This is a genomic window from Arthrobacter sp. Soil_C_49 (assembly GCF_057656635.1).
On record NZ_JBDGJZ010000012.1, the window covers coordinates 1 to 114844 of the forward strand.

Consider the following 114844-nt stretch of genomic DNA (forward strand, 5'->3'; position numbering starts at 1 on the left):
CGGTGCAATACCGGGCCCAGACCCTCGCAGCCTAGAATCCCATTTAGCCAGTCCAACCACCGGGGACCAGTTCACTTGTGCGGACTAACGGCCAACGCTCTCTCACTTGACGCGCCTCAAGCACCAGCGCTCCCGCACCGGTGCGGGAGCGTTAGCGAAAAACGCGCATTAAGTGAGAGAGGGTTGTGGGGTCAGCGGGCGCGTTCCACCCGCTTCTCGTCCCACACCGGCTCGTCCGATTCGTAGACCTTCCCGTCGGATCCGAACACCAGGAAGCGGTCGAAGGTCCGGGCAAACCAGCGGTCGTGTGTGACGGCGAGGACGGTGCCCTCGAAGTGGTCGATGGCCCGCTCAAGGGCCTCCGCGGAATGCAGGTCCAGGTTGTCGGTGGGCTCGTCGAGGAGCAGCAGCGTGGCACCGGAGAGCTGCAGCAGCAGGATCTGGAACCGAGCCTGCTGCCCGCCGGACAGTGATTCGTACTTCTGCTCTGATTGCCCGGCCAACCCGTATCCGTCGAGTGCGCCCGCTGCCGCCTCACGCCCCAGCCCGGACCGGTGCTCATCGCCGCGGTGCAGGATTCCCAGCAACGTCTTGCCCAGCAGGTCCGGGCGGACGTGGGTCTGGGCGAAGAAGCCCGGCCGGATGCGGGCGCCGAGTTTCACGGTGCCCTCGTGCGGCACTTCGGCGATCTCGACGTCGGACACGGGCAGGTGCTCCCGCTCCGGATCCGTACCGCCGGTGGCCAGCAGCCGGAGGAAGTGGGATTTGCCCGAGCCGTTGGATCCGAGGACGCCCACGCGGTCGCCGAACCACACTTCGGTGGAGAAGGGCTTCATCAAGCCGGTCAATTCCAGCTTCTCGGCGACGATGGCCCGCTTGGCGGTGCGGCCGCCCTTGAGCCGCATCTGCACGTTCTGCTCAATGGGCAGCGCCTCGGGCGGCCCGATCTCCAGGAATTTTGCCAGCCGGGTCTGGGCGGCGTGGTACCGGTTGGCCATGTCGGAGCGGAACGCCGCCTTGTTTTTGTACATGTTGACGAGTTCCTTGAGCTTGGCGTGCTCCTCGTCCCATCGCTTGCGCAGTTCCTCGAAGCGGGCGTTCCGGTCGGCGCGTGCCTCCACGTAGGAGCCGAAACCCCCGCCGTGGATCCAGGCTCCGGCCCCGTTGATCCCGGGCTCGAGGGTGACGATGCGTCCTGCGGCGTTGTTCAGCAGCTCACGGTCGTGGCTGATGAAGAAGACCGTTTTCTTGGACTCGTTGAGCTTGTCCTCAAGCCAGCGCTTGCCCGGCACGTCCAGGTAGTTGTCCGGCTCGTCGAGCAGCAGCAGGTCGTCAGGGCCGGCAAACAGCGCTTCGAGCACCAGGCGTTTCTGCTCACCGCCCGAGAGGCTCGACGCCGGGCGGTGCTGCGCGCGGTCAAAGGGCAGTCCCAGCGCGGCCATGCAGACTTCGTCCCAGACGGTTTCGACGTCATAGCCGCCGGCGTCCCCCCAGTCCACGATGGCCTGGGCGTAGCGCATCTGGCTGGGCTCGTCGTCGTGCTCCACCATCGCCAGCTCCGCCTCGTCAACCTCGCGGGCAGCAGCTGCAAGGGCCGGCGGTGCGACGGAAACCAGCAGGTCGCGGACCGTCGAATCATCGCGGACCTGGCCTACGAACTGGCGCATGATGCCCATGTTCCCGGAGCGGCCAATGACGCCCTCGTCCGGTACCAGGTCTCCGGCGATGATCCGGAACAGCGTGGTCTTGCCGGTGCCGTTGGGCCCGATCAGAGCCGTTTTGGTGCCGTCCGGGACCTTGAAGGTCACCCCGTTGAGCAGCTGTGTGCCGTCGGAGAGGAAGTAATCAATGCCGGAAACGTCAATATGGGCCACACGTTCCATCTTCCCACGAGCCAAGCACCCGATTTTTTGTCCAGCTAAGCCGACTTAGTGGGCCTGCAAGCCTGCATATCTGGACAAAAATTCCTAGCCGGCGGCGGTGAGGAACTTCTGCAGCAACGGGCCGGAGGTTGTTGCGCCCAGGCCGCCGTCCTCCACAAACACAGCCACCGCGAGGTCGCCGTGTACCGCCACAATCCAGGCGTGGGTCTTGGGCGGATTCTCGTTGCCGAACTCCGCAGTGCCGGTCTTGGCCCCTACGGGTGCGCCAGGAACGCTGGCGAGGAAACCCGCATGGCCGGACGTGACCACTGCACGCATCATGTCCGCGAGCTTCGCCGCTTCCTCAGCGGTGATGGGATTCCCGGAAGCCTGGGACGGCGCCTCGGCACTGGCTGTCGCTGAAGGCTGCGCGGGCGGTACAGAGGACCCGCTGGTGGTTCCCTCGGCGGCAGCACCGGCGTCGGGATTCAGGACAAGCTGCGGGGCAACCGGAGCACCCTTGGCAACTGAGCCGGCCATCATGGCAGCGGCCAAGGGTGAGAGCAGCACCTTGCCCTGGCCAATCATGGAGGCGGCATGTTCGGTGCCGGCGGCCTCGCCGGGGACGGACCCCAGGAAGGCATCGGCGCCGAGGGTGGGCGCTTCAACAGCAATACCCATCGCCAGGGCTGCTGCTTCAAGCTGGCCCTGGGAGACCTTCTCCCGCGCCGCAATGAAGGCCGTGTTGCAGGAGTGCGCGAAGGCATCGCGAAGAGTCACCGAACCCAGGGAGCTCTCCGGATACCCTTCGGCGTTTTTGAAGGTCCGCCCCTCCACGTTCAAGGTGGGTGTGCACTCGACCTTCGAATCCGGGGTCAGGCCGTTCCGGAACATCGCCAGCGAGTCCACCATTTTGAAGATGGAACCCGGTGCGTACTGGCCCAGCATGGCGGTGTTGTAGCCGTTGCTGCCCGGCCCTGACGCGGCGGCCAGGACGGCGCCGGTGGATGGCCGCAGCGCCACAATCGCGGAAGCCGGTTCCACGCCTTCAAGGGTGGTCTCGGCCAGCGATTGCAGCGTGGGATCCAGGGTGGTCTTGAGCGGTGTTCCCGGCGTGGGCTTCAGTTCAAACAGCACCCGGCGCGGGTCCGTGGCGGCGGACTGGATCTGTTCCCGCGTCAGGTCCGCCCGCTGGGCACGGATCACGACGGCGTCCGTTCCCCTGAGCTGTTCGTCGTACTGTTGCTGCAACCCGCCAATGCCGGTGACGTCGCCCGCTGTCAGCTCGCCTTTCGATGCCTCGATCTGCTCGGCAGTGGCTTCACCGACGGTGCCGAGGACTGCCCGGGCAAACGTGCGGCTGGGAGCAAGCGGCATGCTGGCGGGAATGGCGCGCGCTCCGGGAATGGCGGCAATCTGCTCATTGGTGATGGTTCGGCCTTCGTCGCGCAGCGTTATCGCGGACACAAAAGCCTCGGCACCGGAGGCCTGCACCTGCTGGGTGTACGCGGCGGGATCCACTCCCACGAGGGCGGCCAGCTTGCCGGCGGAATCAGCGGGATCCGCCGCGCCCAGCTGCGGTTTGTCGATGCCGACATTCACCACGGGGCGGTATGTCACCAGGGGCACGTCGCCGGCACCCAGAATGTCCGCGCGCTGGGGTGACTGTGACCCCTTGGTCAGGATCTCGCTGTCCGCCAGGCCCGGGGCCAGGGCGGCAGGGTCCCAGACGGTGAGCCATTTGTCCCCGGACTTCTTGAATTTCGCGGACAGGGTGTACTTCCATTCGGCACCGCCGAAGTTCCAGGTGTAATTCAGAGGTGCTGAGGCATTGTCGCCCTCAAGCGTGAGTTCACCGGCCTCAACAGCTGGCTTCGAGGGGTCAAGGCCGGCGAAAACGCTCTTCAGCTGATCATTCGCGGCTGCCGAATCCTTACCGTCGAAGGCGACCGATCCCACGTCCAGCCCGGAGACGGCGGTGGCAAGCTGTTTGGCGGCGGCTTCGGCGCCGCTCCTGCCGTCATCGCACGCCACCAGCGATGTTCCAAGAATGACGGCAGCGATGCCCAATGACAGTTTTGTAGATATCCCCATCGCGCCATTATCTCCCGGTTTCTGCGGTCAGTTTTGCCAAGGGCCGAGGAGGCGGCAGGGGATGCAGCAGGGATCAGGCTCCGTCGAAGCCCAATGACGGGATCCCCGCGCCAAATATGTCCTGAAGGGCATACCTTGCGGCATGGAAGCCCGGCATGCCTGTAACTCCGGGGCCGGGAGGGGTTGAAGAGGAACAAAGGTAGACCCCGCGCAACGGTGTCCGCCAGGGGACGCGGGAGACGACGGGCCGCTGGACCAGGTTTAACAGGTCCATGGTCCCGGCGCTGAAGTCCCCGCCCACGTAGTTACGGTTGTACTTCGCCAGTCCCGCCGCGGTGATGGCTTTGGACTCCACCACCAGGTCCCGGAAGCCGGGGGCAAACCGTTCGATCTGGGCCGTCACTGCCTCCGTCATGTCCCTCGTTGATCCGGCGGGGACGTGGCAGTAGGCCCAGAGGGTGTGGTGGCCGGCGGGGGCGCGGCTGGCGTCGAAGCTTGACTGCTGGGCCACCAGTACGTAGGGCCGTTCCGGGTGTTTGCCGGCGCTGACCTCGTTCTCGGAGCGGGCAACTTCTGCACGGGTGCCGCCCACGTGGACCGTTCCGGCGTCGGCCAGTTCCGGTGCCGTCCACGGCACGGGTCCCGAAAGGATGAAGTCCACTTTGCATGAGCCGTTCCCGTACCTGAAGGACTCCAGAGCCCCCCGGTAACTCGTGGGAAGGGCATGGCCAGCCATGTTCAGCAGCCCTTGCGGGGCCACGTTCAACAACGTGGCACGCGCAGGGGGAAGATCCTCAAGCCGGTCAATCGGAGTATGGGTGTGGATTACGCCCCCGTGATTGATGAGGTCCTGGGCCATGGCCGCAGCGATGGACGCTGATCCGCCTTCCGGAATAGGCCATCCGCCCGCGTGTCCCAGTGCCCCCAGCATCAACCCGCCGCCGGAAGCTGCGAGGGACGGCTGGTGGGAGATGGCATGGGCGGCCACACCGGAAAGCAAAGCGGGTGCCAGTTCTTCCTTGAACCGCGCGTTCCATACTCCTGACCCCTGTTCCAAAGTCCGCAGCCCGAAGATGCCCGCCGCCAGCGGGTTTCGGGGGAGGCGCAGAAGCTGGTTCTGCGTAAAGTCCATAACGTCGTCGATCCGCTGGACGAGGGGGGCCATCAACCGCCGGTACGCTTCGCCGTCGCGTCCCAGTCCCTCAGCCGTCTTGTCCAGGGACCGGTAGGCGAGGGCGGCGCGTCCGCCATCCAGGGGCGAGCCGTAGGACAGCTCGGGGGTGATGAGGTTGACCCGGCGGAAAAGTTCGAAGGCCTTGAAGAACGGGGACGCGACTGCCATCGGATGCACCGCCGAGCAGACATCGTGCAAATGCCCGGGCTGCATCAGTTCACTGGTCCGGGTGCCCCCGCCGATCGTTGCGCCGGCCTCGAAGAGTTCCACTGACAGGCCGGCACGCGCCATCACCACGGCGGCGGCCAGTCCGTTGGGTCCAGCACCCACCACCACAACGTCAGGCATTGGATCTTTCCTTCCACGGGAGGAGGGAACCGGCAGGGCTTAGCCGGAACCAGTCAGGCGCACCGGCGAAGGGGCCGCCCTGCGGATCATCCAGGTGGTGCCGCCGGATGGGATCGTAGTCCGGCTTATAGATGTCCCAGGTCACGCGCAGCATCAGGTAGCCCACCGCCGCCATGTGCGCAGCCACGGCAAGGACGTAGTAGGGCATATCCAGGTTGTGCTGGGAGGAACCTGCGCTGGTCACCTGTCCAAGGTACATCCACACTGCTGCCCAATGCAGGCCTTCGATCCCTTGCCAGATCAGGAATTCATGCCAGCGCGGCCTGGCCAGCGCAAGCAGGGGGATCAGCCACACCACATACTGCGGTGAATAAACCTTGCCGGTCAGGATGAACGCCGCCACGATCAGGAAGGCAAGCTGGGCCAGGCGGGGCCGTTGCGGGGAGGTCAGGGCGACTGCGGCGATGGCGGCGCAGGACAGCAGAAAAAGGCCGGGGGATAACAGGTCGACGGCGGCCGGGCTGATGGGGAACCACCGCAGCCGGTCTGCAACCAGGTTGTAGGCAAACCAGGGCGAGCTGTAGCCGGCATCGCGGTCGGCGCTGAACTGGAAGAAGTAGAGCCACCCGGCAGGGTTGGCGGCGGCGAAGGGGAGATTGGCGGCCAGCCAGGCACCGGCGGCCGCCCCCGCCGTGACAAGGAACGGACGGAACCGTCCGGTGCGGAGGGCAAGGAGCAGGATGGCGCCCAGCACCAGCAGCGGATAGAACTTGGTGGCCGCGGCCAGTCCAATAAAGACGCCGGCAAGCACCAGCCGTTGCCGCGAGAAGAAGTACATACCCACGGCGAGCAGGGCCACGGCCCACATGTCCCAGTTGATGGTGCCGGCCAGCACGATGCCGGGGGCCACGGCAACCATGGCGGCATCCCAGGGCCGCCTGCCGGTCATCCGGGCGGTGGCCAGGACCGCCACCACGGTGACAGCGGCCACCAGCGTGACGTTGATGTCGAAGTAGCCGAGCACCCGCGCATCCGATATCCCGTTCCCCGGGACCAGCCGGGCCGTTACCCCGGCGATCAGGGCGGTCAGGGCAGGATACTCAAACTGGCTTCCGGCACCAAGGATCGGAAACGTTCCTTCCGCCAGCCCCCGGTTCCGGAACAGCTCGGGAAAGTCCGAATAGCAGGTGGCATAGAACTGCGTGGGGGATTCCCAGCCATTAACCCGGCAGTACCCCTTGACCAGGATCCCGGCGAGGGCAGCCAGGACCGTCAGGATGATCAGGACGCGTTCAACGGTAAAGATCCCGGGCGGGATGATGCCCGGCGCGGAGCGGGTTCCCAGGGGGCCGCCGATGACTTCAGTGAAGTTGCGCAGGAGACTGTCACTGCGGCTGGGGACTACCAGCCGGGACCGCCCTCCATGCTCCGGCGGCTGGTTCTCCTGCATGCCATCGAGCTTACCGAAGCCTCCGGCGTTATCGAGGGCACGGCAAGGAGCCCACGCGCCACCGCGTGGGCTCCTGTGCCGCTTGGAAGTGCTTCATTCGGTCCTCCCGGCCCCGGTCCAGGGGTCAGCGGAGGCCGCTCATTTGCTGGTGCATCAGGACGAATACGTCTTCCCGCCGCTTTTCCAGCAGGGGACTGTTGAACTGCCGCCGGCTGGTGCGCCTTCTTCGTTGGGGACTGAGGAACTGTTGAAGTTTCTTGATCATGGTGGTCACCTCCTTTCGAATTGATAGGCCCGAAAAATGGGCGCGACAATTAAACCCCCATAGCACCGTATGGAGTGGTGAATTGGGGCGCAGCAGATTGCACTGCAATAGGACAATGTGAATTAGCCGCGGTTTATCGGCGCGGAAATGCCACTAAATGAGCACCGTGTTGAAGCTGCGGAATAGGCAGCCAGTGGGGGCTAAAAGAGGGCAAGTTATCCCGTGATGAAGTGGTGCCCACAGGGTCACCAGATGCACTTAGGGGAAAGACATCCGCGCGGGCAAGCCGCAGCACCGCCGCCGGCGTCAGAGCCGGCAGGAGGCGCAGGGGCTAGGAGCCGGCAGGGCCCCGAAATCGGCGTGCAAACGCATCAGAGGCCGGGGCCGCGGTGATGGCAGTCTTCCATCCGCTAGTCAAAGTAATCATTTTCCCAACCTCCTTTTCTGCTCTGCCGTTGTTCAAGCTGACTGCTGAAGCAACGTGCGCCGTGACCCCGGCAAGAGGCTCTGGGGTCAGGAATAAAACTACACCACGGTTATGGCCCGTGGCTACCTAATTCGCAATACTTTTCAAAAAGTTGGGGAATTACTTCCTAAAGGCCCCAGCGGACAATTGCCGGCGTCCTTTTATCCCAGCCCAAGGTGCACACTTTCGCAGTGCCGAGAATAAAGTGCCGCCCTTCCGCGGGCGGGAGTTCAAGCCAGCGGGCCGTCAGGATCCGGGAGAAGTGCCCGTGGGCCACAATCAGCACGTTATCCATTCCGGATTCGAGCACGCGGCCGATGATTTTGTCCGCCCTCGCCGCCACCTCGTCGAGCGTCTCACCGTTGGGCACGCCGTGGGTCCAGATGAGGTAATCCGGGTTGTCTTTGCGGATGAGGTCCGAGCTGATGCCTTCGTAGTCACCGTAGTTCCATTCCACGGCGAGCGGTTCGTGCTGCGCATCCGGGAAACCTGCGAGTTCGGCGGTGCGCCGGGCGCGCCGCAACGGCGATGTCAGCACCAGGTCGAAATCGACAGGGTCCAGCACCTTCCGGGCCTCCACCGCCTGTTGCTCGCCTTCCACAGTGAGCGGCAGGTCAGTGAGTCCGGTGTACTGCCCGCTCTTGGACCACTCGGTCTCGCCGTGGCGCAGGATCCAGAGCTGGGGGCGGGGGGCTAGGGCAGGGTTGGTCACTTGGACTCCTTAGGGGAAAGGTCGACGGCGGCAGGAGAGGTTCCGGTCCCGGCTGCGGCAGGTGCTGCTTCAGGCTGTTCGGCCCACCAGCGGAGGAGCTTGGCCTCCGCTTCCTCCGCGGGCAGCGGTCCGTGTTCCATCCGCTCGTTGAGCAGGAATTTGTAAGCCCGGCCCACTACCGGCCCCGGCTTCAGGTCCAACAGCTCCATGATGCGGGCTCCGTCGAGATCGGGGCGGACTGCATCCAGCGATTCCTGTTCCCGCAGTGCGGCGATCCGTGCCTCGAGGTCGTCGTAGGCGAAGGCCAGGCGCTCGGCCTTCCGCTGGTTCCGGGTGGTGACGTCGGAGCGGGTCAGCCGGTGCAGCCGTTCCAGCAGCGGCCCGGCGTCGGTGACGTAGCGGCGCACTGCCGAGTCGCTCCAACCCGCGTCCCCGTAACCGTAGAAGCGCATGTGGAGTTCCACCAGACGTGCCACCGCCTTGATGGAGTCGTTGTCGAACCGCAGCGCCTTCATCCTCTTCGTGGTGAGTTTGGCACCCACCATGTCGTGATGGCGGAAGCTCACCGCGCCGCCCGGTTCGAAGCGCCGCGTAGCCGGCTTGCCGACGTCGTGCATCAATGCTGCGAAACGCAGCACAAAGTCCGGCCCCGGCACGGGGCCCTCTGCGTCCGTTTCCAGCTCCGCCGCCTGCTCCAGCACCTGGAGCGAATGCTGGTAGACGTCCTTGTGCCGGTGGTGTTCATCGGATTCGAGCCGCAGCGCGGACACCTCCGGCAGCACAAACTCCGCCAGCCCCGTTTCCACCAGAAGGTCAATCCCCGCCCTGGGCTGCGACCCACAAATCAGCTTGACCAGTTCGTCCCGGACCCTCTCGGCGGAAATGATGGTGATCCGTTCGGCCATCTGCGTCATGGCCTGCCGCACGTCGTCGCGGACCGAGACGCCCAGCTGCGCGGCAAAGCGGGCCGCACGCATCATCCGCAGCGGGTCGTCGGAAAATGACGCCTCGGGCGCCCCCGGCGTCGCGAGGACGGAGGCATGCAGGTGCTTCACGCCGCCGAACGGGTCCACCAGTTCCAGGGACGGCAGTTTGAGGGCCATGGCGTTAATGGTGAAGTCCCGGCGGAGCAGGTCGTCGGCCAACGACGAGCCGAAGGCCACCACGGGTTTACGCGACTCAGGATCGTATGCCTCGGCCCGGTAGGTGGTGATCTCGATCTGGAAGCCGGCCTTGCGCATGCCGATAGTGCCGAAGGCGCGCCCGATCTCCCAGTAGTTGTCCGCCCACCTCTTAATAAGGGCCACCGTCTGGTCCGGCGTGGCGTCCGTGGTGAAGTCCAGGTCGGGCGAGGTCCGGCCCAGGAAAAGGTCACGCACCGGCCCACCCACCAGGGACAGTTCGTGGCCGGCATCCACAAAGCGCTGGCCGAGCTCCAGGACCACCGGGGCCACCTGGAAATCGACGGTGTGGGATTCAGTCTTGTGATGTGCGTGCGCCATAGTTACTTAAGCTTGTCAGAAACCAGCAGCGGCGCAGGCCAAAATTCTGTCAAGATCCTGCTGATTCCGTCCGCGCCCGGCAAAGTACGTCATATGCCGTCCATGTTGATGTCATGTTCCGGTCATCACGGAGGGGCAACAGTCGTTAGAGTGGACTCCATGGCCCATCCAGTACCGAGCGCTCCAGGCAGGAGGACAAACGCACCGTTGCCGTCGGCAATCGGTGCGCATGTTGCGCCTGCCCAGCATTCGGCACCGGCCTCGCTGCCTACGGTGGAGGAAGTCTCCGCCGGCGGCGTCGTAGTGGACACGTCCGACGCCGAACTGAGGGTGGCGATCATCGCCCGCCTTAACCGCGGGGGACGTTTGGAATGGTGCCTGCCCAAGGGGCATCCGGAGGGCAAGGAAAACAACGAGCAGGCCGCTGTCCGCGAGATTGCCGAGGAAACCGGCATCGAAGGGGACATCCTCGCGCCGCTGGGAAGCATCGACTACTGGTTTACCGTCAGCGGCCACCGCGTCCACAAAACGGTTCATCATTACCTCCTGCGTGCCACCGGCGGCGAGCTCACCATCGAGAACGATCCGGACCAGGAAGCGGTGGATGTGGCCTGGGTTCCCATCCAGGAACTCGCGCGCAAACTGTCCTTCCCCAACGAGCGCCGCATCGCCGACCTCGCCCGGGAAGTCCTCCCCGAACACCTGTAGGGCCGCACCGCCGGCACCCGCAGTGCGGTAATCGGCTGCGGCGGGTGAGACGATGAACTCGATGTCAGCTTCCAATTTTCCTTCCGACAGGTCCAGCCGGCCAGATGACGCGGCGCCCGACGGCGTCCCTCCGGAGCCGGCCGCACCCGATGTAGCCCAGCCGGGCCCTGCAGGTGCAAGCGAAACCCGCTCCAGCGCCATCATGGCCGCGGGGACGCTGGTGTCGCGTTTCCTGGGCTTCGGCAAGACCTGGATGCTGGGCACGGCCCTGGGTCTCGGATCCACGGTCAACGACACGTTCATCAATGCCAACAACCTGCCCAACCTGATCTTCCTGCTGGTGGCCGGCGGTGTGTTCAATGCCGTCCTGGTGCCGCAGATCATCAAGGCAAGCAAGGCTCCGGACAGGGGTGCGGATTACATCAGCCGGCTGCTGACGCTGGCTGTCCTGCTCCTGCTGGGGCTCACGGCCCTGGTGACGCTGGCCGCGCCCTGGGTCATTGAGCTCACCACGCAGGGATATTCGCCGCAGCAGAAGGCACTGGCGGTAACGTTCGCCTTCTGGTGCCTGCCCCAGATCTTCTTCTACGGCCTCTACGCCCTCCTCACCCAGGTCCTGAACGCCAACGGCGCGTTTGGGCCTGCCATGTGGGCGCCCATCCTCAACAACCTGGTGGCGATCGCCGGGCTGGGCATGTTCATCTGGATTTTCGGCACCAACGAGTTCAGCCCGCATACCCTGGACAACTGGGGTGACACCCAAACCCTCTTCGTGGCCGGCTTCTCCACCATTGGAGTGGTGTCGCAGACAGCCATCCTGATGATTCCCGTGATCCGGTTGAAACTGGGGCTCCGGCCGCGGTTCGGCTGGCGCGGTGTGGGACTGGGCCAGGCAGCGAAGCTGAGCGTCTGGACGCTGCTGACGGCCGCCGTCGGGCAGCTTGCCTTCCTGTACGTCATGCGTATCGCCACCATTCCCGGCGCGGAGCGGCTCCGGCTGCAGCAGGCGGGCGACCCCGCAGCAAGCATGCTGCCGGGCAACGCGGTGCTGGAGGTGGCCAGCCAGCTGTACCTGCTGCCGCACTCCATCATTGCCCTGTCCCTGGCCACGGTCCTGTTCAACCGGATGACACGGGCGTCCCAGGACGGCAACCGGGCCGAACTGCGGGACGCTCTCTCGCACGGCCTGCGGACCATGGCGGTCGCCACGGTTTTCGGAGCCTTGGCACTCTTTGCCCTCGCGGGCCCGCTGGGCATGTTCTTCTCCGGTGGCATCCGCCAGGACGGCGTGATGCTGGCCCAGACACTGACCATCCTCGCCCTCAGCACCCCGTTCATGAGTGCCAACTTCATGATGTCCCGCGTCTTCTACGCCAACGAAGACGCCCGCACGCCGTTCTACATCCAGCTGCTGCTCGCCGTTGTCTACGTGGCCGGGGCGTTTGCCATCCAGTTCCTGCCCGTCAACCAGATCATCTATGCCATCGCTGTCCTTTACATGGTGGGCAACATTCTCTCGGTGGTCATCAGCGCGTACTTCCTGCGCCGGCTCCTGGGCCACCTGGACGGGGCACGGATCGCCAACTCCTACATCCGGATGGGCTACGCCGCGCTGGGTTCCGCCATCGCTGGTGCGGGCGCACTCTGGCTCATGGGCAGCTACAGCCCGGCAGGTTTCGCCTGGCACGACCGGATCACAGCGCTGATCACGGTGATCGTGGTGGGCCCGGTCATGCTGGTGGCGTACTTCTTCCTGCTCAAGTTGTTCCGGGTATCAGAACTGAGCGACCTGCTCCGGCCCCTGATGAGCCGGCTGGGGCGCGGGGGACCTGCCGCGCCATCCGCGGACGGCGGGGAACCGCCGTCGGACTCTTCACCGGATGCGCCCTCCGGAGACCGTCGCCCAGCCGCGCCGGAGCGCGCCACCACCTCGGTGGACACCGGCCTCATTCCGCGTATTTCCGGAGAGTTCGACGCCGTGTCCTTCCGTGCAGGCCCCGCTCCGCAGCGGGACGGGTCCCCGCAGCCGCCTGCCGATGCCGGCACCGGGACGTCCGACGGCGGTTACCTCCCCAGTGAGGACCAGCCCAGTACCGCACGGGGCGGCTTGCTGCGTGAACAGATCCCGCTGCCCGGCCGGCGCACCTTCCAGGGCAAGGCCGGCGAGAACCCGCATTTCAAGCCGCGGCGGCCACGGAAAAAGTGATGCTGCGGCGGTTTCCCGCTGCCTTTGTCCACGGTCCGTTGGGCGGGATCGGCTAGGATCGAAAGGGAACAGGGGTAGTTACATTCAAGGGTCAGCCTGGCGCTGGCCCCTTGACGGTGGTTGCGTCACCCGAGCCGGCGATACCGGACAGTCTAGGAGGAACACGTGTCCAACCCGATCGATGTCGGATCAGTACTGGGCGGCCGTTACAAGGTCACAGCCACCGTATTGGCCTCGCACGACCACGATCTGGTGCTGGATGGTGTGGACCAGGTGCTTAACCGTCCGGTCAGCATCCTGGTTGCCGGCCCCGAGAACACTGAGCAGGTCGCCCAGAGCGCCCGCGAAGTTGCCACGGGGGAGCGTCCCGGGAACGTCCAGGTGCTGGACCTCGGCGTCACCGCCGCCGCCACGTACCTCATCACCAACCACACCTCCGCCGCAGACCTGTTGGATCTTGTAGTGGCGTCCAACCCTCCGTACGTCGAGCCGTTCTTCACGGACACTTTGGGCAGCGAGATTTTTGGGCAGCCCCGTTCCCATGAACCCGAGCCCTACGACGATGACGAAGAAAACGTCGACGCCGGTTACATCAAGTACTCGGACACCCACCCCAGCCAGGTTGATCCATACCGTACCGCGCCCGTAGTACCGCCCCGGGCGCCGGCACGTCCCGCGGCGGCCCCCGCCGCTGGGCGCAGGCCTTCCGGCTCCTCTGCGCTGGGTGGGGCTGCCGCTGGCGCCGCTGCCGGCGCCGCTTCATCGGGCGTTTCGGGTCCGTCCACCAGGCCCGCGGTTCAGTCCGAGGAGCCGGCCACCGCCAGCTTCCCGTCGAGCGCTTCTGACCAGGACGAGGCCTTCGTCTCCCCGGCCGGGTCCGGATCCGGGAAACCGAAGGTCTCGCTGTGGTCCGAGGACGACTACGCCAATACCGGTGACCAGGACCTATACGAGGACGCCCCGGTGGAAGAAGACCCGCGGCCCGTCAAAAAGAAGTCTCCGGTCTTTGCACGGCAGGCGGCTCCCGCCGCTGCTTCAGGCGCCGCCGCAGGTGCCTCGTACGCCGGTCGGGATGACTATGACGACGACGACCAGGATGCTCCCGAACGCCAACCGCGATCCATGCGCTGGCTGGTGGGCGGGCTCCTGGCCGTGGTCCTCATTGCCGGGCTTATTTTCGCCGTAACCAATCTTGGCAGCCTGTTTTCTTCGCAGCCCCAGGCCAACCCGACTGCTGCCGGCACTATCAGCAATGCGCCCGAAGGCTCTTCTGCGGCGACCCCCGCGCCAACTTCCGCACCGCCTGTTGTGCCGCCCGCCATCGAAGAAGTGAGCCGGCAGGGCAACTTCGACTTCGCCGCCACGTTCGACCGGGACTTGGTGAAGGCCTACGACGGCAACGCTGCCAGCTACTGGTCAGACATGGAATTTGCCACCGAAAACTGGGGCGGCCTCGCACCCCAGGGTGTGCCGCTCGTGGTCAAGCTAAAGAGTTCCGCCACTGTCTCTTCCATCACACTCTCGCAGCTCGGCGGCTCCGGCGGAAACATCACCGTGTACACCAACGACCGTCCGTCCATCGACGGGGCCAAGGCTGTTGGAACAAACAGCTTCACCTCCACGGACCTGAACATCCCGCTGGCGGAGCCCGTACAGGCACAGTATGTGATCGTTTCGATCAATTCGCTGCCCCGGCTGGCCGCTCCCAAGACGCGTTATGGATACGGCCTCCGACTTGCCGAGATCAAGGTCCAGTAACGCCTGACCGCATTGTCCGGGTCTGTCGAGCCGGCCCGGTTAAGTGCCGCCGTCCGCACCAGCGGACGGCGGCACTTTCGTTTTGCATGGGGACGGTAATCTTGAAAGAGCGCCTGACGGAGCTGGCGTAGTGCTGCCTGCCGGCATTCCTCCGTGATTGGGCGCCGGAATATTCAGCCAGCAGTATCAGTTGTGCCATGTGGCCGGCCTCCAAGGCGGGGCGCGTCTAAAAAGGAAGAGGTTCACCGTCCAGTGACCATCGCAGAAAACACCGCGTCGGATGTACGTGATGTCATCATCGTCGGCTCCGGCCCGGCTGGCTACACGGCAGCTGTCTACACTGCCCGCGCCAACCTGAAGCCCCTTCTGCTGGCAGGTTCCGTCACCGCCGGCGGGGAACTGATGAACACCACTGACGTGGAAAACTATCCGGGATTCCCGGAAGGCATCATGGGTCCGGACCTGATGGAGAACTTCGAGAAGCAGGCCGCGCGCTTCGGCACCGAGATCCAGTTCGAGGACGTAACGTCGCTTGAGCTGGATGGACCCGTCAAGAAGGTCACCATCGCGACCGGTGAAACTTTCCAGGCAAAGGCAGTAATCCTCTCCACCGGCTCCGCCTACCGCGAGCTTGGCCTGCCCAACGAAAAACGGCTTTCCGGACACGGCGTTAGCTGGTGTGCAACCTGCGACGGTTTCTTCTTCAAGGACCAGGACATCGCAGTCATCGGCGGGGGAGACTCGGCCATGGAAGAGGCACTGTTCCTCACCAAGTTTGCGAAATCGGTAACGGTTGTTCACCGCCGCGACTCGCTCAAAGCGTCCAAGATTATGGCAGACCGCGCGCTGGCCCACGAGAAAATCAACTTCATCTGGAACAGCACTGTTGATGACGTCATCGGCGAAAGCAAAGTCACCGGACTGAAGTTGAAGAATCTGGTTGATGGTACGGTTTCCGATCTTGCCGTCACGGGTGTTTTTGTCGCGATCGGTAACGATCCCCGGACCGACCTTGTGAAGGACGTCCTGGAGCTGACCCCCGCGGGCACCATCGCCGTCCAGGGGAGGAGCTCCAAGACGAGCCTTCCCGGCGTCTTTGCTGCCGGAGACGTTGTTGATCCCACGTACCGCCAGGCCATCACTGCGTCCGGTTCAGGCTGCGTAGCAGCCATCGACGTGGAGCATTACCTCGCAGACCTGCCCGCCTAAATCTGTAAAGCGATATTGAAGAGGAAGAGAGAAACAAGGTTATGAGCAACGCCAAAGATGTAACGGACGCAAGTTTCGGCACGGACGTACTGTCCTCTGAAAAGCCGGTTATTGTTGATTTCTGGGCCGAATGGTGCGGTCCCTGCCGCAAGCTTGGCCCTATCCTCGACGAGATCTCCGTGGAGTACAGCGAGAAGGTCGATGTTGTGAAGCTGAACGTTGACGACAACCCCGCCATCGCGGCCGAATACGGCATCACTTCCATTCCTGCCGTTTACCTGTTCCAGGGCGGCGAAGTGAAGAGCACTGTTATCGGCGCAAAGCCAAAGCAGTTCTTCGAAAAGGAATTTGCCGACGTCCTTTCCTAAGCAACAGCAGGTGCTGGCGGTTCAGCATCTCTAAAGGGTGGCCACTGCTCGTTCGAGCGGTGGCCGCCCTTTTTGTCGTCACCATGCGCCTCAGCATGCATTGGTAGTAGCGCCTGCCTGCTACTGGTCCGCCGGTATTGGTGTGGTGTCATCGCTGGAACCTGAGCTTCTCTTCACTGGTCTGGCATCTGTCACCAATCACATGTCCAAGTGACCGCCGCTTTATTGCCCGCGCTCGGCTACGGCCTTTCGTTTCACGTGAAACTGCCGCCGTGCTGGAAGGTTTCTATGTTTCACGTGAAACGGCAGGCACTATATGGAGGCGCGAAGAAGGGCTCAGATCCCGACAGCCCTGGGCCCCGCGCACCAAATAGGAGACGGACCTCTACAGTCATCGGATCTTGAACTCCTGTCCACCACTTCACCGAGACCTCACCTTCTCCATTATGGGGAAGCAACATTCCGAGATGTTGACGTCAGCGGTTGATATTGGCCGGTCGACTCGCGGACCGCCCCTCCACACGTATGTTGAGCTCGTAAGCAGGCTGCGGGGGCTTATCACAGTTTTCCTGATTCGAGGATAGAGTAACGGTCACTTGAGAGGCCGACTGGAGCATTGTCGCGGTCATCCGCTGTTGGTCATACCGTTCGTAGCCCTGGCCAAGGGGAGGCTGCCTGGGACCTATCGGCGGCGGACCGCGGTGGGCAGTGCATCGGCCCGCTACTAGACGAGGTCTTTCTGACTGTTAGACCTGTCTCCTTGGTGCTGCCGCCGCATTGTTTCACATGAAACCGGGGGTGCCATCGCACGAACGCCGCGAGGATCACGGGCTGTCGCAAGCTGACTGTGTGCCCACCGCCCACCGCTACATACTTCGTTGGCCCTGTCGTTTCGGTGAGGACAGCAACGGGGGCCTCTACTGGCGCGACCCCTTCGCGGAGCACAAGCCTGCCACCATTTCCACAACTTACACACAGTCATCGTCCGAAAGCACCTCCGTCCAGGAGAAGGGCGAGATAGGAGAGGACTCATCGCGCAGTAGCCAAGGTCCTGGGACGTGATCCCTGGATGTGGGGCATCAGAGTTGAGCCAAATAGACGTGCCGGTCTTGGAGTTGTGGGCAAACGCGAAGTCCGCCGGGGCTAGGCGCGAAATTCACGTTGTGCGCATATGCAGGGCACGTCCCAGTGCCGCCCTGCACTCAGTCGCGATCCTCGCCAGGATGCAATAGTGGTCTGTGCCGTTTTGGACCCAGCCTTCTGGTATCCCTTGGTCCTCCCATTCAAGGGCGTACCCGTGTGTGATGGCCCGCGCGTCAGCAGTGCAGCACAAGCCCAGTCTCGATGAAGCAACAACACCGCGGATCTCTGGACTCAGTCTCGGGCGCTGCATCTCGAGGGTCTCCCTTGCACGTCAGCCCGTGCAGAAGGTACGGCTAAGGACCCGCATGATTGGCCGTTCTGCCCGGGTCCGGTCAAGAGTATATTCGGGGCCAACAGGAATTTCGCTATTGCGCGGCAGCAGCCACAACCGCTCGTGGCATCCCTTCCTGTTTCACGTGAAACGGCGCAGGTTCGATGCAGCATCTCCTGGCCCTCTGAGGCCTTGGGCTACGCATTCCCTCTTGAGTTGCCTAGCTAGCCGAGGCGCCACTTAGCAGTCCATTCCCACCCCCGTTCTGTGCAAAAGAATGGGGACGTTATGAGTAGGGTGGCAAGCATTCACTAGGCCTGTCCGCAAGCGACCCCATGGGGGCCCCCTCTGTCCCTTTCTGGAACCAGGCGTGGTGGCCATTAGTTCTGTGTCGGAGTACGTGTTGTCTGTAATAGCCCTCTACCGCCAAGGGGGCAGCACCGCCCAATCTCGTCATAGCGTCGCCGCTCACTGCCGAGTGTCATGCAGACCGATCGGCAGCAGACTGCCTCACCGCTATGGAATCACCTATTTCGGCTGGGGCTGGCGGGCGGAGTGGAGCACCTGCCCATCGCTTTTGTGCGGAAGGAGTTGCGCGGGTAGTGCTGCTGCAAGCCTCTTCACGGCGGGCCGCCGCAGGCAGTGCCATGCCCCATGTCCTATAACGGAATGGTTGTTGCTGGACAGGGTCGCATCCCGGCCGCCGGGCATCGCGCCGCAATGCAGCCGAACAGGCACGTTCAGCGCGCGTGGTCGTCTGAAGAATCGGCGCAGCTCAGGCCCACGCACCGGGCTGCGGCCCATAGTTATCCCCACGATATCCACAGTCCTTACATTCCAATATCCACAGAGTTATCCACAGGTGCCAGCGGCCGCTGTTGGTAGACAACACATCACAGCGCCGCCCAAGCGCAACCGGTGCTTCCAGCACGACGGTATGCAGTCCACGAGGACAGGACCGCCAGCGCAGTTGCGGAGCCAGACTCTGCCCAAAAATACCGCCAGTAAACCCCAAACCGCCGAATTTGACCTGGTGCCGGACCGCCAACTTCGCCAGCAGACCCGGTAGTAGAAGCAGGGGCGCAGTTTCACGTGAAACAGGTCACAACCGCCTTGCCAAGACCAGGACTGATCCATCTCCTGCTGCGCTGGAGTCGGGATGAGAACATCATCACATCCACAGGGGACGCCAGGACTATCCACACAGTTATCCACAGCCTTATCCACCGCTCCGCGTGCCAACCACAGTCGACTAAGCGACCAAGGCCTCTACGCTGCAGCACTCCCCAAGGACCCACTTTCGGGGGCTGATGCAGGTCCTCACTGTGAGTGGGAGGACAGCTCCATGTATCGTCAAGCTGCCGGTCCCACTGTGGGAAGGTGGACTCGATAGGGCGAGTTCGCAGCAGCTTACCTGAGGTCGCTGACGGCAACATCATCGGCCCACGCGTTAGGGGTACGGATACAAAAGACGCGCAGGCGGACGGCATGATGCTCCTGCCAGCGGAACGTCGGCTGCGGCCTTAGAGGAAGCCGCACCGAGCTTCGGGGAACGTGTGTGTCGCCCCCCCAGGGTATCGGTTCCCAGCTGTCGGAAAGTTGTTCTGCCATCGCTCGGGGTAAGGCCCTGGAGCTGGTGATGTCCAAGCCACCAAGTACGGTGGATGCGCGCCGCTCGTAGGTCGGACGGATTGACCTGTCACGCTCTAGGGTCGGAACATGACCGCTGCAATCGGCGCCCGTCAGCTAGCCAGTTCCCGAAGCGGGCTAGGGTCGGCGAAGTACGGGGGAGACCCAGTCCTCTACTTCCGGGTGTGCGTTGGAGTGGGAGGGGGAGAGACTGTGACTCAGGCCCAGGGCATAGTCCCCTTCGCATTCCAGGAGACTACCACAATGACCTGCTGCGGAACGGGTGGTCGTCTAAGCTGAGCTAAGAGAAGGGACGGGTCCCCCTGATTTGGGCAGTCCCGCCAGTGACGGGACTAGCCACGGTTTCACGTGAAACATGAGAGGGCCCGCTTGTGGAAAAGTCGCATGCTAATCGCCTGAGGCCTTTCGGAGCCACTGATGATAAATTCGATGCTAACGCGGCAGTGCAATTTCGGGGCGAGCAAGTTGTCGGAAAGCAATAGATCGAACACGGACCTGGAGTCCTGCAATTCACCTGCATGGGTCCAGGCTTGTGAGTTTGGCGAGAAGGCGAACCTCCCAGGCCTCGCCTGGAACCCGCGCGTACTCCGTCTTTCCTTCAGACCTCTTGTCCCGAATGCTCTGCGCAAAAGCTGCCCTAGGGGCGGGTACCACATTGGCAATGCTGCTGAGAAACAACAATATCTTGCTCGTGACGTCTCGTCACACTCAAGGGGCGCAGTAAGCAAGAGGTCGATGGGTGATGCTAGGAAGCATGCGAGGGGAGTAGCCGGCACCGTCTGCGGGCCCAGCCGCGACCTAACCGCGACTGCGAGGTCGGGGGATGCAGACACAATCATGTGGACTGGGGGAATCGTTGACCAGATCCGGAGCGTTGCAAGGACCTGAGGGAGTGACAAAGTATCTGTCCGATCGCTGGCCGAACCACAGCAACTGGCAGCAATTTCGACCACAGCCTGTGCCTCTAGTGAGGAGCTGCGTGAAGGGGAGAGCCCTACACCCATCGAGTGTTTCACGTGAAACGAATGCAGGCCGGCTTCCTCACTCCGCTACCCATCCAGTCGTACGAGGCCAACAGGCTCAGTGATAAGCGATAAAGGTTGGAATGCCATGAGCTAAATGGCTAGGTTTTCAAGAACTTCGGTTGATATTGCTGCTGGCATCTCCGAAGCTCGCAAAATGGACTCTTAGGAAGGCTGGCGGAACGACTGCACCAGCCACGTGCGGACCCCTCGCGGCTGGACCCAGCTTAAGCGCGGCTGCTTTGGCAATGCCGTGAGCTGGGAATCGCTCCGCCGCGCTCCCAACCAACGAAGCTGGGCTTCCTGATGCTTTAAGAAGTGAATCAAAGGGCGGCCGGAAGCAAGACGTCCTCCACGGCACGGTTCCGACCCAATTGTGTGCGGATCACTATGGAGGAACCAGAGAGTCAAAAACGATCAGCACGTCCAAACGTGGATGCCCGCATCTGACGACGGGTGACTGCTAGCGAAGGCTCGCGCCAGAAATAATGCAAGGTACGTTTCACGTGAAACGCTAAACATGCAGGGCCGAAGGCCCGGCCGCCACGCTACAGGCACGTTCTTCAGATTTATGGACGCGATGTAGGCAGCAGCCAGGCAACCAAATGTACGCCACTACTCTAATCCCTATAGATCGCCGGCGTCCGCGACGGCGCCACCAACGACAGGAAGCAAATGAACGCCCGCGCGACCCAGCAGGCTACCTGCACAACTACCCCACCCTTGCGCGGGAACTGACGGGAACTGATATCACCAAAGAATCGCGCAGCAGCCACCCGAGACCGCGAAAAAGGGAAAAGCGAAGGACGCCAGTCCTGGCTCGCTGTTAGTTATCAGCTCCGGGCGCCAAAACATCCATGATCCGGTTGAGATCCTCAACGCTGGCAAACTCGATGCTGACCCGTCCCTTGCGAACGCCAAGCGAGATCTTGACGTTGGTATCCAGGCGGTCCGACAGCGAGGAGGCCAAGTAGTCGAGACGCTCATGACGGGCCCCAGGGCGGGGAATGTTGTTCTTGGCGGGCTTAGCCGGATCCTGGTACAGCGTCACGGCCTCTTCTGTGGCACGTACGGACATTCCCTCGGCGACGATGCGCTGGGCCAGCCGTTCCATGGCAGCAGCGTCAGGGAGCGCCAGGAGGGCGCGGGCATGGCCGGCTGAGAGAACCCCGGCAGCAACCCGGCGCTGGACAAGGGGAGGAAGCTTCAGCAAACGCAGGGTATTGGATACCTGCGGCCGCGACCGGCCAATGCGGTCGGCCAGCTGCTCGTGCGTGGTGCCGAAATCCTCAAGAAGCTGTTGGTAGGCCGCGGCCTCTTCGAGGGGGTTGAGCTGGCTCCGGTGAAGGTTCTCGAGAAGTGCATCGCGCAGGAGGTCGTCATCCGTGGTGTCCCTGACGATTGCGGGGATCGTCTCCAGCCCCGCAGCCTGCACGGCACGCCAGCGGCGCTCACCCATAACAAGCTCGTACGGTTCTCCACCTGATTCGGTAGACTTCCGCACCACAATTGGCTGGAGGACGCCGATTTCGCGGACAGAGTGAACAAGCTCAGCCATGTCGTCTTCATCGAAGACTGAACGCGGCTGTTTGCGGTTCGGATGGATGTCCGTGACAGGAATCTCGGCGAAGCGGACGCCCGGAACCTCTACCAGGTCAACGCCGTTGTCTGCCTCGAAAGGCGCGGCGGAAGCCGCGGGCAGGCCAGCCGGATCAGCAGCCGGCTCGCCAGGCTCTCCGGTTGCGTCCGCAGCCTTCTTCACGCTGGTCTTTGGCTTACCGGCACCGTTGGCGCTGGCCCCGTTCTTCGCAGCCGACCCGTTGGAAGACGCTGCGGATTCGGTAGCGCGCCGTGCAGTAGACGACTTCGCAGCTGTAGGTTTTCCTGCACCGTTGCTTGACGATTTGGCCGTTGCGCCCTGTGCGGCTGCTTCGGCGAAGTCAGTTTCCGGGGAGCCGGCATCCATTCCGGCCGCGGATTCTTCCGCAGCAGTAGAATCCAGCACCGCTTCGGTGGGATCAGTCTTCCTGCGTCCCTCAGGGAAGAAGAGATCGACAGGGCGCGCAACTGCTGTGCCGTTGCCCGCACCGTTAGCACCGGCGGAACTCGGAATCAGTGCGCCAAGACCGCGGCCTAAGCCCCGTCGCTTCTCGCTCATGGGTAAATCCCTCCAGTGGAAGAGCCAGGACGAGCCGGACTCCAGTTGTTGCAATTCTTGAAGATTTTAGCGTTCTGCTATTTCAGCAGCGGCTTCCAGATAGGACAGTGCGCCACTGGATGAGGGATCGTAAGTCATCACCGTCTGCTGGTAGCTCGGAGCCTCCGAGATGCGCACCGACCGCGGTACCACTGCAGACAGGACCTGTTCCGGGAAGTGCTGGCGGACTTCGGCGGCTACCTGCGCTGCAAGGTTGGTGCGGCCGTCGTACATGGTGAGCAGAATAGTGGATACCACCAGGTCAGCGTTGAGATGCTTCTGGATCATCTCGATGTTCTTGAGCAGCTGGCTCAAGCCTTCCAGGGCGTAGTACTCGCACTGGATGGGAATGAGGACTTCGTTGGCTGCACAGAATGCGTTGACCGTCAGAAGGCCAAGGCTCGGCGGGCAGTCGATGAAGATGTAGTCCAGCCGCTGCTCGCCATTCTTCTCCCGGACCTTTGCGTAAACATCGATAGCGCGGCGGAGCCGCTGCTCGCGGGCCACCAGGGACACGAGTTCAATTTCCGCACCCGCCAAATGGATGGTGGCGGGAGCACAAATGAGGTTCCCGATATCCGGGCACTGGGCCACGACGTCGGCCAAAGGAACATCGTTGATCAGGACGTCGTAGATGCTGTCCACGTCGGCGTGGTGTTCGATGCCCAGGGCTGTGGAGGCATTGCCCTGGGGGTCAATGTCAATGACCAGGACGTTGAGCCCGGCGGCTGCGAGGGCCGCAGCGATATTAACGGTGGTGGTGGTCTTGCCGACACCACCCTTTTGGTTGGACACGGTGAAGACGCGCGTTTTCTCGGGGCGCGGCAGCTGGCGGCCCACCAGCCGCTCCCGGCGGCGCGTCTCATGCGCCAGTTCCCGGGCGATAGGACTGGAGTCATCAATAGCGTCGATGATGTTCCCCCTACCCGTAGAGGTTGTTTCACGTGAAACGAAGACAGGGGACGTGTTCGCTACCGCACCGGGTTGATTTCCGAGTACACCGGAGGCGCCCGAAACAGTCCCAGCGAAAGATCGTGCGGACCCCAGAGACACAAACGGGGGTATCCGTTGTGTGGAGGATTCGCTACTGGTCACTGGGGCACACTCACTCTCGTTCAGCTATTTTTGCTGCCGTTGACTAGCCTAACTGCTTACCCCGGCAGACTGCGGCTGCCGGGCCAACACTAGGGCTTCTTTTGGGACTTGTTTACAACGATGCGTACTACGGTGGTGGGCTCTTCCAGCAGGTTCTCGCCAACTGTCAGGACGGACGTCTCAACGCCGCCAAGCTTCCGGATAACCTTGGCCGCCTTCTCGATTTCCTCGCCGGCACTGCGGCCCTTGATGGCAACCACTTCACCCTTACCTCCGAGCAGCGGGATGGTGAGGCCGGCAAGGTTGGTCAGGGCAGAAACGGCGCGGGCGGTCACAACATCGGCGTCAACATGCCCGACAGCCAGTTCAGCACGGGTTCGCATAACGGTGACGTTGTCCAGGCCCAGATCGTCCACCACTTCCTGAAGCCAGATCACCCGCCGCTCCAGCGGCTCGATCAGGGTCAGCTCCAGGTCTGGCCGGGCAATGGCCAAGCATAGGCCCGGGAGTCCAGCGCCGCTTCCGACGTCGGCAACGTGGCTTCCATGGGCTATTGCGCTTTCAATGACGGCACAGTTCAGGACATGCCGGCTCCAGAGCCTGGGAATCTCGCGGGGACCAATCAGCCCGCGCTCGGTACCCGAAGTTGCCAGGTGTTCCACATAACGCTTAGCGAGGTCCAGGCGGTCACCGAAGATCTTCTCGGCGGCCAGAAGCTCGGATGGAGTGATGTCAACCATGATCAGCGAACCAGCAATTCCCTAGTCCGCGGATACAACGATGTGGCGTCCGGCGCCTTCGCCCTCGGACTCACTCACCAGGCCCAGGTCGGCAACGGCGTCATGGACGATCTTACGTTCGTAGGCGCTCATCGGTTTGAGGGCGACTGCCTCACCGGTCTTCTTCACGGTGGCGGCCGCATCCTCGGCGATCTTTTGCAGGTGGCCGGTCCGTTCCTTCCGGTACCCGTTGATGTCCAGCACCAGCCGGGACCTGTTTTCCGTGGCGGACAGCACGGAAAGGCGGGTCAGTTCCTGCAGGGCTTCAAGGACTTCGCCGTCCTCGCCCACGAGGCTGTCGAGGCTGTCCGACTCCTCCTCGGTAACGATGGAGATGTAGGTGCGCCCGTTCCGGACCTCGATGTCGATGTCACCGTCGATGTCTGCAATGTCCAGCAGTTCCTCGAGGTAATCGGCTGCGACGTCGCCTTCTTCCTCCAGGCGGCTCGCGGAAGAAGCCTTGGGGGAGGAACTGTCCTGGTCCACGGACTCGTCCTGCTCGTCAATCGTCTCTTCAGAAAGGGCCTGTTCGGTACTCTCGGCTGACATTACTTCTTCTTCCTGTTCTTGCGTTGTGGCTGAGTGCGCTGTCCCTTGGCCTGCGCGACGGCAGCGGCAGCGGCCGCTGCGTCGGCGTCGTCGTCCTTCTTACCGGTCAGGATCGAAAGGGCCGGAAGCCCCTTGGCGGCACGGCGCTCGGCGAGGGCCTTCGCTGCGGGGGATCCCGGCGTCGGCATGCGGCGGATGACAAAGAACTGCTGGCCCATGGTCCAGAGGTTAGTGGTGGTCCAGTAGATCAGGACACCGATGGGGAAGTTGATGCCGCCCACGCCGAACACGATGGGCAGGATGTATAGCATCATCTTCTGCTGGCGCATAAAGGGGCTGGCCATGGCTTCTTCAGACATGTTCTTGGCCATGATCTGCTTCTGGGTGATGAACTGCGAGGCCGTCATGGCAAGGATCATCACGATAGAAAGGATCCACACAGCAACCTGGTTACCGCCACCTCCGCCATGCAGCAGGGAGGCGGACAGCGGGGCGCCGAAGATACTCGAGGAGTCGAACTGAACCACCTGCTCATGGCTCAAGGCTCCGATGCCCTTGCCCTGGTCCTTCGCGGCGGTGATACCGGAAAGCACCTGGAACAGGGCGAAGAAGAACGGCATCTGGATCAGCATGGGCAGGCAGGCGGAGAACGGGTTGGTCCCATGCTTCTTGTACATGGCCATCTGTTCCTGCGCCATGGCCTGGCGGGACAGCTGGTCGGTCTTGCCCTTGTACTTGTCCTGCAATTTCTTCAGGTCAGGCTGCAGCAGCTGCATACCCCGCTGGGCTTTGATCTGCTTGACGAATACGGGAATCAGGGCAGCGCGGATCACCAGCACCAGGCCGATGATGGACAACGTCCACGTCCAACCATTGGCGGCAGGCAGGCCAATGGCGCTCAGGCCGTCATGGAAGCCCACCATGATGATGGACACAAGCCACTTGAACGGAAACATGATTGTTTCAAAGAAGTCCATACTTATCCCTATTCGTCAGGCCGCGGTGCGGCCTTCTCCATCAGTCCGAGCAGCCAGGTACTTGTCCGGGTTGTTCAGCACAACAATTGTGGGGGTCCGGCTGGCGGGCCATTCCCGGTGGCCGGCGGGGACGTGGTCCACACCGCCGGCATTCCATGGGTGGCATCGGGCAAGGCGGCGCACAGCGAGCCAGCTCCCCTTGACGGCACCATGGACAGTAATCGCTTCAAGGGCGTAGGCCGAGCATGAAGGAAAGAACCTGCAGACCTGGCCGTACAAGGGAGAAACCACCTTGCGGTAGGCCTTCAGCAGAAGAATGAGGATGTTGCGGGGCAGGTTCCAGAGGAACAGCACCACGGCGGCCACCACAGGATGGAAATGGGCGACGACGGCGGTGGCGTTACGCACGCGGTGTCCCCTCCTGTGTTGTACCGGCCGAACCATTGGCAGCCGCCCGGGGGCGGCCGGCCAGCCGGGCCATTGTCGATTCCAGTGCAGCGTTGTAATCCGACAGCAGCTGGTCCCAGCTGGCGGACGCGGACGCGGGCAGCGCCCTGACCACTATGGCGAACCCGGTACCGTACTCGCGCAGCGAGGCAGCACCGGCCTCCCTCAGTCTCCTCTTAACGAGGTTCCTGACCACAGCGTTCCCAACACCTTTGGAAACAATGAACCCGATCCGGCTGGGTTCGTCAGCAGCGATAGCTGCCGTATATAACACTACGTTCCGGCGTCCATTGCGGACACCGGAACGTACAGTTGTTGAAAAATCGGTTGCAGTCCTCAAACGGTTGCGGGTGGCCAGCACCTTAAACTCGCAAAGAAACGTCTACCGACAAGTCAGGTATTTACGCCGACAGCTCGGTACGGCCCTTGCCACGACGGGCTGCCAGGATGGCGCGGCCGGCACGGGTACGCATACGAAGGCGGAAGCCGTGCTTCTTGGCTCGACGGCGGTTATTCGGCTGAAAAGTCCGCTTGCTCACGTTAGTTACTCCAGTGGATCAAAGGTGCGCCCACCCGATCAGTTATGGGGAAGAACTGGCCGACGCTAAGTTTTGTATATGCACGCTTCCCCCGGCTGCCCAAACGCACTGCGTCTGAGAGATTCAGATGGGGCCAAAAAGCGGACACAAAGGACTTCACAACGTTAGGGCAATCCAGGGCGCCTAGTCAAACCGGAGCAGGCCACCGGCGCTATCCCCAGTTGTGGCAAACCTGCCCTTCAGGCCTGTGGATGAAGTGGCTCACAGGCCCCGATTCAGAACCACAACCGTGTAATTATCCACAAGCTACTTGCCAGCTATCTTCTAGGCTTTTCATCCCCTAGAGTGGCCCAGTAGCCGATTATCCACGTGCTGTGTATAACCCTGTGGATGAAGCTGAACCGGATCCTGGTTCCGTGCTGGCGGCTGCAGGCAATGCAGGCAAAGCAAGTTTTGAGGGAACCCATTGATGACAGTAGACGAAGCCAACCACGCCAATACTGTCGGAAGTTCCTGGCGGCGCGTTGTCAGCCTGCTGGAGAAGGACCACCGCGTTTCACCGCGGCAGCGTGGCTTTGTCATCCTCGCCCAGGCCCAGGGCTTGATCGGTTCCACCCTGCTGGTGGCAGTACCTAACGAGCTGACCCGCGAAGTGCTCCAGACCCAGGTCAAGGACGCACTGGACGATGCCCTGCACAGCGTCTTCTCCGAGGACATCCGCTGCGCCATTGACGTGGACACGGACCTGGTGCCCATCCACGAAGAGCCCGAACCCGTCGTCGAGCCTTCCTTCTCTGCTGACCAGCTGATCGAGCAGAAGCCGCAGCCGATGCTGCCCAGCACCTCCCACGAGTTCGGCCGGCTGAACCCCAAGTACGTCTTCGATACCTTCGTGATCGGTTCCTCGAACCGGTTCGCCCACGCTGCGGCCGTTGCCGTGGCGGAAGCGCCGGCCAAGGCGTACAACCCGCTCTTCATCTACGGCGATTCGGGCCTGGGAAAGACCCACCTCCTGCACGCGATCGGGCACTACGCCAGGCGTCTCTACAGCGGGATCCGGGTCCGGTACGTCAATTCGGAAGAATTCACCAACGACTTCATCAACTCCATCCGTGACGATGAAGGCGCCAGCTTCAAGACCACCTACCGCAACGTTGACGTCCTGCTGATTGATGACATCCAGTTCCTGGCCGGGAAGGACCGGACGCTGGAGGAGTTCTTCCACACGTTCAACTCGCTGCACAACAACAACAAGCAGGTGGTCATCACCTCGGACCAGCCGCCCAAGCTGCTCGCCGGGTTCGAGGACCGGATGAAATCCCGCTTCGAGTGGGGCCTCCTGACGGACATCCAGCCGCCGGAACTGGAAACGCGCATCGCCATCCTCCGCAAGAAGGCCCTCAGCGAAGGTCTTTCCGCTCCGGATGACGCCCTCGAATACATCGCGTCCAAGATTTCCAGCAACATCCGCGAACTTGAAGGCGCCCTGATCAGGGTTACCGCGTTCGCCAGCCTCAACCGCCAACCCGTTGACGTGGCCCTGGCCGAGATGGTGCTCAAGGACCTCATCACCGACGACGGCGCGCAGGAGATCACCTCCAGCCAGATCCTGCAGCAGACGGCCGAGTACTTCAAGCTCAGCATGGAAGAGCTCTGCAGCAAGTCCCGCACCAGGACCCTGGTCACCGCACGCCAGATCGCCATGTACCTGTGCCGGGAACTGACGGACATGTCACTTCCCAAGATCGGCCAGGAACTCGGCGGCCGCGACCACACCACTGTGATCCACGCAGACCGGAAGATCCGTGAACTGATGGCCGAGCGTCGTGTGATCTACAACCAGGTGACCGAGCTGACCAACCGGATCAAGCAGCAGCAGCGCGATTCCTGACGAAGCACCTATACCTTATTAACAGGTGCATGTGGATAAGCCTGTGGATAGTTAAGGGGACAACCGCGGTTAATGGGCTTAAAACCCTTAAGCCGCCTGTGGATCGGGAAAAACGCTAAAATTCTTATCCCCATCCACACCCTGTTTAAAACCTGCTCCGCCCACAATCCATGAACAGGGCTTAACCGCCGGATCCCGCGGCGGGAGCCAGTTATCCACAGTTTCCACAGCAGTTATTAACACTACTAATCCCAAAAATTTGAAGTCCCTCAAACAACAAGATCGATTCGCCCGCACCACATCGAGGGGCTGACGGCCCCAAGGGGCCAGCGGCGCGAAGTGGGGATGGGTTAATCCCGGATCTTCCGGCTAAGCTGTCAGCAGCGCTCCCATCCTTGGGTTTCTGCGTGGTTCAGGCAGCACGGACCATGCAGGTTCACGGCATGGGTCAACTCCTTGAGGGGCTTCCTGCGGGAAGTTTCGAAGCACACCACAGCAGCAGCAATGAAAGGCGGCACCCTTCCGTGAAGTTCAGAGTCGATCGGGACGTCCTGGCAGAAGCCGTCACCTGGACAGCCCGCTCGTTGTCTCCGCGGCCGCCGGTCCCCGTCCTTTCCGGCCTCCTTTTGAAGGCTGAAGCAGGCACGGTCAGCCTCTCGAGCTTCGACTACGAAACCTCCGCACGCCTGGAGATTGCCGCTGACATCCGGGACGAGGGGACCATTCTGGTTTCCGGCCGCCTCCTCGCCGACATCTGCCGCAGCCTGCCTTCGGCGCCGGTCGACGTCGAAACTGACGGCAACAAAGTCACCCTCACCTGCCGCCGGAGCAGCTTTCACCTGGCAACGATGCCGGAGGCTGAGTACCCGCCGCTTCCGGCCCTGCCGGCCGTCAGCGGAACAGTTCCGGGTGACTCCTTTGCCCAGGCCGTCTCCCAGGTGATCATTGCGGCGAGTAAGGACGACACCCTGCCCATCCTCACCGGGGTGCGGATGGAGATCGAGGATGACCTCATCACCCTGCTCGCTACTGACCGTTACCGCCTCGCGATGCGCGAAGTCCCGTGGAAGCCGGTCACTCCGGGTATTTCCACCAGCGCGCTGGTGAAGGCAAAAACCTTGAACGAAGTGGCCAAGACTTTGGGCAACAGCGGGGACATCCAGCTTGCCCTCTCGGATGATGACAGCCGGCTGATCGGTTTCGAAAGCGGCGGCCGCACCACCACATCCCTGCTGGTGGACGGGGACTACCCGAAGATCCGTTCGCTCTTCCCGGATTCCACGCCCATCCACGCCACGGTCCAGACCCAGGAACTTGTGGAAGCGGTACGCCGTGTCTCGCTCGTGGCGGAGCGCAACACCCCTGTCCGTCTGGCCTTCACCCAGGGCCTGCTCAACCTGGACGCCGGCACCGGCGAGGACGCCCAGGCCTCCGAGGAACTCGAAGCCCAGCTGTCCGGTGACGACATCACCGTGGCCTTCAACCCGCACTACCTGGTAGAGGGCCTAAGCGTCATTGAGACCAAGTTTGTCCGGTTCTCGTTCACCACGGCCCCGAAGCCGGCCATGATTACGGCGCAGGCAGACGCGGATGGCGAAGACCAGGATGACTACCGCTACCTCGTGATGCCGGTCCGCCTCCCCAACTAGTCCCCATCGGCTCCCAGCCTTCGCAAGCTCAGGCCGGGTCCCTCGCCGATGGGGCCCCAACCACCGCCACCCTCGCCTCATAGGCTCCCGCCATGCAGAAAGAGAACCCGCATAATGCACATTGGACTGATTGGCCTTGGCAAAATGGGATTCAACATGCGCGAACGCCTGCGCAAGGGCGGCGTGGAGGTCACCGGATACGATCGGAACCCGGACGTCACGGACGCCGGTTCCATCGATGAACTCATCGCAACCGTCCCAGCCCCGCGGCTCATCTGGGTGATGGTGCCGGCCGGCGACATCACCGACGCCGTCATCAAGGAACTGGGCGAAAAGCTGGACCAGGGCGACCTGGTGATCGACGGCGGCAACTCCCGCTTCACCGAGGACCAGAAGCACGGCGAACTCCTTGCCGCCAAGGGCATCCACTTCGCGGACTGCGGTGTGTCCGGAGGTGTGTGGGGGCTGCAGAACGGATATGGCCTGATGGCCGGCGGCGACGCGGCAGACATCGAACGTGCGCTTCCGGTTTTCGATGCCCTGCGTCCCGAAGGCGAACGGGCTGACAGTTTCGTCCACGTGGGCGGCATCGGCGCAGGCCACTACGCCAAGATGGTCCACAACGGCATCGAGTACGGCCTGATGCAGGCATATGCCGAGGGTTACCAGCTTCTCGCGTCCAAGGACATCATCAATGACCTGCCCGGCACCTTCCGTGCCTGGCAGAAGGGCACCGTGGTCCGGTCCTGGCTGTTGGACCTTTTGGTCAAAGCGCTGGACGAGGACCCGGGACTGCAGAACATCGACGACTACGTCGAGGACTCGGGCGAAGGCCGGTGGACTGTGGAAGAAGCCATCGCCAACGCCATCCCCGCACCTGCCATCACCGCCGCCCTGTTTGCCCGGTTCGAGTCCCGCGAGGACAGCTCCCCGGCCATGAAGATGGTGTCCGCCCTGCGCCACCAGTTCGGCGGCCACGCCACCCGTCCCGCCAAGTAGCAGCCAGCGGGGACCTGCGAGGTTCCCAGAATTGCCGAAAACCGCGTGTACATAGAACACCTTTCGCTGACTGATTTCCGCAGCTACGCCCAGGTGGACCTTGCCCTGGGCCCCGGCGTCACCGTCCTGGTGGGCTACAACGGCATCGGCAAAACCAACCTGATGGAAGCCATCGGGTACCTGGCCACCCTCAGCTCCCACCGCGTCAGCTCCGACGCTCCGCTGCTGAGGTTCGGCACCGAGCGTGCACTGGTCCGGGCCCGCCTGGTCCGCGGCGGCCAGATCACGGTCCTGGAACTGGAAATCAACGCCGGGCGGGCCAACCGCGGCCGGATCAACCGCAGCAACCCGGTGCGCGCGCGCGACCTGCTGGGCATCTGCCAGACTGTGCTTTTTGCCCCGGAGGACCTGGCCCTGGTCAAAGGCGATCCCTCCAACCGCCGCCGCTTCCTGGATGAACTCCTCGCCAGCCTGGTCCCGCATCATGCCGCCACCCGCAGTGATTACGACCGTGTGCTGAAGCAGCGCAATGCACTGCTGAAATCGGCCCGCGCAGGCAAATTCACGTCAGCCCATGAAGCAACACTCGACGTGTGGGACCAGCACATGGCCAAAGCCGGCGCCGAACTGCTGCATGCCCGGCTCGAGCTGGTGGAACGCTTGCGCCCGCACCTTGCCCGGGCGTACGCCGGGCTCACGGATACTTCAAAGCCCGCTGACGCCCTCTACCGCTCCACCCTTCAGAACCAGATGGACGACGACGGCGCCCCGGACTTACGGGCTGCCGGCAGCGAAGCCGGAGGTGTTTCAGCCGAGGCTGAGGACCTGCGCCGGCTCACTGTGGAGGAGCTGACGGAGCGCTACGTGCGCGCCTTCGCCGACGCCCGGCGCAAGGAACTGGAACGCGGCATTTCGCTGGTGGGTCCCCACCGCGACGAACTGGAACTGGTCCTGGGCCAGGCACCCGCGAAGGGGTATGCGTCCCACGGAGAAACCTGGTCCATGTGCCTGGCACTGCGGCTTGCTTCCTACTATGTGATGCTGGACGACGCACGCACCGGCGGATCCGCCCCCATCCTGATCCTCGATGATGTTTTTGCCGAGCTGGACGTGCAGCGCAGGCGTAAACTGGCGGCAATAGTCTCGGGCGCGGAACAGGTCCTGGTGACAGCCGCCGTCGACGCCGACATCCCGGAAGAGTTGTCCGGACGGCGGGTGAAGGTCATCGCGGGAGGTATCGATGAGTAGGGACGACAAAGAGGCCGGCCGGCAGCCCGGCCGCGAGCCCGACAACATTGATGCGCCCCAGGCAGCCCTGAACAGGATGCGGGAAGCTGCCGCTGCCCGGGGCGAGATCCGCAGGGCGGCGGTGAGGCCCGGTTCTCAAAAGGCCAAACGCGGGATCCGGGACACCCGCGGGTTCAGCCAGTTTCATGCCACCGGCCGGGATCCCTTGGGGCTGGGCAAGGTGGTGGGCCGCCTCGTGGCTGAACGCGGCTGGACGTCGCCCGTGGCCGTTGGCTCTGTGATGGCTGAATGGGCCACCTTGGTGGGGCCGGAAATTTCGGCCCACTGCACGCCCGAGAGCTTCACGGACACCACCCTGCACGTCAGGTGTGATTCAACCGCCTGGGCAACGCAGCTGCGGCTGCTCAGCGTGAGCCTGCTTGAGAAATTCCGGGTGGAACTGGGTGACGGGGTGGTCACAAGCATCCAGGTTCTGGGCCCCACCGCACCCAGTTGGCGCAAGGGCGGGCGCACAGTGAACGGGCGTGGACCCCGGGACACTTACGGATAGCCCGGCGCCGAACTCTTGAAAATCCTCTGATTGCCGTGTAGCGCCCTGGAAGGGCTGGAGGATGTATAGGCACCCGCAGGCCGGAGTTTCGGAGCGCCCTAGATGCGTCAACGGCCTGCGGGAGGCATCCTGCCCGCCATCCACGCCCCTGGAATGCGGGGATCCGGCCCGTTTCGCGGTAGAATCGTTGTAGATAACTGGGCGCCGGTGAAACGTTGACTGAGTCCGTTCTCCGCACGCTTCCAGCACGCGGATTTCGGATCCCACCATCAGCTAAGAGCCGGCGCCATAAGTTTGTGCCTGTTGGCGGACGGTTTTTCCATGCCTGGAAGAGCTTTTCGGCCGGCCATCATCGAGAACAGAGGAGTCGACAGCGCCTGTGGCTAACGACAATACAGATATTCTGGCAGTTGAACCCGCAGTCGAGGATGCCCGCACGCCCGACACCCCGGCCGAAGCTGCGCCGCCGCGGGAGTACGGCGCCAGCGACATTACCGTCCTTGAAGGCCTGGAAGCTGTCCGGAAGCGTCCCGGTATGTACATCGGTTCCACCGGACCCCGCGGCCTCCACCACCTGGTCTACGAAGTGGTGGACAACTCGGTCGATGAGGCCTTGGCCGGCTACTGCACGCACATTGAGGTTGTGCTGCAGGCCGACGGCGGCGTGAAAGTCGTTGACGACGGCCGCGGCATTCCCGTGGACATGCACCCCACTGAGCACAAACCCACTGTTGAAGTGGTCATGACCATCCTGCACGCGGGCGGCAAATTCGGCGGCGGCGGTTACGCCGTGTCCGGCGGCCTGCATGGCGTGGGCATCTCTGTTGTCAACGCACTCTCCAGCAGGGTGGACACCGAGGTGCGCCGCCAGGGCCACGTCTGGCGGATGTCCTTTGCGGACGGCGGCAAGCCCCAGGGCAGCCTGGTGCAGGGTGAAGAGACCGATACTACCGGCACCACCCAGACGTTCTACCCGGACCCCGCGATCTTCGAGACCACCGAGTTCGATTTCGAGACGCTCCGCGCCCGTTTCCAGCAGATGGCGTTCCTGAACAAGGGCCTGCGCATCACACTGACCGATGAGCGCACCTCCACCACCGACAACGAAGCCGACGCAGACCTGGACCTGGACGGCATGGTCACCGAAGGCGAAGTCAGCGCCGAGCACCGCACCGTGGTGTACCAGTACGACGAGGGCCTGCTGGACTACGTCAAGCACCTCAACTCGGGCAAAAAAGTCGATGTGGTCCACGAGGACGTCATCGCCTTCGAAACCGAGGACAAAGAGCGCAAGATCGCACTGGAAATGGCGATGCAGTGGACCAACGCCTACTCCGAGAGCGTCCACACCTACGCCAACACCATCAACACCCATGAGGGCGGAACCCACGAAGAGGGCTTCCGCGCTGCCATGACCTCCCTGATCAACCGCTACGCCCGGGAAAAGGGCATCATCAAGGAAAAGGACGACAACCTCACCGGTGACGACATCCGTGAGGGCCTCACCGCCGTCATTTCCGTCAAGCTTGCAGAGCCCCAGTTCGAGGGCCAGACCAAGACCAAGCTGGGCAACTCCGAGGTCAAGGGATTCGTCCAGCGTGTTGTGACTGACGGGCTGGGCGACTGGCTGGAACGAAACCCCGGCCCCGCCCGCGACGTTATCCGCAAGGCGATCTCCGCCGCGCAGGCCCGGATGGCTGCACGCAAGGCCCGCGACAACGCCCGCCGCAAGAGCCCGCTGGAATCTTTCGGCATGCCGGGCAAACTGTCCGACTGCTCCTCCAAGGACCCGGCGAGGTGCGAGGTCTACATCGTGGAGGGTGACTCGGCAGGCGGCTCCGCCAAGCGCGGCCGCAACCCCGAGACCCAGGCCATCCTTCCCCTCCGCGGCAAGATCCTGAACGTGGAGCGCGCCCGCCTCGACAAGGCCCTGGGCAACGCGGAAGTCCAGTCCATGATCACGGCCTTCGGCACCGGCATCGGCGAGGACTTTGACCTTTCCAAGCTCCGGTACCACAAGATCGTCCTGATGGCCGATGCCGACGTGGACGGCCAGCACATCACCACCCTGCTGATGACGCTGCTGTTCCGCTACATGCGTCCGCTGATCGAAAACGGCTACGTGTACCTGGCCCAGCCGCCGCTGTACCGGATCAAGTGGTCCAACGCTGCCCACGATTACGTGTACAGCGATAAGGAACGCGACGCCAAGCTCCTCGCCGGGCAGGCGGCCGGACGCCGGATCCCCAAGGACAACGGCATCCAGCGTTACAAGGGCCTCGGCGAAATGGACTACACGGAACTGTGGGACACCACCATGGACCCGGACAACCGCACCCTGCTGCAGGTCACCATGGACGATGCGCTGGCCGCAGACCAGATCTTCTCCGTCCTGATGGGCGAGGACGTGGAATCACGGCGCAACTTCATCCAGCAGAACGCCAAGGACGTCAGGTTCCTGGATATCTAGGGCTTACCCCAGTAGATATTCCCGATCCGACATATACCTGAAACGGAAATAGAAAATGAGTGACGAAACACCCGAGAACCAGGCCCCCGAAGCCCGGAACCCGGACACCGTTCTTGAAGGCGACGTGCTGGTAGACCGCGTGGAGCAGGTGGACCTGCAGACGGAAATGCAGCGCTCCTACCTGGACTACGCCATGGCGGTCATCGTGGGCCGTGCCCTCCCGGACGTCCGCGACGGACTCAAGCCGGTCCACCGCCGCGTGCTGTACGCGATGTTCGACGGCGGCTACCGCCCTGAGCGCTCCTTCAACAAGTGCGCCCGCGTGGTGGGCGAGGTCATGGGCCAGTACCACCCGCACGGCGACACCGCGATCTACGACGCCCTGGTCCGCCTGATCCAGGACTGGACCATGCGCTACCCGCTGGCCCTGGGCCAGGGCAACTTCGGTTCGCCCGGCAACGATGGCGCTGCGGCTCCCCGTTACACCGAAACGAAGATGGCCCCGCTGGCCATGGAAATGGTCCGGGACATCGACGAGGAAACCGTCGACTTCCAGGACAACTACGACGGCAAGAACCAGGAACCCACCATCCTGCCGGCGCGGTTCCCCAACCTGCTGGTCAACGGCTCCTCGGGCATCGCCGTGGGCATGGCCACCAACATCCCGCCGCACAACCTCCGCGAAGTGGCCGACGGCGTGCAGTGGTACCTGGCCAACCCGGGCGCCACCCGTGAGGAACTGCTGGAAGAACTGCTGCGCCGGGTCAAGGGGCCCGATTTCCCCACCGGCGCCACCATCCTGGGCCACAAGGGCATCGAGGACGCCTACCGGACCGGCCGCGGATCCGTCACCATGCGTGCCGTGGTGAACGTGGAGGAACTGCAGGGCCGTACCTGCCTGGTGGTCACGGAACTGCCGTACCAGGCCAACCCGGACAACCTTGCCATCAAGATCGCCGAACTGGTCAAGGACGGCAAGATCCAGGGCATTGCCGACCTTCGCGACGAAACCTCCGGCCGTACAGGCCAGCGGCTGGTCATCGTGCTCAAGCGCGATGCCGTGGCCAAGGTGGTGCTGAACAACCTCTACAAGCACACCGAACTGCAGAGCAACTTCTCCGCCAACATGCTGGCGATCGTTGACGGCGTGCCCCGCACCCTCAGCCTGGACGCCTTCATTCGGCACTGGGTCACCCACCAGATGGACGTCATTGCGCGCCGTACCAGGTACCGGCTGCGCAAGGCCGAGGAGGAAGCCCACATCCTGCGGGCGCTCCTGAAGGCGCTGGACATGCTGGACGAGGTCATCGCCCTCATCCGCGCGTCCAACACCACCGAAGCGGCACGCGACGGCCTGATGGAACTGCTGGACATCGACGAACTGCAGGCCAGGGCCATCCTGGACATGCAGCTGCGCCGCCTTGCAGCCCTGGAGCGCCAGAAGATCCAGGACCGGCACTCAGAGCTCGAAGCCCTCATCGCCGAATACAACGAGATCCTCGCCTCCGAGCAGCGTCAGCGCGAAATCATCAGCACCGAGCTTGGTGAGATCGTGGACAAGCACGGCGACGACCGCCGCACGAAGATCCTGATGGGCTTCGACGGCGACATGTCCATGGAAGACCTCATCCCCGAAGAGGAGATGGTGGTCACCATTACCCGCGGCGGCTACGTCAAGCGGACCCGGAGCGACAATTACCGTTCGCAGCAGCGCGGCGGCAAGGGCATCAAGGGCGCCCAGCTGCGCGGCGACGACGTGGTGGAGCACTTCTTCGTCACCACCACCCACCACTGGCTCCTCTTCTTCACCAACCTCGGCCGGGTGTACCGCGCCAAGGCCTACGAGTTGATGGAAGCCGGCCGCGACGCCAAGGGCCAGCACGTGGCCAACCTGATGGCATTCCAGCCGGACGAGCACATCGCCCAGGTGCTGGACCTGAAGGACTACCAGCAGGCGCCCTACCTGGTCCTCGCCACCAAGCGCGGACTGGTCAAGAAGACGCGGCTGGAGGATTACGACACCAACCGCTCCGCCGGCGTGATCGCGATCAACCTCCGCGACGGCGATGAACTGGTGTCCGCGCAGCTGGTCTCAGAAACCGACGACCTGCTCCTGGTGTCCCGGAAGGGACAGTCCATCCGATTCACTGCCACCGAGGACGCCCTCCGCCCCATGGGCCGCGCAACCTCCGGCGTCACCGGCATGAAGTTCCGCGAGGACGACGAACTGCTCGCCGCCAATGTGGTGACCGACGGCTCTTACGTGTTCATCGTGACCGAGGGCGGCTATGCCAAGCGCACCGCCGTCGAGGAATACCGGCTCCAGGGCCGCGGCGGGCTGGGCATCAAGGTTGCCAAGCTCGCCGAAGAACGCGGTGACCTGGTGGGCGCGCTTATTGTCCAGGAAGAGGACGAAGTGCTCGTGGTCATGGAAGGCGGCAAGGTGGTCCGTTCTTCGGTGGCCGGCGTGCCCGCAAAGGGCCGTGACACCATGGGCGTCATCTTTGCCAAGCCGGACAAAAATGACCGGATCATCGAGGTGGCGCGCAACAGCGAACGCGGGCTCGAGGGCGAGGAATCGCTGGCGGATGACGTAACGTTGGCTGAAGATGGCGGCTCCCCGGAGGACGCCGCAGAGTCAGCAGTTGCAGAAGAATCACCGGCCGTTGAGTCAGAGGACGCCTCGGGCGACGCTGAGCCGAACGAAGACAACACGGAGGTAACGAGTGAGTAATCCCGACTCATTTCCCAAGCCGAACACTTCAGTTCCCGAGGGAAGCCGGCCCTCGGCCGCACCCCGCGTGAACGCGCCCGTCCGCCCGCAGCAGCGGCCTGCCGCTCCCGCGGCAGCTCCGGGACAGCGCCCGGCAGCCCCGGGCCAGCGTCCCCTCCAGGGTGAACGGCCGACGTCGGGACAGGCCGCGCCGCGCACTGCTGCCGGACCCTCCGTCCCCGGCCAGCGTCCGCATCAGGGCCAGCCCGGCCAGCGGCCGGCCCAGGGCACGCCCGGGCTGGTGAAGCCTGCGCCCAAGGCCAAGGTGCGCCGCGCCCGCCTCCTGATCAGCAAGGTGGACCCCTGGTCGGTCCTGAAGATGGCGTTCCTGCTGTCCGTGGCGCTGGGAATCGTCACGGTGGTCGCTGCCATCGTCCTGTGGACCGTCCTGGACCTCACCGGGATCTTTGACCAGGTGGACAGCCTGCTCGGTACGCTTGCCGGTTCCGAAGGCGGCGGCTTCGAACTGAAGAAGGTGGCCTCCCTCGGCCAGGTGGCCTCGTTCGCCACCATCATCGCCGTAGTCAACGTGGTCCTGCTGACCGCGCTGTCGATGCTGTCTGCGGTCCTGTACAACATTGCGGCCACCCTGGTGGGCGGCATCGGCGTGACCCTCACCGACGATTAGATCCGTGCTTCCACCGCCAAATCCGCGGTGAAAGCGCCCGATTTGAGATCGGGCCGGGATGTGCTGTAAAGTCATGTCTCGGCCCGATGAGGTATCGGGGCGTATAGCTCAGGCGGTTAGAGCGCTTCGCTGATAACGAAGAGGTCCCAGGTTCAAGTCCTGGTACGCCCACGGAACCTGTGCAGGTTCAAGTGGAGGTCTGGTTCGCATCACGCGGCCGGACCGGAACGGGGAGCATGTGAAGAAGTTGCTGGTATTGGCAGCTGCAATCGCAGGCGTCCTGGTCTACCGGAAAGCACAGGAATCCGAAGCCCGGAAAACTGTCTGGAGCAAGTCAACCGACTCGGTTGACTAGGCCGGGCGCCCGGTCCTGGAGCTGGTCAGCAGCCCCAAGGTTCTAGGGTATGATGGACGGGTTGCTTCTTATGGGGGCATGGCGCAATTGGTAGCGCACCTGCTTTGCAAGCAGGGGGTTCGGGGTTCGAGTCCCCGTGCCTCCACCATAGGAAAGTCCCGGTTCAGCGGAAACGCTGGCCGGGACTTTTGTTTTGCCGAAGACAGGTAGGGGTGGACGGTGGCCTTTCTTATTGCAGCCCTCGGCGTGCTGGGCGTTGCCTCCTCCGGCCCCCTGATCGCCGCCACGCTCGGTGCCACCAGTGTCAGCGCCCTGGCCATCGCCTTCTGGCGCAACGCCATCGGCGCCGCCGTGATGGCCACCCCCACGCTCATCCGCGAGCCGGCCCAGTTCGGCAGGGTGACCAAGCACGAGCTCCGCTGGTCGCTGCTCGCCGCCGTCGCCCTGGCCCTGCACTTTGCCTGCTTCATCACGTCACTGCAGCTGACCTCCGTTGCCGCAGCCACGGCCCTGGTGTGCCTCCAATCGGCGTGGATCGCCGTCTTCCAGCTCTTCAGGGGAACCAGGCACCGCTGGCAGGTGCTGGCCGGCCTGGGCATCGCTTTTGGCGGAGTGGTGGCAATTACGGGTTTCGACATGGGATCGTCCCCGGACGCCCTCCTGGGCGACCTGCTGGCAGTGGCGGGCGGAGCCTTGGCGGGCATGTACACGCTGGCAGGCGGCAAGGCCCGGCAAAGCATGACCACCGGAACGTACACCACCCTCTGCTACGGCGTCTGCGCGGCCCTCGTGGCGGTGATGGCCCTGCTGGGCGGCCAGCCGCTGGTCGGCTTCGAAGCCGGTGGGTGGCTGGGCATCCTGGCCATCACCGTGTGCGCCCAGCTCGTGGGGCACACCGCTTTCAACCACCTGCTGGCCACCATGAGCCCGCTGCTGGTGTCCATGATCATCCTGCTGGAAATCCCCGGTGCGGCCCTTTTGGCGGCCCTGTTCCTGCAGGAGACGCTTCCCGCCGGCACCTACGCCGGACTGGGACTGATCCTGGTGGGGCTCGCCGTTGTGGTCCTCGGCCAAAAGCCCGGAAGGCGTGGACGCACGCCGGGGGCGGCAGAACAGGACGGGCCGCCGGACCATCCGCTGGCCGAACTCGGGACTGACTGAGCCCTGTTGGAGGGGGAAGCCCTACTGGCCGCCGCGGCGGGCGGGCTGTGCCGTATTAACGGTGTGGATGGCCCGCAGGAGTTTGGCCGGAAAGTACACCGAGAAGAAGACCACCATGGGTGCCTTCAGGGCCATCTTCTTGACGTTGTGGGCCTTATACGTGCGGTCGAACCGGGTGACGTAATAGCGGTAGTCCCGGGGTGAATCCTCAAGCCGGCGGGCGGACATGCCGGACACCATCTGGGGACAGTAGTTGATCTTCAGGTCGTGGTCTGCCAGGTGCAGCGAAAGGTCGATGTCCTCATGCATCTCGTCCTTTTCGTCACGGCACGTCTCGGAGCGGATGATCTGCCAGGCGGACGAGCGCAGGGCCATGTTGGAACCGAACAGGAAGTGGTACTGGTGCTTGGCCAGCTTCAGCATCAGCTGGCGCATTTTGTCGTCCGCTTTGAGGCCGAAGCGGCGCATGGGCATGTCGTAATAGACAACGGGTCCGGTGGCGGCCTGGACTGAGGGGTCGGCGAAGGCGCGCTGCACCTGTTCCACCCAGTCCGGCTCCACTACGGAATCTGCGTCGATGCGGCCCAGTACGTCGCCGGTGGCGTGGTCCAGGCCGAAGTTGCGGGTGGGAATGAGGCCCTGTTCCTGGTCCTGGCTGAGCAGGACGATGGGGCTTTCCGGATACTCAAGCTGCATCTGGCGGACGATATCGGCGGTGCGGTCCTTGGACAGATTGTCCACCACGATGATTTCGTGCGCGGGCACCGACTGGTAGATGGCAGCTATAAGGCACTGCCGGATCACACTTTCCTCGTTGTATGCCGGGATGACAATGGACACGCGGGGCTGTACTGCTGCGTCGTTCAAGGCATCCTCAGAGGATTGATCGGCTGACATCAGTCCAAATCTAGCACCGATCAGCGGTGCTCCTTCGGAGCACGGCGGCATGAGGAGATGAATAAAGGGCCCCGCTTCAGTGAACTGGTCACTGGAGCGGGGCCCTTATCCGGAACGCCCTGAAGGCTAGGACAGGGTGGTGTCCTTGTCCGCGTTGCCGATGTTGGCTGCGATGTTCTTCGTGGCGGTCTTGGCATCGGCGGCTACCGGGGCTGGTGTGCCGCTGGTGTCTTCGGCCACGTGCTTGGCCTTGTCCGCGGAATCGTCGGCCGTTTCGGCAGCTGTCGCAGCCGGAGCGGAGGCGGTGTCAGCCGCGGTGCCGCTGTTGGCCTCGGTAACTTCGTTCACCGTGGTTGCCGGGACCGGTGCGGGCGTGGGCGTGACCGGGGACGGCGTCTTCCAGGGATCCTCGACCGGCTTGGAAGCCTTCCAGGCTGCGACACCGGCGGCAACCGCCGCGGCGATGACACCAAACACTAGCCAGCCGCGCTGCTTCTTGGGCGGCTCGGGCTGGGCCAGCTGGATTCCCACGGTGCGGCCGGCCTCGGTTGCGGCTGCCTTCAGCTGCGTGCCCGTTGCCTGGGCCTGCTCCTGGAGGGCGTGGATGATTCCAACGTCGCCCAGTTTCTGGGCGACGGCGTCAACGCGTGCCGGGGTGCCCTCAAGGGTGCGGTGCACAACATCGGATGCCTGCCCGATCTGGTCCGACAGGCGGGGCAGGTATTCAACCACCACGCGGTCGCGGGCGTTGAGGATGACGGGCGTAGCCTTGTCCAGGGCTTCGTGGAGTTTGGGGGATGCACCCTCCACAGCCTCATTGATCCTCGGAGCGAGGTGTGCCAGGCCGTCCTGGATGCGCGGCGTGACAGTGGCCACGCCGTCCGCCAGGTTGTGGGCCGCGGTCTTCAGGCCTTCCTGGATCTTGGGAGACGCAGTATCCAGGCTGTGCTGGAGACGGGGCACGGCCCAGTCAACAGCTGCTTCCACGCGGGGGGTTGCCCAATCCCGAGCATTCTCTACGGCGCTGGTGACTGACAGCTCAAGGTCACGGGCAATACGGTCCGATTTCTTCACAACTACCTCCCGATTAATGTGACGGTCTGTGGTTAGCCTACGTGGCTTGATGTTCACCGGCTATTCTCTCCGCGGATTTTAGGCGGATTTCACCGAGCGCGGAACTGTCCCCCCAGCCCTCCCCACCCAGGGGCGCCGTGAAAGAATGGGCCCTATGACTGCCATCGCAACTGCAAAAGCAACCATCCACACAAGCCTCGGCGACATCGTCGTCAACCTCTTCGGCAACCACGCGCCCAAGACCGTCAAGAACTTCATCGGCCTCGCCACCGGCGAGCAGGCCTGGACCCACCCGGAGACGGGCGAGGAGAAGACCGGTACGCCGCTGTACAACGGCACCATCTTCCACCGCATCATCAAGGACTTCATGATCCAGGCCGGCGATCCGCTGGGCCGCGGTACCGGCGGACCGGGCTACCGCTTCGACGACGAAATCCACCCCGAGCTCAGCTTCAACCAGCCCTACAAGCTGGCCATGGCCAACGCCGGCATCCAGATGGGCAAGGGCACCAACGGGTCACAGTTCTTCATCACCACCATCCCCACCGACTGGCTGCAGGGCAAGCACAGCATTTTCGGTGAAGTGGCCGACGATGAATCCAAGAAGGTCGTGGACGCCATCGAGGGCGTCCGCACCGGCATGGGTGACCGCCCGGTGGAGGACGTCACCATCAACAGCATCGACATCGAACAGCTGTAATCCCCTTCCATGAGTTACGGAATTCCGTCGGCTGAGCCGTCCGCGCAGGTTCCGGTCTGCCCCCGGCACCCTGACCGGCCCTCTTATGTGCGCTGCCAGCGGTGCGGGCGTCCCGCCTGCCCGGACTGCCAGCGGGCGGCCGCCGTCGGATTCCAATGCGTTGACTGCGTCAACGAAACGCGCCGTACGACGCCGGAAGTACGGACGGTCTACGGCGGCGCCGCAGCGTCCGGCAAACCGTTGGTGACGTACGGCATCATTGCGGTATGCATTGTGATGTATGCGCTGCAGTGGATCATCCCGGGCCAAACTGTTTACGAACAGCTGGCCTATAACAACGTGTTCGCCACCCCTGAGTACGGGGCCTTCGAACCCTGGCGGATGCTCACGGCAGCTTTCCTGCACTCACCGGATTCGGTCCTGCACATCGTCCTTAACATGTACACGCTGTGGATCTTCGGCCAGGCCCTTGAGCCGCTCCTGGGCCGTATCCGCTTCTTGGCGCTGTACCTGATCTCCGCCATTGGCGGCTCCGTCGGATACCTGCTCCTGAACCCGGTGCTGGTGCCCGGGCAGGGACTGGTGGGAGTGGTTGGTGCTTCCGGCGCCATCTTTGGGCTCTTCGGTGCCATGCTGCTGGTGCAGCGGCACCGGGGCGGGGACACCCGCCAGCTTTGGGTGCTGATCGCCATCAACGGCGTCATCGGCTTCCTGATCCCCCAGATCGCCTGGCAGGCGCACCTCGGCGGGCTGGTGACGGGCGCCCTTTGCGCGGCCGTCCTCGCCTACACTCCCCGTGGACCCAGACAGGGCCTGATCCAGGCAGCCGGGATGGTGGCCGTCCTGGCCCTGCTTATTGCGGCCAGCTGGATCCGCATCTCCCTGTAGGTCCCGCAGCACAGCTTTCATACGCAATAGAAGGTCCCGGCATCCAAGCGGATGCCGGGACCTTTCTTATCCACAGCCTTTATCCACAGTGTTGGTAACTTACACGCCTGTAGTTCACATCAGGAAAGTGCTTTTCCCGCCAGCCGGCGGGACTTTAACTGGATATCCCCGCCGATAATCCACACCTGTGGATAACTCTTGGGGATAGGGGTGTGCTTAAGTGGACAAAACCGCCCCAAATCCATGTGCTGTGGAAAAACAGGGGGAAAACGGCCACATGCCACTGGTTCGGACTCGTTCCCCAGAGTCTTTCAACAGCCTTGTGCACAGTGTTAATAAGTGACAGGCCTGTAGTTCAGGCCTCGGGATTGCCCGCTGTACGGTACGGAAAGGACCATTGCGCCAACAATTTCCCCCAGTCTTTCCACAGCTGTGGATAACTTGTGGGTATCGCCATGTTGGTAAGTGGAAAAGATCAGTACTGCCGATGTGCAAAGCTGGTGGCAACGGACAGCCGGCCTGGGCCTTCCCTGCAACGGGCGCCGACGGGTTGTCCCGCCGCCGTGTGTCCCCGAGCAGGAGAATCCCTTGAGCGCCACTACTCAGCACGTCTATCTCGACAAACAGCATCCCGCCCTGTGGAGGGCCCTCAACGGGCTGGGACTCAAGGTACGGGAGGCCGCCGAGGCAGCCGGCCTCGACGAAACCACCGTGGAACTGCTCCGGGTACGCGTCTCGCAGCTCAACGGATGTGCCTACTGCCTGGACCTGCACGTAAGGGAAGCCATGGAGGCAGGCGAGAGTGTGCAGCGCCTGGCCGTGCTGCCGGCATGGCGTGAAACTGCCCTCTTTACCGAGAAGGAGCGGGCAGCACTGGCACTGGCCGAGAGCATCACCGAGTTGCCGGGACACAGTGTGCAGGGGCACGAGGAAGCCTATGCCCGGGAGCACCTCTCGGAGGAGGAGTTTTCGGCGGTGAGCTGGCTGGCCATTGCCATGAACGCATTCAACCGCGTCTCGATCACCAGCCACCACCCTGTCACCCGGGACCGGTAAGAGCGCAGGCCGGGCAACATCGGCCGGTTATCCACAAGGTATTCCACACTGTTAATAACCGCATCCGGATGGCCGGATTGGCGCTTTGGTACAGCAGGGCCCTTGATGGCGCCGGTTGACTCCAGCTGCCGCCCAGTTTTCAACAATGTGGATAACTTTCCCAACAGTTGGGGAAAAGTCTGATGCTAGGCGCTGGAAAAGGGCCAGATTCCCGAGGATCCGCGCCGGTGGCTGTCCAGCAGGTGGGTGTCCACCATGCCAATGGCTTCCATCAGGGCAAACATGGTGGTGGGTCCAACAAAGGAGAACCCTTTTTTCCGCAGCGCCTTCGAAAGCGCGATCGATTCAGGGGACTGCGTGGGAATTTCGGAATGGAGCGCCGGGCGGGGCGTTTCCGCCGGCTTGAACTGCCACACAAAATCCACCAGGCCCCCTTCCTGGCGCAATGCGACGGTGGCCCGGGCATTGGTGATGGCGGAGCGGATCTTCAGCCGGTTCCGGACAATGCCGGGGTCCTGCATCAGGCGCTCAACATCGGCTTCGGTGAACAACGCCACAGCGTCGGGGTTGAAACCGGCGAAGGCCGCCCGGAATGACGGGCGCTTGCGGAGGATAGTGGCCCACGAGAGCCCGGCCTGGAACCCTTCGAGGCAAATACGCTCGTAAAGTCCCTGTTCATCCCGGACAGGAAGGCCCCACTCGGTGTCGTAGTACTCGCGCAGGAGCGGATCGGTAGAAGCCCACAGGGGCCGGGCCAGCCCGTCCGCGCCCGGCACCGCCCCGCTGTCAGGAGCTATGAACGCCACCGCGTGGTCATCAGGAATCCGACGATCGCGATGCCGAAGCCAGCCACGATGTTCCATGATTCCCATGCCTGGACCGGCAGGCGGCCTTCGCTAATGTAAAAAGTGATGATCCAGAGGAGGCCGATAATCATCAGGCCGAACATGACCGGCTTGAACCAGACAGGATTGGGCTTGTAGGTCTGTGACGAAGCCTGCGTGGTGGTGCTGGCGGTCTTCTTGCGAGGCTTTGACTCGGGCACTGGCTCTCCTTGGCGGGCTGAGGCAAGCTCGGCGTTCCGGGCTTGATATCCTGCAAGAAGGAGGTTGCCAGCGGTCTGCGCGATCTTGGTCAAATCTGGATTCTTACTAGCAGCCAATTCTAGTCGTAGTTCACAGGGCACCAATGCCCGACGCAACCGCCCGGAGGAGAACGCGTGGTACTGCAGGAAAAGGCGAGGCCCGCCGCTGCGCCGCGTGTCGGCGTCGTATTTCTGCGCGGGACCATCCAGGTACTGGGTGAGCTGCTCATTACCGCCGGCCTCATCTTGCTGCTCTTTGTCGCCTGGCAGCTGTGGTGGACCAACGTCGAATCGGACGCCAAGCAGAGCGAACTGATCAAGGAGTTCGCCCAGGATCTTGGCACCCCCGCGCCGGCCCCGGAAACGCCCGCGGCCCCTGCCGGGCCGGAAGATTTTGGCCCGCCCGTTGTGGGGGCCGCGCCCGGCCATGCCGGCACCATCGGCATTATGTACATCCCCCGGTTCGGGCCGAACTACACCCGGCCCATCGTGCAGGGCACCAGCCAGGATGTGCTGGACACGCTGGGACTGGGGCACTACAGCAACACGGCCATGCCCGGAGCGGTAGGGAACTTTGCTGTTGCCGGACACCGCCAGACGCACGGCGCCGTCCTGGACAACATCCACACCCTGGTGCCCGGGGACAAAATCTACGTCCAGACGAAGGACGGTTTCTATGTTTACGTCTTCCGCAACAACCAGATCGTGATGCCGTCACGGACCGACGTCCTGGAGCCGGTGCCCACCCGGCCCCGCGTCACGCCCACGGAAAGCTTCCTCACCATGACCAGCTGCAACCCACGCTTTGGTGCCGAAGAACGCATCATCGCTTATGCCCTGCTGGACAGCTGGCGCCCCGCATCGGCCGGTCCGCCCGCTGAAATTGCAGCCCAGGTGGCCGCAGCGACGGGAAGGGGCTGAGCATGTACGCCTGGCTCTTCCGCCATCTGCCGGGGCCGCTGTGGCTGCGGATCGTCACCTCGCTGGTGCTGGTCGCCGTCGCACTGGTATTGATGGTTCAGTTCCTTTTCCCGTGGATGTCCGAGTACACCCAATTCACCGACTCAACGATTGGTTCCGCAAGCCAGCCATGACCACAACCAAGATCCTCGTAGTGGATAACTACGACAGCTTTGTTTACACCCTGGTGGGCTACCTCCAGGAGCTCGGTGCCGAGACCACGGTGGTCCGCAACGACGACGTCACCCTCGCCGAGGCCATCGAGCTGGCCGGCACGCGTGACGGCGTCCTCATCTCACCCGGGCCCGGCAATCCTGCTGAGGCCGGCGTGTGCATCGACCTGATCAAATGGTGCGGCGAGAACAGCCTGCCCATGTTCGGCGTCTGCCTGGGACACCAGGCGCTGGCCGAGGCATTCGGCGGGAAGGTGACCCACGCACCGGAACTGATGCACGGCAAGACGTCACTGGTGGAGCACATCGGAACCAGCGTCTTTTCGGGGCTCCCCTCCCCCGTCACCGCCACCCGCTACCACTCCCTGGCCGCCGTCCGCGAAACTCTTCCGGATGTCCTGGAAGTCACCGCGGAAACCGCGTCAGGAGTGGTGATGGGGCTTCAGCACCGGACCGCACCCCTGTGCGGGGTCCAGTTCCACCCGGAATCCGTGCTCACCGAGGGCGGCTATCAGATGCTGGGGAACTGGCTTGAGTCCCTCGGCATGAAAGGTGCGGCAGCCCGCGCGGCCAAGTTGAGCCCGCTCATCCAGCACTAGCCGGCGGCTTCCGCCTAGCCGTCCCGGTCCCTGCTGCCCCTCGTGGAAGTCGGGGTGGGGGTTGGCGTGGGGGTGGCTGACGGCGGCGGTGGTGGCGGAGCCTTGGCCACCACGATCGTGACGGTCTTGCCCTGCTCCACCACGGCGTTCACCGGCTCGCTCTGGTCGGTTACCCTGCCGGCTTCCACCTGCCCGTTCTCCGCCTCGATGACCGCCGGTACCAGGCTGAGCTCCTTCAGGGCTGCCTCGGCTTCTTCCCGGGTACGTGCCCGCAGTTCCGGCACGGCCACCTTGCCGGTGGACACCACCAGCTCAACCGTGGTTCCCACCCCCACCATCTGCCCGGGGGCAGGACTGCTGGTGATCACAATGCCGGCCGGGACCGTGGCACTGTTGGCTGTGGTGGTGGACGGTGCTCCCACGAGCCCGCTCTGGCGCAGGATATCCCTGGCCGCGGCCTCGGTCTTGCCGGGAAGGCTGTCCGGAATCTTCACGGCGCTGGGGCCTTCAGAAATGTTCAGGACCACATCGGATCCGGGGTCAATGGAAGTGCCCGACGCCGGATCTGTTCCGATGGCCGTTCCCTTGGGCACGGTGTCGTGCTGCAGGCGCACGATTTTTGGTTTGAGGTCTGCTCCGTAGAGCTCCTGCAGTGCCGAGGATTCGGTCATCGCGGCCACTGCCGGGATCTGCACCTTTGGCGGCGGAGGGGCTGGACGGTTCACGGTGTTGTAAACCCACAGCCCGCCGCCCGCGAGGACCAGGAGCGTAAAGATCACCAGGGTGGCTACCCAGGCACGACGGCGGGACTTCTGCCGGGCGGTGCGCTCACGTTCCGGAGGCAGGCCCAGGGGCAGGTCGTCGCGTGCGGACGCTTCGTAAGCGGCGGGAGCCGTGCGGCCGTCGTCGTCCGCTATGGCACCGAAGGCAGCGAGGCGGCCCGTTGGCGCGTCGTCAAGGAAACTTGCGCCCGTGGCCGCGAACGCCTCGGTGGCGGGCGCTTCGGTGGGGGCGGGGACGTGGTCGGTGGGGTCGGTGGCGGCCTCGGAGGCCGGAGCAGCGGGGACAGGAATCCCGGCCCGGGCCGCGCGGAGGGCACGCTGGAAGGCGGCGGCGTCCTGGAACCTGTCATTCCGGTTTTTTTGCAGCGCTTTGGCCAGCACGGTGTCCAGCGCCGGCGAAACCTCGGGGTTCAGGCTGCTCGCCGGTGCTGGAATTTCCCGTACATGCTGATAAGCCACGGAAACGGGGCTGTCGCCGATAAACGGCGGACGGGAGGTCAGCATTTCGTACAGCAGGCAGGCCGCGGAGTAGAGGTCGCTCCGGGCGTCCACTGTTTCGCCGCGGGCCTGCTCGGGCGAGAGGTACTGCGCCGTGCCCACCACGGCCTGCGTCTGCGTCATCGTGGCGGAGGAATCGGCCATGGCCCGGGCAATGCCGAAGTCCATGACCTTCACGGAGTCCGTGCCTTCGCAGTACATCACGTTGGCCGGCTTGATGTCCCGGTGCACAATTCCGGCCTTGTGGCTGTACTCCAGCGCGCCGAGGACACCGAGGCAGTAGTCGATGGCCTGACCGATGCTGACCTCATCGGCCCTGATCAGGTCCCGGATGGTCCTGCCCTCGACGTATTCCATCACGATGTACGGCACCCGGACGTCGTCATCCGAACCGTCATGGACCATGTGCTCGCCGGTATCGTAAATCGCCACGATGGACGAATGGTTCAGCGCCGCTACCGACTGCGCCTCACGCTTGAAGCGCGCCTGGAACTGCGGGTCGCGGGCCATGTCCGGCCGGAGCAGTTTGATGGCGACGGTACGGCCCAGCCTGGTATCCAAGCCCCGGTAGACGTCCGCCATGCCGCCGCGGCCAATCAGGCCGCCCAGTTCGTACCGTCCGCTGAGGACACGCTGGCTATCCACCGGGACGTTGTCCTCCCGGTGCAACGGTGTGCGCGCTGACTCGTTCACTGGCTGGTCCTGGCGGTTACGGCTGGCAGGTGGGAGGCAGGCCGGGCAACTGGTTGTTTCCACAGGCCGGGAGGGACGTCGGTGCCGTCGGTCCTGCCGCAGACGGAGTGGAGGGGGCAGACGTGGGAGCCGGCGTGGTGGGGGCCGGTGCGGGCGACGGCGCAACCGCGTACGTCACCGTGATTGGCGAACCCACTTCCACCCTGCCCGAGCGGGACAGGGCAATCACCGTGTTGGGTGCGGAATTCGCATCAACCTGCGGCTGGACTGTCACATCAAGATTCATGGCCGAAAGCTGCGACTGGACTGTCCGGTAGTCCTTGCCAAGGTACGCCTCGGGAATGACATTGACGGTTTCCGGTGTAGGAGTGGGAGTCGGCGTGGGGGTGGCAACGGTCTGGGTAGGCGTTGCCGACGCCGTGGTCCGCGTGGGGGTGGCGGAGGTGGCCGGCGCACTGGTGGAGGGGGCACTGGAGGACGGATTGCCCGAGGGCGAGAAAAGTCCCATCTGGCTGACCAGGAACCCCGCCAGGGCAAACAGGAGCAGCAGGATCAGGGCGATCAAGGGCCAGGTCCAGGGGCTGCGGCCCTTGCGCCGTGGCTCATCGGCTGGCTCGTCGTCGTACGTTGTCTCTTCCGGAGTCCAGTTGCGCTCGGCGGCCAGGGCATTGGCGCGGGCCAGCGTTCCCTGCGGCTCGCTGTCAGCTGCGGAGGAATCCGCCCCTGCTGCCATCCCGGCCGCCGCTCCCGCGGCGCCGGCACCCAGTACCGGCAACGCCGAAGTGGCCGCGGAGGACGCGTCGCGCTGGGCACCGATCACGCCGGTGGGGGCGGTGGCCGTGTCCACTGGGGCGGTAATGGGACCTGTGTCGGCGGCATCAAAGAGGAGCATGCCCGGTACGGCGGCGCGGGCGGCACTGATGTCCCCGTTCCGGATGGCCTCAGCGGCTTCGGCAAGCTTGATGGCGTTGGCCGGACGGTTCTTGGGATCCTTCGCCAGCATGGACATCAGGAGCGCCCGCACCGGGGCTGGAAGCGACTCCGGCAGGGGCGGCGGAGCGTCGTTGACCTGGGCCAGGGCGATGGCAATCTGGGACTCGCCGGAGAACGGCCGGTGCCCGCTAAGGCACTCGTAACCGATGACGCCCAGCGAGTAGATGTCCGAGGACCCCGTGGCCGTCTGCCCGGTGGCCTGCTCCGGTGCCAGGTACTGGGCGGTGCCCATGACCTGGCCGGTCTGCGTCAGCGGCACCTGGTCGGCAAGGCGGGCGATGCCGAAGTCGGTCACCTTCACCCGTCCGTCAGGAGTGATCAGGAGGTTGCCGGGCTTCACGTCGCGGTGCACCAGGCCCTGGGCATGGGCAACGGAAAGCGCACGGGCCGTCTGGGCGATGATGGACAGCGTGCGGTCCGGGGACAGTACCTGCTCATGCTCAATGATGCTGCTCAGAGGCTGGCCCGGAACGAGTTCCATCACCAGGTAGGCGGAGCCCTCTTCCTCGCCGTAGTCGAAGACGTTGGCGATCCCCACGTGGTTGAGCAACGCGGTGTGCCGGGCCTCTGCGCGGAAGCGCTGAAGGAAGCCGGGGTCTCCCGTGTATTCCTCTTTCAGCACCTTGATGGCGACGATGCGGCCCAGGACGAGGTCTTTGGCTTTCCAGACTTCACCCATGCCGCCGATCGCGATCCGCGTAGTCAGCTGGAATCTGCCGCCGAGGGTGATTCCGGTTGTAGGCCTCACTTATTCAACACCGCCTCAAAAATCTTCTTCGCGTTCGGACTGGTTAGCTGTGCGCCGGTGGTGATGTCCACGCCTTCCATAACGATCGTGACACCCACCTGCGGGTTGTTTGCGGGGGCGAACCCGGTGAACCACGAATTGTTGACGCCATTGCCCAACTCTGCGGTGCCCGTTTTGCCGGCCACCTGGACTCCGGGGACTGCCGCCCTGTTGGCGATGCCCTGGCTTACCGCGCTGGTCATCCATTCGGTGATCTGGTTGGCAATATCCGGAGTGGTGGACGTCCGCAGCTGTTCCGGCCGTGGTTCCTCGATCACCCGCAGGTCCGGAGAGCGCAGCGCCTTGATCAGGGTGGGCCGCATCTGGACACCGTCATTGGCGATGGCCGCCGTCATCATGGCCACCTGAAGGGGCGTGGCCCGGACGTCACGCTGCCCGATGGCGGACTGGGCCAGTCCGGGAGCGTCCAGGTCGTCCGGGAAACCGTTGCCCCGGGCGTAACCGAGCTTGAGCTGGTCGCCCATGTCTTCGCCGAACCCGAACTTCCGGGCCTGTTCGGCGATGGCGTCGCGCCCCAGATCGAGGGCAATGCTGGCAAACGGGGTGTTGCACGACTGCTGCAGGGCGAACGCGAAGTCCGCCGTGCTCCGCGTGTAGCAGTTGCCGCCTGCGTAGTTGGGAAGCTTGTACTGGATGCCGTCAAAGGGCATTTCAGCCGGGTTGGGGAGCTCGCTGTCCTTGTTGTACTTCCCCGAGGCCAGGGCCGCGGCCGTGTCCACCAGCTTGAAAACCGAACCCGGGGCGAGCTGCTCACCCGTGGGACCGCTGACGTTGGCGTTGAGGTTGATGCCGGGAACCTTGACCAGTTCGTTGATGTTGGCCGATTCTTCCTCGGTGTTCTGGGTTGCCACGAGGTTCGGGTTGTAGGACGGCTTGGACACCATGGCCAGGATGGCCCCGGTCTTCGGGTTGGTCACCACGATCGAGCCGCGCTGGCCGTCCGGAATCAGGTCGTAGGCGAGCTTCTGGATCTCGGGGTCGATCGTGAGTTCAACCGAGGCCCCCTTGGGCTGGTTTCCCAGGAACATCTGGCCAACCCGGTCCAGGAAGAGCTGGTCCGAGTTGCCTGCCAGCTGCTGGCCCAAGGCCTGTTCCAGGCCCGTGGCGCCATAGTTTTGCGAGAAGTACCCGGTGATCCCTGCATACAGCTCCGGCTGCGAGTAGGTGCGCTGGAACTTGCAGGTTTCCGAACCGCTCTCCACCGATTCCGCCACAGGGGTGCCGCCCACAATGATGGCGCCGCGGTCGTTGCAATAGTTCTGCAGGATCGCGCGCTGGTTCAGCGGGTTGGCTTTGAGGTCGTCGGCGCCCACCACTTGGACGAAGCTGATGGCACCGAAGAGCAGCGCGAACATGGCAACTGCCGCTACCCAAGAATGCCGAATTGCCTGGTTCACGGGTGCTTCACCGCCTCGGTAGGAGTATCAATGCCCATGGAATCTGCTTCCTTTGCGGACGGAAGCGGAGTGGTATCCACCGGCCCGCGGGCGGTATGCGAAATCATCAGGAGCAGCCCCACAATGATCCAGTTGGCCAACAGCGACGAACCACCGGCTGCCAGGAAGGGGGTGGTGAGGCCAGTCAGGGGAATAAGCCGGGTGACGCCGCCGATCACCACAAAGCACTGCAGCGCCACGGCGAAGGACAGGCCGCAGGCCAGCAGTTTCCCGAACGCATCGCGCGTTCCGAGGGCGGCGCGGAAACCGCGGGTGAACAGCAGCAGGTACATCAGGACGATGGCAAACAGTCCGATCAGCCCGAGTTCCTCGCCGAGGGAGGCGATGATCATGTCGCTGTTGGCAAAGGGCACCAGATCGGGGCGGCCCTGCCCAAGCCCTGTTCCAACCAGGCCGCCGTTGGCCATGCCGAACAGGCCCTGGATCACCTGCCGGCTGCCGTTCTCGTAGACCTCAGGGGAGAAGGCGTTGAGCCATCCGAACACGCGCTGCTGGACGTGGGAAAACACCTGCGCCGCCACGAAACCGCCGCCGAGGATGAGTGCCAGGCCGATCACCACCCAGCTGATGCGGCTGGTGGCGACGTAGATCATCACGATGAAGAGGCCGAAGAACAGGACCGAGGAGCCCAGGTCACGCTGGAAGATGAGCACGCCGATGCTGACCAGCCAGGCGGTGATCATGGGACCCATGTCCTTGAACCGTGGGAACTGCAGCGGCCCGATCTTCCGGCCCGCCAGCAGGATCAGGTCCCGGTTGGACGATAGATACCCGGCAAAGAATATTGCGAGGGTAATCTTTGCGACCTCGCCGGGCTGGAAGGTCATGGGGCCGAGCCGGATCCACACCCGCGCGCCCAGGATCTCGCCGGCACTGATCCCGGGGATCAGCGGCAGCAACAGCAGCAGGGCGCTGGCGGCCAGCGAGATGAAGGTGAACCTGCGCAGGACGCGGTGGTCCTTGAGGAACCAGATCACGGCGATGGCAACGGCCATGGCGATGAGGGTCCATCTGAGCTGGTTGTTGCCGGTGTCCTCGCCGGGCGAATCCAGGCGATGGATCATGGCCAGGCCAAGTCCGTTGAGCGCCACCACCAGGGGAAGTATTACCGGATCAGCATATTTGGCCCGGAAGCGGAGCACACCGTGGAAGACCAAGGCAGCAACAGCAAGGAGGCTGGACTGAAACCAGAAATCCGAATCAAAAGCCTTTTCCTGGTCCACCCCCACCAGCATGTTGGCGCCGATGCCAACAGTGAGGGCAAGTAAGAGCAACGCGAGTTCCACGTTCCGTCGCGGCTTGGGCGTGGTACTGAGCTGGCTCATTGGCCCCCCTCGCAGGTGATTGTGGGACTTGGTGTGGGGGACGCGGCGGCAGGCGACGGAGCGGCTGAGGCGTCGGGTGCCGGTGCGGGCGCGGCCGTTACCGGCGGGCTGGCCGCGGGCGTGGAGGCAGCAGGGGATGCCGACGGCGTCGGGCAGCCTTCTTGAGGCGATGTGGTGCCGGTGAGTTCAAGGTTCTTCACGATGCGCTGGGCGTCGTAGAGGTCCTGGGCGGGCACGGTCTGGCGGACGCGTTGTTGCGAGAAGGGGGGAAGCGAGTCCATCCGGATATCGGTGACCGCCTCCAGGGTGGAAAGCTGGATGGGTCCAAGCCGCTGGGAAACGCCGTTGTAGATGGCCACGCGCGAATCGAATTCACCAACGTAGTAACGGGTTTGAGTCCAGGCATAGCCGAGCCAGAGCCCCACGGTCAGGACCACCAGCACGGCGGCGGCGATGGACCAGGTCACCCACCGGCGCGGCTTGAGCGGCACGAGGTTCTCTTCGGCGTCGCCGGCCTGGGGTTCGGCCTTGTGGGTGAGGAGTGTGGCCGCACGCCGTGCCACGGTGCGCCCGGCGATAGTGGGAATGGAGCCGGTTTCCGCGGCGGCTGCCGCTGCTCCCACCAGCTCGTGCGGCCGGGACGAGAGTTCTTCCCGGAGTACTTCGGCGGTCAGGTGCTCGCCGAGGTGCGGGTCCGTGGAGCCGGCATCCGGGGAAGCATCCTCGGCCGCATCCGGTTCGGAGGACCCTGCTTCCGGGGAATCCGTCCCGGAGCCTGCCGCCTTGCTGCTGTCTGTGCCGTTTCCCGGGCCGTCCCCGGCTCCCGCGTCCTTGCTCGGGGTGGCGGCAGGACTCGCGGCCGGCGGAGCGGCGGCAGCCGTGGCGGCGTCTGTTCCGGCCGGCGCGGCAGCTGCAAGGGGACGTGCGTCCTGCGCTGCGGCGGGGGCTTTGGTGGCTGCCGGGGCAGGAACGACTTCGACGGCGGCTGTGCTGACGTCGTCGGGCGTTTCCTCAACGATTTCCAGCATCACCACGGTGACGTTGTCCGGGGAACCGGCGTCAAGTGTCAGGTCCACCAGGGTTTCCGCGCATTCACGCAGGTCCTTGGTCTCGCGGACAGTCCGTTCCACGGCATGCCCGGCCACGTAGTTGAGCCCGTCCGAACAGAGGAGCCAGCGTTCGCCCGGCTTCACTTCCAGGGTGTCCAGGTCAAGCTCGGGGCTGGCGTCCACGTCGCCCAGGACACGCATCAGGACATTTTTGTGCGGATGGGTTTCGGCCTCTTCGGGGCGGAGGCGTCCTTCGTCGATGAGCCGCTGTACAAACGTGTGGTCAACGCTGACCTGCTCGAACTTGCCGTCGCGCAGGCGGTAGGCGCGGGAATCGCCGATGTGGGCGAAGTGCAGCTTCCCTTCGGCGAGGAGGAGCGCGGTGACGGTGGTGCCCATTCCAGCAAGCTTGGGATTGATGTGCACCAGCTCGGACAGCAGCGAGTTGGCGGTCTGGATCTCGTCCGCCAAAGTGGTGGCAGCGTCGCCGTCGTAATCGCCGTGGTCCAGGTGGATCATGTCCAGAACGGTGGCAGCGGACGCAACGTCGCCGCCCGCGTGGCCGCCCATGCCGTCGGCGACGACGGCCAAGTGCCGTCCTGCGTACGCAGAGTCATCGTTCTTGGATCGGATTTTGCCGACGTCGGACCGCGCGGCGAACCGCATGATGAGGGGCCGCTCCACCGGCTTGGGGTCGGGTGCGGGAGTCTGCGGGTCGGCCACGGCTATGGCCTCAATTCGATGACCGTCTTGCCGATTCTCACGGGAACGCCAGGTTCAACGGGCAGGGCGCGGGTCAGCTGCTGATCGCCCAGGTACGTGCCGTTGGTGGAGCCGAGGTCCTCAATGAACCAGCGGCTGCCCTGGGGAAATAGCCGGGCGTGGCGGCCGGAGGCATAGTCGTCCTCGAGGACGAGGGTGGCCTCCTGCGCGCGGCCCAGGAGGATGGGGCTGGCGGCCAGCGGAAGCGTCGTGCCCTTGAGCGGGCCTTCAACCACTACCAACTGCCGGGCTTGCTGCTTCACGGGCTGCGGCGGCGCTTCGGCCAGCTCAGGATTCTTGCGGACCTGGCGGGCGGTGGGGGCGCCGGCGGCTGCCTTGCGCCCCACCATGAGGTCGCGGCGCATCGCGGAGACGATGCTGAAGATCAGCACCCACAGCAGGAGCAGGAAGCCGAACCGCAGGGCGGTGATGGTCAGTTCGCTCATGCGCGGCCACCCGGGCTGGCGGGGAGCAGGCGGAAGATGATCTTTGTTCGTCCCATCGTGATGGTGGAGCCGTCGGTGAGCTCGGTGCTTCCGGAAACCCTGTGTCCGTTGACGTAGCTGCCGTTGGTGGAGCCCATGTCCACTGCGCTGGTGACGCCATTGGCCGTCCGGATCTCAAGGTGGCGGCGGGAAACCCCGGTGTCCTCGATGTGGATGTCCGCTTCCGAAGACCTGCCCAGAACGATGGACGGCGCATTCAGTGAATACCGCTGCCCGTCGATGTCCAGAACGGGCTGCATACGGACGGGCTGGCGGCTCGGAGCGGCCGGTACGTTGGGGCGGGCCGGCGCAGTGCCGGACTTCTCGGTGGTGGAAACGATCTCGAAGTCGCCGGGCCGGAGCTCGGACTCCCGCCGGAACGAGATCCGTACGGGGCCCTGCAGGATGTAGCCCTGGCTGCGGACGTGGTTAATGACCACGTCGCACAGTTCCTCAGCCAAGGCGGTGCCCCACTCCTGGGCACGCTTGAAGTCCTCATCGCTGAGTTGGACATCAAAAACGTTGGGCACCAGGGTGCGGCCGGCGGCAACGGTAAGGGACTTGTGGTCCACTTCCCGCCGAAGGCGGCTGGCGATCTCCACGGGTTCCACCTGGGCGCGCGAGCCGGTGGAGAAGACGCCCCGGACGGCCTTTTCGATGCCGCGTTCCACCTTGTCCAGCAGACCCATGGTTCTTCTCCTTTCCCCCCGGCTGCGGGGCAGTTTTCGTTCCGTAAGTGCACTTGCAGTGGTGTTGCCAAGCCTCTGGTGCGGCCGCAGGCAGCAGCCACTCCTACATCAGATACTACTGGGCAGGCCTGTGAATGACCTTAATCCACAACGGCCGGGCGCTGCCAAAAGTTCGGTTTCCAGTTGCCCTTGGTACCGTGCAGGCCTGGGCTTCGGTTCTCTAGGGGCGCCCTTGTGCTCCGTTCTTTCGGGCACCAGGCGGCGGCCCTGGAGCCCAATTGGTGTTTTCCCTGCAATGTCCGTTATGCTTGATCTCGCTGCTTTTACAGGGTTGCGGATCAGGGAAACCGGCCGCGATTCAGTAAAGGAAGTTGCGCGCGAGTGGCGGAACGGCAGACGCGCTGGCTTCAGGTGCCAGTATCCGAAAGGGTGTGGGGGTTCAAATCCCCCCTCGCGCACGCAAACAGGAAGAGCCCCGGTCTTAGGACCGGGGCTCTTTTGCGTTCACAGAGTTTGGGTAAAGCCGGTTGCACCGCTGTCTGGACTTTTCACCCCGGGGTTACGGGGTGTTGTGTCCAGACCCGGGTGCCTTAAGGCCCGGTTCGACGACGGCAGCCGGCTTGGTGCCACGCGGCGGCGATAGTTCGCGGACGCTAGGGACGCGCCGATGCCTTGAACCGTCGTCGTGAGTTGGCCAGGTGGCTGCGCATGGCCGCCGCCGCGGCAGCCTCGTCGCCGTCCGCTATGGCGTCCGAGATGGAGCGGTGCTCCTGTACCACCTGGTCGAAATGGTCCCGGGCATAATGCTCGACGCCGGTCATCAGCCGGGTGCGCGGCATCGCGATCATCGTCTGCCCCAGGGCAGCAAGGCAGTCCGAGTAATAGGGGTTGCCGGATGCCACCGCCACGGCCCGGTGGAACTCGAAGTCGGACTTCATGGCGTGGGCCGGATGCCCGGCGCTTGCCGTGAACTCCTCAAGTGCGGCTGTGACGGCGCGAAGCTGCCGTTCAGTGTGGTTGCGGGCGGCAAGTGCCGCCGCCTCGGTCTCCACGCCCATGCGGAACTCGAGCAGATGGAGCCGGTCCTCCATGGAGGCCACCGGACGGACCCCTGGTACTGCCTGGGGCCCGTCCGACGGCGGCGTAAGGGCGAAGCTGCCACGCCCCCGTTCGGTTTCCACAAGTCCCTCGGCCTGGAGCCGGGTCAGCGCGGCGCGGACAACGGTCCGGCTGACGCCGAAGTCGCTGATGAGGGTGTTTTCGCTGGGGAGCTTCTCGCCTGGCTGGATGACGCCGTCGACGATGCGCGTGCGAAGGTCAGCGGCGAGGTCCGCGGTGAGATTCCGGCTCATGGCTTCAAGATTACGGCTTCGGGGTTAGGCGCCGAACTCCACGGACTCGGTGGTCCAGGCGCGTGCCTGGTCGCTGAGGGTGACGCCGAGGCCGGGGCGGTCCGGGACGATCATCCGGCCGTTCTTGGTTTCGAGGCGCTCGTTGAACAGCGGGTCAAGCCAGTCGAAGTGCTCCACCCACGGTTCGCGGGGGTAGGCGGCGGCGAGGTGGAGGTGGATTTCCATGGCGAAGTGCGGGGCCAGGCCCAGGCCGCGCTCGTCGGCGAGGGCGGCGAGGCGGAGGAACTGGGTGATGCCGCCCACGCGCGGTGCGTCGGGCTGGATGATGTCGCAGCCGTTGGCGTTGATGAGGCCCTTGTGTTCGGCCACGGAGGCGAGCATTTCGCCGGTGGCGATGGGGGTGTCCAGGACGTTCGCGAGGTGGGCGTGGCCTTCGAAGTCGTAGGCGTCCAGGGGTTCTTCGATCCAGATGAGGTTGAATTCCTCGAACTGGCGGCCCATGCGCAGGGCGGTGGCGCGGTCCCACTGCTGGTTGGCGTCCACCATGAGCGGGACGTCCCAGCCGATGTGTTCGCGGATGCCGGCGACCCGGCGCAGGTCTTCCTTGCTGTCCGGGAGGCCAACCTTGATCTTGATGCCGCCGATACCTTCTTCGAGGGACTGGGTAGCGCGGGCCTTGACCTCTTCGAGGGTTGCGTTGAGGAAACCGCCGGACGTGTTGTACGTCTGGACGGAGTCGCGGTATGAGCCGAGGAACTTGGCCAGCGGCAGGCCGGCGCGCTTGGCCTTGAGGTCGTAGAGGGCAATATCGATGGCGGCCAGCGCTTGTGTGGCCACGCCGGAGCGGCCCACCGAGGCGCCGGCCCAGAGCAGCTTGGTGTAGATCTTGGCGATGTCGTTGGGGTCCTCGCCGATGATGCCCTCGGCAACTTCCTTGGCGTGGGCGTACTGGGCGGGGCCGCCGGCGCGCTTGGAGTAGCTGAAGCCGACGCCGGTGTGCCCCAGTTCGGTGGTGATCTCGGCAAAGAGGAAGACCACCTCCGTCATGGGCTTCTGCCTGCCGGTGAAGACTTTGGCGTCGCTGATGGGGACTGCGAGTGGGAGGCGGGCGGTGGACAGTTTGACGTGCCGGATCAGATCGACGCTGCTCATGGATTCTCCTAAAGGCGGGGCTGGGCTCCTTCGCCCACCTTCTTAGGATATAAGTTTGCTACTTGTATTACAAGTGCTTGCTGGCCGGAGCAGGGTGAGTCAAAGCGGGGCCGTCGCCCGGCAAAATGACTTTGCCGTCCGAACTGGCCGCGACCCGCGGAACTCAAACGAGCCCGCCACCCCTTCCGAAAGAAGGGGTGGCGGGCTCTGCCGGCTCTCTGTGGGCCGCCCGGGGGCGGCCTTCCAGAGGCTGCCTCCGCAAAGGTCAATCAGTTGGCGATGGCCCGGTCCTGCGGGCTGCCGGCGTTTTTCTCGTCCAGCTCCTGCGCGGTGGTGATGCGCTTGTCCAGCTTCGCGAGCGTTTCCGGGGCGAGGATGGTCGCCACAACGGTGATGACGCCGATGATGCTGAAGTACAGGATCACCCAGCCCGGCCTGCCGTTGCCGGCGTTCAGCAGTGCCACTGCGACCAGCGGGGCGATGCCGCCAGCGAGGACCGAGCCGAACTGGTAGCCCAGGGACGCGCCGCTGTAGCGCAGCTTGGTGGAGAACAGCTCGGAGAAGAAGGCGGCCTGCGGGCCGTACATCGAGTTGTGGAATACGGCGAGCCCGATGATGATGGCGAGTGTTGCCAGCAGTGCGCTGCCGGTGTCCGTCATGACGAAGTAGAGCGGGAAGAACAGCAGCCCGCCGATAGAACCGAACAGGTACAGCGGCTTGCGCCCGATCCTGTCCGAGAGGATGGCCCAGAGCGGCACGGCAAAGACGCCGATGGCGGAGGCGATCAGAACGGACATGGTGCCCTGGTTGGCCCGCTCAGCACCGAACGTCTTCATGATGTAGACCACGGAGAACGTCGTGTACAGGTAGAACGCCGAGTTTTCAGCCAACCGCATGCCAACGACGAGCCAGATGCCCTTGGATTCCTTCTTCATGGCTTCGCCCAGGGGCTTCTTTGAGGTCTGCTTCGTCGCAACCAGTTCCTTGAAGTCGTCTGAGTCCTCGAGCTTGGCGCGGACGATCAGGCCGATGACGATGAGGACCACGCTGAGCAGGAACGGCACCCGCCACGCCCAGGCGTCAAAGGCGTCGGCGGGCACGGCGGACTTGACGATCAGGACGCTCGAGTTAGCCAGCAGCATGCCGGCCGGGACACCCATCTGGGTGAAGCTGCCGAAGAACCCGCTGCGGCCGGGAGGGGCGTGTTCGATGGAAATGACGGCCGCGCCGGCCCATTCGGCGCCGGCACCGAAGCCCTGCAGCAGGCGGAGCACCGTCAGCAGGATGGGAGCCCAGACCCCGATCTGGGCGTAGGTGGGCAGCAGCCCCATGGCGAGGGTGGCGAAGCCCATGATGAGCAGCGAGAGCACCAGCATGGGCTTGCGGCCGATCTTGTCGCCGAAGTGGCCGGCAAACATGCCGCCGAAGGGACGGGCGACGAAGCCGACGGCGTAGGTGACGAAGGCCAGGAGGAGCCCGGTGGCCGGGTCCTGTTCGGGGAAGTACAGCCTGCTGAAGACGCCTGTCGCGGCGAGCAGACCGAAGATGTAGTAGTCGTACCACTCGATGGTGGTGCCTGCGAAGCTGGCCAGCGGTACGCGCCACGCTGCCTTCGGCTTGGCTTGGGTATTGGAGATCGTCATTGGTCTTTTCTTTCGGGTGGAAACGAAGGGAGCGGCAGGCTACCAGTCGAGGGCGATGTACTTGGTTTCGGTGAAGTCCAGCAGGCCCTGGTGGGCACCTTCGCGGCCGAGGCCGCTTTGCTTGACTCCGCCGAAGGGTGCTGCGGGATCGGAGACGAGTCCCCGGTTAATGGCCACCATGCCGCTTTCGACGCGTTCGGAGACTCGAAGCCCGCGGCGAAGGTCTTCGGTGAAAACGTAGGCTGCGAGGCCGTACTCGGAGTCGTTGGCGGCGGCGATGACTTCTTCTTCGGTGTCGAAGGGGATGACCGAGGCCACCGGCCCGAAGATTTCCTCGCTGACCATGCGGGCCTGCAGCGGCACGTTGGTGACGACGGTGGGCGGGTAGTAGAAGCCGGCGCCGTCGATGGCCTTGCCGCCGGCGAGGAGCCGTGCTCCCTGGCTGACCGCATCGCGGACCAGCGAGTCGACTTTGCGGACGCTGGCCTCGTCCACGAGCGGACCGACCTCGGTGTCGGCGTCGGTGCCCGGGCCCACGCGCATGGCGCCCATGCGTTCGGCCAACCGGCGGGCGAATTCGTCGTGGATACCGCGCTGGACGTAGATCCGGTTGGCGGCGGTGCAGGCCTGCCCGCCGTTGCGCATCTTGGCGATCATGGCGCCGTCGAGGGCCAGATCGAGGTCCGCGTCATCGAAGACCAGGAACGGAGCGTTGCCGCCGAGTTCCATGGAGCACTTGAGCACGTTGTCGGCCGCCTGCCGGAGCAGGTGGCGACCGACGCTGGTGGAACCGGTGAAGGACAGCTTGCGGACCCGGGGGTCCGCGAGAATCGGGGTCATGACGTCGCTGGTTTTACTCGTGGTGATGATGTTGACGACGCCGGCGGGGACGCCGGCGTCGATCATCAGCTGGGCGATCGCCAGGGTGGTCAGCGGCGTGAGCGTGGCAGGCTTCAGCACGGCGGTGCAGCCGGCGGCCAGGGCCGGTGCCAGCTTCCGGGTGGCCATGGCCGCCGGGAAGTTCCAGGGGGTGATGAGCACGCAGACGCCGATCGGCATGTGCTGGACCAGGATCCGGTTGGAGCCCGACGGCGAGACGGACACATCGCCGATGATCCGGACCGCTTCTTCGGCATACCAGCGGAAGAATTCCGCGGCGTACGCCACTTCACCGCGGGAGTCGGCGAGGGCCTTGCCGTTTTCGAGGGAGATGAGGTGGGCGATCTGCTCGCTGCGCTCGGTCATCAGTTCGAAGCAACGCCGCAGGATTTCGGCGCGGCGGCGCGGCGGCGTCGCCGACCAGTCCGGGAGGGCTGCTGCCGCGGCGTCGACGGCGGCGAGGCCGTCTTCGACGTCGGCGTCGGCGATGCCGGTGATGGCGGAAGCGTAGGAGGGGTTGATCACCTCGACGGTGTCACCGCTACTGGCGTCCTGCCAGTTCCCGGCGATCAGCAGCTGGCGGGGCACCGCCAGCCCGTCGACGTCGAGCGGTTCAGAGGTTGAAAGGAGAGTCATCAGAGGTCCTTATTGCTGATTAGCGGATGGTGCGGTCGCCGGCGTAGGCGGCGCGAACGATGGAGGTGACGGCGTCGAGATCAAGCGGCACCGGGTTGTTGTCGATGAGCCGCTTGGAGTTCAACGACAGCTTGGCGATCTGGTCGAGATCGCTTTCCTGCACGCCCAGGGCCTGCAGCGTCGGCGGCAGCTCGATGGCCGCGATGACCTCGTCGATTGCCTCGATGCCGGTGACGGCGGCGGCGCGCTCGTCGAGCCCGCGGATATCGCGCCCCAGGGCCTCTGCGATCTGCGCCAGCTGCGGCTGGATCGCCTGGAAGTTGTGGCGGACGACGTAGGGGAGCAGGAGGCCGACGCCCACGCCGTGCGGGGTGTGGGTCAGTGCGCCTACCGGGTACTGGATGGCGTGCGCCGCGGCGGTTCCGGCGTTGCTGAGGACAATCCCGCCGTAGAGTGCCGCGAGCATCATCCCGCCACGGGCCTCGGTGTTTTCCGGGTCCTTGTAGGCGGTGACCAGGCTGCGGCCCACCAGCCCGATGCCGTTCAAGGCAATGGAGTCCGTCAGGATGTTCTTGCCGACGAAGACCCGTTCGGAGGAAAGGGTGGAGGTCGGCTCCCGGGTGATGGCGGTGAAGGACTCCACCAGGTGCACGAAGCTATCGGCGCCGGTTGCGGCCGTCAGGGACGGCGGGCAGGAGTAGGTGAGCTCGGGATCGCACACCGCGGCGAACGGGATGATGTGGGGGCTTGAGATGCCCATCTTCATGCCCAGGTCAGGATCGGAGACGACGGCGATTGCGGTGGCTTCGGAGCCTGTTCCCGCCGTGGTGGGAAGGGCGATGACCGGCTTGACGGGGCCGGGAACGGCGAACTCGCCGTAGTAGTCGCTCGGCTTGCCGCCGTGCGTGAGCAGCACGGAAACAACCTTCGCCATGTCCATGCAGCTTCCGCCCCCGAATCCGATGATCACGTCGATGTCCTGGCCCTTGAGTTCCTCGACGCAGGCGATGATCCCCGGCACCGGAAGTTCCGCCTCGGTTTCCCCATAGACCCGTACGGTCAGGCCCCGGTCCTCGAGGCTTCGAACCAGTGCCTCCAGTTCCTCGGAGGCGGCCAGCCGCGGATCGGTGCAGATGAGGACGTTAGTGCCGAATTCGGCTGCGATGCCGGCGATGGCGAAACGCTGCCCGGCGCCGACAACGACGCTCCGGGGCAGGCGCAGGACGCCGAAAGTTGCGGGACGGATCCCTGCTGCATGCGCACACGACATTGTGAATGACTCCTAAAGATGGGGTTGGCGGGCTGCCTGACAGGAGCCGCTGAAACCAGCATTCCAGAGTGGAGTGACGCCCACCATGTTGTTTTGTGCCATAGCGAAGCGCTTTAGATGTGGGCGGGCGCCATGTGCCAGGGGTTAGCAAAGCCTGGCCGTTTGGTCCGGAACCGGCTTGGTCAGGAACCGGCGGAACCGACGCCGGCAGTCTTCATCCGCCATAGGCGCAGCGCCACCTGGACGTCGAGGGCCCGCGCTCCCCGGCGCCAGGAGGGACCGATCAAGACGTCGATCCTGTCCAGCCGTTGCCGCAGGGTGTTGGTGTGGATATGGAGGGAGTCAGCCGTTTCCTGCATGGCGCCGCCGTTTTCATGGAACATCCACGCGGTGAGGACCAGCTGCGTTCCCCGCTGCTTGTCGTAGGCGAGAAGCGGCCCCAGCTGCGCGGTCAGCAGTTGTCCGGCGAAGGGGCTGTCCATCGCTCCGAGCAGCATTCCCGCGGTCCCAAGGGCAGCCCGGTCCGCTGCCTCGCCGTCGCGGGCGAGGGCCTGCAGCGCGCGGAGGACGGCGTGGGCTTCGGTGTGTGCGGTCGAGAGCCGGGAGAATCCGGTCACCGGTTCGGATGAGCCGACGGTGGCCGCAATGCGGCGCCGTTTCAGCTCATCAATGATGGACTGGCCGGTGCGGCCTGCATCGCGGGGGCCGCCGTCGTGCCTTTCAACGGGCTCAATGACGCACAGGTGTGATTCGTGCAGGGCGATGATCCCCGGGGCGCTCTCGCGTTGCCGCCTGAGGACGGACAGCGCGCGTTGGCGCTGGTCGTCACTGACCCCCACTACGCGCACCACGAGCTGAAGGTGGTTTGCCAGGCCGAACTGCGTTGCCCTTCGGGTCAGTGCCGCGGCGTGTTCAGAACGGGGATTAAGCAGGTCATCAATGAGTTCAAGCTGGAGCCGGTATTGGGCGTCCTGGTAAGTCCGTTCAAACAGCAGCGACACACTGAGCACCAGTGCGCTGCGTTCCAAAACGGCAAGCTGGGCCGGGCTGAGTTCCTCGGTGACGATGAGGGAGGCGAGATGCTGCTCGCCCGCGACGGCGGACATTACCGTGTATCTCTTCTTCCCGACCTCGAACTGGACGGCCGAGCTCCTGGCGGCAGATTCCTCGGCCGCGCTCAGGGCCGCCAAGCTTCCGAAGTCCGGATCCGCTGCCATTCCCGCCAGCTGTTCGCCCATAGGGGAGACCAGGAAAACGGGGGCGTCCAGGGACTCGGCCAGCAGATCGAGCAGGTGGGGAAGGCTACCGGCTGAGGCCAGGGTCTCCATGAGCCGGCGGTCCAGGGTTGAGAGTTCTTCAAGGGCCCGCACGTGGGACAGGTTTTGCTGGCGCGCCTGGTCCAGCCGCGCGAGGGCATCAGCCATTTCGGTGAAGTAGCGGGCGTTTTCCAGCGCGACGGCCGCGTGTGTACCGATGGATTCCATGAGCGCTACGTCGTCGCTGCTGAAGTCATGTGGATGCCTGTCGGCGACGAGCAACGCGCCGATGACTTTCCCTTCTGCCCGAAGGGGGACACCCATGATTGCCCGGACGCCCTCGGCGGCCACAGCAGCGTCGCTGGACTCCAAATGGGACTTGGTGGAGTCGAACAGGTAATCTCCGCTTTGGGCGGGTGCCTCGCCGGTGGCCACAGCGCCGAGCACGCCTTCACCCAGGGGCATGCGGATATTGCGGAACAAAGCGGTGGTTGCGCCGTCGGTCACCCGGACGTAGGACTCGCCGGTTTCATAGTCGTTCAGGCTCAAGTAGGCGATATCACTGCCGATGAGAGAGCGCGTGCGCCGGACGATCGCCTTAAGGACTGCCTCGACATCGCGGATGACCGTCAAGTCGGTAGCCGTATCGTAGAGGACCCGAAGCAGGCCCTCCCGGCGGCTGGCCTCCCATAGCCGGGCGTTTAACCGGCGTGCTGCCGCGGCGCTGGCCTGGTCGATGACGCCGTCCTCCAGCCAACCGGACAGCCTCGTCTCCAGTTCCGCCGCGGAAACACCACGATCAAGCATGGCCATGATCTGGCCGGCAGGCTTCGCAGCGTCTGACGGACCCGCCCCGGTGTGCACGGCAGGATTGTCATTGGCGCCCATGGACCAGACTTTACTCCGGGTCCTCCCCGGCCCCAGCGGGGGACCATCCCAAGGCGGGACCCAATTTGCCAGCGATGTCGGTAAGGATCTGCGTGTAATCCTCGTGGTCGAAACTGAAGGGCAGTGCGAACGCCACCTCGTCGACTTCCTGGAATCCTGCGTGGGCGTACAGCTGCTCGGCGATTTCATCACTGGTGCCGATGAGGTCCGGAGCGAACAGCATGCCCTTGGGCCCTCGCGGCGCCCTTGTCCGGGGACTGCGTTCATCAACGTACCGCCGGTACTTCTCCCGCTGATGCGGCGACGCCGAATCGGTGGGGATCACCACCAGGCCCTGGGACACCCGTGCCGGATGCGCTTGCGCCGATGCGGCGGCCCCACGGAAGGCACGGATCTGCGACTGCTGGATTTCGGCAAAGTCAGGTTCCTGATCCGGTTCGGGAAAGACCACGCTGCTGGAGAGCAGGTTGAAGCCGTTCGCCCCGGCCCAGACGGCCGACTTCCTGCTGCCCGCCCCGTACCAGAGGCGGTCCCGCAGGCCGGGAGAGTGCGGCTCGACGCGGTTGGAAAATTCCTCCACCACCCCCTGCTTTCCCGAAAAGTCCCGCACGGGTTCCCCCGCAACCAGGCGTGCAAGCCGGTCCATGCGGGCGTAGCTGAAGTCCTCCAGTTCCGCGGAATCCGGGTACAGCTCGTGCTTCACGGTGTCGTAGTGCATCGGTTCCCCCACGCTCAGCCCGGGATTGATCCGTCCGCCGGCGAGCAGGTCCACCGTGGCCAGGTCCTCCGCCAGGCGCAACGGGTTTTCCCAGCCCAGCGGGGTCACCGCTGTGCCGAGCTCGATCCGGGACGTGCGCTGGCTGGCTGCTGCCATCACCGCGATGGGAGAGGAGATTCCGAACTGCAGATGGCGGTGGCGCAGCCAGGCGCTGTCGAATCCGAGCCGCTCGCCCAGTTCGATGATCTCCAGCGTGGACTGGTGGCCGGCGGCGGGATCCGCCGGATCGAACAGGCCAATGGTCAGGAAGCCAAGCTTGCGCAAGGGACGTGTGGGCTCAGGCACGGAGCTCCTTCAGGACGGGGGTGCGGCTGCTACCCAGAATATGCGCCTCGACAGGAGGCGGCGTTCACCCCCGCAGCGCGCCCAACCCGGAGATCAGCGCCTCAAGCCCGAGCTCGAACGCCACATCAGCCGGCCGCCCCAGCCCGAGGCCGGCAGTCGCCTGGCCCGCAGCACTTCGGACAGCAGCGGTGAAGTGGGGCGTCGAGTCCGCCATGGAGCCGGAATCGAAGATGTCTTCCGGCGCCGTGACGTCATACGCGGAGCCAAAAATGAAGGACTCAAACGCCACAATCGAGGACACCACCCGCTCCTGCGGGAAGCCGGCGTCGAGGAAACCCTTGCTGACGGTCTCGTACATGGCCAGGGTCTGCGGCGCATCGGTCACCGGAAGCACGGCAATGACAGGAATCAGCGGCGTGTGCTCGGCGAAGACATTCCGGTAACTCCAGGCCCAGCTGCGTACCGCTTGCTCCCATGGCGCCGAGCCGAAATCGGACACGTCCACCAGCGACGTGAGATGGTCCTCCACCAGGAGCAGGACGTCCCGTTTCGACGCCACATGGTTGTAAAGGGCCGACGGCGCGACGTCCAGTTCCTTGGCCAGGCCCGCCATGGTGAGGCCTTCGTAGCCCTTGCGGTTGATGAGTTCCAGCGCCGCCGCCGTGATTCCGGCCTTGTCCAGCAGTGCGGCGGAAGGCCGCCCGGCCCGCCGTCTCACGGCGCTCCCGTTCCCCTCGGTGCGTCCCTCTACGGCTGGTACTGCCGGCATCACTGGCCTTTCTCTGGTGGTCTCCTGCATTATTCCATCCGGCACTTCCAGTCCCGGCTCCGAACAGCTATAGTTCTAATAAATGAATGACATTCATTTAGTGCTCCCCGTCACAGGAGGGAGCTCAAGAGAGGACATCATGCTGAACCTGAACCGCGACGTCGTTGTCGTTGGAGCCGGGCCCTCCGGACTGACCGCAGCCCGTGAGCTGAAGAAGGCCGGCCTCACTGTCGCCGTGCTTGAGGCACGTGACCGCGTGGGCGGCCGCACCTGGACCGATACTGTCGATGGCGCCATGCTGGAAATCGGCGGTCAGTGGGTCTCGCCGGACCAGACCGTACTCCTGGACCTCCTCCAGGACCTGAACCTGGAAACCTACCCGCGCTACCGCGAGGGCGAGTCGATGTACATCGGCAAGGACGGCATTCCCGTCCGCTACACCGGCGACACGTTCCCCGTGGACCCGGACACCGAAGCCGAGATGAACAAGCTCATCGCCCTGCTGGACGGGCTCGCCGCGGAAATAGGCCCCACCGAACCCTGGGCGCACCCCAAGGCGCGCGAGCTGGACACCATTTCCTTCCATCACTGGCTGCGGCAGCACTCCGCCAATGAGGAAGCCTGCAACAACATCGGCCTCTTCATCGCCGGCGGCATGCTCACCAAGCCCGCCCACGCGTTCTCCGCCCTGCAGGCGGTGCTGATGGCCGCGTCCGCGGGCTCCTTTACGCACCTTACGGATGAGGACTTCATTTTGGACCGCCGCGTGGTGGGCGGCATGCAGCAGGTTTCCCTGCTGATGGCACAGGAGCTGGGGGACGACGTCGTCCTGAATTCCCCAGTACGCACTGTTAACTGGGAGCCGGACGCCGACGGCGGCCACCGCGTCACCGTCGTCTCCGAGCAGGCCACCGTCAACGCCCGCTTCGTGATCATGGCCGTTCCCCCCAACCTGTACTCCCGCGTCTCGTTCAACCCGCCGCTGCCGCGCCGCCAGCACCAGATGCACCAGCACCAGTCCCTGGGCCTGGTCATCAAGGTCCACGCCGTCTACAACCGGCCGTTCTGGCGGAACTCCGGCCTGTCCGGCACCTGCTTCGGCGCCGGATCCCTGGTCCAGGAGGTCTACGACAACACCAACTTCGGCGACACCCGCGGAACCCTGGTGGGCTTTATCTCCGATGAAAAAGCCGACGCCGTCTTCGAGCTGGGTGCCGACGAACGCAAGCGCGCCGTCCTGGAGTCCATCGCAGGCTTCCTCGGCGCCGAGGCGCTGGAACCCGAGGTCTACTACGAGTCCGATTGGGGCTCGGAGGAATGGACCCGCGGAGCCTACGCCTCCAGCTACGACCTGGGTGGCCTCCACCGCTACGGGAAAGACCAGCACGCGCCCGTCGGGCCCATTTACTGGTCCTCCTCAGACCTGGCCGCCGAGGGCTACCAGCACGTGGACGGCGCCATCCGGATGGGCCAGCGCACGGCAGCCAGCATCTGCGCAGCAGCGAAGGTTGCAGTCCCGGCCTGAAGCAGGGAAGTGCGCCGGGTGGATTCTAAGCATGCTTACCAATAGGCTGGGCGATGGGGAGCGTCCCCGCACGCAGACGAACGAGGTGAGACATGACTGACACCGAGAGCATCAGCAAGGTTACGGACATCATCAACCATTCCCACATCGGAATGTTGACCACCATCAACGAAGAAGGCGCGCTCGTCAGCCGGCCGCTGGCCGTCCAGGATGTCAAGGACGACGGCGACATGTGGTTCTTCACCGGGCTCGGCACCTCGCAGGTGGCCCATGTCCGGGCCGACCCGCGCGTGAACGTTTCCTTCGGAAAGAACACCGAGTGGGTCTCGGTAGCCGGCACCGCCGAAGTGGTGACCGACCGGGACAAGATCCGTGAAATGTGGAACCAGGCTGTGGAGGCGTGGTTCCCGGACGGTCCGGACACTCCTGAAGTGTGCCTGCTCCGGGTCGACTCGGACTCCGCCGAGTACTGGACCAGCCCCGGCGGGACCGCCGCCACCGTGTTGCAGTGGGTCAAGTCCAAGGTCACCAACAGCCGGATGAGCGTGGGCGAAAGCGGCACGGTCGAGCTGTAGGGAACCCCTGCAGGCTACAGACCAGTCAGGGCGCCGAGGACGGCGGGCAGCAGCACGTCGTCCCGGCCCCACACCGGGTCCAGGATCTCCACGTACCAGGAGTCGGCCAGCAACAGGGCCAACGTGTCATTGGTTTCGTTGGCCCAGTCCTGGATCTGGTCCTCGGTCACCGGATTCTCGCTGGACCCAAGGACCGTCACCACCTCGCCGCCATCCAGCGTCACCGGGATGGCGGCGTTGCTGGTTTCACCCGGGGCATGGGCCACGGTCACCAGGTCGGACCGGGTAGAGAGGGCCAGGAGTTCCGCAGCAGCTTCCGCGTTGCAGAAGCCCGTGACGTACTGCCGCTGCGCCAGGCCGCCAGACTGCAACCCGGGCTGCGATTCCTTGGTGAACAGTCCGTTCCGGTTCAGGGCGGCAAGCCCGACGGCGATCGGTGCGGTTTCGTCGTCGAAGCTGGCCGTGAACGTGGCAGGCTGGAATTCACTGTCCCTTTCGAGCCAGCGCGCCGTCAGTTCGCCCGCAGCCGCCAGTGTGATGGCCTGGCGCCAGGCGCCCCGGTCCTCCAGCCGCCTGCCGAACTGGTCGCGGTCTTCCGTTTCTTGAAGGTCCATCCTCGGATGCTACGGCGCCCCGGCGCCGGACTCCAGCCACCGCGACACAGCACTTAATGCGCGGAACCGCAGTTAGCTCCCCCTGGCAGGGATCCCCGAAGCCTGCTCAGCCGCGGCGAGGGCGCGGCCAAAGCGTTCGACGGCGGGCGGGTACTCCTGGTGCCGGGCGGCGCGCAGCTGTTCGGCCTCGCGCATGGCCTTGATTACCGCCGCGGTGTGCGGCAGCCGCACGTCAGTCATGGCGGGGTAGTCGATGCAGTAGGCCGGATCCAGTTCGTACCGGCGCCAGCGTTCCAACAGCATACTGTGCTCAACCTGGGCTGCCGTATAGAGGGGCAGGTATTCCCGGCGCTGGCGCCGGTCCGACAGCCAGGACATCAACCGCGGGCTGCCCAGGTAGGCCGCGGTCCCGGATGCCGCCGCAGCTCCTGTGAGGAACAGTCCTGCCCACGGGGAAGACAACGTGGGAATGAGCAGGGCGGGGAGGGCAACCGCCGATCCGAGGAACAGATCCCAGAACAACTGGTCCGACCGCTCAGGCTCCAGGCCTGCGCCGGCCAGCGACCGCCGTCGGACCTGGAACACCGTGGCGGCCACGCTCACCACCAGCACGGACCCGCACAGCAGAAGGACCAATGCCCCTTGGAACAGGGATTCTGCGATGGCTGCCACCTTGCACCTCCACGTCCACACGCCCGGGCGTCAGGCCGGGCTGGTCCTTCCATTGGAGCGTCTTCCCGCGCCGCGGTCAATGGCCCGGCGGGGGCAGCTCGGGAGCATGAGGACTCTTCCCGGCCGCCCCGCAAGTCACTTACGGTGGGACCCATGAGACTCAAAATGTGCAGCATCCACGTCCAGGACCCAGCAGCCGCCCACACGTTCTACACGGAGACGCTGGGCTTCGAAACACTGATGGCCATGCCGGAGTACAACTTGTTCATCATCAAGGATCCCGGAGCTGGCCAGGACTCAGTGGGCCTGCTGCTCGAACCGAGCGACAATCCCATCGCGGCGGACTACATGAATGCGCTGCATAAGGCCGGGCTCCCGGCGATCGTTTTCGGTGTGCCGGACGTGCAGGCGGAGTACGAGCGGCTCACGCAGGCGGGCGTCACCTTCAAGGGTGAGCCGGCCGAGGACCCGTCCGGGATCAGCGCCGTGTTCGACGACGGCTGCGGCAACTTCATCCAGCTGCACCAGGACTGACGCCACGGATCTGCGAACAAGCCCCGGTCTTGGGAAGGCCCCGGGTCAGGCCCGGGCCCGCTTGGCTTCCTTCTTGGCTGCTTCTTCCTTCACGCGCTGGGCCTCGGCCCGGACGGCGGCATGCGTTGCGCGCTCGGCGACCAGCCACGCAGGGGGAGCCTGCAGCAGCGCGGTGATTTCCGCCGTCGTGAGCGCTTCCTCAACGCCGCCGCGTGCCAGGCCGCTGATGGACACGTTCAGCTTCTGTGCCACTACCGGGCGGGGGTGCGGGCCGTTGCGGCGCAGTTCGGCGAGCCATTCCGGCGGGTTGGCCTGGAGTTCGGCGAACTCCTCGCGCGTGATGGTGGATTCCTGGAACTCCTGCGGTGTTGCGGGCAGGTAGATGCCAAGTTTCTTGGCAACGGTGGCCGGCTTCATGGACTGGGAGTTTGCAGAGGTCATGCTTCAAGGGTATCCGGGCGGACGGTACTGTGAAGACGTGCCCACCGACAATGCCCCCCAGCCAGACGCCGCTCCCTTAGGGTCTGCCGATCCCGCCGCCGGGGAAGCTTCCCGCGTCCTCCGCGTCGCCTACGTGGCGGGGGTGACGCCAGGAAAGTGGATCCGCCGGTGGGAGGAGCGGGTGCAGGACGTGCCGCTGCAGGCGTTTATGTCCGACGACGGCGCCCAGGTCGAGGTGCTGCATGACGGTTCCGCGGACCTCAGCTTCGTCCGCCTTCCGGTAGAGCGCGAGGGCCTCAGCGTGATTCCTCTGTACGAAGAGCAGCCCGTGGTGGTGGCGCCGAAGGGCCACGAGATCTCGGTGTTCGAGGAAGTGGCGCTTGCCGACCTGGAGGAAGAGTCCTTCCTGGACGTGGCCGCACTCGGCGGCCCGGAAGCCGCGCTGCAGGTGGTGGCTACCGGGGCAGGACTGGCCATCCTGCCGATGTCCGTGGCCCGGCACTTCAACGTCAAGGACACCGTGGCCAGGCGGCTGTCCGGGGCACCCACTACGGAGATTGCCGTTGCGTGGCCCGCCGATTCCACGGATGAAGTCATCGAGGAATTCATCGGGATTGTGCGCGGACGCACGGCCCACAGCTCACGCCAGCCGTCCGCACAGCCCGTCAAGGTGAAGAAGGACCCCAAACCGGACCGGCGGGGCACCGGAGCCAAGAAGGCCCCGAAGGTGGCCCAGCGCTATGCCCCGAACCCGGACAAGGGCCGCGGCAAGGGTTCGCGGAAAAAGGGCAAGCGCTAGCACCGCCCTGCCTCAGACAGGGCCGCAGACGCAGGAAAGCCGGCCCCTTGCGGAGCCGGCCTTCCTGGACCTGGAATGTCCCTACCTCGGGTAGACCCTAGGTGTTTTGGACGTGGTCTTTGGCGTCGGTGGCGCGGTCTTTGACGTCGGTGGCGGCGTGCTGGCCTTCGGCTTTGACGTTCTGGGCTGCTTCGGTGGCGGTGGCTTTGACGTTTTCCATCGCTTCCTGGGCTGGTTCCTTGAGGTCCTGGACCATGTCCTTGGCGGCGTCGGTGACCTGGGTGGCGAGGGGCTCGGCAGCGGTCTTGAGCTGCTGGGCCGCTTCGCGTTCCTTCTCGCTGGCCGGGATCAGGGACGAGATGAGCATCCCGGCGCCGAACGCGATCAGTCCCGCGGCCAGGGGGTTGCCCTGGGTTTTGGCTTTGACCTGGTCCGGTGCGTGCGAGATCGCGGTGCCCGCGTCGGAGAGTTTGGTGCTGACGTTGTCCTTGGCCCCGTGCAGGGTGTCTCCGGTGCTGTGCAGGGCGTCGGTGGTGTGCCCGGCGCCGGAGTGGACCCTGTCCTGGACCGAGGATGTTGCGGAGTCTGCTGCTCCCATGATTCGCTCCTTCACGCCGGTGACGGCGTCTTTGACCTTGTCGGTCTGGCGGTGGACGATGTTGGACGGGGTGACCTTGTCCGCGACCGCGTCGACGTTGGTGCCCAGGCGGGCGCGGGTTTCTTCAATGTCCTGACGGATTGCGTCCGGGTTATCGCTCATCGGTTTACCTCACCTGGTTTTAGGGTTGGGGGAATTTCAGAGAGTGTTTCGCCCGTCTGGGGCATGCCCTGGATCTGCTTGAGGTTCTTGCGGCCGATCGAGGCCAGGACCGCGGCGATGATGGCCCAGATCACGGCGACGATTACGGCGGCCCAGCCCAGCGGCATGAGGGCGCCCAGGGCGAACATCAGGGCAAGGGACAGGAACACCAGGACGAAGTGTCCGGCCACGCCGGCGCCGGCGAGCATTCGGCCGCCCTTGCCGGCCTTGGTGGCGGACTGTTTCAGTTCGGCCTTCGCGAGCTCCACTTCCTGGCGCATCAGCGTGGACAGGTCACGGGTCACCTCGCCCAGGAGCTCACCCAGCGACGCGTTGTCCGCCTTCACATGCGCCTCACTCGGAGGCATCTCCGGAATCTGGCTACTCACAGCTGGCGTCCTTCAGTTGACCGGTAGGTGCCGTCAGCAGCGTGGTAGCTGCCGTCCTCGTCACGGTAGGGGTCATCGTCGAACCGGAGCGGGCTGTCCTCGGCCGTGCCTGAGGGAAGCGTAGAGGTGGATACCGGTGCTCCGGTGCCTACCACGGGCTCGGCAAACAGATCGTCTGTGCCGGCTGCATAAACCGTCTCCTGGCGGAGCGGCGCTACTGGTGCGGACTGGACCGGCCGCCGGGTTGCGGTGGACTGCACGGCGCCCTGGGAACCGGTGGCCCCTGCTGTGAGGCCGCGGGTGAGGCGGCCCGCCAGGACGCCAGCGCCTGCTGCGAGCAGGAGGAAGGTGCCGGGGCGGTTCCGTGCGAACCGCTGCACTTCGCCGAGCAGGTCGCCCGGCTGCTTGTTCTCAAGCCAGGAGGCGACTGATTCGCTGCGCTGGGCAGCCTGGCGGATCAGGTCACTTGCCATGCCCTGCTGGTCCGGGGCATCGGCCATGCTCTGCAGCTGGCTGGAGATGGTGCGGATGCCTTCGGCGGCCTTCTGCTGCTGCGTGCCGGCCTGGCTGGTCAGCCCCGACTTGGCCTGGGACAACAGATCCTGGGCGCTGCTCTTGGCCTCCGCGGCGACGTTGGCAGCTTCGTCCTTGGCAGTGTGGGCTACGCCCTGGGCTGCAGAGGCGGCGTGGCCGGCCACGTTGGAAGCTTCTTCCTTTGCTGCCTCTTTCTTGGAGGCGCCGGTGGTGCCCGGTGTGCCTGAAGTGTAGGTATCCTCAACGCCCGCTTCGGAAGCGCCGTAGGGGTCCGAGATTGCAGGGTTGGGTGTCTGGGGCCATTGGTTCTCTGTCATCATGCTCTCTTTCGCAAAGGGTCAGCTGGCGATCAAGAACCAGCAGTGCTGGCAGTCGTTAGTAAGCAGGGTTACTACTTAGATACTAAGCACACTTCCCATTTGGATTGCAAGGGGGTGTGGTGGAAGGCTTCCGGTTAAGCCCCCCCGGTGGCACCTGAATAGTAAGCCTACTTGCGAACCTGATGCTAAGCATGCTTATTGTAGGTAGGTAGCGACGCATGAAGGGATAACTACACCCGCACACTTCGCCACCTACAGGAAGGCCGCGGCCGATGACGAGCAACCTCGATCCGGATGCACGGAACAGCTACCGCCTTATTACGCTGGCGGCGCGCCTGGTCCAGCGGCGTCAGGATGATGCTCTGGCGCCCTTGGGCCTGACCCGTGCAGCTGTTATAGCCCTGGAAGGGCTGGCAGCCGGACCCCTTAACCAGGAGCAACTTGCCGAAGTGGTCCGGGTGCAGAGCCAGACCTTGGGCCGGGTGCTCACCCGGCTCGAAGGCTCAGGGCATATCACCCGGACCCGCCAGTCCAAAGACCGCAGGCAGTTTAAGGTCGAGCTGACCGATTTCGGCCGGGCGGCCCTCGACGCAGCCCGGCAGGCGGAAATCGATGCGTACCCGGACGATCCGGAGATTTCCTGGAAGGTCCTGCAGGATGAGCTCGGCAAGTTCATCCGGGCAGTGCCGCCCAGCCGGAGCCCGGAGGTGGTGCCGTTCGTAGCGCCCGACCACCACCGCACCGCGCGCCGTTTTCCGGGCACGCGCGGCCATGGCTTTCGGGGGCCGGATCATCCGCAGCAGTGAAAAGGGGCAGTACGCCCCATTCTGCCTAGGCTGCGCAGGCATCCTTGAGGGCTTGGACTGACTCGGACGGCACCTGGTCCCCGGCCTCAGCAATCTGGCCCAACGGCGTCGTAATTTCAGCGGGGACGCCAGCGGTGCGGGCGGCCGAGACCAGCCCGCCAAGGGCCTGCTTGTCCTCCACGCTGACCAGGCCGTCCTGGACTACGGCACAGATCTGCCGGTTCACTTCTTCCGCCGCAGCCGTAGCCACCTTCGACGCGGCGTCGCTGGCAGCATTTCCGGCAGCTTCCTCGACGGCGCCGCAGCCCGCCAGCAGCAGCATCAGGGGGACGGCGGACAGGACTGCAAGGCGACGGGTCATGGTTCCACCCTAACAAGCGGCCCGCCTGCAGGAGTCCCGCGCTGTTACCTGCCGCTCGCCGCCGGGACGCCCAAGATGGCGTCCAGCAGCCCGTTGCGGAATTTGCCGTCGGGATCGTGGAAAGAGGCCAGGGAACGGAACCCGGCGAACCGCGGGTACAGCGTCTCCCAGTCATGGCCGGTGGGTGAGAACAGCTTGCCCCAGTGCGGCCTGGCGCCAAAAGGCCTGAGCAGGTCCTCGAGTTCGGGAAGGAGCGCTTCAACCTCGGGCTGCAGCGGCTTCCAGGTGAAATGCAGTGCCACGCTCTGCTGCCGGTAGAAAGGGCTCAGCCAGAACTCATCAGCCGCACCGGTACGGATTTCCGAGACGAAAAGCAGGGGCGCCAGCTTGTCTGCCAGGCTGCGGACCGCCTCAAGGGCCGCCGGTGCATGCTCCAGTGGAAGGATGAACTCACTCTGCAGTTCCTCACCCTTGCTGGGCGTGAACTCGTGCCGGAAATGCGGCAGCCTGTCCAGCCACTGTCCCGGCTCATCAAGCTGGAGGGTGCAGTTTTCTGCGGACATGTCCGGCAGCGGGTGGCGGGGGAGCTTCGCTGCCGTGGCGCCGAACAGGTCAGCCAGTGGAGGCTCTGAATCCAGGGCCTTAAGCCACACCTGGCTGATCGTTTCGCCGGCATAGTCCGTGAACAGGCTGACGCTGTAGGCGCTGGACACGATGTCCCTGAAGTCCGTCAGCGCACGTTCCCACGGCAGGTTCTCCAGGACGCGCTGGCGCATCCGGAAGCTGGGCTGCACCGTCAGTTCCAGGCCCGTCACAATACCCATGGCGCCCAGGCCCACCACGCTGGCCAGGAACTCGTCACCGTCGGCCCGGGTCAGGGTGACGCATTCGCCCGAGGGCCGGACCAGGTCGATGGACTCCACGGCGCCGGCGAGCGAGGGATTGTTCACCCCGGAGCCGTGGGTTCCGGTCTGGACAGCTCCTGCCACCGAGATATGGGGGAGGGATGCGAGGTTGTGGATGGCCATGCCGGACTGTTCGAGGGTGCGGCACAGGGCCCCGTAGCTCACACCGCCGCTGACCTTGACGGTATTGCGCTGCGGGTTAAGGACGATCTGCTGGGGGAGGGCGTCGAGCAGCACATGCACCCCGTCGGTGTCTCCCACCCGGTTGAAGGAGTGCCGGGATCCCAGGGCCTTGATGCGGCCGGCCCGCTGCACAATCCGGGCCAGTTCCGTTACTGATTCCGGCTGTTCAACATGCGCTGAGGAGTATTCGAGGTTGCCTGCCCAGTTCTTCAAAAGTCAGCTTTCCAGTGGGGGACGAAATGTAGCTCCATCAACTGTCAGCGCTAACAACAGAGGGTGTCAAGGCACTTCCATGGACGGTCAAGCTTTCCCGCGCACCATGCATTACTGCCGGTCCACCCGGGTACGGACAACCTGAACGCCGCTCACCTGAAATTCGACGGCATGCTCCGTTCGGCGTGCGCGTGAATCGTGGCAGAGTGGGATGCAGTCGAGTTGAGGGAGGAACTCAGTGTCTGATCTGGGAGAAGCGACCACCAGCATGTCTGAGGGCGATGCAGTAGAACAGGCCGGCGAAACCGGTAACGCGACTGGCCCTGAGGCAGCAGGGGTGGCCGTACCCGCAGGATCCATGGAGGAGGAAGAGGCCACGGAGGTGCCCGAAGCTCCGGAAATCACTTTCGACGAAAAGTTTTACCCCGCACGGCCCAAGGCCCTGCGGCCCGTGGCACGCCGCCGGCAGTACTTCGCCAACGCCCCGTCCCTGGAACTGGACGGCCTGAACAAGACCTACGTGGAGTGGCTGCGGAACCAGGCAATGCTCGGCGACGCCAACGTCCTGGCCCGGCAGCTGTCGGGGCAGGCGAGTATGTGGCAGCACTCGTTCGCGCACCCCAACCCGCGCGCCGCCGTCGAACGCGCCTCCGTGTGGTTCACCGCCTATCCGCTGTCCTACATGACCACGCCGGGGCAGTCATTCCTGGGGGCACTCGGTGACCCGGAGTTGTGGAAGACCTTCCGCGAGATCGGCATCCGGGCCATCCACACCGGCCCCGTCAAGAAGGCCGGCGGGCTGGAGGGGTGGCGGGAAACGCCGAGCGTGGACGGCCACTTTGACCGCATCAGCATGGCCATCGATCCCCTTTTCGGCTCGGAAGACGAGTTCCGCCGGATGTGTGAGGTTGCAGGCGAGCACGACGGCACCATCATCGATGACATCGTCCCCGGGCACACCGGCAAGGGTGCGGACTTCCGCCTTGCTGAAATGAACTACCGCGATTACCCGGGCATCTATCACATGATCGACATCCCGGAATCGGACTGGCACCTGCTTCCGGAAGTCCCGCCGGGGGAAGACTCGGTCAACATCAGTCCCGACGCCGAGCAGGCGCTGCAGCAGGCCGGATACATCATTGGCCGGCTGCAGCGGGTTATTTTCTACGAACCCGGCGTGAAGGAAACCAACTGGAGCGCCACCCGGGCCATTGTGGACACCACCGGCCAGAAACGCCGCTGGGTGTACCTGCACTACTTCAAGGCCGGCCAGCCGTCCATCAACTGGCTGGATCCCACGTTCTCCGGCATGCGCCTGGTGGTGGGTGACGCGCTGCACTCGCTGCTCGACCTGGGGACAGGTGCCCTCCGCCTGGACGCCAACGGGTTCCTGGGCGTGGAAAAGAGCGCCGAGGAACAGCCCGGCTGGTCCGAAGGCCACCCGCTCTCCGAGGCGGCCAACCAGCTGATCGGCAGCATGGTGCGCAAGGTGGGCGGTTTCTCCTTCCAGGAGCTGAACCTCACCATCGATGACATCAAGGCAACCTCCGAAACCGGGCCGGACCTGTCCTACGACTTCATCACCCGCCCCGGCTATCACTACGCCCTGGTCACTCAGGACACGGAGTTCCTGCGGCTGACCCTGCGGCTGGCAATGGAGATCGGGGTGGACCAGGCATCGCTGGTGCATGCCCTGCAGAACCACGACGAACTGACGTACGAGCTGGTGCACTTCGCCACCCGGCACAAGGACGACGTCTTCGAGCTGGCCGGCAGCGAATTGACCGGTGCGGAGCTGACAGAGCACGTCCAGGAAACGCTGCGGAATGCGCTGACGGGGGAGAACGGACCGTACAACGCCGTGTTCACCACCAACGGCATCGCCTGCACCACGGTCAGCGTGATCACCGCGGCGCTGGGTATCAAGGACATTTCCTCGCTTACGGCCGAGCAGATCGATACCGTCCGGGAAGCGCACCTGCTGCTGGCCATGTACAACGCGCTGCAGCCCGGCGTGTTTGCCCTGTCCGGCTGGGACATGGTGGGCATGACCACGCTGGACAGGTCGCAGGTCCAGGAGCTCACTTCCCAGGGCGACACCCGCTGGATCAACCGCGGCGCGCACGACCTCATGGGTGTCAACGCCGAAGCGACAGTCTCCGCCTCGGGAATGCCGCGGGCGCGCAGCCTGTACGGGCCGCTGCCCGAGCAGCTCAAGGACGAGGGGTCCTTCGCCCGGCGGCTGCAGAAGATCCTGAAGGTCCGTGAGGAGTGGGGCATTGCCACTGGCCTGCTCCTGGACGTTCCGCAGGTCTCCCAGCGCGGTCTGCTGGTGATGGTGCACCGCCTCGCCTCCGGGCAGATCCAGGTGACGGTCCTGAACTTCTCGGGTGAAAGCATCACCGGCAGCGTGAACTCCAGCCACCTGGAGGCCGGCGCCGGCGTGCGGGACCTGTTCACCGAGGAGACGGTGGGCCAGGTGGATGACCTGCACAGCTTCTTCATCGAGCTTGGCGCCTATCAGGGAACAGCGCTGCTGATTGAGGAGCCGGCCGCTGAGGAGGAAACCGAGGGACCCTAGTTCCTCATGCTGCCTTGACCAGGGGGAGCTCGTCCCAGTGCGTGGTGTACCGGGGCGAGCGCATCCCGCGCTTCATGGTCCAGTCGGGTCCGCCGCGGATTCCGGCATGCCCCAGGCCGATGGAGCCGCGGCCGTAGCGGCGGGTGATGTCTTCCAGCAGCGGACCGATGTGCCTCTCCTCGTGGGGGTTTTCGAACGGTTCCAGCGGCTTCTGGTTACCGCTGGGCCGCAGGTCCGTGACCATGATGCCGGCGCGGGCGTACCTGGTGCCTTCGATGATGGAGGGCAGCAGTGCGTGCGCTGCTTTGGTGAGAATGACCGGGTCCGCTGTTGGCATGGGAAGCCGGATGCAGATTGAGGGGAAGGACGTTTGCCGGGAATTGAAATGTGATGTGCCGGCGAATGCGGTAAGTACCTTCGCCTGCAGGTGGTGCCTGGCCAGCCGCCCGCTGGCCATTTGGGCATAGACGCTGAGGACCTGCCGCACGTCCTGCGCGGTGGTGATCGGGGTGGAGAAGGAGCGGGAGAAGATCAGCTGGTCGCGGCCGATCCGGGCCTCTTCCATCGGGATGCACGGCGTGCCCTGCAGTTCAAGGACCGTACGCATCATCACCACGGAGAAGCGCTCACGGATCCTGACGGGGTCGGCGCGCTGAAGGTCCAGGATGGACTGGATGCCCATGGCGTTCAGGCGCCTGGTGATCCGTGTTGCCACGCCCCAGATTTCGATGACGGGGAGCCTGGCCATCAGGGCCTCCTGGTGTTCCGGCGGCACTGAGTCCCAGCGGCAGACGCCGGCGAACGCAGGGTTGTGCTTGGCCCACTTGTTGGCGAGCTTGGCCAGGGTCTTGGTGCGGGCGATACCCACGCAGACGGGCACCCCCACGTTCCGGGCGGTAGCAGCCTTTATGGTCCGGCCGAGCTCCAGCAGGTGCTCCGGGGTGCCTTTGACACCCAGGAAGGCCTCGTCGATGCTGTAGACCTCCAGCCAGGCAGAGTAGCGTCCCAGCAGTTCCATGACGCGGGCGCTGATATCCCCGTACAGCTCATAGTTGCTGGACTTGGCGATGAGGCCCCATTCCTTTGCCCTGGGTGCGAGCTTGAACCAGGGATCGCCGGTTTGAATGCCCAGGGCTTTGGCCTCCGGCGAGCGGGTAACAGCGCAGCCGTCGTTGTTGGAGAGCACGATCAGCGGCTTTCCCTCCAGGGAGGGGTCAAAGACGCGCTCGGCGCTGGCGTAGAAACAGTTCACGTCCACGTGGGCGATCTCGGGCATCTGCCGCATCAATGCCGGCCTGGCCATGGCCGCCTCTCACACATGGTGCAGGCACCTGGTGGCAACACCCCAGATGGTCAGTTCGCTCAATGCGGAAACCCTGATGTCCGGGTACCTGGGGTTTTCGGCCTGCAGCACCACTCCCCGGGCAGTGATCCTCAGCCTCTTCACGGTCAGCTCGCCGTCCAGCACGGCCACTACCACCGAGCCGTCCCTCGGCTCGAGGGCCCGGTTGACGATGAGCTCGTCCCCGTCACTGATGCCGGCCCGCTCCATCGAGTCGCCGGTCACCCGGACCACGAAGGTGCTGGTGATGTCCTTGATCAGATGCGCATTCAGGTCTATCCGGCCATCGAAGTAGTCCTGTGCAGGTGAGGGATAACCTGCTGCCACCGTCACCGGGGACAGCCAGGCCAGCTGCAAAGAGAGTCCCGCATCTATCACACGGGGACCGATAATAACGCCCACAACACACCCTTATTCGAATATATGTTCGATGTGTTGAGTGTACAGCGGAGGGCCGACAATGACGACGGCCGGACACGAAGGCGCTCCTGCCCGCGAGGGGCAGGAGCGCGGGGGTGCCTATTTCTTCGGGCACTTAAGGTCCGGGTTGAAGGCTGCGAACATGCCGTCCGGGTTGTCCCGCCACACCCACGCGTGGAGTGCGAAGGAATTGGGGAATGGCCCGTCCTCGAACTTGAGGCCGGCAATCGAAGGCCGGTGGGCCGCGGTCGAGATAAACTCAGCGGCCACCAGTTTGTACCGCCCGTATTCATTGGGCATGTAGACCAGAACCTCAGGCTTTCGGGCCTGGGTCTTGTCATCGATCAGTTCCTGCTTCGCGTAGTGGAAGCCCATGGCCCCCACGCCGGGTTTATCGATGCATTCGGTGATCTTCTTGTAGCCGTCCGCCTCCGCGTTCTCCAGCCAGCGATAGTTGTCCGTAACGTGGCGCAGGACTCTGACCAGCCGGCGCTGATCGTCATTGTTCCGCCAGTCGTCGCTCTTGTCCGATCCTCCGTGCCCGGACCCGCCATGCGCCACCGCAGCTCCGGGGGCAAGTCCCAAGGCAAGCGCCGCAGCGGCCGCCATCGACAGGAGCCCCGTCTTGGTGCGATTCATTGTTAATCTTCTGCCCCTCTGAGACCGATATGTTCTTCCAAGGGAGGCGAACAGCATGGGAATCCAGGTCCCCGCCTTCGCCAGGATGCCGGCAGATTCCCCCGGACCTGCCGGTGATAGGCCGCCGGGACGGAGAAACCTCCATCGACTAGGCGGCGTTTTCAGTATGCTCCTGCCGCAAAACGCGGCGCTACGCTACGGGCGGGTAGTAGGGGGTGGATTGGGGAGGCCGAAGGAGATCAGCCTCAGGCCGTACGTTCCACTGCCGCAAGGATGGCCCGTCCCAGTTCAGCCGGCCTGGTGAACTGCGGCCAGTGCCCGGTGGGCAGGTCCACGTACTCGACGTCGCGCATCCGGGCCAGTTCGGCAACAAAGGGGTGGCGGCCGGCGATCCACTCCTTCAGCATCGAGGACGGAAACTCGCAGGCGATGACGGTGGCGGACACGTCGTAGCGCCGCTCGTCACTCAGGTGCTGCCGGTCGTAGGCCACACCCTTCGGTTGGGGGATGGCCCGTGCACGGAAGGCTGCACGGAGCCCGTCGTCGAGGTCCACCAGGTCCGCGTCCTCGAAGGCCTCCCACGGCGGCAGTGGAACGTCGTCGCCGTCGGCCGGCAGTTCATCATTGATGACGCCCCCTTCGCCCAGGGGTCCGCTGTCCACATAGATGGCGCGCTCCACCCGGTTCGGCCGGGCATCCAGGACGCCGTGGATGATGGCCCCTCCACCCGAATGTCCAACGAGCACAACCTTGCCTTCCAGGGAGTCCACTGCGGCAACCACGGCATCGATATGCTGACGCAGGCCGATCCCGGCCCGGTCAGCGTCAACCGACTCCAGGCCGGGAAGGGTGAGCGGATGCGTCCGGTGGCCAGCGGATTCCAACACCGGCGTCACCTCTGCCCAGGAGGAAGCATCCAACCAGAAACCGGGAACCAGGATGATGTCCATGACCGCACCCTACCCGCCCGGACTGACAAACTGAACGCGCACTCAGCGACGCTTCCCCGCCCGTCCTTTAGTTCCGGAGCTTTCCTTCCTTTCCGCCGTCTCGCGCTCCGCCCACCGCTGGGACTTCCCGGCGGACACCACCTTCTGGTGCCATTCCCGCTGGTAAGCACGCTGCGCCGCGGCATCACTCCGGCGCGCCAGGGCAGCCAGTTCGCGCTGCAGTTTCAGGTAGTTGTGCCAGCGGCGCTCCTCCAGCACGCCGTCGGCGATCGCGGCCTGCACGGCGCAGCCGGGCTCGCCCTGGTGGGCACAGTCGGAGAACCTGCACTGGTCAGAAAGCAGCGCGACGTCGCCGAACATCTCGCCGATCCCGTCCTCGGCGTCGAACAACCCGAAACCGCGCACACCGGGCGTATCCATCAGGACCGTCCCGTTGGGAAGCGGCACCAGTTCGCGCGACGTGGTGGTGTGCTTGCCCTTGAAATCCCCGGCCCTCACTTCGCCGGTGTCCTGGACGTCACGCCCCACCAGGGCATTGATCAGCGTCGACTTGCCGGCGCCGGACGGCCCCAGCAGGACGATAGTTCCGCCCGCGGGGATGTGCGCCAGGAGTTCGTCGATGCCGTCACCGTTCTCCGCCGAGGTGGTGACCACGTCCACTCCTGCAGCCTGCAGGATGACTTTGCCGACGACGTCGTCCGCCACCGCGGCGAGGTCCGCCTTGGTGATGATCACCAGGGGAGTGGCGCCGGAGTCCCACGCCGCGACGAGGGTGCGCTCCAGCCGGTTGTGCGTGAGGGGCCGGTCCACCGGCACCACCACTCCCACCATGTCCATGTTGGCGGCCAGGACCTGCGCGGCGGAGGAGTCCTCGAAGGCCCGCTTGCGGCTGAGCTCCGAACGGCGCGGGAGGACGCCAAGGATCTGGCGCTCGCCGGCCCGGTTGGGACCGATCCACACCCAGTCACCGGTGACCGCCGATTCCCCCGTCAGCGGGTAGGGCAGGTGCAGAAGGTCCGTCCCGACCGCCACGAGCAGCAGGTTGCGGTCCACGCGGACCACCCGGCCGCGCCCCGTGGCTTCCGGGAGGGGATGGTTTTCGAATTGTTGCGCGACGGCCGCGGTGTAGCCGTAGGGGAAAGGAATGCTGGAAGAAGCGTTCACTGTGATACCTCGGGGTATACCCCTGCGCACCGGCCACTGACGGCCTAGGTGTTCGGCGCTCCGCTGGTCAGGCGGCGAAGGTGCGGTGCAGGGAAAGGGTTTGGATGATGGGTGCGGAGCGCTCAGGGCGAGCGACAGTGACAGTCATCAAAAACACCTCCCTCTCCAGCAATGGGGACCGGTATCGGGTCCGGTTTTACTGTAGCTGCGGCCTGCCGGATCCGCCAGAGGTTTGTTTACCGCTGCAGCTCCAACGCCCGCCGCTGCCGCGCTGAGATGCTCGAGACGAAGCCGCAGTTGGTGCACGTGATGCGGTAGGAGCGCGAGGTGGTGAACACCGGGATGAAGAACAGCGTGAACTTGGTGGCCCGCTCCTCCAGGTGGTGGTGGACGAAGGATCCGCAATTCCGGCAGGTGGCGGGCTTGCCGGGCAGGGCTTTGAGCACTGTTTTGAAACCGAAGAGAAGGAGCACGGTTCTGCCTTTCGGGCTGGTCCTGCGGGCTATCAGACAACTCTAGGCCCTGCACGCCCCGCCGCGGTTCTCCTGACAGGCCCGCGGACCCGGTGCAATACTTGGGGCAGCACGCTTTTCCGCATCGGGGGGACTTCGGTTACATGGTTCTGGATACCGCGACCCTGAGAATCGCGTTCGGGCTCATGGCCCTGGTTCTGGTGTTCCTCTTTTACTTCTCCGCCTACCGGATCACGCGCTCGCCGTACAGCGGCTGGTGGTGCCTGGCGCTGGTGTTTTTCCTCGCCGGATCCGCGTGCTTCCTGCTGGACGGCACACCGCACCAGGTCTGGGCCAACCCGGTGGGCAACGTCCTGCTGGTCCACGGCGGCGTGGCGGTGTGGGCAGGTGCGCGGTCGCTGCGGACCGTCCCGCCCATTAAGTGGGCCTTCACGGGCATTCCGCTGGTCACCCTGGTTGCTTCCGTCCTGGACAACCCCGCCACCAACACCTGGTCCGGCGGTCCCGTGTTCCTGGGCGCCATGAGCCTCACCATCGGGCTTGCGTCCCACGAACTGTGGCGCCTCGAACCCGGTTATTCGCGCGTCCGGATTCCCATGGCCGTGGCGGCCGGCGGCCTCTCGGCCTTCTATTTCCTGCGCTGGCTGGCGTTCCTGGTGGAAGGGCAGAACGGCCCCACTTTCGTCACGTTCTTCGGTTCCGCCGTGACCACCATGGTGACCATGGTGCTGCTGGTGGTGGTCTCCTTCAGCATGGCCGCGCTCAGCAGCGAACAGCAGACCAGGGCCCTGCGGGTTGTGGCATCCCGTGACGACCTCACCGGGCTGCTTAACCGCAAGGCCTTCCTGGACCTGGCGGCCGAGCAGTTGGCGGACCGCAGCACCACGCGTGGCTCGGGGACCCTGATCCTGGCCGACCTGGACCACTTCAAGTCGGTCAACGATACCTACGGCCATGCCGCCGGGGACCTCGCTTTGCAGGCCTTCGCCGAGGCGTGCACTGCCACTGTCCGGTCCACGGACCTGGTGGGGCGGTACGGGGGAGAAGAGTTTGTCCTCTTCCTGCCCGGGACCAATGCCGAGCGGGCAGAAAACATTGCCGAGGAGATCAGCCGGCGCCTGGCTGCGGCTCCCGCAGTGGACGGAATGGCAATGCCCACCGCCAGTTACGGAATTTCCACCTACGACGCCGGCACGACAGATGTGGAGGTCCTCATCGCCGCCGCGGACGGAGCCTTGTACCTGGCCAAGTCATTGGGCAGGAACCGTACAGCCCGCAGTGACGGGGTGCGCTAGGACCCCTGCCAGCGGCGGGTCAGGTCCCCAAGTGTCCGCTGAGGCGGCGGTGGAAACCGCTGCTTCGCTCGTCAAGGCCCTGGATGGTCACAGTGGCCCCGTGGGCGCTGTATTTCGTTTCGATGGAATCCAGGGCCGCGACAGTGGAAGCGTCCCAGATCTGGGCGCGGCTCAGGTCGATGGTCACCGTCTCCGGGTCATCGGCGTAGGCGAAATGCTCCACGAGGTCATTGCTGCTCCCGAAGAACAGCGGCCCCACCACGTCATAGTGCACGCTTCCGCCGTCACCGGCCAGGGTGCGCTCAACGCTGATGACGTGGGCCACCCGGCGCGCAAACAGGACCATCGCGAGGACGACTCCGACGAGCACACCATAGGCGAGGTTCCCGGTGAGGACCACTACGGCCACGGTGGCAACCATAACGATTGTCTCCGGCAGGGGCATCCTTTTCAGGGTGGACGGCTTGACGCTGTGCCAGTCGACGGTGGTGACAGCGACCACCATCATGACCGCGGCAAGGGTGACCATGGGGATCCTGTCCATGACCGGGCTCAGCCCGGTCACAAGCGCCAGCAGGAACAGCCCCGCCACGAACGTCGAAATCCGGGTCCGCGCCTGGCCGGTCTTCACATTGAGGACGGTCTGGCCGATCATCGCGCAGCCGGCGATGCCGCCGTAGAAGCCGGCAAGGATATTTGAGACGCCCAAGCCCCAGGACTCGCGGCCCTTGTGTGAGGGCGTGTCCGTGATGTCATCGACGAGTTTCGCCGTGAGGAGGGTTTCCATGAGGCCGACGAACGCCACGCTCAGCGCGGTGGGCAGGACCAGTTGGAAGGTCTCGAGCGTCAGCGGAACCTGGAAAGGGGTGATGCCGGGCATCTGGCCGGTGAGCGGGCCTTCGTCCGAAACGTTCGGTACGGCGAGGCCGGCTACGATGACAATCGCGGTGACGACGACGATGGCCACCAGCGGCGACGGGACCATCTTGGTGAACCGCGGAAGGATGAAAATAATGGCCAGTGTCAGGACGAACAGGATGTAGGCGGGCCCGGGGACGTTGAGTACGTGGGGCACCTGCGCTACGAAGATCAGCACACCCAGGGCGTTGACGAACCCGATCATCACCGACCGCGGAATGAACCGCATTAGGCGTGCAAGACCGGCCAGTCCAAAGACCACCTGGATCACACCGGCCAGGAGCACCGCCGGCAAAACATACTGCACACCGTGCTCATGCACGAGCGGGGCGATCACCAAGGCGACGGAACCGGCTGCGGCTGTCACCATCCCGGGCCGCCCGCCAAGAATCGACATGGACAGGGCCAGCACGATGGAGGCCACGAGGCTCACCATCGGATCAACCCCGGCAACGATCGAGAAGGAAATCACTTCCGGGACCAATGCCAGGGTGGTGACCATTCCGGCCAGGACCTCGCGGGAAAGCTGCCGTGGCGAGCGGAGGGCAGTACGGACCGTGATCGGTTCCCGAAGAGGGCGGGGGCGGTCGGCGACAGCCAAGGAGCGGCTCCAGGGGCTCGGCTCTTGTGTGGAAGAGCGGTTGGGGGATCGCTGCACGCCGCGTTGCGTGCGGTCCAGCGCCGTCATGGAAGGGAGCCGGAGAACAAAGGGGATGCGCCGGGTGGCTTTCGGCTGCGTGTTCAAGATTACCCCTACGGGAGAGGGGGACGTCATCCGGGGGCAGGCGGAATCGCGGCTGATAAAATAGCCAGGTTGCAGGGCGGCCTTTTCGCTGGTGCAGCCAGCGCCGTAACGAAGTAGGGGACCAACACACATGACGGCAGGCGGTGCACCCCCCGGGACGTCGGAAAGCCAGCCTGGCTCGGCGGCCACTCCGGTGGCCGTGCCTGCCAAGCGCCGGGCCTACGTGGCAACCATTGAAGGATTCCTCGGCGCCCTGATGATGTTCGTGGGTTCGATCGGCACCGGCTGGATCGCCAACGGTTCGCCCATGATCCGCCAGCCCATTGTCATCGCACTGCGTACCGAGGGCTGGGGCGTCACCGTGTCCACGGTGCTGCTGACGGTAGGCGCCATGGTGCTGATGCGCTCGTGGCTCCGGCTGGGGCAGCGCCTTGCCGACTGGGGCGCTTCCTCGTTGCGGTGGGTGGTCATCGCCATCTCCGCCTGGTCCCTGCCGCTCCTCTTCTGCGTGCCGGTTTTTTCCCGCGACGTCTACGCCTACACCGGTCAGGGCAGGCTGGTGATGGAAGGCCAGAACCCGTACCAGGTGGGCATCTCCACTCTCAACAACTGGTTTGCGCTCGGCGCGGATCCGGCCTGGGCCGAAAACAGGACCCCCTACGGCCCCTACTTCCTCTGGCTGGCGCGTGCGGTCGTCGGGCTGACCGGCGCCCAGCCGGACGCATCCGTGCTGCTCTTCCGCCTCCTGGCCGGCGTGGGTGTCCTGCTCTGCGTGATCTACGTGCCCAAACTCGCGGAACTGCACGGCATCAACGGGGCGCGGGCACTGTGGATCGCCGTGGCCAACCCGCTGTTCCTGATCAGCTTCATCGCCAGCGCCCACAACGACGCACTGATGGTGGGCCTCGCCGTCGCCGGGGTCTACTTCGCCGCCACGCGCCGCTACCTGCTGGGCATCCTCCTGGTCACGGCGTCCATCGGCATCAAACCCATTACGGTGCTCCTGCTGCCGTTCATCGGCGTGATGTGGGCCGGCCCGTCCGCCTCCTGGCCGCGCAAGTTCCTGATCTGGGGAGCCACGGCGGGAGTCAGTTTCAGCGTCCTGGCTCTGAGCGGGATTCCGTACAACCTTGGGCTTGGCTGGACCTGGGCCATCATGGATCCAACCCCCGGCTACACGGGCTACTCGCCCTCGGGCTTCCTCGGCCAGCAGGTGGAGTTCCTGGCCAACGTGCTCGGGCTGCCCGGCGGGACCTTCGCCACCCTGCTGCGGACCGGCATGAAATATGCCGCCATCGGGCTGGTCCTGCTGCTGATGTTCCGCGGCGACTACTCGCGGGCGGTACGGCGGATGGCCCTGGCGTTCACCGCCGTGGTGATGCTCTCACCGATCATCCAGCCCTGGTACATCCTCTGGTTCATCCCGTTCCTGGCCGTCACCGGCATCCGCGACGACTGGCAGATCCGGTCCTTCTACGTGGCCGTGACGTTCTTTGTGGTGTTCGGCGCGCAGGACCAGCTCTCGGTATGGTCCTTTGTGGAACTGCCCATCGACGCCTCCTCGCTGGCATTCATAACCGCGCTGGCATTCACGTTCTACCTTCTATTCCTCGACGTGCATACACGCAAGCTGCTCATCGAAGCCAAGCCCTGGGACCTTGCCAAGCGGGGCTGGAACTGGAGCCTGGACCGGTGGGAAAAATTCCAGGCGTCGCGCAGCAGCTGACCGGGCCTGGCTGACCGGGCCCCCGGCGGCGGACTAAGCGCCTGCGGGCACTGCGGCAGGCTTCCGGCCCAATTCCGCCGTCCGTTTCACCGACCACCACAGCAGCACCACCAGGAGCACATTGCGGGTGGTCAGGATCGCGGCCATTACCGGGTGGGCGTGGATGAGCGGGGTGTAGAACAGCGGGTAGATCACGAAGGTGGTGATGGCGATACCCATCAGCAGGGCGGCCGGGACCTTCCACCTGTTCCAGTCGTGCGTGAGGCCGGCGATGATCACCGGCGCCAGCCAGATGATGAACTGCGGGGAACCCACCTTGTTGAACACAATGAACGCAGTGACCATCATGAGCGAACCTTCAAGGAACAACTCCTCCCGCTCCGCGCCGCGGTTCAACGCACGGACCAGCAGGATGGCGGCTCCCACCGCGGCGAGGATCAGCAGGGGCTGCATCAGGAATGCTGCCGTGCCGGCGCCGGGGCCGTAGACCTCGGTGGAGTTGATCGCGGTGTTGTCCGCCATCTTCGAACCCGCGATGTTGAAGACGCTAAGCCACACCCACGGCGTGGAGAAGGTAGCCTCCAGCTGCATGCCCCGCTCGCCCTGGTTGAGGAGGAAGTCCAGGATGTGCCGCAGACCGCCGGACAGCCAGGTTCCCAGCGCCACCACGGCCGTCACCGCGACGCCTGCGAGGACCACCTGGACCCGCTTCCGGCTCGCAATCACGATGGGCACCAGCACGGCCGCCGGCCATACCTTGATCCAGGTGGCGATGCTGAGCAGGACACCGGCCACCACCGGCCGTTGGGCCGCATACAACAGCGCGATCAGCACGATGGGGGCGGTGATGCCCTCCACCCGCGCGAAGCTGAGGTAGCCCATAAACACGGTGAAGAACAGCCACCACCAGGCCGGCGCGATGCCGCTGACCTTCCGCTGCCCACGCGTCAGGAAGGCCAGCCCCACGGCGTTGAGGGCCGTGATGATCAGGAACCAGACGAGCAGGTACAGGCTTGGCCCGGCGATGTTCGCGAGGAAGATGGGGAGCTGGGCCAGCACCGGGTACACCCAGGGGCTGATTTTGCCGTCGAGGTCCTGCGGGTTGTAGCCGTCCTGGGCCCATTGGCGGTACTGCTCGGTGTCGCTGAAGGTGTCGCCATTGAGGAAAAAGGACGCCATCCAGCCCAGGAAGTAGAGGTGGACGACGGCGAAGCCCCACCACACGCTGGACGGGCGGGCGAACCAGTCCACCACGTTGGCAGGGAGGACTTTGGTGCGGAGCGTCACCAGGCGGTCAAAGAACTTCGCGGAAATCTTAGGACTCCTTCAGCACGGGAGCGGCTGCGGGGGTCTTCTTGCCCAGCAGGTAGAGGCGCCGGACGCTCCAGAGGAACAGCACCACCAGCAGGACGTTGCGGATGGTCAGCACCAGCGCCATCCACGGGTTGTTGTGGCTGAGCGCGTCGTAGAACAGCGGGTAGATGAAGTAGGTGGCGACGGCGATGGCGATCAGCATGGCCGCCGGGACGCGCCACTCACGCCAGCTGTGCGCCAGCCCGACGGCGACCGCGGGCGCCAGCCACACCATGAACTGCGGGGAGCCCACCTTGTTGAAGACCACAAACGCCGTGGCGAGGGTAAGCGCGCCGGCCAGGAGCAGTTCGGTGCGGTCCACGCCGCCGCTGATTTTTCCGTTGTGCAGCGCCCAGAACGTCAGCCCGGCCACCAGCAGTGCGGCCAGGACCAGGAGGGGCTGCATCAGCACGGACATCAGCGCGGTACCGGGTCCGTCCACCTGCATGGAGTTGATGTCCGTGTTCATGTACATCCGGGAGCCGCCCACGTTCATGACGGACAGCCAGAGCCAGGGCGTGGTGAAGGTGGCCTCGAGCTGCATGCCGCGGTCGCCCTGCTGGGTGAGGAAGTTCAACAACTTGGGAACGCTGCCAACTGCTGCTGCCAGCGCAACGACGCCCGCCGTCGTCGTGATGCCGGCAACCACCACCAGGATCCGGTTCCGGACCACGGCGAACAGGGCCAGCATGATGGCCGCAGGCCAGACCTTCACCCAGGTGCCGATGGCCAGCAGGATGGAGGCAATGAATGGCCGGCCCACACCGTAGGCGAGGGCCACCAGGACCAGCGGTGCGGTGAGGCCGTCCACGCGGGCGAAGCCGAGCCAGCCCATGAGGAAGGTGAACACGAGCCACCACCAGCCGGCGGGGATGGCGTTGTGCTCGCGGCCGCGGTTGGTCAGCTTCAGCAGCGCCCAGCCGTTGAGCACGGTGGTCATCAGGACCCAGAGGAAGAAGAACGGTCCGGGCCCCGCGATACCGGCCACTGCCATGGGGATCAGCGCCAGGATGGGGTAGACCCAGGGGCTGGGGCCGCCGGTGAGGTTGGCGTCGTCGAAGCCCGCCATGGCCCAGTCGCGGTAGATGAAAGTATCGCTGAAGGCTTCCCCGCGCAGTGAGAGGGAAGCAGCAAAGATCAGGAAGACCAGGTGCACCACGATGAAGCCGCCCAGCAGTCCGCGGCCGGTGTTCAGCCGGTTCCGGGCGGGCGCCGGAAGGATGACGTTGCGGATCCGGGTGAGATTGCCGAAGAAAGCGTCCGTGGAAATGGCGGGATCCTTGTCAGGTCGTGGCACACGTGGGGTGTTGTGCTGGTGGCTGGGTTCTGCCGCATGGCTGGCTTAGGGGCATCGGAGCCGTCCGGAAACAGCTTCCACTCCTGTCCAACTCTAATTCACGGTGCTTTGGCGCCCGTAATTGCCTGACCCGCGCTTGAGCCGTCACGCTTTTGACCTGCGAAGACTTATTACTTGATTTTTCAAGTTGCTGGTGATCCATTACTCCGGCATTATGAACTGGGCACAAAAGTGCCCAACTTCGTCTGCAGCCTTGGGGAGCGCAGGTGTTAGATATGACCCCCTACCCCCAACACACAAAGGCTAGACCCATGAACTTCCCACTGACCCTCACCGTTGCCGACCGCCAGAGCATGGACAGCGAGCTCGATGCCGCCGTCACGGCCGCCAAGGCCCACGCCCTCGCCGAGAAGCGGCACGGCATCCTGGTCACCCGCCACGGCGTGGACAAGTTCACCGTGGCGCTCAGCGAGGCCGTTCCTTTCGGCCTGACCCGCGAACACCAGGCCTGGTAAGGCTAAAGGCGCCTTCCTTGCAGAAGGCGCCTTTACTCTTCTCCGGCGTTGTCGGAAGCGTTGCCTGACACTCTTCCGCTGCGCTGCTGCAGGCGGTCAATGTGCTTGGACGCTTCCGCCTTGTTGAGATCAGCCGGCAATTCTTCCCCTGCCTCGCGCGCCAGCGTATCGAGGTAGCTGCGCTGTGCAGCGGTCATGGGCTCATCTCCTGTGCCCCAATCCTCAGGGTCCCGGTTCAAGCCTGCGTCCGGCTCGCGGGTGGAGCTTCCGATGGTTTCCTGGTTTTCACTCATGCCCAAAAGTCCAGGCACCGGGACTGACAGAGTGAACCTGCCCTTGCGCCTTCTGCGCACTGCACCTTCGTGGCGACAGGTGCCCGCACTCCTTCCATTTCCAATGTATCGCCCAAGGTGGGGCTTGCCGCAAGGGCCCATGGGGGCCGGATAATCGCAGAGGCCTCAACCGGGAGAACGGGAGCAAATGCGATGACCGAGCACGCGGTACTGATCGTGGGCGGTGGCCCCACGGGGTTGATGCTGGCAGGGGAGCTGGCGCTCGCGGGGGTTGACGCAGCCATTGTGGAGCGGCGCCCCAGCCAGGACCTGGCCGGTGCGCGGGCGGGCGGCCTCCACTCACGGACCCTTGAGGTCCTGGACCAGCGCGGCATCGCCGGCCGGTTCATTTCGGAAGGGCAGCCGGCGCAGGTGGCGGGGTTCGCGATGACCCGCCTGGACATCAGTGACTTTCCCACCCGCCATCCCTACGGCCTGGGGCTGTGGCAGAACCACATCGAACGCATCCTGGCGGGCTGGGTGGCCGAGCTGGCCGTGACGATCTACCGCGGCGAAGAGGTGACGGGCCTGGCGCAGGACGGTGCCGGCGTCGACCTTTACCTCAAGGACGGCAGTACGCTGCGGGGAGACTACGTGGTGGGGTGCGACGGCGGCAGGAGCCTCGTGCGCAAGGCGGCGGGCATCGGGTTCCCCGGCTGGGATCCCACCACCAGCGCGCTCATCGCGGAGGTGGAAATGACCGGCGATCCTGAATTCGGTGTGCACCAGAATGCTTTCGGCATCCATTCCTTTGGCCGGCGGGAGTACGAGATTGTGGACGGCAAGGTGGTCTATGCGGACAGCGGGCCGGTGGGGGTGATGGTGACCGAGGAACACGTGGGGCCGTCCGCCGAGCCGACCCTGGCGGATCTCAAGGCGGCGCTGATTGCCGTCTGCGGCACCGATTACGGGGCCCACAGCCCCACTTGGATCTCGCGTTTCACGGACATGACACGGCAGGCGGCAACGTACCGCGCGGGCCGAATCCTGGTGGCTGGTGATGCCGCGCACGTCCATGCCCCGGACGGCGGGCAGGGCCTGAACATCGGGGTACAGGATGCGGTGAACCTGGGCTGGAAGCTGGGGCAGGTGGTCAGAGGGGCCGCCCCGGAAGGCCTGCTGGATTCTTACCATGACGAGCGCCACCCGGTGGCTGCCCGGGTGCTGCGCAACACCATGGCGCAGAGTGCGCTCCGCCGCCCGGATCCAAGGATCAAGGCGGCCGGGGAGGTGGTTGCTGAGCTCCTCGCCATGGAGGAACCGCGCAGGCGGTTCGCCGGGATGCAGTCCGGCCTGGACGTCCATTACGACCTCGGCGGGGGCCACCCGCTGCTCGGACGCCGGATGCCCGACGTCGACCTTGCCACTGAGGATGGCGCGCTGACCGCCTATGCGCTGCTGCACGACGCGCGGCCGCTGCTGCTGAACCTCGGGGCGCCGGGCGTCTTCGACAACGTGCAGCGGCCCGAAAGGGTGAAACTGGTCGATGCCCACTACGGCGGGCCGTGGGAGCTGCCGGTGCTGGGGGGTGTTCCTGCTCCTCTTGCCGTCCTGGTCCGGCCGGACGGGTACGTCGCATGGGTGGGCGAGGGAACGGAGGCCGGGCTTTCGGAGGCTCTGGCCACCTGGTGCGGATCCGCCCTAGTTTAGGAGCATGACCACCAAGACGGCACTTGTTACAGGAGCATCCTCGGGAATCGGGGAGGCCACTGTCCGGAAGCTGCAGGGCCTCGGCTTCACCGTGTACGGGGCGGCGCGGCGCACGGACCGCCTGCAGGGACTGGCGGCCGACGGCATCCGGCCGCTTGCCATGGACGTGACCGACGATGCGTCGATGAGCGCCGGCATTGAGCAGATCATGGCCGATACGGGCCGCATTGACGTCCTGGTCAACAACGCCGGCTACGGCTCGTATGGCGCCGTTGAGGATGTCCCCATCGACGAGGGCCGCCGGCAGTTCGAAGTCAACGTCATCGGCGCGATCCGGCTGGCGCAGCTGGTCCTGCCGCACATGCGCGGGCAAGGTTCGGGCACCATCGTGAACGTCACCTCGATGGGCGGGAAAATCCATACCCCGCTGGGCGGCTGGTACCACGGGACGAAGTTTGCCCTGGAGGCGCTCAGCGACTGCCTCCGGCTTGAGGTCAAGCCGTTTGGCATCAATGTGGTGGTTATTGAGCCCGGCGGCATCGCCACCGAGTGGGGCGGTATCGCGGCGGACAACCTTGAGGCTACTTCAGGGCACGGACCCTATGCAGGGCAGGCGGAGGCTGTGGCCCGGACGTTGAGGGCGGAATCGACGGGGAACCGGAACTCGCCGCCGTCGGTGGTAGCGGACGCGATCGGGAAGGCCGTGACCGCCGGGAAGCCCAAGACCCGCTACGCGATGGGCTTCGGCGCCAAACCCCTGATTGCGGCGCGCGCCCTGCTCGGCGATCGCCAGTTCGACGCTGTGATCAGCCGGGCGATCGGGCTGCCACGCAACCGTTAGAGGTGCGCATCCCTGACCTCCGGCGGTGTGGCGCCTTGGAGGACCCAGCGGTTGCCGTCCGGATCGGCGAAGTGGGCAAAAAGCACGCCACCCATGTCCTGGACGTCGCTGATGTCCGCGCCCCGGCGGAGGAGTTCGTCGCGCGTGGCGCCCATGTCCGGCACCACCAGCTGCAGCCCCTCCAGGCTGCCCGGCTGCATGGCTGTCATACCGGTGCCGATAACGATGGAAGCGGCCGAACCCGGCGGCGTCAGCTGGACCACCCTCATTCCGGGAACGTGCTCCACATCGTGGTCGAGCACGAAGCCGAGCTTCTCTGTATAGAAGGACTTTGCCCGGTCCACATCGGATACGGGTACCTGCACAACCTCAAGGCGCATCTCCATTGGCCCACAGTATCCTCTGAGCCGTTCCCGTGAGCGTCTTCAGACGACGACGTTGTCCCGGCTTTCGGTGCCTGCCCTTTGCACGTTCGTGCCAAGCGTTTCCTGCCGGTACGGCAGATCGAGGCTGAAAACGGACAACGGGACCTTGGGCGGTTCGCGCTGGACGTCCCGCTCAGGCCGGTGTTCGAAACCGAAACGAAGATACAGCCGCTGCGAACCCAGGTTGTTCTGCCCGGTATCGAGAACCAGGCGTTCCGCACCCCACCCCGTGGCAATATTCGCCCCTTCCGCGAGAAGCGCAGCACCAAGCCCCTGTTTCCGGGCAGCGGGAAGGACGGCGAGCAGCCGCAGCTCCGCTTCACCTTGGCGGGCCTGACGGGCGTAGGGGACAGTGTGCGGGAAGATGCTGGCGGTACCCAGGAGTGCGCCGTCGGTTCCCTCGGCCACCAGCAATACTCCCTGCTGGTCGCGGCCCTCGGCGTCCAGCAGCAGTGCAAGGCGTTCCCCGTCCGGCAGCGATCCGCCCGGTTCGAGGTGGCCGAATCCAGCCAGCGTCAGTTGCCCGATGTCCCCGTATTCGTCGGAGCGTGCCCGGCGCACAATAAAAGTCATTGGCCCACACTACGGTCCCAGGAAAAGGCAGCCCAAAGGCGGTTGAGCCCTGTTTCCCGAGGTTGCGCTTTGTGTTCCCCGATATCCCGGGCGGTGCCATCGGCGCTGGTCAAGGGCCTCTTTCGTTACTCCATGCTTCGGGCTGTGACCCCGTATTGCCTACGGCGTCAGTGCGTTTCACCCCCGATTGAACAGGACGCTGACGGGTGGTTGGTTGGGATTACCGGCCTCGAAAGGAAAAGAACATGACGGAACACTTTGATCTCACCCCGCAGCGGCTGCGCCACGTCCTGGGCCACTTTGCCTCCGGGCTGACCGTCATCACCGCGGCCACGGACAACGGCCCGGCGGGCTTCACGTGCCAGTCTTTCTCTTCCCTCTCGCTGGACCCGGCCCTGGTCACCTTCAGTCCGGCACGCAGCTCCAGCACCTGGCCCCAGCTGCGCAATGCGGGCCGGTTCACCGTGAACATCCTGCCTGCGGAACACCAGCATCTGGCCGCCCAGTTCGCCCGGTCGGGCACCGACAAGTTTGCCGGCGTCGATTACTCGCTGTCACCCTTGGGCAACCCGGTGCTGGACCAGGCGCTCGCCTGGGTGGACTGCGAGCTGCATAAAGAGTACGACGGCGGCGACCACACCATTGTGGTGGGTGCTGTCCGCGCCCTGGGGGCGCGGGAAGGAGCCGAACCGCTCCTCTTCTTCAAGGGCAGCTACTTCGAAGGAGTCGAGTCACGCGCCAACCGGCTGGAGAAGGTCGCATGACGGCGGCCAAATCCCGCACGCGGGACCGGGTGCGGTTGACCCCGGCAGGAACGTGACAGCATGATCGGCCTACTCACCCGCAGGATCCAGGCGACCTGCTCGGATGAGCTTTCCCTGCTCCGCCGGCAGATGTACTCCCTGGCGTGGCAGGAGATGCGCGAAGGCGGGGTGGAGGGCGCCGCCACTGCCCTGGCCCGCAAACCTTCATGCGTCAACCACGGGGTCAGCGTGGACGTGGTCTGTTTTGCCCAGCGCGCCAACTTTGAGGAAGCCCCCTTGATGATTTCCGTCGCGATGCACCTTCACCCGGACCGCCGGTCCGGTGAGGTGTACTGGGAGGAAGCGGACGCGTGGGCGCAGGCCGTGGCCGGCCATGAATGGTTCAGGGTTGAACCGCGCGGCGGCCTGGAAACCCTGGACGGACGGGTCTTCCACTACGCACTGACTGAAAAAGCACCGGCAGCCCAGATAATTCCGGTCGAGGCGGCAGACTCCTCACGGCGGCGGTGAGGATCGACTCGCTGCCGGGGATGCTGCGCGGATCGGCTGGCGGCGTAAATGTCAGACCCTACTCCTAGTCTGAAAGTGTCCCGAAGAAGAGGGTCGGCAAGGGTTCCGCGAAGGAGGTGCAGCATGGATGTTCAGCCGTTCGTCATTGGCGACGAGGCGTGGGTTCCGGCTGTCGAGTTCACGGACCGGGAGGATTCCCTCCTGGCCGGGACGGTGAGCTTTCCGGCTCCCGCCTTCCTGACCGCCGATGGTGCGATCCGCGTGGTCCAGTCGGCTGACAGGCTTATCGCGTGGGCTACGGGCATAAAGCAGGGCGCGCTTGCGCGGGTTGAGGAAGCTGTTGCGGAAGAAGCCCCCGTGCGGCAGGAGAGCCAGCCGGTACGGTTTGGCGGGGACGAGGCCCATGCGCTTGCCGTCACCGAAGTGTCGACTGCCTGTGCCCTCTCGGAGGGCACGGCTGCGCGCTTGCTCAATGATGCGGCGGAGCTGACCACGTCCTTTTGGGAGGTCGTTGAAGCCTTGGAGGCCGGCGAAATTTCCGATGTGCATGCCCGGATCATTGTCGAACAAGCCCGCTCCCTCCCTGACGGGCAGGCTGAAAGGTTTGCATCGATTGCGCTGCGGCGCACGCGGACCCGGCACGGCCGCAGGCGCACTCCCGCTGAATTGCGCGCCTGTCTGCGGCGGTTGCGTGAACAGCTTCACCCTGAAAGCCTCGCGGCCCGCAAGGAGGCGGCCCAGCGTGAGCGCGGCGTGTGGTTCAGGGCCGAGCCGGACGGAATGTGTACGCTCTCGGCGTTCCTCACCGCGGAGGTCGGCTTGGCAATCTATAGCGGACTCGATCGTGATGCACGGCTGGCCAGTGCGCGGGCCGCGGAGCTCCAGGAGCTCAGGGACCTTCCCGGGCACGGCGCGGCTGCTGAACCCGGCCCTGCACCTGAAGCCGGTACTCCTGCAGATGCGCCCACGCTGTCCGAGTTTCGCGCCGAGGCGCTGGCCTACCGCTTCTTGGGTGGCCCTGACGGGGTGGAATCCGGGGTGTTCCGCCCTGAGATCGTGGTGACTATTCCGGTCGAACGGGTAATGGGCGGCAGCCCGGGTTCCGGAGGCGGTGCCGTACCCGCTGAACATGAGCTTGGAACGGCTGAACTCGAAGGTTATGGCCCCCTTGATGCTGCAACGGGCAGGCGTTTGGCGGCCCTGGCCCCTACCTGGTACCTGCTCTTCACGGAAAATACCACCGGGCAGGCCTTGGGCGTGGGGCGCCGGGCATATCGTCCGCCGAAGGCGCTGCGCCAGTTCCTGCAGTGCCGCGACGGGACCTGTCGGTTCCCGGGATGCACCCGCCGGGCCAGCGCCTGCGAGCCCGACCACACCATCGAATGGCAGGACGGCGGGACTACCGACCCCTGCAACCTGGCAATGCTCTGCCGCAGGCACCACGCGCTGAAGTCCATCGGCGCGTGGAGTTACAGACACTCTTCCCCCTCCGGGGACCTTGAGTGGCGTTCACCGCTGGGCCGGCAATACACCACCGAAGCAGCGGACCTCGGAAAAGTCCTGTATCCGCTCCAGCAGCCAGAGCCACCGCCGTTTTAGCCAGCCGATAGGCGAGCCTCGGACGTGCGCGGGTCCGGTTCGGGGGCAGCGCTAGCTGGGGGTGGTGCTTTTAGTAGACGGAGCCCTCGAGAAGCTCAGAGAGCCTGCTTGCTGCACGCCGCAGCTCCGGGACATTCGCCTTAATCTTCTCTTCAGTTGTCGCCTCCGCCGGGCAGTTCAGTGCTATGGCCTCATTGGCGCGGCCCGCCCTGTTGCTCAAGGCAACCCCAACGGAGAGCACGCCGATAACGCGCTCGTTCGCGGAGTACGCATAGTCCACGCCAGGCCCGGGCAGCCGAGACCGCAGCTCCTCGATTGTGAATCCTTTTTCCTCATGGCCGGCGGCTATAGCGGCCGCCGCGACCTGTTTGAGTTCGGCGTCGGAGGCCTCCGCAATCAGGATCTTCCCCGCAGCGCCGCGGGTCAGTGGCAGGCGTTTACCCAGGGGCAGGTCGTACTGCATGGGCGCCTCCCCTTGTACGCGTGCCACCAGGATTCGCTCGTTGCCCAGCCGGGTATGGAGGGATACGGACATTCCGGTCTGAGCGGCCAGTTGCTGCAGAACGGGACGTCCCGCCACCGCTAATGGATCGTTTTCCAGAAAGCTTTTTGCCGCCGGCAGCACGGCCGGCCCGATCCTGTACGACTTGTCCGTCTGGCTGACCATGCCGAAGTCCTGAAGTACCCGCAGGATTCTCAGGGTTGTGGGCAAGCTCATGCCGCAAGTCCTGGCGAGGTCGCTCAGCCGCTGTGGCCGCTCCGCGCGTTGGAGCTCCGCGAACACCTCCATGGCGCGGGACAGGGAGCGCATATTCGATGCCTTCGGGGCGTCCTCAGGTGAGTTGCCCGCCTGTGGGGAGGTCGTCGTCGTCATTCTTTCATTGTATGTAAGTTCCTTGCGCTTGACAGCGAGTGTGTCTGCTGTCACTATTTCTCAGTACGCAATACAGTTTCATTCTGTGAAATGAATCGACGCACAGTAAGAAGGAACCGATGACAACGGAGTCAGTCATGACGAAACCCGGGAACGCCGCACGAGTGGCTCCCCCGGTGCTGGTGGGTATCGGCGCTTTCGCCGCCGTCGGCGCCTACGTCCTGGTCACCTCAATCGACCTGGGCCTCTGGACTTCCCTGGGGCCGGGGCCCGGCCTGTTCCCCTTCGCCATGGGTGCAGTTCTCGTAGCCATGGCCGCTGTCTGGCTCATCCAGGAACTGCGCCGCCCCAGCGAGGCAACCGAGGGCGTCGACCGCGGACTGGTGATCGCCGTGACCATCAGCCTGGTCATCCTCGCAGCCGTGATGGACCTGATCGGTTTCCAGCTGAGCATGTTCCTGTTCCTGATGTACCACCTGAAGCTGCGCGGGGGCAGGCGCTGGCCCTCGTCGCTGATCACGGCCCTTGCCGGCAGCGTGGGCGCGTTTTATGCCTTCAACTACGGCCTGAACGTGTCACTGCCCGTGTCGGTTTTCCCCCTGCTGAACACGATCGGACTCTAGACGTGGATATCTTCAACGAACTTATGGGCGGCTTCGCATCCGCCATGACCTGGCAGAACCTGCTCTTTGCCTTCCTGGGCTGCCTCCTCGGCACCATCATCGGAGTGCTCCCCGGTATCGGGCCCGTGGCCGGCGTCGCCCTGCTCATTCCCCTCACGCTCAACCTGGACGCCACCGGCGCGATCATCATGCTGTGTGCCATCTTCTACGGCACCGCCTACGGGGGAACCATCACCAGCGTCCTCTTGAATACCCCCGGTGAGGCCGCCTCCGCCATCACCACCATTGACGGCTACGCCATGACCAAGATCGGCAAGGCCGGAGCAGCCTTGACCATCGCCGCCGTCGGATCCTTCGTGGGCGGCACCATAGCCACCCTCGGCCTGGTGGCCGCCGCGAAACCCCTCGGGGAGCTGGGCCTTCTCGTCGGGCCACCGGAATTCTTCGCGCTGATGGTGGTGGGCATCTGCCTCCTCGTCGCCCTGGCCGGCAAATCCATGGTCAAGGCCGTTATCTCCGGCGCTTTGGGCCTCCTCATCGCCATGGTTGGAATCGACCCGGTCGCCGGTGCACCGCGGTTCACGTTCGGCATGGACCGGCTGCTTGACGGCGTCAGCTTTGTCGCCGTGATTGTCGGTGTCTTCGGTCTCTCCGAGCTCCTCTCCTACCGCAAAGGCGACCAGCCGGCTGCGGTGCACGCTCCCAACTTCCGCTCGCTGCTTCCCACCGGCAAGGAATGGCGCCGCAGTGCCCCGGCCATGGCCCGCGGCACCGGAATCGGCTTCGGCCTGGGACTGATCCCCGGCATGACCGGATCGGTGTCTTCCCTGCTGGCGTACGGCGCGGAAAAGAAGTTCTCGCGCTTCCGCAGTGAGCTTGGCAAGGGTGCCATCGAAGGTGTGGCCGGTCCGGAAACAGCTAACAACGCCCATGCGAATGCTGCATTGATCCCGCTGTTCACGCTCGGCATCCCGGCATCACCCACCATTGCCGTCCTAATGGGCGCCTTCCTCCAGCAGGGCCTCACCCCTGGCCCGACCCTGTTCACCGAGCACTCCGAGATCGCCTGGGCCATCATCGCCAGCCTCTTCATCGGCAACCTCCTCCTCCTGCTGCTCAACGTCCCGTTGGTGGGCCTGTGGACCTCCATCCTCCGCGTACCGTCGTCGATCCTGACGGCCCTGATCCTGCTCTTTATGGTCATCGGGGCTTACACCATCAATTTCAGTGTCTTTGACGTGTTCGTGATGATCGGGTTCGGCCTCCTGGGTCTCGCCCTGCGGCACCTGGAAATCCCGCTGGCACCCATGGTGCTTACCCTGGTGCTCGGCCCGCTGATGGAACGTTCGCTGCGCGAGTCCCTCGAAATCTCCCAGGGCGACTTCAGCATCTTCACCAGCCGCCCGATCTCTGCCGTCCTGATCGGCCTAGGCCTGCTGATCGTCTTCAGCCCGCTGCTCAAGCTGCGCAAGCCCAAGGCACTGAACGAAGACCCCGAAACCTAAAACGCCCACCTACCCCCGAACACCCCCTTCAAAGGAGAAGAACCATGAAAACCCGTTCCCGCCTCGCCGCCGCCCTCGCGGCAGCAACCCTGATCGCACTGACCGGCTGCGGCGCCAACGCCGGGGCCACAAAAACCGCCGGCGACGACTTCCCGAAGAAGGGCAAGTCCATCGACCTCGTCGTCGCCTTCTCCTCCGGCGGCGCCGTGGACACCGCGGCCAGGCTCATCCAGCCGATCCTCGAGAAGGAACTCGGCACCAATGTCGAGGTCATCAACAAGCCCGGCGCCGGCGGCCAGATCGGTTACACGCAGCTGACCAGTGCCAAGCCCGACGGCTACACCATCGGCGCTACCGGCTCACCGTCCGTGGTTGTTTCGCCCCTGGACCCCGCCCGCGGCGCGAAGTACACCCGCGACAGCTTCCAGCCCCTGGGCCGGCAGGTCATCGACCCCGCCGTCATCGCAGTCCAGCCGGACAGCCCCTACCAGACGCTGAAGGAACTCCTGGACGCCGCCAAAGCAAACCCCAAGTCCATGACTGCCAGCACCACAGGCCTCCAGACCGGCGAACACTTCGCCCTGGCCCAGATCCAGGAAGCCACCGAGGCTGAGTTCGCGCCGGTCCACTTCTCGGAAGGCGCATCGCAGGCCACCACCGCATTCCTCGGCAAGCACGTGGACATCCTGGTGGCCAACGTCAGCGACGTCACCGATCTGACCAAGCAGGGCAAGGCCCGCGTCCTTGGCGTTATGACGTCTGAGCGGTCCCCGTCGTTGCCCGATGTGCCCACGTTCAAGGAATCAGGTTACGACGTTGAAGCCGGCACGGCCCGCGGCTACTCAGCTCCCGCCGGCCTGCCCGAAGGCGTTGCCAAGAAGCTCGAGGCTGCGATCCAGAAGGCCATCGAGGACCCCACGGTCAAGGAAAAGATGAACGCCCTCGGCCTGCAGACCAGCTACCTCTCCGGTGAAGACTACAAGCAGTTTTGGGCCGGACAGGAAGAGGACTTCAAGAAGGTCCTCCCGCTGGTCCAAAAGACCAACTAACCGGCACGCACCCGACGGAAGAATCCATTATGACAATCCCAGCCATTGACACCATCGACGCCGACTTTCCCCGCCCCGACAGGGATGTCGTAGAGCGTCTCGCCAAGCTTCCCGCCGCCAACATCGGCGACGCTGTGGACCGGCTCGGCGTAGCAGACTCCGCGATCCAGGCCGTCTGGCCGGGTGCCCGGCTCGCCGGACCGGCGTTCACCGTGTGGACCCGCCCGGGTGACAACCAGGGCATCCACAAGGCCCTGGAACTTGCCCGGCCCGGAGACGTCATTGTGGTGGCCGGCGGCGGGGACGAGTCCCGCGCGCTGCTCGGCGAACTCATCGGTGAGCGGGCCATCAACCTTGGCATCGCGGGCTTTGCCCTGGATGGAGCAGCGCGCGACGCCGAAGCATTGGGTGAGATCGGGATGCCAGTCTTCGCCAGGGCTACTTCCCCTGCGGGTCCTTACAAGAACGGGCCCTTCCGGCTGGGGACGCCGCTTGCCTTCGGCGGCGTCCCGGTCCTGCCCGGCGACGTGATCATCGGCGACTCCGACGGAGTTGTGGTGATTCCCCGCGACCAGGCAGCCGCCGTCGCCGAAGCTGCGGAAGCAGTGTTCGCTGACGAAACCAACCGCAGGCAAGCCATCGTCGCAGCCCGCGGCTAACGCAAGAAAGACAGAGAGAACAATGACAGCGGTAACAGTTATCGGCCTCGGCGAAGCCGGCGCCACTTACGCCGCGGCACTGACAGCCGCCGGCCACAAGGTCACTGGGTTTGACCCGGTGGCACAGTCCACTCCTGCCGGCGTCACCCGCGCAGCAACGGCGGCGGAAGCCTCCACCGGAGCGGACATCGTCCTCGTGATGACAGGGGCGGCGGCTGCGCGCAGCGTCGCACTGGAGTGCCTCCCGGTTCTGGAAGCAGGAAGCTGCTACGCCGACTTCACCTCGTCCTCGCCAGGAGTGATGCAGGAATTGGGGCAACTGCCCGGGAAAGCCGACTTTGCCGACGTCGCCATCCTTGGACCAGTGTCCGCGTTGGGCGAGAAGACGCCCCTGATGGTGAGTGGGCCCGGAGCCCAGGCGGTGGCTGACCTGCTTGGTCCGCTGGGGGTCGACGTAGAAATTGCGGCGGGAGAACCCGGCGCGGCCATGGCCCATAAGCTCCTTCGCAGCGTCCTGATGAAAGGCCTGGCCTCCGTAGTGGTGGAGGCCGTAACCGCCGGCCGGGCCGCCGGACTCGAGGAATGGATCCGAGCGCAGATCGCCAGCCAGCTCGCCGGCGACGGCCAGGCCGTTATCGACAGGTTCCTCACCGGCACGGCCAAACACGCCGTCCGGCGCTCCAAGGAAATGCAGGACACGGCCAGCTACCTCGCCGATCTTGGAGTTCCCGCCGAGATGACCAGCGCGTCCGCTGCCGCCCTTTCCCGCATAGCCCGGCCAACTGAGCCTGCCTTGCGCTGAGAGCTGCATCCGGCAGAATCAAGAACGGGTATTACGTGACTCACCAACTAACCGGCGTCCCGTCGTCAGGAGCAGCAGCATGATCGGCATCTGGGCACTCGGCGCCTACCTTGCCGTCATCCTGTTGTGGACCACTGTGCTCAAGCGCAGTGTGGGGGAAGCCATGATCCTCGGCTTCCTGGCCGTGCTTCCGTTCACCGGGGCAGCGGCGGCGGCGGTCGGCTGGGATGCGCTCTACTCGGCCGTGACCGATGAGATCGTCTACGCCACCATGGCCTTTGTGTTTATGGGCTACCTGCTGGACAAAACGGGTGTGCTGGACCGGCTGATCGACCTGCTCAACTCACTGATCGGCGGGGTCAAGGGCGGCCCCGCCTGGGTGTCCACTGTGGCCTCGGCCGGTCTGGGCGGGGTGGTCCACAACCAGGCAGCCATCGCCGCCACGGTGGGATCGGTAACGATTCCCTGGATGGAAAAGTCGCGGTTGGACAAGCCCTCGGCGGCCACCCTGGTGGCCGGTAATGCGGGCATGGGAATCACCTTTCCGTTCAGCGCATCGATGTTCGTGCTGGTGGGGTCCGCCACCGTGGGTCCCCTGCTGGACATCAACGCCCTGGTGCTGCCCTTGCTGTTCGGGGGCCTGTGGTGCTTCCTGCACCGGCTGATCGTGACCTGGCTGCTGATCCGCAAGAGCGGAATGGCTCCGCTTGATGCGGCCCACCGGCTGCCCGTCCGGGATGCGTTCGGCCGTGGCTGGGCCACCCTGCTGCTGTTCGTTGTGGTGGCCATTCCGCTGGTAATCACGTCCGGGGCCATCGCCAAGGGTCTCTCGGACTGGACCGGTGGAGACGTCTCCAAATCCGTCAGCGTCATCGTCTGGATCCCCGTGGTCCTGATTATCACCGGCTTCCTGCTGGGCCGGAAGAAACTCCCCACGAACGGGCGCGCGTGGTGGGCGTTGCTGCAGAACTCGGCCCCGCGGTTCGGGATCGTGGGCGTCACCGTGGTGTTCGCCTTCGCCGGAGCCAACGCCCTGGCCGCCACCGGGCTGCCGAAGCAAATGACGGAGCTGCTGAACGGGATGAATCTGCCGGTATGGATCCTGGCCATCCTGATCGGGCTGATTGTTATCGCCGTCGCCGCGCCCCTGTCCGCCACTGCCACCATGGCTGCTGTGGGAACGGTCGGCGTCGCGGCCCTGGTGGCAGCCGGAGTCCCGGCAACCACGGCCGCGGTGGCCGTCCTGGTCTTCTCCTCCTGCGAGGCGGCAGTTCCGCCCGGTGGTGCCCCGCTCTATGTGGCGTGCGGCATCGCAGATGTGGATCCGATCAAGACATTCCTCCGGCTGCTCACCCACTATGCCCTGCCGCTGCTCGGCATCGGCGTCCTGATCATCCTCGGCGTCCTGCCGATCTAAAGGAAGTCATCATGCACACCATCCGAAGGGCCGTCGAAGTCCTCTTCGTCCTCACCCTCGCAACGCTCCTCGCCGGCGGCGTTCTGTTCGTGGCCGGGCAGGCCATCGCCCTGGTGGCCGGCCAGGGCGACTGGCTCAAACTGCTCAATGAAACCATCAAGGCGCCCATGTGCATCGCCGCCTCCCTCTGCGCCATCGCCGGATTCCTGCTCAGCTACAAACGCCGCCAGAACCAGGAGCAGCCGCAGGAAGCAGGGGCACGGTGAGCTCCGGGGACGGAACCTACCCGACGTTCGCCGAGCTGCTGACGCGGGAGGGCGCTTTGGCCGGTACCTCCTGGGGCCTCTTTCCGGACGCAACCCGCGGGACGCCGTCGTTCATTGAGTCCAGGGCTGTATTGGAGGCGAAAAGCTGTATCCGCACCGGCACGGCCTTTGGCCTGGACTATCCGGCCGACGCGTTCGACCCCGGCATGTCGCTCAAGCGCGGTGCTCCCCGGCACACCATCTACTCCTCGCACCCGGCCCACCGCGACGACTTCCTCGACGGGTACTATCTGCAGGGATCCAGCCAGATCGACGGGCTGCGGCACCGCCGGGCAGACGACGTCGGCTTCTACAACGGCACGCCGGATGAGCTTGTCCGGGAGGGCACGCCGGATCTTGGCATCCAGGAATGGGCGGACAACCCGATCGTCGGCCGGGGAGTCCTTGTCGACCTCGCGGGGTACCGCGCCGGGCAGGGTGCTCCGATCGACCATGCCGCAGGTGAGCCCCTGGGCCTGGAGCTGATCCAGGCTGCAGCGGACGCGCAGTCCGTGACCCTCCGGCAGGGCGACATCCTGATGCTGCACACCGGCTGGTGCGAGTGGTTCCTGGGCCTGGCCCCGGAGAACAAACAGCGGTTGCGGGAGAGCAGGCGGGCCACCGGCGTTGCACAGTCCGGGGACTTCGTCGCCTGGGCATGGGACCACCGGCTCGCGCTCCTCGCGGCGGACAACTTCGCCTTCGAATGCCTGCCCGCATTGGCTTCCAGCCCTTACCGCGACTCCGCCCCGAACGATCACGGCATGCTGCACCAGCAGCTGCTCGCCAAGCTGGGCATGCCGCTGGGCGAGCTGTGGCGGCTCGGGCCCCTCGCGCGCCATATGCGTGGCATCAACCAGTGGGACGCCTTCATCACCATCAAACCGCTGAACATCACCGGCGGGACCGGATCACCCGCGAACGCCACCGCGCTGCTGTGACGTAGCCCCGTCAGGTGAGGCGCTCGCCGGTGATACCGGCCAGGTGGTCCAGGAGCGCGTTCTGGAACCGCTCGTCGCGGGCTGCGTGGTGGGGATTCTCCCGGTTCTGGTGGAACCAGTAGCCACCGCTGGTGAGCGCCGCCGGGTCATCGCTCGTGGCGAGCCACTCCTGCGTCAGGTGGCCTAGCCGCAGGTCGTCAGGTGCCCCTGCACCGCCCATCCGGGTGGGCACCCAGCCGGGATCGACGGCGTTGCTGAGGACGTCCGGCCATAGACGGGCGACGGCGGCCGCCAGGGCAGTAAGGAAGAGCTTGCTGTCCGAGTAGGTCACCTTCCCCGTGTCCGCTTCGAGCCTGCTGGGATGGGCGTGGCCGCCGCGATGCATCCCGCTGCTGAGGTAGACCAGCCGGTGCGGGCGTTTAATGAGCGCGGTGAGGAGATACGGGGCCACCACATTCACCATGAAGATGTCCGGGCTGTGCAGGACTCCCGCGTTGTGGATGACGGCGTCCATGCGGCCGATCGCGTTGACTTGCCGGGCGACGTCGCGTGTCTGTTCAGTGTCCGCCAGGTCGCCCACCACGGCTGCGGCCCCGCCGTCCATCAGCTCCTGGACGGCATCCAGCCGGGCAGTGCTCCGGGCATGGACAACAACATCGTGCCCGCTCTCCATAAGGGTCCGCGCCGTCGCTTGTCCCAAACCAGCAGCAGAGCCGGTGACAAAAACACGCATGCCTACACCCTATCGGTCTGGCTCAGCCAAGAATCATACTTGTATACATCTATACAAGTATGATTAATTGTGGAGGTCGAACATGACTGATTTACCGGCACGGAACACCGGCGCACATTTTGTTTACGCTGAACTGAAGCGGCAGATCCTCAGCCTTGAGCTGAAGCCCGGGGCGCGCATTTTTGAGCCTGCAATGGCGGCATCGCTGAGAGTGAGCCGTACACCGCTGCGTGAGGCCATCAGGCGGCTCATATCAGAAAACCTCCTGGAGCAGCAGCCCACCGGGGGTGTCCTGGTGCCCAGCCTGGACGAGGCAGTCATTTCAGAGTTATACGAGGTCCGGGCAGCCATGGAATCGCTGATGGCACGGAACGCCTGCATCAAGGCCACGCCTTCGGACATCGAAGCTCTCCGAGGCATCCTTGCACGTAACGCCGCAGTGGTGGAATTTGCCGATGACGCAATGCGGCAGGGCATGGCACTGCACAGCAGGCTCGCGGAGATTGCCGGAAATTCCTGGGCCCGCCGTTTCCACGACCAGGTATCCAACCACATGGAGCGGTACCGGCACTTCACCAACAGCACGCAGGAACGGCGTGACCAGGCCCTGGCCCAACACCGGGCCCTGGTGGACGCGGTGGCCGCGGGCGATCCGGACAACGCTGCGAAAATAGCTTTCGAGCACGTCATGGGCGCCCGTGATGCCGCCGTGCGTGCCATCTCGGGCAGCGGCCTGGGCATCTCATGATCGGCGAACTGGGACGCCGCACAACAACTTCCCTCCTGGTCCATTCCGCGCTGATCCAGGCCGTGACCTTCCTGGTCCGGCCCGCGGCAACCTACCGTGCGCTTGAACTGGACGTTCCCGGGTTTGCCCTGGGCCTTCTGGCAGCCAGCTATGCTGTTTTTCCTTTGCTGCTCGCGGTCCCCACCGGCGGCCTGGTGGACCGCCTGGGTGAGCGCCGGCTGATGGCCATTGGGTCCGCCGTCGTTCTTGCCTGCTCTGCTTTCCTGCTGCTGTGGGGCTCGTCAATCGTCACCCTGGTCATCGGAACCGCCCTGCTGGGTGCCGGTCAACTCGCATGCGTCGTTGGGCAGCAGGCCGTGGTGGCCAACAACGCTGCCCCAACCCGCATGGACGCAGCCTTCGGATACCTGACTTTCGCCGCCTCCCTGGGCCAGGCCCTCGGACCCCTGGCGATTTCGCTCGTGGGAGGCGCCTCCATCCGCCCCGACACGCAGGCGATCTTCTTCCTGTCGACGTGCATGAGCCTGGCACTCTTCGTGGCCACGTTTGGTGTGGCAGCACATGTCAGCGGCGCGAAGAGGAAGGCAGTTGCAGGTGGTGGCAACACCGGCAACGCACTCTCGCTGCTCAGGACCCCTGGCGTCGCCCGCGCATTGGCCACCAGCGCCACCGTGCTTGCCGTGGTGGACCTGACCATGGTGTACCTCCCGGCGCTCGGATCCGAACGCGGGCTCACTGCTGCAACAGTGGGCGCCATGCTCACTGTCCGGGCGGTGTTTTCGATGGTTTCCCGGATCCTGCTGGGGCGGGTGTCCCGGAAGCTGGGCCGCATGAGGCTGCTGGTGTTGAGCCTCGCACTGTCCACCGTCGCCTTGGCTGTCGCGGCAATTCCGATGCCGGCCTGGCTGCTGTTTGTTGTGATGGCCGTTCTCGGGCTGGGCCTCGGCATCGGCCAGCCGCTGACCATGTCCTGGCTTTCGGCGCAGGCCCCCGCGGGGCAGCGCGGACGGGCGCTGGCTCTCAGGCTCGCCGGGAACCGGGTGGGCCAGGTGGTACTGCCGAGTGCCATCGGCGTGGTTGCGGCAGGACTTGGTGCAGGGGGTGTTTTCCTTGCTTCAGCCGCGGTGGTGGGCGGGACGCTACTGCTGCTCCGGGGCGTGGAGTTGGACTAGCGCGTGCAGTTGGATTAGCTACGGCAGCCGGCTGGGCCGCAGCACCGACGGCACCCCGGCCTGCCCGGGATCCAGCGGAACAGGGCTCACCAGTACCGCCGGACCGCGGTGCAGGCTGCCGCTGGAGAGTGCGCGGCAGCGGATGCCGCCCCTGCCCCGCATCGCAGCATGGGCTCCCGGCGCGAGCACCTCATTCATCCAGGCACACGGGTGCGCGGGACGTCCGCCATGGAACTCCACCAGGGACTCCCCGGATTCGAGCGCGAAGTCCTGGCCCAGCAGGGGAGCCATGTGGGCACCGCGCAGGATCACGTTCCGCCGGGTGGCCAGGGGATCAAACGGCCCGGCCTCAAGTTCCGCGGCCATGGCCTCAAGGGCCTCGACGGCGAACAGGGTCACTGCAGCGTCCATGTGCGCGGCCTTGCCGAAAAACCGGTCGCCCACAATCCCTTTGCCCGCCACCACTTCAGCCGTGCCGGCGTCAAGCGTCGGCACGTCCGCAGGGCCGTCCTTGGCCCGTCCGAAGTAGGCATGCCCGGGTGACACCAGCAGGTGGAGGATTTCGACGTCGTACCGGTAGCGTTCGGCCATACCGCCAGCGTAGTTTGATGTAACCGTCAGTCACGCTGATCGAGACTATTTGGGGGAGCGGAAAATGGAACCAATCACTGTCGACGGCGGCAAGGGCACCGTCAAACTCGGATCCGACGGAATTATCCACCTCGTCTGGCAACCCGGGATCGTTCTCGAAAGCGATGACGTGCACGCCGCCATGGCAAGGGTCAATGAAATTTCCGAAGGGTCCGCATACCCCATGCTGGTGGACATGGGAGTGACCAAAGCAGTGACCCGCCAGGCCAAGTCCGCCTTCCAGATCCCCTGCGCAGCGTCGCGCATTGCCTTGCTTGGCTCAAGTCCGGTGGACCGCATCATTGCCAACTTCACCATTGAACGGCAGAACCTGCCTTGTCCCACACGCTTCTTCACGTCCCGGGATGAGGCGCTGGGGTGGCTTGTCGATCCCGCGATTTCCTGACCGGCGGTTCCGGCCTCAGTCTTTCTGCAGTTTTTCGGCGAGCATCACGAGGATGCCGCTGGGGCCGCGGAGGTACGTCAGTTTGTAGACGTCGCCATAGGTCGCCACGCCGCGCAGGGGATGGCACCCGTGTTTGGCTGCTATCGCAAGGGCCTTGTCGATGTCATCCACTGAGAAGGCCACGCGGTGCATGCCGATGTCGTTGGGGCGGGTCGGATGTGACTCGATTGCTTGGGGGTGAATGTATTCGAAGAGCTCCAGCTGGCCGTGACCGTCCGGGGTCTGGAGCATCGCAATCCTGGCGTGGTTGCCATCAAGCCCCACGGCAGTATCGGTCCACTCTCCGCTCACGGTGTCACGGCCGATAACCGTTAGACCGAGATCGGTGAAAAAGGCAATGGCTGCCTCAAGATCGCGAACCGCGATGCCGACGTTTTCCAGTTTGATGGCCATGCTCAAGCACCGATATACGCAGCAAGGTGCTTGCCGGTGAGCGTTGCGGCGTCAGTCACCAGCTCAGCCGGCGTGCCCTCGAAAACGATCCGCCCGCCGTCGTGCCCTGCTCCCGGCCCCAGGTCGATGAGCCAGTCAGCGTGCGCCATCACCGCTTGGTGGTGCTCGATGACGATCACGGACTTGCCGGAATCAACCAGCCGGTCCAGCAGGCCCAGCAGGTTCTCCACGTCGGCAAGGTGCAGGCCGGTGGTGGGCTCGTCCAGGACGTACACATCGCCCTTTTCGGCCATCTGGGTGGCGAGCTTGAGCCGCTGGCGCTCGCCGCCGGACAGCGTGGTGAGCGGCTGGCCGAGGCTGAGGTAGCCCAGGCCCACGTCCGCGAGCCGGTCAAGGACGGTGTGCGCCGCCGGCGTTTTGGCCTCGCCTTCGGCGAAGAAGGCGGCGGCCTCCGTTACAGACATGGCCAGGACGTCGGCGATGTTCTTCCCGCCGAGGGTGTATTCCAGCACCGATGCCTGGAAGCGGCGGCCCTCGCAGTCCTCACAGGGCGACTCCACCGTGGCCATCACGCCCAGCTCGGTGAAGATGACGCCTGCGCCGTTGCAGGTGGGGCAGGCGCCCTCGGAGTTCGAGCTGAACAGCGCCGGCTTCACCCCGTTGGCCTTCGCGAAGGCCTTCCGGATGGGCTCCAGCATGCCCGTGTACGTGGCCGGGTTGCTGCGCCGGGAGCCCTTGATGGCGCCCTGGTCAATCACCACCACGCCCTCGCGCTTGGCCACCGAACCGTGGATCAGCGAACTCTTGCCCGAGCCGGCCACACCCGTTACTACCGTCAGCACGCCCAGGGGGATGTCGACGTCGACCGCCTGCAGGTTGTGCGTTGACGCCCCGCGCACCTCAAGCGCTCCGGACGCCTTGCGGACCGCTTCCTTCAGCGACGCGCGGTCCCCGAGGTGGCGTCCCGTGATGGTGTCGCTGGACCGCAGGCCCTCCACCGTACCCTCGTAACAGACAGTGCCGCCCGTGGTGCCGGCACCCGGCCCGAGGTCAACAACGTGGTCCGCAATCGCGATGGTTTCCGGCTTGTGCTCCACCACCAGCACGGTGTTGCCCTTGTCCCGCAGCTGCAGCAGCAGCTGGTTCATGCGTTCGATGTCGTGCGGGTGCAGGCCGATGGTGGGCTCGTCAAAGACATACGTGACGTCGGTGAGGGAGGAGCCGAGGTGCCGGATCATCTTGGTGCGCTGGGCCTCGCCCCCGGAGAGCGTGCCGGCCGGGCGGTCCAGGCTGAGGTAGCCCAGGCCAATGTCGGAAAAGGAGTCAAGCAGGTGCTGCAGGCCCTTGAGCAGGGGAGCCACGGAGGGGTCCTTGAGGCCGCGGATCCACTCTGCGAGGTCGCTGATCTGCATCTGGCACAGCTCGGCGATGTTTTTGCCGTTGATCCTGGAGGCCAGCGCCTGCTGCGTCAGCCGCGTTCCCTCACACTCGGGGCAGGTCTGGAACGTCACGGCCCGTTCCACGAACCGGCGTACATGCGGCTGCATCGCCTCGGGATCCTTGGACAGCATGGACTTCTGGATCTTGGGGATGATCCCCTCGAAGGTCAGGTTGACGCCCTCCACCTTGATCTTGGTGGGCTCGGCGTACAGCATGGTCTCCAGCTGCTTCTTGGTGAACTTGGAAATGGGCTTGTCCATCGGCAGGCCCATGCCTTCGAACAGGCGCCCGTACCAGCCGTCCATCGAGTAGCCCGGAACCAGCAGCGCTCCCTCGGCCAGGGACTTTTCGTCGTCGTACAGCGCCGTGCGGTCAATGTCGCTGACTGCGCCCATACCCTCGCAGCTCGGGCACATGCCGCCGAGGTAGACGGCCTGCTGGACCACGGCTTTCTCCACCCGGCCGCCGCTCTTCTCGGTGGACATCACGCCGCTGGCCTTGCGGGTGGGCACGTTGAAGGAGAACGCCGTGGGCGGTCCCACATACGGTGAGCCGAGCCGGCTGAAGAGGATGCGCAGCATCGCGTTCGCATCTGTCGCAGTGCCCACGGTGGAACGCGGGTTGGCCCCCATCCGCTCCTGGTCCACGATGATCGCGGTGGTGAGTCCTTCCAGGAAGTCCACCTCGGGCCGGGCCAGCGAGGGCATAAAGCCCTGCACGAACGCACTGTAGGTTTCGTTGATCATGCGCTGCGACTCTGCGGCGATGGTGGCGAACACCAGGGAACTCTTGCCCGAGCCGGATACGCCCGTGAACACCGTCAGCCGGCGCTTGGGCAGCTCGACGCTGACGTCCTTGAGGTTGTTTTCCCGCGCCCCCTGCACCCGGATCAGGTCGTGGGTGTCGGCGA

General features: G+C 64.8%; 105 protein-coding genes and 3 tRNA genes (1 of these 108 cut by a window edge). 49 read left to right on the forward strand and 59 right to left on the reverse strand.

From position 1 onward, the window contains the following. Positions 1–191: 191 nt before the first annotated feature. From AC3A4Z_RS17075 to AC3A4Z_RS17105, 7 genes are all read right to left on the reverse strand, one after another. Positions 192–1874 carry an ABC-F family ATP-binding cassette domain-containing protein gene (locus AC3A4Z_RS17075; RefSeq protein WP_498712836.1) on the reverse strand — a complete coding sequence of 561 codons (1683 nt, stop codon included), beginning with the start codon at positions 1872–1874 and terminating at the stop codon, positions 192–194. A gap of 93 nt (positions 1875–1967) precedes the next feature. After that, entirely contained in the window at positions 1968–3956 is a 1989-nt protein-coding gene (locus AC3A4Z_RS17080; RefSeq protein ID WP_498712837.1) for a penicillin-binding transpeptidase domain-containing protein, read from the reverse strand. A gap of 73 nt (positions 3957–4029) precedes the next feature. Further along, on the reverse strand, positions 4030–5478 hold the full coding sequence (locus AC3A4Z_RS17085; RefSeq protein ID WP_498712838.1) for a phytoene desaturase family protein: 1449 nt from the start codon (positions 5476–5478) through the stop codon (positions 4030–4032). Next, the gene (locus AC3A4Z_RS17090) at positions 5471–6928 is read right to left on the reverse strand and encodes a glycosyltransferase family 87 protein (RefSeq protein ID WP_498712839.1); all 1458 of its coding nucleotides are present in this window, start codon (positions 6926–6928) and stop codon (positions 5471–5473) included. The genes AC3A4Z_RS17085 and AC3A4Z_RS17090 overlap by 8 nt, the downstream gene beginning before the upstream one ends. 124 nt (positions 6929–7052) lie before the next feature. After that, a complete protein-coding gene (locus AC3A4Z_RS17095) occupies positions 7053–7193 on the reverse strand; it encodes a hypothetical protein (protein WP_498712840.1) in 141 nt (46 codons plus the stop codon). Positions 7194–7786: 593 nt separating this feature from the next. After that, positions 7787–8371, reverse strand: a complete 585-nt coding sequence (locus AC3A4Z_RS17100) for a histidine phosphatase family protein (protein ID WP_050057129.1) — start codon at positions 8369–8371, stop codon at positions 7787–7789. Then, entirely contained in the window at positions 8368–9873 is a 1506-nt protein-coding gene (locus tag AC3A4Z_RS17105) for a CCA tRNA nucleotidyltransferase (protein ID WP_498712841.1), read from the reverse strand. Before AC3A4Z_RS17105 ends, AC3A4Z_RS17100 begins: the two co-directional genes overlap by 4 nt. A gap of 207 nt (positions 9874–10080) precedes the next feature. Between AC3A4Z_RS17105 and AC3A4Z_RS17110 the strand changes: the two genes are divergently transcribed. From AC3A4Z_RS17110 to trxA, 5 genes are all read left to right on the forward strand, one after another. Then, positions 10081–10581 carry an NUDIX hydrolase gene (locus AC3A4Z_RS17110; protein ID WP_050057127.1) on the forward strand — a complete coding sequence of 167 codons (501 nt, stop codon included), beginning with the start codon at positions 10081–10083 and terminating at the stop codon, positions 10579–10581. A gap of 61 nt (positions 10582–10642) precedes the next feature. Then, positions 10643–12787, forward strand: a complete 2145-nt coding sequence (gene murJ / locus AC3A4Z_RS17115) for a murein biosynthesis integral membrane protein MurJ (protein ID WP_498712842.1) — start codon at positions 10643–10645, stop codon at positions 12785–12787. Positions 12788–12952: 165 nt separating this feature from the next. Continuing rightward, complete coding sequence (locus tag AC3A4Z_RS17120) at positions 12953–14545, forward strand: ABC transporter substrate-binding protein (protein WP_498712843.1); 1593 nt, start codon at positions 12953–12955, stop codon at positions 14543–14545. Between the two features lie 252 nt (positions 14546–14797). Further along, positions 14798–15754, forward strand: a complete 957-nt coding sequence (gene trxB, locus AC3A4Z_RS17125) for a thioredoxin-disulfide reductase (protein ID WP_498712844.1) — start codon at positions 14798–14800, stop codon at positions 15752–15754. Between the two features lie 41 nt (positions 15755–15795). Next, positions 15796–16122, forward strand: coding sequence for a thioredoxin (gene trxA, locus AC3A4Z_RS17130; RefSeq protein ID WP_050057123.1), 327 nt, complete (start codon positions 15796–15798; stop codon positions 16120–16122). Between the two features lie 4912 nt (positions 16123–21034). Here trxA and AC3A4Z_RS17135 read toward each other — a convergent pair. From AC3A4Z_RS17135 to rpmH, 8 genes are all read right to left on the reverse strand, one after another. After that, on the reverse strand, positions 21035–22366 hold the full coding sequence (locus AC3A4Z_RS17135; RefSeq protein ID WP_498712845.1) for a ParB/RepB/Spo0J family partition protein: 1332 nt from the start codon (positions 22364–22366) through the stop codon (positions 21035–21037). Between the two features lie 66 nt (positions 22367–22432). Next, entirely contained in the window at positions 22433–23500 is a 1068-nt protein-coding gene (locus AC3A4Z_RS17140; RefSeq protein ID WP_498712846.1) for a ParA family protein, read from the reverse strand. Positions 23501–23589: 89 nt separating this feature from the next. Continuing rightward, entirely contained in the window at positions 23590–24240 is a 651-nt protein-coding gene (gene rsmG, locus AC3A4Z_RS17145; RefSeq protein WP_050057118.1) for a 16S rRNA (guanine(527)-N(7))-methyltransferase RsmG, read from the reverse strand. A 21-nt stretch (positions 24241–24261) separates the two neighbouring features. Continuing rightward, positions 24262–24828, reverse strand: coding sequence for a R3H domain-containing nucleic acid-binding protein (locus AC3A4Z_RS17150; protein ID WP_493971315.1), 567 nt, complete (start codon positions 24826–24828; stop codon positions 24262–24264). Beyond that, positions 24828–25805 carry a membrane protein insertase YidC gene (gene yidC, locus AC3A4Z_RS17155; protein ID WP_493971314.1) on the reverse strand — a complete coding sequence of 326 codons (978 nt, stop codon included), beginning with the start codon at positions 25803–25805 and terminating at the stop codon, positions 24828–24830. The genes AC3A4Z_RS17150 and yidC overlap by 1 nt, the downstream gene beginning before the upstream one ends. A 15-nt stretch (positions 25806–25820) precedes the next feature. Continuing rightward, positions 25821–26213, reverse strand: coding sequence for a membrane protein insertion efficiency factor YidD (yidD, locus tag AC3A4Z_RS17160; protein WP_200900865.1), 393 nt, complete (start codon positions 26211–26213; stop codon positions 25821–25823). After that, positions 26206–26613: a ribonuclease P protein component gene (gene rnpA / locus AC3A4Z_RS17165; protein WP_493971313.1), complete on the reverse strand. Its 408-nt coding sequence runs from the start codon at positions 26611–26613 to the stop codon at positions 26206–26208. Before rnpA ends, yidD begins: the two co-directional genes overlap by 8 nt. A gap of 40 nt (positions 26614–26653) precedes the next feature. Beyond that, the gene (gene rpmH, locus AC3A4Z_RS17170) at positions 26654–26791 is read right to left on the reverse strand and encodes a 50S ribosomal protein L34 (RefSeq protein WP_003800212.1); all 138 of its coding nucleotides are present in this window, start codon (positions 26789–26791) and stop codon (positions 26654–26656) included. Between the two features lie 469 nt (positions 26792–27260). On the opposite strand from rpmH, the gene dnaA reads away from it, so the two are divergent. The 12 genes from dnaA to AC3A4Z_RS17230 all read left to right on the forward strand — a co-directional run bounded on the left by dnaA (position 27261) and on the right by AC3A4Z_RS17230 (position 40515). Further along, the gene (gene dnaA / locus AC3A4Z_RS17175; RefSeq protein ID WP_498712847.1) at positions 27261–28682 is read left to right on the forward strand and encodes a chromosomal replication initiator protein DnaA; all 1422 of its coding nucleotides are present in this window, start codon (positions 27261–27263) and stop codon (positions 28680–28682) included. Between the two features lie 524 nt (positions 28683–29206). After that, positions 29207–30331 carry a DNA polymerase III subunit beta gene (gene dnaN, locus AC3A4Z_RS17180; RefSeq protein ID WP_050057273.1) on the forward strand — a complete coding sequence of 375 codons (1125 nt, stop codon included), beginning with the start codon at positions 29207–29209 and terminating at the stop codon, positions 30329–30331. A 114-nt stretch (positions 30332–30445) separates the two neighbouring features. Continuing rightward, the gene (gene gnd / locus AC3A4Z_RS17185; RefSeq protein ID WP_498712848.1) at positions 30446–31330 is read left to right on the forward strand and encodes a phosphogluconate dehydrogenase (NAD(+)-dependent, decarboxylating); all 885 of its coding nucleotides are present in this window, start codon (positions 30446–30448) and stop codon (positions 31328–31330) included. Positions 31331–31375: 45 nt separating this feature from the next. Continuing rightward, a complete protein-coding gene (recF, locus tag AC3A4Z_RS17190) occupies positions 31376–32578 on the forward strand; it encodes a DNA replication/repair protein RecF (RefSeq protein WP_498712849.1) in 1203 nt (400 codons plus the stop codon). Next, a complete protein-coding gene (locus tag AC3A4Z_RS17195) occupies positions 32571–33128 on the forward strand; it encodes a DciA family protein (protein ID WP_498712850.1) in 558 nt (185 codons plus the stop codon). The genes recF and AC3A4Z_RS17195 overlap by 8 nt, the downstream gene beginning before the upstream one ends. A 379-nt stretch (positions 33129–33507) precedes the next feature. Then, positions 33508–35598, forward strand: coding sequence for a DNA topoisomerase (ATP-hydrolyzing) subunit B (gyrB, locus tag AC3A4Z_RS17200; protein ID WP_498712851.1), 2091 nt, complete (start codon positions 33508–33510; stop codon positions 35596–35598). A 55-nt stretch (positions 35599–35653) separates the two neighbouring features. Beyond that, positions 35654–38332, forward strand: a complete 2679-nt coding sequence (gene gyrA, locus AC3A4Z_RS17205) for a DNA gyrase subunit A (protein WP_498712852.1) — start codon at positions 35654–35656, stop codon at positions 38330–38332. Beyond that, positions 38325–38999, forward strand: a complete 675-nt coding sequence (locus AC3A4Z_RS17210; RefSeq protein WP_498712853.1) for a DUF3566 domain-containing protein — start codon at positions 38325–38327, stop codon at positions 38997–38999. The genes gyrA and AC3A4Z_RS17210 overlap by 8 nt, the downstream gene beginning before the upstream one ends. 97 nt (positions 39000–39096) lie before the next feature. Further along, positions 39097–39170, forward strand: a tRNA-Ile gene (locus AC3A4Z_RS17215). Between the two features lie 67 nt (positions 39171–39237). After that, entirely contained in the window at positions 39238–39354 is a 117-nt protein-coding gene (locus AC3A4Z_RS17220; protein WP_236557331.1) for a DLW-39 family protein, read from the forward strand. 72 nt (positions 39355–39426) lie between these two features. Further along, a tRNA-Ala gene (locus tag AC3A4Z_RS17225) sits at positions 39427–39502 on the forward strand. Positions 39503–39573: 71 nt separating this feature from the next. Beyond that, entirely contained in the window at positions 39574–40515 is a 942-nt protein-coding gene (locus AC3A4Z_RS17230) for a DMT family transporter (protein ID WP_498712854.1), read from the forward strand. Between the two features lie 21 nt (positions 40516–40536). On the opposite strand, the gene AC3A4Z_RS17235 is transcribed toward AC3A4Z_RS17230, so the two are convergent. Together AC3A4Z_RS17235 and AC3A4Z_RS17240 are read right to left on the reverse strand one after the other, a co-directional pair. Then, positions 40537–41412: a glycosyltransferase gene (locus tag AC3A4Z_RS17235; protein ID WP_493971306.1), complete on the reverse strand. Its 876-nt coding sequence runs from the start codon at positions 41410–41412 to the stop codon at positions 40537–40539. Between the two features lie 126 nt (positions 41413–41538). Next, positions 41539–42486, reverse strand: coding sequence for a hypothetical protein (locus AC3A4Z_RS17240; RefSeq protein WP_498712855.1), 948 nt, complete (start codon positions 42484–42486; stop codon positions 41539–41541). Between the two features lie 154 nt (positions 42487–42640). On the opposite strand from AC3A4Z_RS17240, the gene AC3A4Z_RS17245 reads away from it, so the two are divergent. From AC3A4Z_RS17245 to AC3A4Z_RS17255, 3 genes are all read left to right on the forward strand, one after another. Then, the gene (locus AC3A4Z_RS17245; protein WP_050057103.1) at positions 42641–43186 is read left to right on the forward strand and encodes a peptidylprolyl isomerase; all 546 of its coding nucleotides are present in this window, start codon (positions 42641–42643) and stop codon (positions 43184–43186) included. Positions 43187–43195: 9 nt separating this feature from the next. Further along, on the forward strand, positions 43196–44074 hold the full coding sequence (locus AC3A4Z_RS17250) for a rhomboid family intramembrane serine protease (protein WP_498712856.1): 879 nt from the start codon (positions 43196–43198) through the stop codon (positions 44072–44074). Positions 44075–44662: 588 nt separating this feature from the next. Further along, positions 44663–45130 carry a carboxymuconolactone decarboxylase family protein gene (locus tag AC3A4Z_RS17255; RefSeq protein ID WP_498712857.1) on the forward strand — a complete coding sequence of 156 codons (468 nt, stop codon included), beginning with the start codon at positions 44663–44665 and terminating at the stop codon, positions 45128–45130. 185 nt (positions 45131–45315) lie between these two features. Here AC3A4Z_RS17255 and AC3A4Z_RS17260 read toward each other — a convergent pair whose 3' ends face one another. Together AC3A4Z_RS17260 and AC3A4Z_RS17265 are read right to left on the reverse strand one after the other, a co-directional pair. Continuing rightward, positions 45316–45927 (reverse strand): DNA-3-methyladenine glycosylase I, encoded by a 612-nt coding sequence (locus tag AC3A4Z_RS17260; protein WP_498712943.1) that lies wholly within the window; start codon positions 45925–45927, stop codon positions 45316–45318. Beyond that, a complete protein-coding gene (locus tag AC3A4Z_RS17265; protein WP_498712944.1) occupies positions 45924–46175 on the reverse strand; it encodes a cell division protein CrgA in 252 nt (83 codons plus the stop codon). Before AC3A4Z_RS17265 ends, AC3A4Z_RS17260 begins: the two co-directional genes overlap by 4 nt. A gap of 174 nt (positions 46176–46349) precedes the next feature. Here AC3A4Z_RS17265 and AC3A4Z_RS17270 point away from each other — a divergent pair, with 174 nt between their 5' ends. Genes AC3A4Z_RS17270 through AC3A4Z_RS17280 form a run of 3 tightly spaced genes read left to right on the forward strand, consistent with a single transcriptional unit; the run spans position 46350 to position 47946 of the window. Continuing rightward, positions 46350–47135 (forward strand): class E sortase, encoded by a 786-nt coding sequence (locus AC3A4Z_RS17270; RefSeq protein ID WP_498712858.1) that lies wholly within the window; start codon positions 46350–46352, stop codon positions 47133–47135. A gap of 2 nt (positions 47136–47137) precedes the next feature. Further along, on the forward strand, positions 47138–47308 hold the full coding sequence (locus AC3A4Z_RS17275; RefSeq protein ID WP_167344690.1) for a hypothetical protein: 171 nt from the start codon (positions 47138–47140) through the stop codon (positions 47306–47308). After that, complete coding sequence (locus AC3A4Z_RS17280) at positions 47305–47946, forward strand: aminodeoxychorismate/anthranilate synthase component II (protein ID WP_493971301.1); 642 nt, start codon at positions 47305–47307, stop codon at positions 47944–47946. Before AC3A4Z_RS17275 ends, AC3A4Z_RS17280 begins: the two co-directional genes overlap by 4 nt. A 14-nt stretch (positions 47947–47960) precedes the next feature. Here the strand turns inward: AC3A4Z_RS17280 and pknB are convergent, their stop codons facing one another. The 7 genes from pknB to AC3A4Z_RS17315 are packed head-to-tail and all read right to left on the reverse strand — an operon-like array spanning position 47961 to position 57487. Next, the gene (pknB, locus tag AC3A4Z_RS17285; protein WP_498712859.1) at positions 47961–49919 is read right to left on the reverse strand and encodes a Stk1 family PASTA domain-containing Ser/Thr kinase; all 1959 of its coding nucleotides are present in this window, start codon (positions 49917–49919) and stop codon (positions 47961–47963) included. Positions 49920–49935: 16 nt separating this feature from the next. After that, positions 49936–51660 carry a serine/threonine-protein kinase gene (locus tag AC3A4Z_RS17290; RefSeq protein ID WP_498712860.1) on the reverse strand — a complete coding sequence of 575 codons (1725 nt, stop codon included), beginning with the start codon at positions 51658–51660 and terminating at the stop codon, positions 49936–49938. Beyond that, positions 51657–53117 (reverse strand): peptidoglycan D,D-transpeptidase FtsI family protein, encoded by a 1461-nt coding sequence (locus AC3A4Z_RS17295; RefSeq protein WP_498712861.1) that lies wholly within the window; start codon positions 53115–53117, stop codon positions 51657–51659. The genes AC3A4Z_RS17290 and AC3A4Z_RS17295 overlap by 4 nt, the downstream gene beginning before the upstream one ends. Continuing rightward, a complete protein-coding gene (locus tag AC3A4Z_RS17300; RefSeq protein ID WP_498712862.1) occupies positions 53114–54502 on the reverse strand; it encodes an FtsW/RodA/SpoVE family cell cycle protein in 1389 nt (462 codons plus the stop codon). Before AC3A4Z_RS17300 ends, AC3A4Z_RS17295 begins: the two co-directional genes overlap by 4 nt. After that, the gene (locus tag AC3A4Z_RS17305) at positions 54499–56274 is read right to left on the reverse strand and encodes a PP2C family protein-serine/threonine phosphatase (RefSeq protein WP_498712863.1); all 1776 of its coding nucleotides are present in this window, start codon (positions 56272–56274) and stop codon (positions 54499–54501) included. Before AC3A4Z_RS17305 ends, AC3A4Z_RS17300 begins: the two co-directional genes overlap by 4 nt. Positions 56275–56276: 2 nt before the next feature. Next, positions 56277–56759, reverse strand: coding sequence for an FHA domain-containing protein FhaB/FipA (locus AC3A4Z_RS17310; protein ID WP_493971295.1), 483 nt, complete (start codon positions 56757–56759; stop codon positions 56277–56279). Next, positions 56756–57487 carry an FHA domain-containing protein gene (locus AC3A4Z_RS17315; protein ID WP_498712864.1) on the reverse strand — a complete coding sequence of 244 codons (732 nt, stop codon included), beginning with the start codon at positions 57485–57487 and terminating at the stop codon, positions 56756–56758. Before AC3A4Z_RS17315 ends, AC3A4Z_RS17310 begins: the two co-directional genes overlap by 4 nt. A 375-nt stretch (positions 57488–57862) precedes the next feature. Here AC3A4Z_RS17315 and AC3A4Z_RS17320 point away from each other — a divergent pair. Beyond that, a tRNA-Leu gene (locus AC3A4Z_RS17320) sits at positions 57863–57945 on the forward strand. 195 nt (positions 57946–58140) lie between these two features. Here AC3A4Z_RS17320 and AC3A4Z_RS17325 read toward each other — a convergent pair. The 8 genes from AC3A4Z_RS17325 to AC3A4Z_RS17360 all read right to left on the reverse strand — a co-directional run bounded on the left by AC3A4Z_RS17325 (position 58141) and on the right by AC3A4Z_RS17360 (position 68395). Next, positions 58141–58839 (reverse strand): FadR/GntR family transcriptional regulator, encoded by a 699-nt coding sequence (locus AC3A4Z_RS17325; RefSeq protein ID WP_498712865.1) that lies wholly within the window; start codon positions 58837–58839, stop codon positions 58141–58143. A gap of 24 nt (positions 58840–58863) precedes the next feature. Continuing rightward, the gene (locus tag AC3A4Z_RS17330; RefSeq protein ID WP_498712866.1) at positions 58864–59991 is read right to left on the reverse strand and encodes an L-talarate/galactarate dehydratase; all 1128 of its coding nucleotides are present in this window, start codon (positions 59989–59991) and stop codon (positions 58864–58866) included. Positions 59992–60260: 269 nt separating this feature from the next. Continuing rightward, entirely contained in the window at positions 60261–61634 is a 1374-nt protein-coding gene (locus AC3A4Z_RS17335) for an MFS transporter (protein WP_498712867.1), read from the reverse strand. A gap of 39 nt (positions 61635–61673) precedes the next feature. Continuing rightward, complete coding sequence (locus AC3A4Z_RS17340) at positions 61674–63149, reverse strand: NAD-dependent succinate-semialdehyde dehydrogenase (protein WP_498712868.1); 1476 nt, start codon at positions 63147–63149, stop codon at positions 61674–61676. 19 nt (positions 63150–63168) lie between these two features. Continuing rightward, positions 63169–64419: an iron-containing alcohol dehydrogenase gene (locus AC3A4Z_RS17345; RefSeq protein WP_498712869.1), complete on the reverse strand. Its 1251-nt coding sequence runs from the start codon at positions 64417–64419 to the stop codon at positions 63169–63171. A gap of 182 nt (positions 64420–64601) precedes the next feature. Further along, positions 64602–66563 carry a helix-turn-helix domain-containing protein gene (locus tag AC3A4Z_RS17350; RefSeq protein ID WP_498712870.1) on the reverse strand — a complete coding sequence of 654 codons (1962 nt, stop codon included), beginning with the start codon at positions 66561–66563 and terminating at the stop codon, positions 64602–64604. 10 nt (positions 66564–66573) lie between these two features. Then, on the reverse strand, positions 66574–67626 hold the full coding sequence (locus tag AC3A4Z_RS17355) for an LLM class flavin-dependent oxidoreductase (RefSeq protein WP_498712871.1): 1053 nt from the start codon (positions 67624–67626) through the stop codon (positions 66574–66576). Between the two features lie 64 nt (positions 67627–67690). After that, complete coding sequence (locus AC3A4Z_RS17360) at positions 67691–68395, reverse strand: TetR/AcrR family transcriptional regulator (protein WP_498712872.1); 705 nt, start codon at positions 68393–68395, stop codon at positions 67691–67693. Between the two features lie 139 nt (positions 68396–68534). Here AC3A4Z_RS17360 and AC3A4Z_RS17365 point away from each other — a divergent pair, with 139 nt between their 5' ends. Continuing rightward, on the forward strand, positions 68535–69920 hold the full coding sequence (locus AC3A4Z_RS17365) for a flavin monoamine oxidase family protein (protein WP_498712873.1): 1386 nt from the start codon (positions 68535–68537) through the stop codon (positions 69918–69920). A 92-nt stretch (positions 69921–70012) separates the two neighbouring features. Beyond that, positions 70013–70495: a pyridoxamine 5'-phosphate oxidase family protein gene (locus AC3A4Z_RS17370; RefSeq protein ID WP_498712874.1), complete on the forward strand. Its 483-nt coding sequence runs from the start codon at positions 70013–70015 to the stop codon at positions 70493–70495. 14 nt (positions 70496–70509) lie between these two features. On the opposite strand, the gene AC3A4Z_RS17375 is transcribed toward AC3A4Z_RS17370, so the two are convergent. Together AC3A4Z_RS17375 and AC3A4Z_RS17380 are read right to left on the reverse strand one after the other, a co-directional pair. Beyond that, complete coding sequence (locus AC3A4Z_RS17375; protein WP_498712875.1) at positions 70510–71109, reverse strand: DUF6919 domain-containing protein; 600 nt, start codon at positions 71107–71109, stop codon at positions 70510–70512. 72 nt (positions 71110–71181) lie between these two features. Continuing rightward, on the reverse strand, positions 71182–71781 hold the full coding sequence (locus AC3A4Z_RS17380) for a hypothetical protein (RefSeq protein ID WP_498712876.1): 600 nt from the start codon (positions 71779–71781) through the stop codon (positions 71182–71184). 153 nt (positions 71782–71934) lie between these two features. On the opposite strand from AC3A4Z_RS17380, the gene AC3A4Z_RS17385 reads away from it, so the two are divergent. Continuing rightward, entirely contained in the window at positions 71935–72315 is a 381-nt protein-coding gene (locus tag AC3A4Z_RS17385) for a VOC family protein (RefSeq protein WP_498712877.1), read from the forward strand. Between the two features lie 45 nt (positions 72316–72360). Here the strand turns inward: AC3A4Z_RS17385 and AC3A4Z_RS17390 are convergent, their stop codons facing one another. Further along, a complete protein-coding gene (locus tag AC3A4Z_RS17390; protein WP_498712878.1) occupies positions 72361–72756 on the reverse strand; it encodes a DUF5997 family protein in 396 nt (131 codons plus the stop codon). On the opposite strand from AC3A4Z_RS17390, the gene AC3A4Z_RS17395 reads away from it, so the two are divergent. Further along, a complete protein-coding gene (locus AC3A4Z_RS17395; RefSeq protein WP_498712879.1) occupies positions 72719–73555 on the forward strand; it encodes a LysR family substrate-binding domain-containing protein in 837 nt (278 codons plus the stop codon). The genes AC3A4Z_RS17390 and AC3A4Z_RS17395 overlap by 38 nt on opposite strands. Positions 73556–73652: 97 nt before the next feature. Here the strand turns inward: AC3A4Z_RS17395 and AC3A4Z_RS17400 are convergent, their stop codons facing one another. Genes AC3A4Z_RS17400 through AC3A4Z_RS17410 form a run of 3 tightly spaced genes read right to left on the reverse strand, consistent with a single transcriptional unit; the run spans position 73653 to position 75594 of the window. Then, positions 73653–74315 carry a DUF3618 domain-containing protein gene (locus AC3A4Z_RS17400; RefSeq protein ID WP_498712880.1) on the reverse strand — a complete coding sequence of 221 codons (663 nt, stop codon included), beginning with the start codon at positions 74313–74315 and terminating at the stop codon, positions 73653–73655. Further along, positions 74312–74722 carry a phage holin family protein gene (locus tag AC3A4Z_RS17405; RefSeq protein WP_498712945.1) on the reverse strand — a complete coding sequence of 137 codons (411 nt, stop codon included), beginning with the start codon at positions 74720–74722 and terminating at the stop codon, positions 74312–74314. Before AC3A4Z_RS17405 ends, AC3A4Z_RS17400 begins: the two co-directional genes overlap by 4 nt. A 17-nt stretch (positions 74723–74739) precedes the next feature. Then, positions 74740–75594, reverse strand: a complete 855-nt coding sequence (locus AC3A4Z_RS17410; protein ID WP_498712881.1) for a hypothetical protein — start codon at positions 75592–75594, stop codon at positions 74740–74742. A 275-nt stretch (positions 75595–75869) separates the two neighbouring features. Here AC3A4Z_RS17410 and AC3A4Z_RS17415 point away from each other — a divergent pair, with 275 nt between their 5' ends. Beyond that, complete coding sequence (locus AC3A4Z_RS17415; protein WP_498712882.1) at positions 75870–76403, forward strand: MarR family winged helix-turn-helix transcriptional regulator; 534 nt, start codon at positions 75870–75872, stop codon at positions 76401–76403. 25 nt (positions 76404–76428) lie between these two features. Here the strand turns inward: AC3A4Z_RS17415 and AC3A4Z_RS17420 are convergent, their stop codons facing one another. Together AC3A4Z_RS17420 and AC3A4Z_RS17425 are read right to left on the reverse strand one after the other, a co-directional pair. After that, positions 76429–76764: a hypothetical protein gene (locus AC3A4Z_RS17420; RefSeq protein ID WP_498712883.1), complete on the reverse strand. Its 336-nt coding sequence runs from the start codon at positions 76762–76764 to the stop codon at positions 76429–76431. Between the two features lie 44 nt (positions 76765–76808). Further along, positions 76809–78065, reverse strand: a complete 1257-nt coding sequence (locus tag AC3A4Z_RS17425; RefSeq protein ID WP_498712884.1) for a D-arabinono-1,4-lactone oxidase — start codon at positions 78063–78065, stop codon at positions 76809–76811. Between the two features lie 358 nt (positions 78066–78423). Here AC3A4Z_RS17425 and treS point away from each other — a divergent pair, with 358 nt between their 5' ends. Then, positions 78424–80646, forward strand: coding sequence for a maltose alpha-D-glucosyltransferase (gene treS, locus AC3A4Z_RS17430; protein ID WP_498712946.1), 2223 nt, complete (start codon positions 78424–78426; stop codon positions 80644–80646). A gap of 4 nt (positions 80647–80650) precedes the next feature. On the opposite strand, the gene AC3A4Z_RS17435 is transcribed toward treS, so the two are convergent. The 6 genes from AC3A4Z_RS17435 to AC3A4Z_RS17460 form a co-directional block, all read right to left on the reverse strand. Beyond that, on the reverse strand, positions 80651–81949 hold the full coding sequence (locus tag AC3A4Z_RS17435) for a Y-family DNA polymerase (RefSeq protein WP_498712885.1): 1299 nt from the start codon (positions 81947–81949) through the stop codon (positions 80651–80653). Positions 81950–81958: 9 nt separating this feature from the next. Then, complete coding sequence (locus tag AC3A4Z_RS17440; protein WP_050057069.1) at positions 81959–82390, reverse strand: LexA family protein; 432 nt, start codon at positions 82388–82390, stop codon at positions 81959–81961. Between the two features lie 117 nt (positions 82391–82507). Continuing rightward, positions 82508–83047 carry a hypothetical protein gene (locus tag AC3A4Z_RS17445; RefSeq protein ID WP_498712886.1) on the reverse strand — a complete coding sequence of 180 codons (540 nt, stop codon included), beginning with the start codon at positions 83045–83047 and terminating at the stop codon, positions 82508–82510. Positions 83048–83292: 245 nt separating this feature from the next. Continuing rightward, positions 83293–83997 (reverse strand): alpha/beta fold hydrolase, encoded by a 705-nt coding sequence (locus AC3A4Z_RS17450; RefSeq protein ID WP_498712887.1) that lies wholly within the window; start codon positions 83995–83997, stop codon positions 83293–83295. Positions 83998–84039: 42 nt separating this feature from the next. After that, positions 84040–85161 (reverse strand): ribosome small subunit-dependent GTPase A, encoded by a 1122-nt coding sequence (gene rsgA / locus AC3A4Z_RS17455; RefSeq protein ID WP_498712888.1) that lies wholly within the window; start codon positions 85159–85161, stop codon positions 84040–84042. Between the two features lie 236 nt (positions 85162–85397). Next, positions 85398–85634 (reverse strand): zinc-ribbon domain-containing protein, encoded by a 237-nt coding sequence (locus AC3A4Z_RS17460; RefSeq protein ID WP_091418971.1) that lies wholly within the window; start codon positions 85632–85634, stop codon positions 85398–85400. Positions 85635–85777: 143 nt separating this feature from the next. Between AC3A4Z_RS17460 and AC3A4Z_RS17465 the strand changes: the two genes are divergently transcribed. Then, the gene (locus tag AC3A4Z_RS17465; protein ID WP_498712889.1) at positions 85778–86929 is read left to right on the forward strand and encodes a GGDEF domain-containing protein; all 1152 of its coding nucleotides are present in this window, start codon (positions 85778–85780) and stop codon (positions 86927–86929) included. Between the two features lie 19 nt (positions 86930–86948). On the opposite strand, the gene AC3A4Z_RS17470 is transcribed toward AC3A4Z_RS17465, so the two are convergent. Further along, positions 86949–88448 (reverse strand): SulP family inorganic anion transporter, encoded by a 1500-nt coding sequence (locus AC3A4Z_RS17470; RefSeq protein WP_498712947.1) that lies wholly within the window; start codon positions 88446–88448, stop codon positions 86949–86951. Between the two features lie 274 nt (positions 88449–88722). Between AC3A4Z_RS17470 and mptB the strand changes: the two genes are divergently transcribed. After that, positions 88723–90318 (forward strand): polyprenol phosphomannose-dependent alpha 1,6 mannosyltransferase MptB, encoded by a 1596-nt coding sequence (mptB, locus tag AC3A4Z_RS17475; protein WP_498712890.1) that lies wholly within the window; start codon positions 88723–88725, stop codon positions 90316–90318. Positions 90319–90351: 33 nt separating this feature from the next. On the opposite strand, the gene AC3A4Z_RS17480 is transcribed toward mptB, so the two are convergent. Then, positions 90352–91605, reverse strand: a complete 1254-nt coding sequence (locus tag AC3A4Z_RS17480) for a glycosyltransferase 87 family protein (RefSeq protein ID WP_498712891.1) — start codon at positions 91603–91605, stop codon at positions 90352–90354. Positions 91606–91633: 28 nt separating this feature from the next. Beyond that, positions 91634–92968, reverse strand: a complete 1335-nt coding sequence (locus AC3A4Z_RS17485; protein WP_498712892.1) for a glycosyltransferase family 87 protein — start codon at positions 92966–92968, stop codon at positions 91634–91636. A 311-nt stretch (positions 92969–93279) separates the two neighbouring features. On the opposite strand from AC3A4Z_RS17485, the gene AC3A4Z_RS17490 reads away from it, so the two are divergent. Then, positions 93280–93483, forward strand: coding sequence for a hypothetical protein (locus tag AC3A4Z_RS17490; protein ID WP_050057060.1), 204 nt, complete (start codon positions 93280–93282; stop codon positions 93481–93483). 32 nt (positions 93484–93515) lie between these two features. Here AC3A4Z_RS17490 and AC3A4Z_RS17495 read toward each other — a convergent pair whose 3' ends face one another. After that, complete coding sequence (locus tag AC3A4Z_RS17495; RefSeq protein WP_498712893.1) at positions 93516–93776, reverse strand: DUF3072 domain-containing protein; 261 nt, start codon at positions 93774–93776, stop codon at positions 93516–93518. A 192-nt stretch (positions 93777–93968) separates the two neighbouring features. Here AC3A4Z_RS17495 and AC3A4Z_RS17500 point away from each other — a divergent pair, with 192 nt between their 5' ends. Both AC3A4Z_RS17500 and AC3A4Z_RS17505 read left to right on the forward strand, forming a co-directional pair. Beyond that, positions 93969–95465 (forward strand): FAD-dependent monooxygenase, encoded by a 1497-nt coding sequence (locus AC3A4Z_RS17500; protein WP_498712894.1) that lies wholly within the window; start codon positions 93969–93971, stop codon positions 95463–95465. 4 nt (positions 95466–95469) lie between these two features. Next, on the forward strand, positions 95470–96306 hold the full coding sequence (locus tag AC3A4Z_RS17505) for an oxidoreductase (protein ID WP_498712895.1): 837 nt from the start codon (positions 95470–95472) through the stop codon (positions 96304–96306). Here the strand turns inward: AC3A4Z_RS17505 and AC3A4Z_RS17510 are convergent. Both AC3A4Z_RS17510 and AC3A4Z_RS17515 read right to left on the reverse strand, forming a co-directional pair. Next, positions 96303–96692 (reverse strand): VOC family protein, encoded by a 390-nt coding sequence (locus tag AC3A4Z_RS17510; RefSeq protein ID WP_256247591.1) that lies wholly within the window; start codon positions 96690–96692, stop codon positions 96303–96305. The genes AC3A4Z_RS17505 and AC3A4Z_RS17510 overlap by 4 nt on opposite strands. Positions 96693–96731: 39 nt before the next feature. Next, a complete protein-coding gene (locus tag AC3A4Z_RS17515; RefSeq protein ID WP_498712896.1) occupies positions 96732–97304 on the reverse strand; it encodes a GNAT family N-acetyltransferase in 573 nt (190 codons plus the stop codon). A 245-nt stretch (positions 97305–97549) separates the two neighbouring features. On the opposite strand from AC3A4Z_RS17515, the gene AC3A4Z_RS17520 reads away from it, so the two are divergent. The 3 genes from AC3A4Z_RS17520 to AC3A4Z_RS17530 all read left to right on the forward strand — a co-directional run bounded on the left by AC3A4Z_RS17520 (position 97550) and on the right by AC3A4Z_RS17530 (position 100177). Beyond that, positions 97550–98068, forward strand: a complete 519-nt coding sequence (locus AC3A4Z_RS17520; protein WP_498712897.1) for a flavin reductase family protein — start codon at positions 97550–97552, stop codon at positions 98066–98068. Positions 98069–98128: 60 nt separating this feature from the next. Further along, positions 98129–98578 (forward strand): hypothetical protein, encoded by a 450-nt coding sequence (locus AC3A4Z_RS17525; RefSeq protein WP_498712898.1) that lies wholly within the window; start codon positions 98129–98131, stop codon positions 98576–98578. 123 nt (positions 98579–98701) lie between these two features. Then, entirely contained in the window at positions 98702–100177 is a 1476-nt protein-coding gene (locus tag AC3A4Z_RS17530; protein ID WP_498712899.1) for an HNH endonuclease, read from the forward strand. Between the two features lie 70 nt (positions 100178–100247). Here AC3A4Z_RS17530 and AC3A4Z_RS17535 read toward each other — a convergent pair whose 3' ends face one another. Continuing rightward, positions 100248–101051, reverse strand: coding sequence for an IclR family transcriptional regulator (locus tag AC3A4Z_RS17535; RefSeq protein WP_498712900.1), 804 nt, complete (start codon positions 101049–101051; stop codon positions 100248–100250). Between the two features lie 119 nt (positions 101052–101170). Here AC3A4Z_RS17535 and AC3A4Z_RS17540 point away from each other — a divergent pair, with 119 nt between their 5' ends. The 8 genes from AC3A4Z_RS17540 to AC3A4Z_RS17575 all read left to right on the forward strand — a co-directional run bounded on the left by AC3A4Z_RS17540 (position 101171) and on the right by AC3A4Z_RS17575 (position 108352). Continuing rightward, positions 101171–101674, forward strand: a complete 504-nt coding sequence (locus AC3A4Z_RS17540; protein WP_498712901.1) for a tripartite tricarboxylate transporter TctB family protein — start codon at positions 101171–101173, stop codon at positions 101672–101674. A gap of 2 nt (positions 101675–101676) precedes the next feature. After that, positions 101677–103179, forward strand: coding sequence for a tripartite tricarboxylate transporter permease (locus tag AC3A4Z_RS17545; RefSeq protein WP_498712902.1), 1503 nt, complete (start codon positions 101677–101679; stop codon positions 103177–103179). Between the two features lie 44 nt (positions 103180–103223). Beyond that, the gene (locus AC3A4Z_RS17550) at positions 103224–104228 is read left to right on the forward strand and encodes a tripartite tricarboxylate transporter substrate binding protein (protein ID WP_498712903.1); all 1005 of its coding nucleotides are present in this window, start codon (positions 103224–103226) and stop codon (positions 104226–104228) included. A 29-nt stretch (positions 104229–104257) separates the two neighbouring features. Continuing rightward, entirely contained in the window at positions 104258–104887 is a 630-nt protein-coding gene (locus tag AC3A4Z_RS17555; protein ID WP_498712904.1) for an RraA family protein, read from the forward strand. Positions 104888–104909: 22 nt separating this feature from the next. After that, complete coding sequence (locus AC3A4Z_RS17560; RefSeq protein WP_498712905.1) at positions 104910–105689, forward strand: NAD(P)-dependent oxidoreductase; 780 nt, start codon at positions 104910–104912, stop codon at positions 105687–105689. A gap of 79 nt (positions 105690–105768) precedes the next feature. After that, positions 105769–107106 (forward strand): TRAP transporter large permease subunit, encoded by a 1338-nt coding sequence (locus tag AC3A4Z_RS17565; RefSeq protein ID WP_498712906.1) that lies wholly within the window; start codon positions 105769–105771, stop codon positions 107104–107106. 11 nt (positions 107107–107117) lie between these two features. Next, the gene (locus AC3A4Z_RS17570) at positions 107118–107372 is read left to right on the forward strand and encodes a hypothetical protein (RefSeq protein WP_498712907.1); all 255 of its coding nucleotides are present in this window, start codon (positions 107118–107120) and stop codon (positions 107370–107372) included. Then, positions 107369–108352, forward strand: coding sequence for a cyclase family protein (locus AC3A4Z_RS17575; RefSeq protein WP_498712908.1), 984 nt, complete (start codon positions 107369–107371; stop codon positions 108350–108352). Before AC3A4Z_RS17570 ends, AC3A4Z_RS17575 begins: the two co-directional genes overlap by 4 nt. A gap of 10 nt (positions 108353–108362) precedes the next feature. On the opposite strand, the gene AC3A4Z_RS17580 is transcribed toward AC3A4Z_RS17575, so the two are convergent. Next, the gene (locus tag AC3A4Z_RS17580; RefSeq protein WP_498712909.1) at positions 108363–109085 is read right to left on the reverse strand and encodes an SDR family NAD(P)-dependent oxidoreductase; all 723 of its coding nucleotides are present in this window, start codon (positions 109083–109085) and stop codon (positions 108363–108365) included. An 82-nt stretch (positions 109086–109167) separates the two neighbouring features. Here AC3A4Z_RS17580 and AC3A4Z_RS17585 point away from each other — a divergent pair, with 82 nt between their 5' ends. Then, positions 109168–109833 (forward strand): GntR family transcriptional regulator, encoded by a 666-nt coding sequence (locus tag AC3A4Z_RS17585; protein WP_498712910.1) that lies wholly within the window; start codon positions 109168–109170, stop codon positions 109831–109833. Next, positions 109830–111005, forward strand: a complete 1176-nt coding sequence (locus AC3A4Z_RS17590) for an MFS transporter (RefSeq protein WP_498712911.1) — start codon at positions 109830–109832, stop codon at positions 111003–111005. The genes AC3A4Z_RS17585 and AC3A4Z_RS17590 overlap by 4 nt, the downstream gene beginning before the upstream one ends. A gap of 18 nt (positions 111006–111023) precedes the next feature. Here AC3A4Z_RS17590 and AC3A4Z_RS17595 read toward each other — a convergent pair whose 3' ends face one another. Beyond that, positions 111024–111596: an MOSC domain-containing protein gene (locus AC3A4Z_RS17595; RefSeq protein WP_498712912.1), complete on the reverse strand. Its 573-nt coding sequence runs from the start codon at positions 111594–111596 to the stop codon at positions 111024–111026. A gap of 64 nt (positions 111597–111660) precedes the next feature. Between AC3A4Z_RS17595 and AC3A4Z_RS17600 the strand changes: the two genes are divergently transcribed. Further along, positions 111661–112041, forward strand: coding sequence for a DUF7793 family protein (locus AC3A4Z_RS17600; RefSeq protein WP_498712913.1), 381 nt, complete (start codon positions 111661–111663; stop codon positions 112039–112041). A 15-nt stretch (positions 112042–112056) separates the two neighbouring features. Here the strand turns inward: AC3A4Z_RS17600 and AC3A4Z_RS17605 are convergent, their stop codons facing one another. Further along, positions 112057–112494, reverse strand: a complete 438-nt coding sequence (locus AC3A4Z_RS17605) for a VOC family protein (protein ID WP_498712914.1) — start codon at positions 112492–112494, stop codon at positions 112057–112059. Positions 112495–112496: 2 nt separating this feature from the next. Further along, positions 112497–114844, reverse strand: the 3' portion of a protein-coding gene (locus AC3A4Z_RS17610; protein ID WP_498712915.1) for an ATP-binding cassette domain-containing protein. Its footprint extends 52 nt past the window's final position; 2348 of the gene's 2400 nt are visible here — the last part of the coding sequence; its start codon lies beyond the right edge, outside the window; the stop codon is at positions 112497–112499.

Coding starts and splice junctions, on each gene's coding strand:
- AC3A4Z_RS17080 (WP_498712837.1), bottom strand. CDS start 3,956: ATGGGGATATCTACAAAACTGTCATTGGGCATCGCTGCCGTCATTCTT.
- AC3A4Z_RS17085 (WP_498712838.1), bottom strand. CDS start 5,478: ATGCCTGACGTTGTGGTGGTGGGTGCTGGACCCAACGGACTGGCCGCC.
- AC3A4Z_RS17090 (WP_498712839.1), bottom strand. CDS start 6,928: ATGCAGGAGAACCAGCCGCCGGAGCATGGAGGGCGGTCCCGGCTGGTA.
- AC3A4Z_RS17095 (WP_498712840.1), bottom strand. CDS start 7,193: ATGATCAAGAAACTTCAACAGTTCCTCAGTCCCCAACGAAGAAGGCGC.
- AC3A4Z_RS17105 (WP_498712841.1), bottom strand. CDS start 9,873: ATGGCGCACGCACATCACAAGACTGAATCCCACACCGTCGATTTCCAG.
- murJ (WP_498712842.1), top strand. CDS start 10,643: ATGTCAGCTTCCAATTTTCCTTCCGACAGGTCCAGCCGGCCAGATGAC.
- trxA (WP_050057123.1), top strand. CDS start 15,796: ATGAGCAACGCCAAAGATGTAACGGACGCAAGTTTCGGCACGGACGTA.
- AC3A4Z_RS17135 (WP_498712845.1), bottom strand. CDS start 22,366: ATGAGCGAGAAGCGACGGGGCTTAGGCCGCGGTCTTGGCGCACTGATT.
- rsmG (WP_050057118.1), bottom strand. CDS start 24,240: ATGGTTGACATCACTCCATCCGAGCTTCTGGCCGCCGAGAAGATCTTC.
- AC3A4Z_RS17150 (WP_493971315.1), bottom strand. CDS start 24,828: ATGTCAGCCGAGAGTACCGAACAGGCCCTTTCTGAAGAGACGATTGAC.
- yidC (WP_493971314.1), bottom strand. CDS start 25,805: ATGGACTTCTTTGAAACAATCATGTTTCCGTTCAAGTGGCTTGTGTCC.
- dnaA (WP_498712847.1), top strand. CDS start 27,261: ATGACAGTAGACGAAGCCAACCACGCCAATACTGTCGGAAGTTCCTGG.
- gnd (WP_498712848.1), top strand. CDS start 30,446: ATGCACATTGGACTGATTGGCCTTGGCAAAATGGGATTCAACATGCGC.
- AC3A4Z_RS17195 (WP_498712850.1), top strand. CDS start 32,571: ATGAGTAGGGACGACAAAGAGGCCGGCCGGCAGCCCGGCCGCGAGCCC.
- gyrA (WP_498712852.1), top strand. CDS start 35,654: ATGAGTGACGAAACACCCGAGAACCAGGCCCCCGAAGCCCGGAACCCG.
- AC3A4Z_RS17235 (WP_493971306.1), bottom strand. CDS start 41,412: ATGTCAGCCGATCAATCCTCTGAGGATGCCTTGAACGACGCAGCAGTA.
- AC3A4Z_RS17245 (WP_050057103.1), top strand. CDS start 42,641: ATGACTGCCATCGCAACTGCAAAAGCAACCATCCACACAAGCCTCGGC.
- AC3A4Z_RS17250 (WP_498712856.1), top strand. CDS start 43,196: ATGAGTTACGGAATTCCGTCGGCTGAGCCGTCCGCGCAGGTTCCGGTC.
- AC3A4Z_RS17275 (WP_167344690.1), top strand. CDS start 47,138: ATGTACGCCTGGCTCTTCCGCCATCTGCCGGGGCCGCTGTGGCTGCGG.
- AC3A4Z_RS17280 (WP_493971301.1), top strand. CDS start 47,305: ATGACCACAACCAAGATCCTCGTAGTGGATAACTACGACAGCTTTGTT.
- AC3A4Z_RS17300 (WP_498712862.1), bottom strand. CDS start 54,502: ATGAGCCAGCTCAGTACCACGCCCAAGCCGCGACGGAACGTGGAACTC.
- AC3A4Z_RS17310 (WP_493971295.1), bottom strand. CDS start 56,759: ATGAGCGAACTGACCATCACCGCCCTGCGGTTCGGCTTCCTGCTCCTG.
- AC3A4Z_RS17315 (WP_498712864.1), bottom strand. CDS start 57,487: ATGGGTCTGCTGGACAAGGTGGAACGCGGCATCGAAAAGGCCGTCCGG.
- AC3A4Z_RS17325 (WP_498712865.1), bottom strand. CDS start 58,839: ATGAGCCGGAATCTCACCGCGGACCTCGCCGCTGACCTTCGCACGCGC.
- AC3A4Z_RS17330 (WP_498712866.1), bottom strand. CDS start 59,991: ATGAGCAGCGTCGATCTGATCCGGCACGTCAAACTGTCCACCGCCCGC.
- AC3A4Z_RS17335 (WP_498712867.1), bottom strand. CDS start 61,634: ATGACGATCTCCAATACCCAAGCCAAGCCGAAGGCAGCGTGGCGCGTA.
- AC3A4Z_RS17340 (WP_498712868.1), bottom strand. CDS start 63,149: ATGACTCTCCTTTCAACCTCTGAACCGCTCGACGTCGACGGGCTGGCG.
- AC3A4Z_RS17345 (WP_498712869.1), bottom strand. CDS start 64,419: ATGTCGTGTGCGCATGCAGCAGGGATCCGTCCCGCAACTTTCGGCGTC.
- AC3A4Z_RS17350 (WP_498712870.1), bottom strand. CDS start 66,563: ATGGGCGCCAATGACAATCCTGCCGTGCACACCGGGGCGGGTCCGTCA.
- AC3A4Z_RS17360 (WP_498712872.1), bottom strand. CDS start 68,395: ATGCCGGCAGTACCAGCCGTAGAGGGACGCACCGAGGGGAACGGGAGC.
- AC3A4Z_RS17365 (WP_498712873.1), top strand. CDS start 68,535: ATGCTGAACCTGAACCGCGACGTCGTTGTCGTTGGAGCCGGGCCCTCC.
- AC3A4Z_RS17370 (WP_498712874.1), top strand. CDS start 70,013: ATGACTGACACCGAGAGCATCAGCAAGGTTACGGACATCATCAACCAT.
- AC3A4Z_RS17375 (WP_498712875.1), bottom strand. CDS start 71,109: ATGGACCTTCAAGAAACGGAAGACCGCGACCAGTTCGGCAGGCGGCTG.
- AC3A4Z_RS17385 (WP_498712877.1), top strand. CDS start 71,935: ATGAGACTCAAAATGTGCAGCATCCACGTCCAGGACCCAGCAGCCGCC.
- AC3A4Z_RS17390 (WP_498712878.1), bottom strand. CDS start 72,756: ATGACCTCTGCAAACTCCCAGTCCATGAAGCCGGCCACCGTTGCCAAG.
- AC3A4Z_RS17400 (WP_498712880.1), bottom strand. CDS start 74,315: ATGAGCGATAACCCGGACGCAATCCGTCAGGACATTGAAGAAACCCGC.
- AC3A4Z_RS17405 (WP_498712945.1), bottom strand. CDS start 74,722: ATGCCTCCGAGTGAGGCGCATGTGAAGGCGGACAACGCGTCGCTGGGT.
- AC3A4Z_RS17410 (WP_498712881.1), bottom strand. CDS start 75,594: ATGACAGAGAACCAATGGCCCCAGACACCCAACCCTGCAATCTCGGAC.
- AC3A4Z_RS17415 (WP_498712882.1), top strand. CDS start 75,870: ATGACGAGCAACCTCGATCCGGATGCACGGAACAGCTACCGCCTTATT.
- AC3A4Z_RS17420 (WP_498712883.1), bottom strand. CDS start 76,764: ATGACCCGTCGCCTTGCAGTCCTGTCCGCCGTCCCCCTGATGCTGCTG.
- treS (WP_498712946.1), top strand. CDS start 78,424: ATGGAGGAGGAAGAGGCCACGGAGGTGCCCGAAGCTCCGGAAATCACT.
- AC3A4Z_RS17435 (WP_498712885.1), bottom strand. CDS start 81,949: ATGGCCAGGCCGGCATTGATGCGGCAGATGCCCGAGATCGCCCACGTG.
- AC3A4Z_RS17445 (WP_498712886.1), bottom strand. CDS start 83,047: ATGAATCGCACCAAGACGGGGCTCCTGTCGATGGCGGCCGCTGCGGCG.
- AC3A4Z_RS17450 (WP_498712887.1), bottom strand. CDS start 83,997: ATGGACATCATCCTGGTTCCCGGTTTCTGGTTGGATGCTTCCTCCTGG.
- AC3A4Z_RS17465 (WP_498712889.1), top strand. CDS start 85,778: ATGGTTCTGGATACCGCGACCCTGAGAATCGCGTTCGGGCTCATGGCC.
- mptB (WP_498712890.1), top strand. CDS start 88,723: ATGACGGCAGGCGGTGCACCCCCCGGGACGTCGGAAAGCCAGCCTGGC.
- AC3A4Z_RS17490 (WP_050057060.1), top strand. CDS start 93,280: ATGAACTTCCCACTGACCCTCACCGTTGCCGACCGCCAGAGCATGGAC.
- AC3A4Z_RS17495 (WP_498712893.1), bottom strand. CDS start 93,776: ATGAGTGAAAACCAGGAAACCATCGGAAGCTCCACCCGCGAGCCGGAC.
- AC3A4Z_RS17500 (WP_498712894.1), top strand. CDS start 93,969: ATGACCGAGCACGCGGTACTGATCGTGGGCGGTGGCCCCACGGGGTTG.
- AC3A4Z_RS17505 (WP_498712895.1), top strand. CDS start 95,470: ATGACCACCAAGACGGCACTTGTTACAGGAGCATCCTCGGGAATCGGG.
- AC3A4Z_RS17510 (WP_256247591.1), bottom strand. CDS start 96,692: ATGGAGATGCGCCTTGAGGTTGTGCAGGTACCCGTATCCGATGTGGAC.
- AC3A4Z_RS17515 (WP_498712896.1), bottom strand. CDS start 97,304: ATGACTTTTATTGTGCGCCGGGCACGCTCCGACGAATACGGGGACATC.
- AC3A4Z_RS17520 (WP_498712897.1), top strand. CDS start 97,550: ATGACGGAACACTTTGATCTCACCCCGCAGCGGCTGCGCCACGTCCTG.
- AC3A4Z_RS17525 (WP_498712898.1), top strand. CDS start 98,129: ATGATCGGCCTACTCACCCGCAGGATCCAGGCGACCTGCTCGGATGAG.
- AC3A4Z_RS17530 (WP_498712899.1), top strand. CDS start 98,702: ATGGATGTTCAGCCGTTCGTCATTGGCGACGAGGCGTGGGTTCCGGCT.
- AC3A4Z_RS17535 (WP_498712900.1), bottom strand. CDS start 101,051: ATGACGACGACGACCTCCCCACAGGCGGGCAACTCACCTGAGGACGCC.
- AC3A4Z_RS17540 (WP_498712901.1), top strand. CDS start 101,171: ATGACAACGGAGTCAGTCATGACGAAACCCGGGAACGCCGCACGAGTG.
- AC3A4Z_RS17550 (WP_498712903.1), top strand. CDS start 103,224: ATGAAAACCCGTTCCCGCCTCGCCGCCGCCCTCGCGGCAGCAACCCTG.
- AC3A4Z_RS17555 (WP_498712904.1), top strand. CDS start 104,258: ATGACAATCCCAGCCATTGACACCATCGACGCCGACTTTCCCCGCCCC.
- AC3A4Z_RS17560 (WP_498712905.1), top strand. CDS start 104,910: ATGACAGCGGTAACAGTTATCGGCCTCGGCGAAGCCGGCGCCACTTAC.
- AC3A4Z_RS17565 (WP_498712906.1), top strand. CDS start 105,769: ATGATCGGCATCTGGGCACTCGGCGCCTACCTTGCCGTCATCCTGTTG.
- AC3A4Z_RS17570 (WP_498712907.1), top strand. CDS start 107,118: ATGCACACCATCCGAAGGGCCGTCGAAGTCCTCTTCGTCCTCACCCTC.
- AC3A4Z_RS17580 (WP_498712909.1), bottom strand. CDS start 109,085: ATGCGTGTTTTTGTCACCGGCTCTGCTGCTGGTTTGGGACAAGCGACG.
- AC3A4Z_RS17585 (WP_498712910.1), top strand. CDS start 109,168: ATGACTGATTTACCGGCACGGAACACCGGCGCACATTTTGTTTACGCT.
- AC3A4Z_RS17590 (WP_498712911.1), top strand. CDS start 109,830: ATGATCGGCGAACTGGGACGCCGCACAACAACTTCCCTCCTGGTCCAT.
- AC3A4Z_RS17595 (WP_498712912.1), bottom strand. CDS start 111,596: ATGGCCGAACGCTACCGGTACGACGTCGAAATCCTCCACCTGCTGGTG.
- AC3A4Z_RS17600 (WP_498712913.1), top strand. CDS start 111,661: ATGGAACCAATCACTGTCGACGGCGGCAAGGGCACCGTCAAACTCGGA.
- AC3A4Z_RS17605 (WP_498712914.1), bottom strand. CDS start 112,494: ATGGCCATCAAACTGGAAAACGTCGGCATCGCGGTTCGCGATCTTGAG.